100 protein-coding genes and 3 pseudogenes (2 of these 103 running past the window's edge) are annotated in these 114724 nt (G+C 70.9%); 51 read left to right on the top strand and 52 right to left on the bottom strand.

What is annotated here, in order from left to right; all coding sequences use genetic code 11:
• Together ABB07_RS07350 and ABB07_RS40635 are read left to right on the top strand one after the other, a co-directional pair.
• Positions 1-727, top strand: partial view of a DEAD/DEAH box helicase gene (locus ABB07_RS07350; protein ID WP_208897951.1) — the final stretch only. Its footprint begins 2114 nt before the window's first position; 727 of the gene's 2841 nt are visible here — the last part of the coding sequence; its start codon lies off the left edge, out of view; its stop codon occupies positions 725-727.
• A gap of 653 nt (positions 728-1380) precedes the next feature.
• Entirely contained in the window at positions 1381-3522 is a 2142-nt protein-coding gene (locus ABB07_RS40635; protein WP_244189255.1) for an SWIM zinc finger family protein, read from the top strand.
• A 127-nt stretch (positions 3523-3649) separates the two neighbouring features.
• Here ABB07_RS40635 and ABB07_RS07340 read toward each other — a convergent pair whose 3' ends face one another.
• On the bottom strand, positions 3650-4165 hold the full coding sequence (locus tag ABB07_RS07340; RefSeq protein ID WP_208897950.1) for a transglycosylase SLT domain-containing protein: 516 nt from the start codon (positions 4163-4165) through the stop codon (positions 3650-3652).
• Between the two features lie 476 nt (positions 4166-4641).
• On the opposite strand from ABB07_RS07340, the gene ABB07_RS07335 reads away from it, so the two are divergent.
• Both ABB07_RS07335 and ABB07_RS07330 read left to right on the top strand, forming a co-directional pair.
• Positions 4642-5295 (top strand): hypothetical protein, encoded by a 654-nt coding sequence (locus ABB07_RS07335; RefSeq protein WP_208897949.1) that lies wholly within the window; start codon positions 4642-4644, stop codon positions 5293-5295.
• 210 nt (positions 5296-5505) lie between these two features.
• Positions 5506-8175, top strand: a complete 2670-nt coding sequence (locus tag ABB07_RS07330) for an MFS transporter (RefSeq protein ID WP_208897948.1) — start codon at positions 5506-5508, stop codon at positions 8173-8175.
• A gap of 263 nt (positions 8176-8438) precedes the next feature.
• Here the strand turns inward: ABB07_RS07330 and ABB07_RS07325 are convergent, their stop codons facing one another.
• The 7 genes and pseudogenes from ABB07_RS07325 to ABB07_RS07295 form a co-directional block, all read right to left on the bottom strand.
• A complete protein-coding gene (locus ABB07_RS07325; protein ID WP_208897947.1) occupies positions 8439-10610 on the bottom strand; it encodes a SpoIIE family protein phosphatase in 2172 nt (723 codons plus the stop codon).
• A gap of 379 nt (positions 10611-10989) precedes the next feature.
• Positions 10990-11475: a hypothetical protein gene (locus ABB07_RS07320; RefSeq protein WP_208903323.1), complete on the bottom strand. Its 486-nt coding sequence runs from the start codon at positions 11473-11475 to the stop codon at positions 10990-10992.
• A 130-nt stretch (positions 11476-11605) separates the two neighbouring features.
• On the bottom strand, positions 11606-12115 hold the full coding sequence (locus tag ABB07_RS07315) for a GNAT family N-acetyltransferase (RefSeq protein WP_208897946.1): 510 nt from the start codon (positions 12113-12115) through the stop codon (positions 11606-11608).
• 275 nt (positions 12116-12390) lie between these two features.
• A complete protein-coding gene (locus ABB07_RS07310; protein WP_208897945.1) occupies positions 12391-13836 on the bottom strand; it encodes a hypothetical protein in 1446 nt (481 codons plus the stop codon).
• Between the two features lie 150 nt (positions 13837-13986).
• On the bottom strand, positions 13987-14163 hold the full coding sequence (locus ABB07_RS07305) for a hypothetical protein (protein WP_208897944.1): 177 nt from the start codon (positions 14161-14163) through the stop codon (positions 13987-13989).
• A gap of 570 nt (positions 14164-14733) precedes the next feature.
• A pseudogene (locus ABB07_RS07300) lies at positions 14734-16161 on the bottom strand (ATP-binding SpoIIE family protein phosphatase); the annotation flags it as partial.
• Positions 16162-16319: 158 nt separating this feature from the next.
• On the bottom strand, positions 16320-16745 hold the full coding sequence (locus ABB07_RS07295) for a hypothetical protein (protein ID WP_208897942.1): 426 nt from the start codon (positions 16743-16745) through the stop codon (positions 16320-16322).
• A 65-nt stretch (positions 16746-16810) separates the two neighbouring features.
• Here ABB07_RS07295 and ABB07_RS07290 point away from each other — a divergent pair, with 65 nt between their 5' ends.
• Positions 16811-17251 (top strand): TetR family transcriptional regulator C-terminal domain-containing protein, encoded by a 441-nt coding sequence (locus ABB07_RS07290; RefSeq protein WP_208897941.1) that lies wholly within the window; start codon positions 16811-16813, stop codon positions 17249-17251.
• A gap of 7 nt (positions 17252-17258) precedes the next feature.
• Here ABB07_RS07290 and ABB07_RS07285 read toward each other — a convergent pair whose 3' ends face one another.
• From ABB07_RS07285 to ABB07_RS07275, 3 genes are all read right to left on the bottom strand, one after another.
• Entirely contained in the window at positions 17259-18014 is a 756-nt protein-coding gene (locus ABB07_RS07285; RefSeq protein ID WP_208897940.1) for a hypothetical protein, read from the bottom strand.
• A complete protein-coding gene (locus ABB07_RS07280) occupies positions 18004-18144 on the bottom strand; it encodes a hypothetical protein (RefSeq protein WP_208897939.1) in 141 nt (46 codons plus the stop codon). The genes ABB07_RS07285 and ABB07_RS07280 overlap by 11 nt, the downstream gene beginning before the upstream one ends.
• Before the next feature lie 243 nt (positions 18145-18387).
• Positions 18388-19953 (bottom strand): YibE/F family protein, encoded by a 1566-nt coding sequence (locus tag ABB07_RS07275; protein WP_244189254.1) that lies wholly within the window; start codon positions 19951-19953, stop codon positions 18388-18390.
• A gap of 660 nt (positions 19954-20613) precedes the next feature.
• Between ABB07_RS07275 and ABB07_RS07270 the strand changes: the two genes are divergently transcribed.
• Positions 20614-22683 carry a putative Ig domain-containing protein gene (locus ABB07_RS07270; protein WP_208897938.1) on the top strand — a complete coding sequence of 690 codons (2070 nt, stop codon included), beginning with the start codon at positions 20614-20616 and terminating at the stop codon, positions 22681-22683.
• Positions 22684-22885: 202 nt separating this feature from the next.
• On the opposite strand, the gene rpsN is transcribed toward ABB07_RS07270, so the two are convergent.
• Both rpsN and rpmB read right to left on the bottom strand, forming a co-directional pair.
• Positions 22886-23191 (bottom strand): 30S ribosomal protein S14, encoded by a 306-nt coding sequence (gene rpsN, locus ABB07_RS07265; RefSeq protein WP_208897937.1) that lies wholly within the window; start codon positions 23189-23191, stop codon positions 22886-22888.
• The gene (gene rpmB, locus ABB07_RS07260) at positions 23191-23427 is read right to left on the bottom strand and encodes a 50S ribosomal protein L28 (protein WP_208897936.1); all 237 of its coding nucleotides are present in this window, start codon (positions 23425-23427) and stop codon (positions 23191-23193) included. The genes rpsN and rpmB overlap by 1 nt, the downstream gene beginning before the upstream one ends.
• Before the next feature lie 80 nt (positions 23428-23507).
• Between rpmB and rpmG the strand changes: the two genes are divergently transcribed.
• Genes rpmG through rpsR form a run of 4 tightly spaced genes read left to right on the top strand, consistent with a single transcriptional unit; the run spans position 23508 to position 25364 of the window.
• Positions 23508-23672 carry a 50S ribosomal protein L33 gene (gene rpmG / locus ABB07_RS07255; protein WP_014150502.1) on the top strand — a complete coding sequence of 55 codons (165 nt, stop codon included), beginning with the start codon at positions 23508-23510 and terminating at the stop codon, positions 23670-23672.
• A gap of 5 nt (positions 23673-23677) precedes the next feature.
• Positions 23678-23935, top strand: coding sequence for a type B 50S ribosomal protein L31 (locus tag ABB07_RS07250; protein WP_208897935.1), 258 nt, complete (start codon positions 23678-23680; stop codon positions 23933-23935).
• Complete coding sequence (locus ABB07_RS07245) at positions 23932-25101, top strand: CobW family GTP-binding protein (protein WP_208897934.1); 1170 nt, start codon at positions 23932-23934, stop codon at positions 25099-25101. The genes ABB07_RS07250 and ABB07_RS07245 overlap by 4 nt, the downstream gene beginning before the upstream one ends.
• A gap of 20 nt (positions 25102-25121) precedes the next feature.
• On the top strand, positions 25122-25364 hold the full coding sequence (gene rpsR / locus ABB07_RS07240) for a 30S ribosomal protein S18 (protein ID WP_208897933.1): 243 nt from the start codon (positions 25122-25124) through the stop codon (positions 25362-25364).
• 22 nt (positions 25365-25386) lie between these two features.
• Here rpsR and infA read toward each other — a convergent pair whose 3' ends face one another.
• From infA to rpmF, 4 genes are all read right to left on the bottom strand, one after another.
• The gene (gene infA, locus ABB07_RS07235) at positions 25387-25611 is read right to left on the bottom strand and encodes a translation initiation factor IF-1 (RefSeq protein ID WP_208897932.1); all 225 of its coding nucleotides are present in this window, start codon (positions 25609-25611) and stop codon (positions 25387-25389) included.
• Positions 25612-25685: 74 nt separating this feature from the next.
• Positions 25686-26483: a GNAT family N-acetyltransferase gene (locus ABB07_RS07230; protein WP_208897931.1), complete on the bottom strand. Its 798-nt coding sequence runs from the start codon at positions 26481-26483 to the stop codon at positions 25686-25688.
• Between the two features lie 251 nt (positions 26484-26734).
• The gene (locus tag ABB07_RS07225; protein ID WP_208903321.1) at positions 26735-27916 is read right to left on the bottom strand and encodes a GTP-binding protein; all 1182 of its coding nucleotides are present in this window, start codon (positions 27914-27916) and stop codon (positions 26735-26737) included.
• 6 nt (positions 27917-27922) lie between these two features.
• Positions 27923-28093: a 50S ribosomal protein L32 gene (rpmF, locus tag ABB07_RS07220; RefSeq protein WP_055709034.1), complete on the bottom strand. Its 171-nt coding sequence runs from the start codon at positions 28091-28093 to the stop codon at positions 27923-27925.
• A 157-nt stretch (positions 28094-28250) separates the two neighbouring features.
• On the opposite strand from rpmF, the pseudogene ABB07_RS40625 reads away from it, so the two are divergent.
• Positions 28251-28665, top strand: a pseudogene (locus ABB07_RS40625) (hypothetical protein).
• A gap of 35 nt (positions 28666-28700) precedes the next feature.
• Here the strand turns inward: ABB07_RS40625 and ABB07_RS07215 are convergent.
• The 9 genes from ABB07_RS07215 to ABB07_RS07175 form a co-directional block, all read right to left on the bottom strand.
• Positions 28701-29159: a Fur family transcriptional regulator gene (locus tag ABB07_RS07215; RefSeq protein WP_208897930.1), complete on the bottom strand. Its 459-nt coding sequence runs from the start codon at positions 29157-29159 to the stop codon at positions 28701-28703.
• 13 nt (positions 29160-29172) lie between these two features.
• Positions 29173-30042 (bottom strand): metal ABC transporter permease, encoded by an 870-nt coding sequence (locus ABB07_RS07210; protein WP_208897929.1) that lies wholly within the window; start codon positions 30040-30042, stop codon positions 29173-29175.
• Positions 30039-30950 carry a metal ABC transporter permease gene (locus ABB07_RS07205; protein WP_208897928.1) on the bottom strand — a complete coding sequence of 304 codons (912 nt, stop codon included), beginning with the start codon at positions 30948-30950 and terminating at the stop codon, positions 30039-30041. Before ABB07_RS07205 ends, ABB07_RS07210 begins: the two co-directional genes overlap by 4 nt.
• Positions 30937-31878, bottom strand: coding sequence for a metal ABC transporter ATP-binding protein (locus ABB07_RS07200; protein WP_208897927.1), 942 nt, complete (start codon positions 31876-31878; stop codon positions 30937-30939). The genes ABB07_RS07205 and ABB07_RS07200 overlap by 14 nt, the downstream gene beginning before the upstream one ends.
• Positions 31879-31887: 9 nt before the next feature.
• Complete coding sequence (locus ABB07_RS07195) at positions 31888-32865, bottom strand: metal ABC transporter solute-binding protein, Zn/Mn family (RefSeq protein ID WP_208897926.1); 978 nt, start codon at positions 32863-32865, stop codon at positions 31888-31890.
• 313 nt (positions 32866-33178) lie between these two features.
• Positions 33179-33571, bottom strand: coding sequence for an SCO5389 family protein (locus tag ABB07_RS07190; protein ID WP_208897925.1), 393 nt, complete (start codon positions 33569-33571; stop codon positions 33179-33181).
• Positions 33572-33612: 41 nt separating this feature from the next.
• Entirely contained in the window at positions 33613-34572 is a 960-nt protein-coding gene (locus ABB07_RS07185) for an ATP-binding protein (RefSeq protein WP_208897924.1), read from the bottom strand.
• Positions 34573-34795: 223 nt separating this feature from the next.
• Positions 34796-35203, bottom strand: a complete 408-nt coding sequence (locus ABB07_RS07180) for a hypothetical protein (RefSeq protein ID WP_208903837.1) — start codon at positions 35201-35203, stop codon at positions 34796-34798.
• Between the two features lie 608 nt (positions 35204-35811).
• Complete coding sequence (locus ABB07_RS07175) at positions 35812-37137, bottom strand: sensor histidine kinase (RefSeq protein WP_208897923.1); 1326 nt, start codon at positions 37135-37137, stop codon at positions 35812-35814.
• 153 nt (positions 37138-37290) lie between these two features.
• Between ABB07_RS07175 and ABB07_RS07170 the strand changes: the two genes are divergently transcribed.
• Genes ABB07_RS07170 through ABB07_RS07150 form a run of 5 tightly spaced genes read left to right on the top strand, consistent with a single transcriptional unit; the run spans position 37291 to position 42782 of the window.
• Positions 37291-37947: a hypothetical protein gene (locus tag ABB07_RS07170; RefSeq protein WP_208897922.1), complete on the top strand. Its 657-nt coding sequence runs from the start codon at positions 37291-37293 to the stop codon at positions 37945-37947.
• A gap of 5 nt (positions 37948-37952) precedes the next feature.
• On the top strand, positions 37953-38675 hold the full coding sequence (locus ABB07_RS07165; RefSeq protein ID WP_208897921.1) for an ABC transporter ATP-binding protein: 723 nt from the start codon (positions 37953-37955) through the stop codon (positions 38673-38675).
• Positions 38662-39324, top strand: coding sequence for an ABC transporter ATP-binding protein (locus ABB07_RS07160; RefSeq protein WP_208897920.1), 663 nt, complete (start codon positions 38662-38664; stop codon positions 39322-39324). The genes ABB07_RS07165 and ABB07_RS07160 overlap by 14 nt, the downstream gene beginning before the upstream one ends.
• Positions 39321-41972: an ABC transporter permease gene (locus ABB07_RS07155; RefSeq protein ID WP_208897919.1), complete on the top strand. Its 2652-nt coding sequence runs from the start codon at positions 39321-39323 to the stop codon at positions 41970-41972. The genes ABB07_RS07160 and ABB07_RS07155 overlap by 4 nt, the downstream gene beginning before the upstream one ends.
• Before the next feature lie 48 nt (positions 41973-42020).
• Positions 42021-42782: a response regulator transcription factor gene (locus ABB07_RS07150; RefSeq protein WP_208897918.1), complete on the top strand. Its 762-nt coding sequence runs from the start codon at positions 42021-42023 to the stop codon at positions 42780-42782.
• Positions 42783-43011: 229 nt separating this feature from the next.
• Here ABB07_RS07150 and ABB07_RS40615 read toward each other — a convergent pair whose 3' ends face one another.
• The 4 genes from ABB07_RS40615 to ABB07_RS07135 all read right to left on the bottom strand — a co-directional run bounded on the left by ABB07_RS40615 (position 43012) and on the right by ABB07_RS07135 (position 44537).
• Complete coding sequence (locus tag ABB07_RS40615) at positions 43012-43305, bottom strand: hypothetical protein (RefSeq protein ID WP_244189253.1); 294 nt, start codon at positions 43303-43305, stop codon at positions 43012-43014.
• Positions 43302-43703: a hypothetical protein gene (locus tag ABB07_RS40610; RefSeq protein WP_244189740.1), complete on the bottom strand. Its 402-nt coding sequence runs from the start codon at positions 43701-43703 to the stop codon at positions 43302-43304. The genes ABB07_RS40615 and ABB07_RS40610 overlap by 4 nt, the downstream gene beginning before the upstream one ends.
• A gap of 211 nt (positions 43704-43914) precedes the next feature.
• Complete coding sequence (locus tag ABB07_RS07140) at positions 43915-44349, bottom strand: DUF998 domain-containing protein (protein WP_208897917.1); 435 nt, start codon at positions 44347-44349, stop codon at positions 43915-43917.
• On the bottom strand, positions 44331-44537 hold the full coding sequence (locus ABB07_RS07135) for a hypothetical protein (protein ID WP_208897916.1): 207 nt from the start codon (positions 44535-44537) through the stop codon (positions 44331-44333). Before ABB07_RS07135 ends, ABB07_RS07140 begins: the two co-directional genes overlap by 19 nt.
• 439 nt (positions 44538-44976) lie before the next feature.
• Here ABB07_RS07135 and ABB07_RS07130 point away from each other — a divergent pair, with 439 nt between their 5' ends.
• On the top strand, positions 44977-47409 hold the full coding sequence (locus ABB07_RS07130; protein ID WP_208897915.1) for a SpoIIE family protein phosphatase: 2433 nt from the start codon (positions 44977-44979) through the stop codon (positions 47407-47409).
• A gap of 658 nt (positions 47410-48067) precedes the next feature.
• Here the strand turns inward: ABB07_RS07130 and ABB07_RS07125 are convergent.
• A complete protein-coding gene (locus ABB07_RS07125) occupies positions 48068-49588 on the bottom strand; it encodes a long-chain-fatty-acid--CoA ligase (RefSeq protein WP_208897914.1) in 1521 nt (506 codons plus the stop codon).
• Between the two features lie 23 nt (positions 49589-49611).
• Positions 49612-50709, bottom strand: a complete 1098-nt coding sequence (locus ABB07_RS07120; RefSeq protein WP_208897913.1) for a TauD/TfdA family dioxygenase — start codon at positions 50707-50709, stop codon at positions 49612-49614.
• Between the two features lie 185 nt (positions 50710-50894).
• On the opposite strand from ABB07_RS07120, the gene ABB07_RS07115 reads away from it, so the two are divergent.
• The 8 genes and pseudogenes from ABB07_RS07115 to ABB07_RS07080 all read left to right on the top strand — a co-directional run.
• On the top strand, positions 50895-51917 hold the full coding sequence (locus tag ABB07_RS07115) for an AraC family transcriptional regulator (RefSeq protein ID WP_208897912.1): 1023 nt from the start codon (positions 50895-50897) through the stop codon (positions 51915-51917).
• A gap of 304 nt (positions 51918-52221) precedes the next feature.
• Positions 52222-53280 (top strand): beta-keto acid cleavage family enzyme, encoded by a 1059-nt coding sequence (locus ABB07_RS07110; protein ID WP_208897911.1) that lies wholly within the window; start codon positions 52222-52224, stop codon positions 53278-53280.
• A gap of 54 nt (positions 53281-53334) precedes the next feature.
• The gene (locus ABB07_RS07105) at positions 53335-54309 is read left to right on the top strand and encodes a quinone oxidoreductase family protein (RefSeq protein ID WP_208897910.1); all 975 of its coding nucleotides are present in this window, start codon (positions 53335-53337) and stop codon (positions 54307-54309) included.
• A gap of 38 nt (positions 54310-54347) precedes the next feature.
• Positions 54348-55268: a TauD/TfdA dioxygenase family protein gene (locus tag ABB07_RS07100; RefSeq protein WP_208897909.1), complete on the top strand. Its 921-nt coding sequence runs from the start codon at positions 54348-54350 to the stop codon at positions 55266-55268.
• A gap of 93 nt (positions 55269-55361) precedes the next feature.
• Complete coding sequence (locus tag ABB07_RS07095) at positions 55362-56648, top strand: MFS transporter (RefSeq protein WP_244189252.1); 1287 nt, start codon at positions 55362-55364, stop codon at positions 56646-56648.
• Positions 56645-57268 carry an RBBP9/YdeN family alpha/beta hydrolase gene (locus tag ABB07_RS07090; protein WP_208897907.1) on the top strand — a complete coding sequence of 208 codons (624 nt, stop codon included), beginning with the start codon at positions 56645-56647 and terminating at the stop codon, positions 57266-57268. Before ABB07_RS07095 ends, ABB07_RS07090 begins: the two co-directional genes overlap by 4 nt.
• Entirely contained in the window at positions 57265-59283 is a 2019-nt protein-coding gene (locus tag ABB07_RS07085) for an acetoacetate--CoA ligase (protein ID WP_208897906.1), read from the top strand. The genes ABB07_RS07090 and ABB07_RS07085 overlap by 4 nt, the downstream gene beginning before the upstream one ends.
• A gap of 863 nt (positions 59284-60146) precedes the next feature.
• Positions 60147-60605, top strand: a pseudogene (locus ABB07_RS07080) (MMPL family transporter); the annotation flags it as partial.
• A gap of 353 nt (positions 60606-60958) precedes the next feature.
• Here the strand turns inward: ABB07_RS07080 and ABB07_RS07075 are convergent.
• From ABB07_RS07075 to ABB07_RS07060, 4 genes are all read right to left on the bottom strand, one after another.
• On the bottom strand, positions 60959-61540 hold the full coding sequence (locus tag ABB07_RS07075) for a TetR/AcrR family transcriptional regulator (protein WP_208897904.1): 582 nt from the start codon (positions 61538-61540) through the stop codon (positions 60959-60961).
• Positions 61541-61568: 28 nt separating this feature from the next.
• Positions 61569-62657 carry a tetratricopeptide repeat protein gene (locus ABB07_RS07070; protein WP_208897903.1) on the bottom strand — a complete coding sequence of 363 codons (1089 nt, stop codon included), beginning with the start codon at positions 62655-62657 and terminating at the stop codon, positions 61569-61571.
• Positions 62654-62845 (bottom strand): hypothetical protein, encoded by a 192-nt coding sequence (locus ABB07_RS07065; protein WP_208897902.1) that lies wholly within the window; start codon positions 62843-62845, stop codon positions 62654-62656. Before ABB07_RS07065 ends, ABB07_RS07070 begins: the two co-directional genes overlap by 4 nt.
• 140 nt (positions 62846-62985) lie before the next feature.
• On the bottom strand, positions 62986-63828 hold the full coding sequence (locus ABB07_RS07060) for a DUF4331 family protein (RefSeq protein WP_208897901.1): 843 nt from the start codon (positions 63826-63828) through the stop codon (positions 62986-62988).
• 231 nt (positions 63829-64059) lie between these two features.
• Between ABB07_RS07060 and ABB07_RS07055 the strand changes: the two genes are divergently transcribed.
• The 4 genes from ABB07_RS07055 to ABB07_RS07040 all read left to right on the top strand — a co-directional run bounded on the left by ABB07_RS07055 (position 64060) and on the right by ABB07_RS07040 (position 67881).
• Positions 64060-64668, top strand: a complete 609-nt coding sequence (locus tag ABB07_RS07055; protein ID WP_208897900.1) for a hypothetical protein — start codon at positions 64060-64062, stop codon at positions 64666-64668.
• 13 nt (positions 64669-64681) lie between these two features.
• A complete protein-coding gene (locus tag ABB07_RS07050) occupies positions 64682-66016 on the top strand; it encodes a Dyp-type peroxidase (RefSeq protein ID WP_208897899.1) in 1335 nt (444 codons plus the stop codon).
• A gap of 26 nt (positions 66017-66042) precedes the next feature.
• A complete protein-coding gene (locus tag ABB07_RS07045) occupies positions 66043-67131 on the top strand; it encodes a catalase family protein (RefSeq protein ID WP_208897898.1) in 1089 nt (362 codons plus the stop codon).
• Between the two features lie 102 nt (positions 67132-67233).
• The gene (locus ABB07_RS07040; RefSeq protein ID WP_208897897.1) at positions 67234-67881 is read left to right on the top strand and encodes a TetR family transcriptional regulator; all 648 of its coding nucleotides are present in this window, start codon (positions 67234-67236) and stop codon (positions 67879-67881) included.
• 560 nt (positions 67882-68441) lie between these two features.
• Here ABB07_RS07040 and ABB07_RS07035 read toward each other — a convergent pair.
• Positions 68442-70055: an MFS transporter gene (locus ABB07_RS07035; protein ID WP_208897896.1), complete on the bottom strand. Its 1614-nt coding sequence runs from the start codon at positions 70053-70055 to the stop codon at positions 68442-68444.
• A 189-nt stretch (positions 70056-70244) separates the two neighbouring features.
• Between ABB07_RS07035 and ABB07_RS07030 the strand changes: the two genes are divergently transcribed.
• Both ABB07_RS07030 and ABB07_RS07025 read left to right on the top strand, forming a co-directional pair.
• The gene (locus tag ABB07_RS07030) at positions 70245-70883 is read left to right on the top strand and encodes a TetR/AcrR family transcriptional regulator (protein WP_244189251.1); all 639 of its coding nucleotides are present in this window, start codon (positions 70245-70247) and stop codon (positions 70881-70883) included.
• Between the two features lie 70 nt (positions 70884-70953).
• Complete coding sequence (locus ABB07_RS07025) at positions 70954-71754, top strand: LmeA family phospholipid-binding protein (protein WP_208897894.1); 801 nt, start codon at positions 70954-70956, stop codon at positions 71752-71754.
• A 12-nt stretch (positions 71755-71766) separates the two neighbouring features.
• Here the strand turns inward: ABB07_RS07025 and ABB07_RS07020 are convergent, their stop codons facing one another.
• Complete coding sequence (locus tag ABB07_RS07020; RefSeq protein ID WP_208897893.1) at positions 71767-72402, bottom strand: TetR/AcrR family transcriptional regulator; 636 nt, start codon at positions 72400-72402, stop codon at positions 71767-71769.
• A gap of 134 nt (positions 72403-72536) precedes the next feature.
• Here ABB07_RS07020 and ABB07_RS07015 point away from each other — a divergent pair, with 134 nt between their 5' ends.
• The 6 genes from ABB07_RS07015 to ABB07_RS06990 all read left to right on the top strand — a co-directional run bounded on the left by ABB07_RS07015 (position 72537) and on the right by ABB07_RS06990 (position 80892).
• Positions 72537-73682: a VOC family protein gene (locus ABB07_RS07015; RefSeq protein WP_208897892.1), complete on the top strand. Its 1146-nt coding sequence runs from the start codon at positions 72537-72539 to the stop codon at positions 73680-73682.
• Between the two features lie 23 nt (positions 73683-73705).
• Complete coding sequence (locus tag ABB07_RS07010) at positions 73706-74644, top strand: fumarylacetoacetate hydrolase family protein (RefSeq protein WP_208897891.1); 939 nt, start codon at positions 73706-73708, stop codon at positions 74642-74644.
• Positions 74645-74664: 20 nt separating this feature from the next.
• Complete coding sequence (gene mhpA / locus ABB07_RS07005) at positions 74665-76254, top strand: bifunctional 3-(3-hydroxy-phenyl)propionate/3-hydroxycinnamic acid hydroxylase MhpA (protein WP_208897890.1); 1590 nt, start codon at positions 74665-74667, stop codon at positions 76252-76254.
• Positions 76251-78224: an acetoacetate--CoA ligase gene (locus ABB07_RS07000; protein WP_208897889.1), complete on the top strand. Its 1974-nt coding sequence runs from the start codon at positions 76251-76253 to the stop codon at positions 78222-78224. The genes mhpA and ABB07_RS07000 overlap by 4 nt, the downstream gene beginning before the upstream one ends.
• A 145-nt stretch (positions 78225-78369) precedes the next feature.
• Entirely contained in the window at positions 78370-79467 is a 1098-nt protein-coding gene (locus tag ABB07_RS06995) for an IS110 family RNA-guided transposase (RefSeq protein WP_244189250.1), read from the top strand.
• Positions 79468-79872: 405 nt separating this feature from the next.
• The gene (locus tag ABB07_RS06990; protein ID WP_208897888.1) at positions 79873-80892 is read left to right on the top strand and encodes a hypothetical protein; all 1020 of its coding nucleotides are present in this window, start codon (positions 79873-79875) and stop codon (positions 80890-80892) included.
• Between the two features lie 870 nt (positions 80893-81762).
• On the opposite strand, the gene ABB07_RS06985 is transcribed toward ABB07_RS06990, so the two are convergent.
• The 8 genes from ABB07_RS06985 to ABB07_RS06950 form a co-directional block, all read right to left on the bottom strand.
• Positions 81763-82551, bottom strand: a complete 789-nt coding sequence (locus ABB07_RS06985) for an ABC transporter substrate-binding protein (RefSeq protein ID WP_208897887.1) — start codon at positions 82549-82551, stop codon at positions 81763-81765.
• A gap of 155 nt (positions 82552-82706) precedes the next feature.
• Complete coding sequence (locus ABB07_RS06980) at positions 82707-83543, bottom strand: ABC transporter permease (RefSeq protein ID WP_208897886.1); 837 nt, start codon at positions 83541-83543, stop codon at positions 82707-82709.
• A complete protein-coding gene (locus ABB07_RS06975) occupies positions 83540-84190 on the bottom strand; it encodes an ABC transporter permease (RefSeq protein ID WP_208897885.1) in 651 nt (216 codons plus the stop codon). Before ABB07_RS06975 ends, ABB07_RS06980 begins: the two co-directional genes overlap by 4 nt.
• Positions 84187-85353: an ATP-binding cassette domain-containing protein gene (locus ABB07_RS06970; RefSeq protein WP_208897884.1), complete on the bottom strand. Its 1167-nt coding sequence runs from the start codon at positions 85351-85353 to the stop codon at positions 84187-84189. The genes ABB07_RS06975 and ABB07_RS06970 overlap by 4 nt, the downstream gene beginning before the upstream one ends.
• A 439-nt stretch (positions 85354-85792) precedes the next feature.
• Positions 85793-86659 carry a DUF427 domain-containing protein gene (locus ABB07_RS06965; RefSeq protein WP_208897883.1) on the bottom strand — a complete coding sequence of 289 codons (867 nt, stop codon included), beginning with the start codon at positions 86657-86659 and terminating at the stop codon, positions 85793-85795.
• A 123-nt stretch (positions 86660-86782) separates the two neighbouring features.
• Positions 86783-87205 carry an ATP-binding protein gene (locus tag ABB07_RS06960; protein ID WP_208897882.1) on the bottom strand — a complete coding sequence of 141 codons (423 nt, stop codon included), beginning with the start codon at positions 87203-87205 and terminating at the stop codon, positions 86783-86785.
• A gap of 65 nt (positions 87206-87270) precedes the next feature.
• The gene (locus ABB07_RS06955; RefSeq protein WP_208897881.1) at positions 87271-88140 is read right to left on the bottom strand and encodes an alpha/beta fold hydrolase; all 870 of its coding nucleotides are present in this window, start codon (positions 88138-88140) and stop codon (positions 87271-87273) included.
• 261 nt (positions 88141-88401) lie between these two features.
• The gene (locus ABB07_RS06950) at positions 88402-90522 is read right to left on the bottom strand and encodes a Na+/H+ antiporter NhaA (RefSeq protein ID WP_208897880.1); all 2121 of its coding nucleotides are present in this window, start codon (positions 90520-90522) and stop codon (positions 88402-88404) included.
• Between the two features lie 147 nt (positions 90523-90669).
• Here ABB07_RS06950 and ABB07_RS06945 point away from each other — a divergent pair, with 147 nt between their 5' ends.
• Positions 90670-91185 carry a CGNR zinc finger domain-containing protein gene (locus ABB07_RS06945; RefSeq protein ID WP_208897879.1) on the top strand — a complete coding sequence of 172 codons (516 nt, stop codon included), beginning with the start codon at positions 90670-90672 and terminating at the stop codon, positions 91183-91185.
• 82 nt (positions 91186-91267) lie between these two features.
• On the opposite strand, the gene ABB07_RS40605 is transcribed toward ABB07_RS06945, so the two are convergent.
• Both ABB07_RS40605 and ABB07_RS06930 read right to left on the bottom strand, forming a co-directional pair.
• Positions 91268-91879 (bottom strand): TMEM175 family protein, encoded by a 612-nt coding sequence (locus ABB07_RS40605; protein ID WP_244189249.1) that lies wholly within the window; start codon positions 91877-91879, stop codon positions 91268-91270.
• A gap of 226 nt (positions 91880-92105) precedes the next feature.
• On the bottom strand, positions 92106-92537 hold the full coding sequence (locus ABB07_RS06930) for a VOC family protein (protein WP_208897877.1): 432 nt from the start codon (positions 92535-92537) through the stop codon (positions 92106-92108).
• A 251-nt stretch (positions 92538-92788) separates the two neighbouring features.
• Between ABB07_RS06930 and ABB07_RS06925 the strand changes: the two genes are divergently transcribed.
• The 6 genes from ABB07_RS06925 to ABB07_RS06900 all read left to right on the top strand — a co-directional run bounded on the left by ABB07_RS06925 (position 92789) and on the right by ABB07_RS06900 (position 99740).
• A complete protein-coding gene (locus ABB07_RS06925; protein WP_208897876.1) occupies positions 92789-94552 on the top strand; it encodes an MOSC and FAD-binding oxidoreductase domain-containing protein in 1764 nt (587 codons plus the stop codon).
• Positions 94553-95191: 639 nt separating this feature from the next.
• Positions 95192-96289 (top strand): IS110 family RNA-guided transposase, encoded by a 1098-nt coding sequence (locus tag ABB07_RS06920; protein ID WP_425264688.1) that lies wholly within the window; start codon positions 95192-95194, stop codon positions 96287-96289.
• A gap of 32 nt (positions 96290-96321) precedes the next feature.
• Complete coding sequence (gene pcaDC, locus ABB07_RS06915) at positions 96322-97611, top strand: bifunctional 3-oxoadipate enol-lactonase/4-carboxymuconolactone decarboxylase PcaDC (RefSeq protein ID WP_208897874.1); 1290 nt, start codon at positions 96322-96324, stop codon at positions 97609-97611.
• A 243-nt stretch (positions 97612-97854) separates the two neighbouring features.
• On the top strand, positions 97855-98490 hold the full coding sequence (locus tag ABB07_RS06910) for an MBL fold metallo-hydrolase (RefSeq protein ID WP_208897873.1): 636 nt from the start codon (positions 97855-97857) through the stop codon (positions 98488-98490).
• Positions 98491-98525: 35 nt separating this feature from the next.
• Positions 98526-99305: an exodeoxyribonuclease III gene (locus ABB07_RS06905; RefSeq protein ID WP_208897872.1), complete on the top strand. Its 780-nt coding sequence runs from the start codon at positions 98526-98528 to the stop codon at positions 99303-99305.
• Between the two features lie 15 nt (positions 99306-99320).
• Positions 99321-99740 (top strand): DUF6278 family protein, encoded by a 420-nt coding sequence (locus ABB07_RS06900; RefSeq protein WP_208897871.1) that lies wholly within the window; start codon positions 99321-99323, stop codon positions 99738-99740.
• A 214-nt stretch (positions 99741-99954) separates the two neighbouring features.
• Here ABB07_RS06900 and ABB07_RS06895 read toward each other — a convergent pair whose 3' ends face one another.
• A complete protein-coding gene (locus ABB07_RS06895) occupies positions 99955-101523 on the bottom strand; it encodes an alpha/beta fold hydrolase (RefSeq protein ID WP_208897870.1) in 1569 nt (522 codons plus the stop codon).
• A gap of 108 nt (positions 101524-101631) precedes the next feature.
• Complete coding sequence (locus tag ABB07_RS06890; RefSeq protein ID WP_208897869.1) at positions 101632-102375, bottom strand: hypothetical protein; 744 nt, start codon at positions 102373-102375, stop codon at positions 101632-101634.
• Positions 102376-102517: 142 nt separating this feature from the next.
• On the opposite strand from ABB07_RS06890, the gene ggt reads away from it, so the two are divergent.
• Positions 102518-104320, top strand: coding sequence for a gamma-glutamyltransferase (ggt, locus tag ABB07_RS06885; RefSeq protein ID WP_208897868.1), 1803 nt, complete (start codon positions 102518-102520; stop codon positions 104318-104320).
• 67 nt (positions 104321-104387) lie between these two features.
• Here the strand turns inward: ggt and ABB07_RS06880 are convergent, their stop codons facing one another.
• Positions 104388-106928 carry an ATP-dependent Clp protease ATP-binding subunit gene (locus ABB07_RS06880; RefSeq protein ID WP_208897867.1) on the bottom strand — a complete coding sequence of 847 codons (2541 nt, stop codon included), beginning with the start codon at positions 106926-106928 and terminating at the stop codon, positions 104388-104390.
• 176 nt (positions 106929-107104) lie between these two features.
• A complete protein-coding gene (map, locus tag ABB07_RS06875) occupies positions 107105-107881 on the bottom strand; it encodes a type I methionyl aminopeptidase (RefSeq protein WP_208897866.1) in 777 nt (258 codons plus the stop codon).
• Positions 107882-107943: 62 nt separating this feature from the next.
• Here map and ABB07_RS06870 point away from each other — a divergent pair, with 62 nt between their 5' ends.
• The 6 genes from ABB07_RS06870 to ABB07_RS06845 form a co-directional block, all read left to right on the top strand.
• Positions 107944-108195 (top strand): helix-turn-helix domain-containing protein, encoded by a 252-nt coding sequence (locus ABB07_RS06870; RefSeq protein ID WP_208897865.1) that lies wholly within the window; start codon positions 107944-107946, stop codon positions 108193-108195.
• Between the two features lie 137 nt (positions 108196-108332).
• Complete coding sequence (locus ABB07_RS06865; RefSeq protein ID WP_208897864.1) at positions 108333-110459, top strand: hypothetical protein; 2127 nt, start codon at positions 108333-108335, stop codon at positions 110457-110459.
• 206 nt (positions 110460-110665) lie between these two features.
• Entirely contained in the window at positions 110666-111508 is an 843-nt protein-coding gene (locus ABB07_RS06860) for a nitrilase-related carbon-nitrogen hydrolase (RefSeq protein ID WP_208897863.1), read from the top strand.
• On the top strand, positions 111505-112788 hold the full coding sequence (locus tag ABB07_RS06855) for an aspartate aminotransferase family protein (RefSeq protein WP_208897862.1): 1284 nt from the start codon (positions 111505-111507) through the stop codon (positions 112786-112788). The genes ABB07_RS06860 and ABB07_RS06855 overlap by 4 nt, the downstream gene beginning before the upstream one ends.
• A 17-nt stretch (positions 112789-112805) precedes the next feature.
• Positions 112806-114371 (top strand): PucR family transcriptional regulator, encoded by a 1566-nt coding sequence (locus ABB07_RS06850; protein WP_208897861.1) that lies wholly within the window; start codon positions 112806-112808, stop codon positions 114369-114371.
• Positions 114372-114526: 155 nt separating this feature from the next.
• On the top strand, positions 114527-114724 hold the 5' end (the start) of the coding sequence (locus ABB07_RS06845; protein ID WP_208897860.1) for a nitrilase-related carbon-nitrogen hydrolase. The gene runs 645 nt beyond the window's last position; 198 of the gene's 843 nt are visible here — the first part of the coding sequence; it begins with the start codon at positions 114527-114529; its stop codon lies off the right edge, out of view.

Here is a 114724-nt window from a genome sequence, read left to right as displayed (position 1 = left end):
GGACCACCCGGTGCCGCTCACCCGCGAGCAGGCCGCGCTGTACGAGGCGGTGGTGCGCGAGTCGATGCTGGCCATCGAGACCGCCGAGGGCATCGCCCGCCGGGGTCTGGTGCTGAAGCTCCTGGGCGCCCTGAAACAGATCTGCGACCACCCCGCGCTCTACCTGAAGGAGGAGGCGCACGCCGACCGGCTCGCGGCCCGTTCCGGCAAACTCGCCCTGCTGGACGAGCTGTTGGACACCGTCCTCGCCGAGGACGGCTCGGCGCTCGTCTTCACCCAGTACGTCGGCATGGCCCGCCTGATCACCGCGCACCTGTCCGCCCGCGCGATCCCCGTGGACCTGCTGCACGGCGGCACCCCGGTCCCGGAGCGCGAGCGCATGGTGGACCGCTTCCAGAACGGCGAGACCCCGGTCCTGGTCCTCTCCCTGAAGGCGGCGGGCACCGGCCTGAACCTCACCCGCGCGGGCCATGTCGTCCACTTCGACCGCTGGTGGAACCCGGCGGTCGAGGAGCAGGCCACCGACCGTGCCTACCGCATCGGCCAGACCCAGCCGGTGCAGGTCCACCGCCTGGTCACCGAGGGCACGGTCGAGGACCGCATCGCCGAGATGCTCACCGCCAAGCGGGCCCTGGCCGACGCCATCCTGGGCTCCGGCGAGGCGGCCCTCACCGAACTGACCGACCGCGAGCTGTCCGACCTCGTCTCGCTGCGGAGGCCGGCGTGACGGGCGGCGAACAGCGTCCCGGCGACGCCGCCCGCCGGGCCCTGCGCGAGGCACGACGGCGCGCGGAGACCGAACGGGCCGGCTCCGGGCCCGCGGACGCAGGGCGGACCGGGCCCGAGCGGGCGGAGACCGGCCGAGCGGAAGCAGGGCGGGCGGACACCGCGGACGACCAGCCGGCGTCCGACCACGCCGGCACCGAGCAGCCGAGGCCCGCGGACGTGGCGCGGGCCGCCCTCCGGTCGGCCCTGTCCGCCATGTCCTCGCGGCCGGACGCGACCGGCACACCGGACGAGCCCGGCGGCTTCCGCGCAGGCGACAGCCGCGCAACAGGCGCTCCGGACCGGCCCACCGCAGGAGGAGCGCCCGCCGAGAGGGCGCGGTCCGCCGGTGCGGGGGACCGTGGGGGGCCTGGGTCCGCCGGTACGGGTGACGGTGGCGTGGCCGAGGGAAGCGGTCCGGCTGGCCGTGATGTGCGGGGGTCCGTAGGCGCGGCCGAGGCGAGCGGTGCGGGTGAGTGCGGGGTGCCAGGGTCCGGTGGTGCGGCTGGCGGTGATGCGGCGGGGGCTGTTGGTGCCGGTGACCGTGGCGTGCCTGAGGGGAGCGGTGTGGGTGACCGTGGGGTGCCGGGGGCCGTGGGGGCGGGTGACCGTGGCGTGGCCGGGTCCGTTGGTGCGGGCGCGCGAGACCTCCCAGGGTCTGCCGTTGCGGCTGACCGTGATCTGCCCGGGCCCGCCCGTGCGGAACGTCCTGCCGGGCGCCCCGCCGACCTGGCCAGGGAAGCGCTGCGGTCCGCCCGCCGGGAGGCGCTGCGCGCCGAGGCCGAGGCGGCCGAGGCCGCCGCGCGCGGCGAGTGGTCGAAGGCGCCCCGTGCCCGGCGCGGGCCGCGCCCGACCGGTGGCCCCGCCGAGACGGCGCCGCGCCCCGCGACCGTCGCCGGACCGGAATCCCGGGCCGCTCGTATCAAGGCCGCCCAGGACATGCGGCACTACCTGGCCAACGCTTTCCGGATGCCGGCCTGGTCCGACACCCCGGAGGAGGAGACACCGGCCCCGGACACCATCGGCACCGACGACGGCGCCGACACCACCGGGACGAGCCCCGTCACCACTCCGGCACCCCCTTCCCCGCGCACACCACAGCCGGCCACCCCCACCGAGCCGGGCCAGGCCTCTGCCAGTTCGGACCGCTGTTCCGCCGAGCCGGGCCAGGCCCCTGCCGGTTCCGACCACATTCCCGTCGAGCCGGACCACACTCCCGCCCAGCCGCACCACAATGCCGTCGGTCCCGTGAACCCTCCCGCCGGTTCCGACCACCCTCCCGTTGGTCCCGCAAACCCTCCCGCCGGTCCCGACCAAACGCCCGCCGAGCCGGGCTCCACGTGGGGCGAGTCGGCGACCGCGCACACGCCCCACGCCACATCCACCCCCGCCGTCCCCACGACCCCGGCATCCACCCCCACCACCTCCCAGGACGCCACCCCGCACCGATCCGCCCCCGTGGCCGCGGCCGCCCGCGTGCCCGCCACCATGGGCACCCCCCACCGCGACACCGAACTCCGCCGCACGTTCCCGCCGTTCCCGCCCCGCGAGGCCGGTGCCGAGGATGTGCCGTTCGCGGCGACCTGGTGGGGCAACGCATGGGTGGCCGCGCTGGAGCGGGGCGCGCTGGACCCCAAGAGGCTGGCGCGGGGCCGTGGTTACGCCGACCAGGGGCACGTGGACGCGATCACCGTGACCCCGGGACTCGTGCTGGCGTACGTCCGCGGAAGCCGGCCCCGCCCGTACCGGGTGCAGGTGCGGGTCCGCACGCTGGAGGACGCGGACTGGGCGCGCTTCCTGGATGCGTCCGCCGACCGGCCGGGGCACATCGCGGCACTGCTCGACAAGGAGCTGCCCCAGTCCCTCGCCGACTGCGGGGTACCGCTCCTGCCCGGTCCCGGCGACCTCGTGCCGCGCTGCAGCTGCCCCGACTCCGGGCACCCCTGCAAGCACGCGGCCGCGCTCTGCTACCAGACGGCACGGCTGCTCGACGCCGACCCGTTCGTGCTGCTCCTGCTGCGCGGGCGGGGCGAGCGCAGCCTGCTCGACGCGCTGTCCCGGCGCAGCGCCGCCCGCGCGGCCCGCGCCGCCCAGGAGCGGCAGCCCGAGTCCCTGCCGGGCGTCCGCGCCGCCGACGCCCTCGCCCCGCGGGAACTCCCGCCGCTGCCCCCGCCGTTGCCGGTGCCCCCGCACCCCGAGCAGCCTCCGGTCTACCCGGCGGCGCCCGGCGGCCCGGACCCCTTCGCGCTGGACCAGCTCGCGACCGACGCCGCCGCCCGCGCCCACGCGCTGCTCGGCACCGGACGCGACCCGGTGGGCGAGCTGACGCTGTGGCAGGACGCGGTGCGCCTGGCCGCCGCCCGCCCGGGCTCCGGTCTCACGGCCACCACCCGCACCCTGTACGCCACGCTCGCCACGGCCGCCGGCCGCACCCCGGCCGACCTCGCGCGGGCCGTCGCGGCCTGGCGCCAGGGCGGCGCCGCCGGGCTGGCCGTCCTGGAGGAGCCGTGGGACCCGCCGGCCGGCCGCTTCGACCGGGCCCGTCCGCTGCTGCTCGCCGCCGACCTGCCGGCGTTCCGCCCGTGGCGCAACCGCCTCACCCATCCGCGCGGCCACGTCCAACTCCGCCTCGGCCGCGACGGCCTGTGGTACGCCTACGAGTCGGAACCGGGCCAGGACGACTGGTGGCCCCGCGGCACACCCGACCTGGACCCGGTGGGCGCCCTGACCGGTCTCGGTGCCCCGGAAGACGCCTGACGAGACGGCACCTGACGATCCGACGGCCTGACGACCTGACGTCCTGACCGCCCGCGGCGCGCGAAAGCCGGTGCCGGCAGCGGTCGTCGCTGCCGGCACCGGCTTTGCGGTGCTGCGATGCGCCTGATCAGTAGGCGGAGTTGACGTTGTCGATGGAGCCGTAGCGGTGCGCGGCGTAGTTGGCGGCCGCGGTGATGTTGGCCACCGGGTCGGTCACACTCTTGGCGGTACCGGAGACGTGGTACGCGTTGAAGGTGGGGTCGATGACCTGGAGCAGGCCCTTGGAGGGGGTGCCCTGCTTGGCGTTGACGTCCCAGTTGTTCTGGGCGTTGGGGTTGCCGCCGGACTCGCGCAGGATGTTGCGCTTGAGGCCCTCGTAGCTGCCGGGGATGCCCTTGGCCTTCATGATGGCCAGGGACTGCTTGATCCAGCCGTCGAGGCTGCCCGCCGTGCCGGCCTTGCCCTTGGCGGCGGAGCTGTCGTGCGAGGAGGCCGTGACCACCGAGGAGGTGTGAACCTGCGTCGCTTCGGCGGCCTGTGCGTTCGCGGGCATCAGAGTGAGGGCGACGGCCGCCGCGCCGGTGGTGGTGATGCCGGTGAGGGCGAGGGTGCGCAGACGGGCGATGCGGGTGCGAGTGGTCATGGTCATACGGAAGGAACTCTCCAAGGTTGGACGTCGTCGGTGCCGGCCGCTGTCGGTCGCGGTGGCGTGGGGCGGTGCCCCGTGCTGCATCGGGAGCGGGCAGATCCGGCGGTGTCCCGCTCGGTCGGCCTGTGGCTCTCGGCGACGACAGCAATAGTTAGCGGCGGGGTGGGCGCCGCGCAATGATGTGACGTACTACCCGACTACGGAGGAATGTCCGAAATGAGCTGCTATGAAGATATCTGTGCAGGTCAGGGCGGTGAAGTCGCTACGGCCCACTTTAGGATGTGATCCGCACCCTATGGGTGGCATCACACGAGCGACCCCCCTGGCAGGGCTTTTGTGGGCCTCCTGAGGGGGAATCCGGGTCTCTCGCGCCCGGCGCCGAGGGCAGGTGTGCGGGCCTCCGTATGAACTGTGTGGGTCCGGTGTGACGGGTCGGGGTGGCGCGTCGGCGCCCGGTGGCCGATGGCATCATGACCGGCCGGACCGGCATCCGGCGGGCGGGGGGACGTGAGACGGTGAGGGCGGCACGGGGGTATCGGGCGAGGGCCGACAGCGCGCCGAAGACGGTGCCGGGCCGTATCGCGATGGCGCTGTTCATGGTCTTCATCGGAGTGCTGTTCAGCGGCCTCGGGACCGGCGGAGCCGTGGATCTCGCCGACGGTCTGAAGTACTCCACGCGCATGTCCGGCACCCCGGGGCTGCTCACGACGGAGACCTGCGAGACCACCGGCACCGGCAAACAGCGGCACACCGACTGCTACGGCGTCTTCCGTGCCGACGATCACCGTCTGGTGGACCGGTTCGCCTCCATCGGCGGCTCCTACAGGGCCGGGACCGTGCTGCCGGTCCAGCGGGATGCGGGCGGCCACTGTCATCTGGTCGGGGTGGCCCCGACGGCCGGGCGGCTGGCCGGGATCTGCGCCTGTGTGGTGGCACTCGTCGCCGGCCTGACCGCCCTGTGCGGCGCGTTCTCCACCGTGATGCCGCGGCTGGGCGGCCGGATCGGCGCGGCGCTGTGGTCGCCAGGGGCCGCCCGGATGCTCGGCGGGCTGCTCAAGGCGTGCGGCATCGCCTTCGCCCTCTTCGGTGTGACGGGCGTGATCGGGTGGCTGGCCATGCCCTGACGACGCGGACCCGTGGCCGTGGACCCGCGTGACACGGCCTGTCCTCGCCGGGATCTACACTCAGTTGGTAGCCGCAAGCAACGGAACGTGAGTGACGGCCGTCACCTCGTCCGCTGCAGCACTCGACGGCGACCTGGTCGACCGCACGCACACAGGCCTCGGAGCCGGGCTGGACCCGGCCGGCGGGGCGAGGCAAGGAGATCCGCACGCATGACCACGTCCGCATCCCCGGCCCGTGGGGAAACCGCAGCGATACCGGAGCCGGCGCCGGCCGGGAGGCTGACGCACCGGCAGATCATGACGATCCTCAGCGGCCTGATGCTGGGGATGTTCCTCGCCGCGCTCGACCAGACCATCGTCAGCACCTCGATCCGTACGATCGCGGACGACCTGCACGGACTCAGTGCGCAGGCGTGGGTCACCACCGCCTACCTGATCACCTCCACCATCAGCACGCCGCTGTACGGCAAGCTGTCCGACCTGTACGGCCGCAAACCCTTCTTCCTGGCGGCCATCACGATCTTCATCGCGGGCTCGGCGGCCTGCTCGTTCGCCACCTCGATGACGGAGCTGTCCGCCTTCCGGGCCTTCCAGGGCATCGGCGCCGGCGGTCTGATGTCCCTGGCGCTGGCGATCATCGGTGACATCGTGCCGCCCCGCGAGCGAGCCCGGTACCAGGGCTACATGCTCGCCATGTTCGGCTCCTCCAGCGTGCTCGGCCCGCTGATCGGCGGTTTCCTCGCCGGTCGCGGCAGCATCCTGGCCATCGCCGGCTGGCGCTGGGTGTTCCTGGTCAACGTGCCGGTCGGCATCATCGCGCTGTTCGTCGTCGCCAAGGTGCTGAACCTCCCGCACACCCGGCGTGAGCACCGCATCGACTGGTGGGGCGCGCTCACCATCGCGATCGGCGTGGTGCCGTTGCTGCTCGTGGCCGAGCAGGGCCAGAGCTGGGGCTGGACCTCCACGAAGGCCTGCGTCTGCTACGGGGTCGGCGCGGTCGGCCTGGTGGTGTGGGTCCTGGTCGAGCGGGCCATGGGCGAGGAGGCCCTGATCCCGATGCGGCTGTTCCGCAGCGCGGTGGTCAGCAAGATGAGCCTGCTCTCCGTGCTCATCGGCATGGGCATGTTCGGCGGCATGATGATGGTTCCGCTGTACCTGCAGATCGTGAAGGGGGTCAGCCCCACCAGGTCGGGCCTGATGATGCTGCCGCTGATGGTCGGCATGATCGCCGGCACCATCGTGGTCGGACGCATCATCCAGAAGACCGGCAGGTACAAGGTCTTCCCCGTCATCGGCACCCTGCTGCTGATCGCCGCCACGCTGCTGTTCCACTACCGGGTGCAGTGGGACAGCCCGCTGCCGGAGACCATGGCCTACATGGCGCTGTTCGGCATCGGCCTCAGCGGATGCATGCAGATCCTGACCCTGGCCGTGCAGAACGCCGTGGAGCCCAAGGACATGGGCGTGGCGACCGCGTCGGCCACCTTCTTCCGGCAGATGGGCGGCACCGCCGGCACCGCGGTCTTCCTGTCCGTGCTGTTCAGCACCGTCGGCGACAAGATCAGCTCGGCCTTCCGGGCCGCGTACGGGACGCCCGCGTTCCAGGCGGCGCTGCATGACCCCTCCGTACGCCACAACCCCGCGAACGCGCCGGTGCTCGAGATGTTCAAGCACCCGGCGGCGGGCGGCGGAAGCGGCTCGGGCGTGCTCGACGACTCCTCCTTCATCCAGCACCTCGACCCGCGCCTGGCCCAGCCGTTCAAGGTCGGCTTCACCGACTCGATGCAGCTCGTGTTCCTCATCGCGGCGGCCGTGATGGCCCTGGGCTTCCTGGTCGCGGTGTGGACCAAGGAGGTGCCGCTGCGCAAGGTCTCCGGCCTGGAGGCACGGGCCGCCGAGGAGAACGCCGGCACCGCCCCCGAGCCGGCCGCGCCCACGGGCGCGGAGCCCGCCGCGACCACAGCCACCGAGCCCGCCGCCACGAAGCCCACCGCCACCGACCCCGCCACGACGAAGCTCACCGCCGACGCGCCCACCGCCGACGCGCCCGCCTCCGGGCCGCAGCCCGCCGCCGCGCCGGCCGACCGATTCGCACCCGAGACCGGCAACCCGTCGTACGGCGTCCACGGCCGGGTCCTGGACGGCGCGGGCACGCCGGTGCCGCAGGCCGTGATCACCCTGATCGACATGAACGGACGGCAGCTCGGCCGGGCCGTGAGCGGCGCGGACGGGGCCTACGCGGTGTCCGTCACCGGCCCCGGCACCTATGTGCTGATCGGCGCCGCCGGTGCCCGGCAGCCCCAGGCCGTCACGGTGCTCGTCGGTGACGAGCCGGTCGACTGCGATCTCGCGCTCAGCGGCACCGTCGCCCTCACCGGGACGGTCCGGGACGCCGCCCAGGGACATCCACTGCCGGAAGCCCTGCTGGTCGCCACCGACGTACGCGGTGAGGTCGTGTCCTCCGCGACCTCGGCCGCCGACGGCGCCTTCGAGCTCGCCGATCTGGTCCCGGGCAGCTACACGCTGGTGGTGAACGCGCCCGGACACCGCCCGGCCGCCCTCCCCGTCGAGGTCACCGCGTCGACCGCCGAGCCGTACGAGATCCGCCTCGAACCCGGCGCCCGTCTGGGCGGCGTCGTCAGCTCCGCCAACGGCCGCCCGCTCGACGACGCCAAGGTCACCCTGCTGGACTCGGCCGGGAACGTGGTCGGCACCACGATCACCGGCTCCGACGGCGCCTACGGGTTCACCGACCTCGACGGCGGCGAGTACACCGTCATCGCCAGTGGCTACGCCCCGGTCGCCGCGTCGGTGCGCCTGGACGGCAGCGGCGTCACCGGCCTCGACCTCGAGCTGTCGCACGAGGAGGGCTCCCGGTAGCGGTCCTCCGCGCCGAAAGGGGGGCGCCGAAACGGGCGTAAAGGATCTTCGCGGACCCTGGACCGGACTGCACCTCGACAACGGCTGGGAGAGCAGCGGCCTGCACGCGAGCACAGGCGATCCCACCGCGCCCCCCTGCGCTCCGGTGCCGGCGCGTGCCACCGCCGTCGCCCCGGACGGCAGCGCCGGCCACCCCGACCTGACGTGGCAGGCGCCGGGGCGACACCGGTTCCGAGCTGCCCTCGTTCGGACGACTCGGGAAGCTAGTCGGTGACCTCCGGCCGCCTTGCGGAACCTGAGGGAGCGGACGCGGATGTTCCACCAGCTGCGCCCGTGGTGCGGAGCAGGAGCACGGCGATGTCGTCGGTGTGCCGGCCCTGGGGCCAGCTGTGGTGCACCAACTCGTTGATCAGCTGGTCGAGTTCGGTGACGTCGGTGTGGGCGAGGTGGTCGGCGAGGCCGGCCGTGGTGTCGTCGGATTCCTGCCCGGGGACTTCCACCAGCCCGTCGGTGTAGAGGGCGAGGAGGCTGTTCGCGGGCAGCGGCAGGGTGATGGGGGGATACAGGGCCTCGGGGTGGATGCCGAGCAGGGGGCCGGGTTCGAGGGTGAGTGGGGCGGTGCGGCCGTCGGGAAGGCGCAGGAGTGGTGGGGCGTGGCCGGCGCTGGTGAGAGTGAGCCGGTGGGCGCTGAGGTCGAGGTGGGCGTAGAGGCAGGAGACGAGGAGGTCGGGTTCCACGTCGGTCAGGACCCGGTTGGTGCGGGCCAGGACCTGGTCGGGGGTGGCACCGGCGGTGGCATGGGCGTGCACGGCGGTGCGGACCTGGCCCATCAGGGCCGCCGCGGCGGGGCTGTGGCCCTGCACATCCCCGATGACCGCCGCGGCGGTGTGCTGGTCCAGCCGGATGACGTCGTAGAAGTCGCCGCCGATGTCCATGCCGTGGCTGGCGGGAAGGTAGCGGGCGGCCACGTCCAGGCCGTCGATGCGGGGCAGGGTCCGGGGCAGGAGCGCCTGCTGCAGGTCGTGGGCGAGCTGGTGTTTGGTGTCGTAGAGGTAGGCGCGGGCCATGGCCTGGGCGATCAGTCCGGCCAGGGAGGTCAGGACGGCGCGTTCGTCGGCGGTGAAGGTGTGGGGCCGCTCGTAGGAGAGGACGCAGCAGCCGACGGGCCGACCCGAGACGATCAGGGGCAGGAACGCCCACGCCTGCTTGTCGCTGATCTTCGGTGTCTGCGGGTAGCTGCGGGCCATCTCGGCCCGGTCGGTGAAGAAGGAGGGCACGCCGCTGGCGAGGACCTGCCCGGCGGGCGTGAGGGTGGTGTCCAGCGGCAGGCCGTCGAGGCGTTCGACGACCTCGGGCCGGTAGCCCCGGTGCCCGGTGATCCTCAGGCGTCCGGCGTCGGCGACGGACAGCACCAGGCCCTGGGCGTCGAAGACGGGCAGGACCTCGGCGGCGACCAGGTCGACGACATCGCGTACGCCCACGGCCTCCGTGAGGGCCGCGGACAGGTGCATCAGCTGGTACAGGCGGCTCACGCCGACCGGCCCGCCGGCGGTGGGTGGCCTGATCGGCACCGGGACGGTGGGCGGCTGGTCGGCGAGCGCGGTCTCGACGATGCGGACGCTGATGCCGTCGGGGCCGGGGAAGAGGTAGAAGTCCAGCCAGGTGGCGGGCGGGCGCAGGGCGTGGAAGAACGTGGGCTCACGGCTGAGCAGTGCGGTGCGGTACTTGTCGGCGTAGGCCGGGTCGTCGAGCCAGGGCAGGGCCTGCCAGGGCAGCCGGCCCAGCAGCTGAGGGGCATCGCGGCCCAGCAGCCGGGCGGCACCGGAGGTCACGAGGGTGATCCGGCCCTCGGTGTCGAGGGCGAGACTGCCGCCGGGCAGGCGTTCGGCGAAGCCGTCCGCGACCTGCGGGCCATGGGCGCCGACGGCGTGAACGTGGACGAGCCGTGGCTGCTCCGGGATGACCATCTGCCCTGTGCCGGCCCGGAGCAGGCCGCCCACGCGGTGGGCGGCATGCGTCATGCGGGCGCGCTCGCGGTTGCTGAAGTGCGGCGGGTGGTCTGCGGGCCACAGCAGCAGCAACGCGCCCCGGCGGCCGGGGACGGGCGCGGCGGCAATGCAGAAGCGGTACGGCAGTGCGGCGGCGGCGCGCGGGTAGCACCTCGCCAGATCCTCCAGGCCACCGAGCCAGACCAGGCGGTCCTCGCGTACGGCGTCGGCCACCGGATCCGGGGCGGCCAGCGCGATACGGGCCCAGGGCTCGGCGTACTCGGCGGGCAGGCCACCGGTCACCACCAGGCACAGCACCCGCCTCCGCTCATCCAGCACATAGATGCCGCCGCCCGACGCCCCGGTGCGGCGTACTGCCGTGGCCAGCAGCTCGTCCAGGGCCTGATCGAGCGGCCTTGCGGCGGGACGCTCACCGTGGCGGGGCATCGCCGGATCCCGATCGTCCGCCGGCCGTGTCCCGGCGGGTGAAGCGGGCACGGGCGGCATCGCCGCTGATGCCCAGCACCCTCCGGATCAGCGGTCGGCCCACCAGGACCCGCCGGTCCGCCGGCACTGCCGGACGCACCCGATGGCCGGTGGGGCGGGGAATCCGGGTGACGGCCGTGCGACGGGCGGCCAGGGCCGGGCTCCCGCGCCGGGCCTGCCGGGCCGCCTGCCGGTGCCCGGCCCGATGGCACTGGCCGACGGCGGCGGAATCCTGTGCCGCCGCGCACCAGGCACAGCGTGCGTCCCTCATACCAGGACACTACGCCCGCACTCGCCGTGTCACTTTCCGCGCGAAGACCGATCACGAGGTCACGCAGCATCAGCCGGCGCGGCACTGATCATCGAGGGATGCCTGCCGGGCGAGGAACTCCTCGAACGCCGCCTTCTGCTTCGGATCCATGAACCCTTGGCGGACACTACGGGCCTTCTCCCGCAGCCAGTGCGCCTCGTCCGGGTCCAGCAGCTCGGCGACCACCACGCCCTTGCGAGCAACCGCCGTACGCCGTCCCGCGCGACGTCGAAAGAGCGTGAACGGGCCGAACTCCGCCGGGTGGGCCAGTTCCGGCTCCTCCGCCACGGCCCGGTCCTCTTCCCCGGCGTCACTCGTCGGGCAGGCGGCGGGGGCCCAGTGCTCCCAGAGCGCCAGGGTGGCCGCGGGCACCAGCACCGCCCGTTCCGCCTCGTCACGCCCTTCCCACAGGAACGTGACAGTGACGGGCTCGCCGACCGCCTCGGCCAACCCGAGCACCCGCTCCATCTCATCGTTGGTCGGGTGACTCACCACTACATCGATCTGGAGGCCCATGACCCCGAGGCTACTGGCCGCTTCCGACAAGGCAGTTGGAAGCTCCTGCGCCTCGTCGGCCATGACGCGTCAGGTGCACCGTCCGGCACCGGGCCGCGCACGCTTCGGGCCGGGGACGTGCGCGGGTGGGTCAGACGCCGAAAGCAGCGGGATAGGCGATGGTGCCCCGCGGCACCTGCCGCCCGGTATCCAGCGGCAGAGCCATCATGGCCTCGTCCGGAACCTCGAAGGGGGCCCGGATGCCGTAGCGGGAGGCCGGGACGAACCCGAAACGCGGATAGTAGTCGGCGTGGCCCAGCACCACGACCAGCCTCTCGCCCCGGGCGCGTGCCGCGTCCAGCACGGCGTTGATCGCGGCGGCACCGGCACCCTGGCGCTGCCGGTCGGGCAGGACCGCGCACGGGGCGAGCGCCAGCGCTTCCTGCCCGCCTACCCGGCAGCGGGTCAGCAGCGCATGACCGACCACCGTGCCTGCACCGTCCACGGCGAGCATCGACAGCCCCTCGATCCACGCCGCCGGGTCACGGCGCAGCGCGTCCACCAGGTCGGCCTCGGCCGCAGTGGAGAAGGCGGCGAGATTGACGGCGCGCACCGCCGGCGCGTCGCCCTCGCGTTCCGGGCGGGTGGTCCAGGTCGGCATGAAAGAACGTGTCCGTTCGGTTGGGTGAGACGGGCAGCTGGCCCGCTGGAGCGGCGCCTTCCCCACCCCGGCATCCTTCCACAGAGGCGCAGGTCAGCCCAGTTCGACGGACATCAAGACCGCCATCCTGAAGGAGAACCTGGCCGCACATCACTTGGCCCTGCGCGTCACGCTGCCCACAGGAGACGGAGACACCGTGCTGGCCCCCGGCTCGCTTGGCCCCGGCGGAGACGGTGGAGAGGGCACAGGACTCGGGCTGCGGCTGCTCCTGCGCGCTACATGGGGATGTGTCGCAGCGCGGCTGCCATGATCCGCCGCCGCTGCTGGTGTGTCAGTTCGTACTCCATCACTTGCCGGGCGACGCCGGCGGGAGCCCCTCCCAAACGGTCGATGATCTCGTCGGGGTCCATGGCGTCGTATCCGGCCCAGGGCTCAGCGCCGCGCAGTCGGTCGATGGCGTCGAGGACGGCCCGCCGATTCTGATGCACGCGCTCGTAGCCCTGTACCACCGTGAGATCCGTACGGGACAGGCCGCTCAGCCGCTGCTGGATCTCGGTGATGCCGAGTCGGCCGTAACCGGCGATGGGCAGGTCCTCCTCGCGGCCGGCCTCGCCGCGGATCTCGTCCGGTGCCTTGTGGGTGGCTTCGGCCGTGACGCGCAGCCTGGCCTCCGCCGCGTCGATCACCGCATCGCGGTGTCGATGGCGCCGTTCGTACGCGAGCTCCTGCTGGACCACGCTGTCGTCGACGTCGTGCAGATGGGTCTTGATCTCTTCCGGGCTCATCGCGTCATAGCCGTTCCATGGCTCGGCTTCGCGGAGATCCTCGACGGCCTTCAGTACGTCGGGCCGACCCGCGTGTGCGCGTTCGTAGCCCTCGATCCTCGTCAGCTCTGTCTGGGACAGGCCCCGCAGCCTGTGCCGGATCTCCGTGATGCCGAGCCGGCTGAACCCCGGGACGGGCAGCTCCTGCGCGCGGGTGAGCGCGCCGCGGGCCTCCTGGGCCATGCGGGCGGCGTCGGGCAGCTCCCGCCAGACACCCTCAGCGGTGTCTCTCACGCGCCTGGCGGTCCTCCGGGTGGCCGCTCCCAGCAGGAACACGGCCGCGCGGACCGGGCGGACGACCTCAGCGAGGGGAGTTCGCTCTTCGGCGGTCCCGGCCCGGCGCGGGTGGTGGCCGTTGGTGGCTGCCGCCACGGCCCTGGCATGCCGGATGAGCTCACCCTCGAGGGTCTCCAGCAGCTGCTCGTCCTCGCGGCGCAACGCGGCCAGGAGGTCGGCGGTCTCCTGATCGTTGACCTGTTCGGCGATGTCCTTGGCCACCCGGCAGGTCGCCAGAGCCCGGGCGGCGGCCCCGTACTCGGCCTCGGTGATCTCCAGCAGCCGACGGTCATCGGGGGCCCCTTGACCACGCATCATCTCTGCCACGGCCGACATCCCCGTCTCCAGGGGCAGGAGCGTCACCCGCACGAGGCCGCGCGCGCCGAATCTCGTCACCTGCGCGGCAGCGGACAGCAGCCCACGGGAAGGGCGCACCTCGCGGACACGGTCCTCGATGCGTTCGAGGTGACTCTGCGCCTCGGTCACCCGGCGCTCGAGCTCTTGCCGGTGGGCACCTGGAGGAGTGTGGTTCGCATCCGTGCGGAATCGGTCGGCGACCGCGGCGTGAGCCTCGAGGGCATCCTCCAGCGCCGGCGTCAGCACCTCGGCCATCGCTGCCATCAGCTGCTCCTGGGGATCGGTGCGACATCGCCGCCGCGCACGGGCAAGGCCGCCCACACGTCCTCACCGCGGCAAGGCCAACCGGTACTCATCTTGCGGAAGCTTGCCGAAGATCGCCCGCCGAGCGGTTCGGCCCTTGGGCCAGGACGGTCACTCCGGGCGGAGGGGTGGCTGCTCGGGGATCACCGGCGTCGCGTCCTCGGCGGTCTCAGGGTCCGGCGAGGGACTGGGAGGCGAGGGCCTCGCACCGAAGAGTCGCTCCTCGAACACGTCCAACCCCATCAAGAGCGCGAACATCAGTACCGGAACGAACAGCGCCAGGACCATGGTCGCCTCCCCGTACGGCTTGCCGTGTGCCGCGGTGAGCAGCTGGTGCCGACGCGGACGCGCGGAGTGCTCGGCACCGCCGTGCCGTCATCGTCACCCGGGTGGCCGCCGTCCGAAAGCGTGGAGGTGCCCGCGGGAGCCCCCCCGGGAGACCTCCGACGTGGCCGATGGGCTCGTCGGGGGCGTCCTGCCAGGCATGGCGTCCTGCCCGGTGACCCCACCGAGCGGTTGGGCCGTTCGGGTGGCATGACGCTTGTTTGCCGACCGTCTGTTGACGGTGATGTTCGGCTGACCCGATTGCTGTGCCGGTGGAGGCGGTTCGTTCGAGCCGATCCCGCATCTCCGCTCTTTCGGGGTGCCCGGCCATTGCACCGGCTGCTGGAATCCCGTGAGAGCTTGGACCGGCCCATGCACAGGGCTGTCATGCGTTCATGCCGGGACCTCGCGCTTGGGGCGCTTGGCGGTTGGCGGGCTGCGGTCCGCGCGACGGTTGTCGGGCACCGCAGACGTGCGGTTGCCCGCACGGAGAGACCTTGGGGCGCGAGGGGGCCGTGGCGGGGGCCCGCGTCGCGGAGGCGGCGGCTGCTCGGCCCAGATGGTCTTGCCGGTGGGAGTGTGCCGAGTACCCCAGCGTTCGGCGAGCTGACCGACCAGGAAGAGGCCGCGGCCGCCCTCGTCCAGCTCGCGGGCCCGGCGCAGGTGCGGGGTCGTGCTGCTGGCGTCGGAGACCTCGCAGATCAAGGCGGCGTCGTGGATGAGTCGCAGCTGGATCGGGGGCTGGGCGTGACGGATGGCGTTGGTGACCAGCTCGCTGACGATCAGCTCGGTGGTGAACGCGGCGTCCTGGAGTCCCCAGGCGGACAGCTGGCCCGCCGCCTGCCGGCGTACGTCGGCGACGACGGCCGGATCCGAGGGCAGGTCCCAGGAGGCTACGTGCGAGGCGCCCATGATGTGGGTGCGTGCCACGAGCAGCGCGGCGTCGTCGTCCGGTCGGCCCGGCAGGAGCCCCTCCACGATGCGGTCGCAGGTCGCCTCGAGCGAGGGAGCGGCCGGGAGGGTCAGGGTGTCCAGAAGCGTGCGCTGTCCGGAGTCGATGTCGCGGCGGGTCCCGATCAGGCCGTCGGTGTACAGGACGAGGAGACTGCCTTCGGGCACTCGGGTGTCGGTGGCTTCGAACGGCAGGCCGCCCACGCCCAGGGGCGGTCCCGGCGGGACGGCGAGGAAGCGCACGGTGCCGTCCGGGGTGACGAGGGCGGGGGCGAGATGGCCGGCGCTGGCCATGGTGCAGTGGGCGGATATGGGGTCGTACACCGCGTACAGGCAGGTCGCGCCGACCTCGCCCGCCGATTCGACGCCTTCCTCGATCTCTTCGAGGATGAGGTCGTCGAGCTGGGTCAGCAGCTCGTCGGGCGGGAGGTCGACATCGGCGAGGGTGCGTACCGCGGTGCGCAGTCGGCCCATGGTGGCGGAGGCCTGGATGCCGTGGCCCACGACGTCGCCGACGACCAGGGCGACGCGGGCTCCCGACAGGGGGATGACGTCGAACCAGTCACCGCCGACGCCGGCCCGGGGATCGGCGGGCAGATAGCGTGTCCCCGTCTCCACGGCCATCTGGGCCAGCTGATGGTGTCGGAGCAGACTGCGCTGGAGCATCAGGTCGGCCCCGTCGCCCTCCTGGGGCAGATCGGCCTGGAGGAACCATGCCACGTGCTGCTCGGCGTCCATCAGAGGCCAGGCCCGCAGTTCGGCCTCCTTCGGGAGACCCGCACGGTCGCGCAGCGCGACCCGGCCCATCCACGCCTGGCGCCGCGAGATGCTCTGCCTGGCCGCTTCGGGAAGGTCGGCAGCCAGGAGCCGCGAGGCCCTGCTGCCCACGACCTCGCCCGGCGTGTATCCGAGGAACAGCCGGGCACCGCGGCTCCACGCAGTGACAACACCCTGCGCGTCCACGGACGCGACAGCTGCTTCGGCAACTTGCGGAATACCGTACGTACGCATCGTTCTCTGTCCCGCATGTGCTCTGCTCCGGCGGTCGACGACGCGTCCCGCGGCACCCCCACGTCCGCTCGGCGACATTAACGCCCGCCATAACGCAGACAACGTTGATCGCCGGCCGAGCATTCCGCGATCATGGGCACCCCGGCACCCGGCCACCGTCACGAAGGATCCGGCGCGCGGCCTTCATCCACTGTGCGGGCGCCGCGACCGGACAGCCGGCCGGCAGCGGCGAGGGCAGCTCGGCAGGGGAGGAAATCGCCACGGTCGGCGCGTACGGAGCGTTCCCACGCCGCCCGTCCCGCGGTCCTGTGCAGGATCGCGGATCTGCCCGGGCCCGAGCCCCGGCCCGGCTGCGACGGCATGAACGGCTCGGTCTCCAGCAGCGCGTAGCCGAGGGGCATGATCCCCAGCCGCAGCAGCAGCCGTACCGGGGGATTGATCAGGTACCGGTGCAGGGGTCCGACCAGAGTGCGCTTGAGCCGAGGGCCGGCGAGGGTCAGCGGCACGTTGGCCGCAAGCACGGCACTCAGGGCGAGGGGGAAGGTCAGGCCCTGCGGCGCGGTGGGATCGACGAGCCAGTCCACCCAGACGAGCGCGAGCAGGGCCAGGGTGGCCGTGATCAGACCTACGGTGCTTCGCGTTCCGGCAGGTGGTGGAGCGGACAAGGGCCCGGGTCGCGGGCCTCGCCGCGCGCGCCGGCCCGCGCGCGGCACTGGGGGCGGCCCTGCGGGAACTGCTGCCGCTCGACGAGGCGCGGCTCGCTGAGTGCCGCGTGTACGTCGCCTTCGCCGCTCGCGCCGCCACCTCACCCCACCTCGCGGCCGTGCAGCGGGAGACGCTGGCAGCGGTCCACGCCGAACTGCGACAGGCGCTCAGCAGCGCGCCCGCCCCCCGCTCCGGGCCCCCGCTCGATCCGGAGGTCGAGGCCCGGCTGCTGCTGGCCGTCGTCGACGGCCTCATGCTGGACGCGGTCAGCGCCCCAGGGGTCCTCACCCGGGCCGAACTGGAGAGCGCACTGGACACGTACCTGGACCGCCTCACGCCCGGCGACCACGCGGGCGAGCGGTCCCGTCGGCAGAGGGACGTGTGAACCTTGGTCAAGCGCCGTGCCGGAGGGGGAGCACGGCGAGATCCATGTCCACGCGAAAACCGATGTCCTTCAGCGGACGGTCGTCGTCGGAATGCCCGAAGTGGTGTTGCGCCCATGTGCTTCCGATGTCGCGGAAGATGTGGTTGCTTTTCCGGTCTATGAGAACCCAGTGCGTGCCGTACGTGTACGGTCGTACGTGGTCGCGCATGACGGCCCACAGCCGGTCAAGGAAGTCGGAGACCGTCGCCCCCTCGGCCAGCGGGAATTGGGTTGTGAAATCCCGGAAGTCCGGGTGGACGGCGCTCAGGTCCACGGAGAGCATGCGATTGGCGATACCTTCGTGCGCACTGGCGACTGCCTGGTCCACCAGCTGTGCGACCTGCTGCGGGGTGACGGTCCGGGACAACGTGGTGGGAATGACGTCTTCCAGGGTGTCCCGTACAACTGCCTTCAGCAGCTCGGCGTTTGCCACCGAGCCATGGCGCATGCCGTCCACGTAGGCGCTGACCGAGACATGTTCGGGGAAGTCGCCCGGTGCGTACAGTACTTCTGGCTTCTTCCACAGAATCGAGAAGAAGGCTCCGGATACCAGCAGGGGAAAGGTGACGGCAAATACTGCAAGAGCCCCCTGGACCCAGCCGTTCGACAGCGCTGCCGCGATTCCCACCGTGGTCTCGGACAGCCCGAGAAAGAGCGAGATGATCCACAGGGGGTTGAGCACTCTGGGCGGCGTGCGCATCGGTGCGTCCTGCTCATTCGGCATCCCGCCAGCATGCCAGGCCGTCGCCGCCGCCGAGCCCTGAACGGCGGGGTCCCGGCCGGGACTTGATGCCGTGATGCGCGGCCAGCCGCCACTGGGGAACGTACGGGGCGGTCCCCTCGACGTTCTGCAAGAACGCCTCCTTGTTCCACCTCTTCGAGCCGTCCTTGCGACAGGTGTCCGCCAGGTTGTTGATTCGAAGGTGGAGAGCCGGGGGAGCGCGGGCGTGGCGACGGCCGGTGGTGCGCTGTGGTTGTCGATGACGAAGGCCACGCGGCCGGCTCAACCCCTCCGGATTTCTCCCGCAGACCGCGAGGTTGTACTGCTGACCGGGTGAGGGCCTGCGCGGTCCGCCCTCACTTCGAAGAGATCGATCTCAACGCTTCCGCCGTCGCCCGCCCCGGCCCGCTGCCGCTCCCGCGGTTGTCGTTTCCCTCTCCGGGCCGGGGCGATCGGTTGCGACCACCAGGGCCGCCAATAGCGTCGTGACCGGTACCGAGGCGACCAGGCCGATCGAGCCCACCAGCGTGCGCACGATCTCTTCGGCGACCAGCTCGCTGTTGGCGACCGTGACTACGCCGCTCTGGGCGATGGAGAAGAGGAGCAGGAGGGGGAGTGCGGCGCCGGCGTAGGCGAGGACGAGGGTGTTGACGACGGAGGCGATGTGGTCGCGGCCGATGCGGATGCCCGCCCGGTACAGGCCGCGCCAGCCCATGGTCGGGTTGGCTTCGTGCAGTTCCCAGACGGCCGATGTCTGCGTCACGGTGACGTCGTCGAGGACGCCGAGGGAGCCGATGATGACGCCGGCGAGGAGCAGGCCGCTCATGTCGAGCTTGGGGTAGAGGCCGTGGATCAGGCCGGTCTGGTCGTCGGTGTTGCCGGTGAGGGCGGCCCAGCCGATGAATGCCGAGCCGAGGATGCCGATGAGCGCCAGTGAGGCCAGGGTGCCCAGGACGGCGACGGAGGTGCGGGCGGACAGGCCGTGGCACATGTACAGGGCGATCAGCATGATGGCGCTGGAGCCGACCACCGCCACGAGCAGCGGGTTCGCGCCCTGCAGGACGGCCGGCAGGATGAAGAAGTTCAGCACCAGGAAGCTGATGGCCAGGGCGACCAGGGCCATCACGCCGCGCAGCCGGCCCACGACCACGACGGCGAGGGCGAAGATGCCGGCGAGCAGGCCCAGGGGGAGGTGGCGGTTGACGTCGGTGACCGAGTACTGCAGGTCCCTGGGCGCGGAGGGTTCGTAGGCGGTGACGACCTGCTCGCCCTGGTGCAGCTGTCGTGCCTGGTCGGGCTGGACGATCTCGGTGAAGGTGCGTCCCTTGTCCTTGCCGGTGTCGACCCGGATGGTGGCCTGGTGGCAGGTGCCGTTCGCCTCCTGCTGTGCCGAGTTGCCCTCGGCGGTGGAGGTGTCGCCGGTCGGGGTCTCGCCGGAGGCGTTCACCGCCTTGCAGCTGACCTCGACGACCCTGGTGACGGTCGCCTGCTGGGTCTGCTGGTCGAAGCCGACCCCGGTGTGCTTGTGCGGCGGGGCTCCGCCCGGCCACAGCACGACGAGCCCCACCACGACCGCGGCGGTGAAGGGGATCAGGATCGCCGCGATGACCTTGCGCAGGTGCCGGGAGACCGGCGCCGCGGGCCCGTGGCTGTGACTGTGACCGTGCGAGTGGCCGTGTCCGTGACCGCCGGCTCCCGCTTCGGGGCGGTGACCCGAGCGATGTTCGGCGGCGGTCGCTGGTGCGTGCCCGTGGCCTGTCGCCTCAGAGAGGGGGAGGTGGCCCGCGCCGGCATCGGGTCCGTAGCCGGGGTGAGGTATCGACCCAGGGACATCTCCGTACCCGTAGTCGTGGCCGGACTCGCTCGCACGACCGCCCCTGGGTCGGGGCGGGTCACCGACCCGGTTCCAGTCCCCGGCGCTCTGCCCGTCAGCGGTTCCCATGCCGTCTCCCTCGCGGTTGTCCGTGCCCCCTCCGGAGCCGGTCCTGCGCGGCGGCTCTGAGGCAGAGTACGGGAACGGCTGTGGCGTGGACTCAGCCCGAGCATCACCAGAAGATCGAGCGTTCTGCTCACCATGCGTGGATCATGAACCTCTTCACCGACCGCATTTCCGCGCCGCCCCCGAGGTACGTGACGCGAAACTCCCGTCGCCATAGAAGGAGCAGGGCTCCTCTGCGGGTGTGCGGCAGGGCGCGCAGGGGCGTGGTCGGGCCGTAGATCCGTTCAGTCTCGGGGCCGGAGCGCCCTTGCGGAGCGTTCCCCACGCAGGTGGCCGGAGGTGGCGCGGCGGTGCGGCCGGCACGGAAGATGCCATCGACAACCCATCAGGGCCGGGTCTGGGCCCAACGCCTGGCCAGCACGCGCCGGCCCCCATGCGGGAGCCAACCGCATTCTATGGAGAAGCAAAGAATTCGCCCCGGTACTGCCCGGTAGGACCTGTTCCGGTCTACGTTCCCCCCGCACCCTGTCATGTCACGCTCACCCGGCGTGGCAGGGCGCTGTGAGTGTCATGCTCCTGACTGCGCGGTTCCACCGCCGCTACGCGCAATCACGGGCCTGCCCATCCAGTGCGATACCCCACGTTAACCGGAGGCAGCACCCCATGCGTGAGTCACACCCGAGCGGGCGGAGACGGAGTCTGCGAAGACTCGTCGCCGTCACCTTCCCCGCCCTCGCCCTCACCGTCGCCGGATTCACCGCCGCACCGACGGCCGGCGCCCAGCCTGCCGCGACCCACCCCCAGACCTCCAAGGTCACGCAGAACAACAGGGCACTGACCGCCCCCGAGCGGCAGACCTACCACTCGACCGGCAAGGCCGGCCAGAAGGTGCCGACCCAGCACCTGTGCGCCACCGCCGAGCCGGGTCATGCGTCCTGTTTCGCCCAGCGCCGTACCGACATCAAGCAGCGGCTCGCCTCGGCGGTGGCCGCGGCCGCGCCTTCCGGCCTCTCCCCGGCCAACCTGCACAGCGCCTACAACCTGCCCACGGCGGCCGGTTCGGGCATGACGGTCGGCATCGTGGACGCCTACAACGACCCCAACGCCGAGTCGGACCTGGCCACCTACCGCTCCACCTACGGCCTGTCGTCCTGCACCAAGGCCAACGGCTGCTTCAAGCAGGTCAGCCAGACCGGCTCCACCACCTCGCTGCCGACCAACGACAGCGGCTGGGCCGGCGAAGAGATGCTCGACATCGACATGGTCAGCGCGGTCTGCCCGAACTGCAGCATCATCCTGGTCGAGGCCAACTCCGCGAGCATGGCCGACCTCGGCGCCGCCGAGAACGAGGCCGTGGCACTGGGCGCCAAGTTCATCTCCAACAGCTGGGGCGGCTCCGAGTCCTCCTCCCAGACCAGCGACGACACGTCGTACTTCAAGCACCCGGGTGTCGCGATCACCGTGTCCTCGGGTGACTCCGCCTACGGCGCCGAGTACCCGGCGACCTCCCAGTACGTGACGGCCGTCGGCGGCACCGCGCTCACCACCGCCTCCAACTCCCGCGGCTGGAGCGAGTCGGTGTGGCACACCAACTCCACCGAGGGCACCGGCTCCGGTTGTTCGGCGTACGACCCGAAGCCGAGCTGGCAGACCGACTCCGGCTGCGCCAAGCGCATGGAGGCCGACGTCTCCGCGGTCGCCGACCCGGCCACCGGCGTGGCGGTCTACGACACCTACGGCGGCACCGGCTGGGCGGTCTACGGCGGCACCAGCGCCAGCTCGCCGATCATCGCGAGCGTCTACGCCCTCGCGGGCACCCCGGGCGCGAGCGACTACCCGGCGAAGTACCCCTACAGCCACACCGGCAACCTGTACGACGTGACCAGCGGCAACAACGGCAGCTGCTCCCCGTCGTACTTCTGCACCGCGGGCACCGGCTACGACGGCCCGACCGGCTGGGGCACCCCGAACGGCACCGCCGCCTTCACCTCCGGCTCCACCGGTGGCAACACGGTGACCGTCACCAACCCCGGCAGCCAGTCCACCACCACCGGAAGCTCGGTCAGCCTGCAGATCAAGGCCACCGACAGCGGCGGCGCGTCCCTCACCTACAGCGCGAGCGGCCTGCCGACCGGGCTGTCCATCAACAGCTCCACCGGCCTGATCTCCGGTACGGCGTCCACCGCGGGCACCTACCAGGTCACGGTCACCGCGAAGGACTCCACCGGCGCCTCCGGCTCGACCTCCTTCACCTGGACCGTCGGTTCCGGTGGCGGCGGCTGCACGTCCTCGCAACTGCTGGCCAACCCGGGCTTCGAGTCGGGCAGCACCGGCTGGAGCGCGACGAGCGGTGTCATCACCAACGACTCCGGTGAGGCGGCGCACGGCGGCTCGTACTACGCCTGGCTCGACGGCTACGGCTCCTCGCACACCGACACCCTGTCCCAGTCGGTGACGATCCCGGCCGGCTGCAAGGCCACGCTCACCTTCTACCTGCACATCGACACCTCGGAGACCACCACCAGCACCCAGTACGACAAGCTGACGGTGACCGCCGGTTCGACCACCCTGGCGACGTACTCGAACCTCAACCACAACTCCGGGTACGCGCAGAAGACCTTCGACCTGTCCTCGCTGGCGGGCCAGACGGTCACCCTGAAGTTCAACGGCGTGGAGGACTCCTCGCTGCAGACCAGCTTCGTCGTGGACGACACCGCCCTGACGACCAGCTGATCTTCGGGCACGGCCCCGGCCCCGCACGCGGAAGCCGTCCGCGTGCGGGGTAGGCCGTACCCACCAACTTGTTGCAGTTCGCCGCGAGCCGGTGCCGCCGCCCCGCCCGCCCCCGTTCAGAGTGGCGGAGGCGCGTTCGCAGCCGGGTACAGATCCGGGCTGCGTCGCCGGCGCGCCCGTTGTGAGCCCCTGGTGTGCCGGGTCACCAACTGCTTTTGGTCACGCCAGGGAGCTCGCCCGCGTGGGCCATCTCGCGAACCCGGATGCGGGACAGGCCGAAGGCGCGCAGGTAGCCGCGGGGGCGGCCGTCCACGCAGTCGCGATTGCGCAGGCGGGTGGCGCTGGCGTCGCGGGGCTGGCGGCGCAGTTCCCGCTGGGCGGCGGCGCGTTCCTCGTCGGAGCTTCCGGGGAACGCGATGATCGCCTTCAACGCGGCGCGGCGCGCGGCGTAGCGGGCCACGACGAGGCGCCGCTGTTCATTCTTCGCGATCTTGCTCTTCTTCGCCATCAGACCTTCCCTCCCCGGGCACGGATGCGCGCCACCGCGGCCTCGATGCCGATCGTGTCGACCGTCTTGATGCCCTTGGCCGAGAGCGTGAGCCGGACGTGGCGGCCTTCGCTCGGCAGCCAGAAGCGCTTGCTCTGGACGTTGGGATCGAAGCGGCGCTTGCTCCGCCGGTGCGAGCGGGAGATGCGGTGCCCGAAGCCGGGCTGCCGGCCGGTGAGTTGGCAGTGGGCGGACATGGCTGTTCCTCCTTTGAGTGGATGCAGCAGCACACTAGCCCCTGATGAAAATGAAAACCAATCCTATGTATGGTTCGTTCATGGCCCGTAACGAACTGCGCCCGATCATCAAGCTGAGGTCCACCGCCGGTACCGGCTACACCTACGTGACCCGCAAGAACCGCCGTAACAACCCCGACCGGCTCACCCTGCGCAAGTACGACCCCGTCGCCGGCCGCCACGTCGACTTCCGTGAGGAGCGCTGAGCACCGTGAAGCCCGGAATCCACCCCGAGTACCGCCCGGTCGTCTTCCGTGACCGGGCCGCCGACTACGCCTTCCTCACCCGGTCCACGGCCACGAGCGACAGGACCATCGAATGGGAGGACGGCAACACCTACCCGGTCATCGACGTCGAGATCTCCTCGGCGAGCCACCCCTTCTACACCGGCACCCAGCGGGTCCTGGACACCGCGGGGCGGGTCGAGCGCTTCGAGCGGCGCTACGGACGCGGACGGAGCAAGCCGTGAACCGGGACCAGGTACGGCTGCCGGTCGCGATCGTCGCCGGGTTGCACGCCGACGCCCGCCGGGCCGCCGTAGAGCAGGTCCTGCGCACGGTCCCCGGCTCGGTCGCGCTGCACCACGACCTGACGTCCGCCGTGGACAGCGCGGTGCACCGGACGGTGCGCGACGCCGACGGCCTGCTGGGCAGCGGCGACGCACCCCTGGTGAACGACTGCGCGTGCTGCGCACTTCGCGAGGATCTCGTCCCCGCACTGCTGCGGCTCGCAGCGGAGGGAACGTACCGGCTGGCCGTCGTGGAACTGTGGGACTCCGTCGAGCCCCAGGCCATGGCCGCAGTCATCGCCGCCGCGGGTGCACCGCTGGCCCTGACCGGGGTCGCCACCGCGGTCGATCCGGCGCTCGTGCTGCCGTACCTGTCCAACGGCGACGACCTGGCCGACGTCGGCCTCGCCGCCGCTCCGACCGACCAGCGCACCGTCGCGGACACCTTCGCCCGGCAGCTGGAGTACCCCACGGTGATCGCCCTCGGTAACGACGATTCGTGCGACGAGGTCGCCGACGACACCGACCACGCGCTGCTCGCCCAGCTCACACCAGGCGCACGAAGCGTACGGGTGGAGGGCGACGGTGCCCTGGGGGCAGCGCTGTTGGCGGGCTTCGACGTGGCGGCGGCCGCCGCCCGTGTGCATCCTGCGTGCGCGCTGCTCCCGCAGTCGTGTGACGAGCACGGCGTGAGCACCTTCGTCTGGCGGCGCGAACGGCCCTTCCATCCGCAGCGCCTGTACGCGGCGCTTGAGGACGTCACCTGCGCCGCCGCGCGCAGCCGGGGGCGGTTCTGGCTGGCGGACCGCCCCGACACACTGCTGTCCTGGGACGCCGCCGGCGGCGCGCTGTGCGTGGAGTCGACCGGGCCCTGGCTGGCAGCTCTGCCCGACGCCGCCTGGGAGATGGTGCCCGCCGAGCGCCGCCTCGCCGCCTCCGTGGACTGGCACCCGGAACACGGCGACCGCTGCCAGTACCTCACCTTCACCTCGCCCGGCCTGGACCGCGACGGCCTGCAGGCCCTGCTCGACTCCTGCCTGCTCACCGACGCCGAGTACGCGGCCGGCAGGGACCGCTGGAAGCAACTCCCGCACGCCTTCGACGACTTGCTCGACCCCGTGACCTGAAAGAGAGGACCGACCTCCCCATGACCCGACGCACAAGCATCCGGCGTCAGACTGCCAAGCGTCAGCGCACCAACCCGCTGGACGCCGCCGGAATCACCTACATCGACTACAAGGACACCGACTTGCTGCGGAAGTTCATCTCCGACCGCGGAAAGATCCGCAGCCGTCGGGTGACCCACGTGACGCGTCAGCAGCAGCGGCAGATGGCACAGGCCATCAAGAACGCACGCGAGATGGCGCTCCTGCCGTACGGCTCCCGATAGGGCGATGGCGCCGCACCTTCCGTTACGCCCGGTACCGGTAGCGGATCCGGCCGCGAGTGAGGTCGTAGGGGCTGAGTTCCACCAGCACCCGGTCGTACGGGAGGATCCTGATGCGGTTCTTCCGGATCTTCCCGCTGATGTGGGCGAGCACCGTGTGCCCGTTCTGGAGTTCCACCTTGAAGGTGGCGTTCCGCAGGCACTCGATGACGGTGCCTTCGGCTTCTACGCCCCCTGTTGCCTTTGTCATGGTCTCTCACTTCTCCCGTTCTGTGACGGCGAATTCAGTAGGAAAACGGTCGCTCGGTGCGATGTGGTGGCGCGTCAGCGGCGGACGAGTTCCAGGGTGCCGGCCGCGCGGAGGGCACCGATGCTCTCGAACAGGGCGGTGGCCGCCGCGTTGGACTCGTCCACCTCGGCCCATGCCGAAGCGGTTCCGGAGTGGTGCAGCGAACCCAGCGCGTGGGCCAGCAGCGCCCGGGCGATGCCGCGGCGGTGCCGATCGGCCCGGACGGCGATCAGCCCGATCCGAGGCTGCCGGGTCAGCGGCCCCATCCGGACCAGTCCCACGTACTCGTCCACGTGCCTGGCCACGGCGTACTTCGACGGGTCGAGCACAGTGACCCCAGCCGGGCGGGGCAGCACCTCGGCCGGCATCGTCTGCCAACCGACGGTGGCCTCGATCTCGTCGCGGATGAGGCGGTCCAGGGCGCACAGCGGGTCCTCTTCCGCCTCACCGGCGGGCACGATCGTCACGCCCGACGGGGGCCGTACCGAGCCGAGCCCGGTGATCTGCGGGTCGGTGGGCACGAGATAGCCCCACTCGCGGCGTCTGGTGGTGAAGCCGGCCCGCTCCCAGGCGGACCTCGAGTCGTGGTCGGTCTCGTCGACGACGGTGTACAGCGGTATGGGCAGGTCCGCGAGCATCGCGTCGGCGATGCGGTCGAAGACCGCGCCGTGCCAGGCGTCGATGCTGATGAAGAGCCGTCCGTCGGGCCGACGCGAAGCGACGCCGCGGCCGACCGTCAGGTCGTCCTCCACGGCGTGCCACTGCGTGTCCGAGACCCGCGTGACCACAACCGGATGGTTGTCCGTGCCCGGAGTGGAATGCACAGAGTTCATAGGTGTTGCCTCTCAGGAGTGCCTTGTCCGAGGCGCTCCCGGCGACACCTACGTCAATCGCCCACCGTGACGACATGGGGGAGCACCCACATGGATACAGCCTTCATGGGTCTCACCTCCTCGCGTTCTCTCACGGCCGCCCCGACGCTATCAGCGGGGGCCGGTCAGCCCAACGCATTTATCCGGAGCTCTCGGTGTCCATACCGGGCCGGGCGGCGCCGTGGCCGTGTTCGCCGCCCGGCCCGGGGTCCTCAGGGGCCCGCCACGAGTTCGGGATGCTCGTGCTCGCAGGTGTCGTCGATGCCGTAGGTGTCCCAGGCGGGAAACGGGTCCGTGGGCGGCAGGCTCTCGCCGTCGGACATGAGGCAGTCGGTCAGCGCCGCGTGCAGTGCGTCCGCGTGCAGGTGCGTGCCGATGAAGACCAGTTCCTGGCACTCGGGGCTCTCGGTGTCGCGTGCGGCGGACGGCTCGAAGCGTGCGACGGAGCCGGCCTGTGACCACAGGCCCGTCACGTGCGGGCGGCTGGCGAGGGTGAAGAAGCCCTTGGAGCGCAGGATCTGTCCGTACGCGCCGCTGTCGAGTTCCTCGGTCACGAAGGTCCACAACCTGCCCGGATGGAAGGGCAGTTCGGAGCGGAAGACGGTCGAGGAGATGCCGTACTCCTCCGTCTCGGGTACGTGATCGCCGTTGAGTTCCCTCACCCAGCCGGGGGCCTGTTGGGCGCGTTCCAGGTCGAACAGGCTGGTGCCCAGTACGTCGCCGATCTTCACGCGACCGTGGACCGCCGGGACAAGGCGTGCGGCGGGGTTGAGGCGGGTGAGTGTCGCCCGCAGCCGGTCGGCCGACTCATCGCCGACGAGGTCGAGCTTGTTGAGCACGATGACGTCGGCGAACTCGATCTGGTCCATCAGCAGGTCGCTGACGGTGCGTTCGTCGTCCTCGTACTGGTCCAGGCCGCGCTCCACCAACTCGTCGCCACTTGCCAGTTCGGGCAGGAAGTTGGCGGCGTCCACGACCGTGACCATGGTGTCCAGGCGGGCGAGGTCGCCGAGGGTGGCCCCGTCGTCGCGGGCGAAGGCGAAGGTCGCGGCGACCGGCATGGGTTCGGAGATGCCGGACGACTCGATGAGCAGGTAGTCGAAGCGGTCCTCGCGGGCCAGCCGGTCGACCTCCTGAAGCAGGTCGTCGCGCAGGGTGCAGCAGATACAGCCGTTGGTCATCTCGACCAGGCGTTCCTCGGTGCGCGACAGGGCCGCCTCGCCGCCCCGCACCAGGGCGGCGTCGACGTTGACCTCGCTCATGTCGTTGACGATGACCGCGACGCGCAGTCCCTCGCGGTTGCCGAGGACGTGGTTGAGGAGGGTGGTCTTGCCCGCGCCGAGGAATCCCGACAGGACGGTGACGGGCAGTCGGCCGGAGGGGCCGGACGGCATCATCGTTCAGCCTTCGGGTCGCAGCAGACCGCGCTCGTACGCCTTCACCAGCCGCTGTGGTACCAGGTATGACACCCCGTCGACGATGACCGGCACGAGCGCCGGCGTGGTCGCCTTCCACTGGGCGCGGCGGTGGCGGGTGTTGCTGCGGGACATCTTCCGCTTGGGAACGGCCATGGGAATCCTCCTGGTTGGGATGGCAGGGTACAGGCTACATGAAAATGAACACCATTACTAAGTAGCCCTAGTTCATGTTTCTCTGGATCCGACGCGCTGGGCGTCTCGCGCATGCGCACCGCCGTGGTCGCCGTTGAGGTTGACCGGAGGTGCGCCGATGCCGACGACAAGGGGTGCTGCTGACCGTGAGCGCAGAGACACCCATCTCCTCGGCCCCGACCCGGCCTGGCGCGGCGCGCTTGCCCGGCGGATACGGCTGCTGGTCGCCGCGACCATCACCTACAAAGCCGTCGAGGCGGCCGTCGCCCTCACGGCCGGGACCCTGGCTTCGTCCGCCGTGCTGATCGGCTTCGGCCGCGGCTCCGAGGCCTGGGAGAAGACCGCGTTGCGGATCATCGCGCTGGCGGATCCGCTCGCGGCTCTCGTCATCGCCGCGGTCGCGGCGAAGGAGGGGGCGCGACGCGTGGCGTGGGGAGGGGTGTTGTGCGGTGCCGGCGGCCGTTGCACCGGGCGGGTCCGGGCGGGAGGCGGATGCCGGCGGCTGTGCTCCGGGGTGCGACTGCTGCCCTTGACGGTGACCACTCCGGAAAGGGAGTGGCGTCGGAGTTCACCGGCGCTCGTCCGCCGCCGGCCGTCGGCCGCAGTCCGGGCACACCCCGGACAACTCCACCGTGTGCCGGACGTTCGCGAACCCGGAGGTCTGCGCGATGGTGTCGGCCCATTCCTCCACCGGGCCGGAGTCGACGGGTCGGCTCAGGCCGCATTCGGTGCAGATGAGGTAGTGGCGGTGTTCGGGGCCGGGGCGGTAGCGGAAGAGGCGTTCACCGCTGGTGTCGCGCACCATGTCGGCCCGGCCGACGCCGGCCAGGCCGGCCAGCGTGCGGTAGACCGTGGAGAGGCCGACCGGTGAGCCGGCGGCAGCGAGCTGCTTGTGGAGGGCTTGGGCGCCGACGAAGCCGTCGGCCCGGATGAGCGCCTCGACCACGATGGTGCGTTGCTGGGTGAGGCGGCCGATCAGCGTGACGTCGTGCGAGGGGGTGCGGGTGCGCCGGCGGTCGGGTGCCATCGGGTGCCTTCGCTCATGTGCCGGTGGGGACGGCGGTTCGCGTACGAGGACCGGGGACCGGGCGTCGTATCAGGAAGGTGGCGGTGTACACGGCCGTGGCGGCGGCCAGGATGGCGAAGCTCGGCGGCATCTTCGGCACCGCGTACGAGGCGAACAGCCCCGCCCACATCTCCAGGACCGCCAGCCCTGCGGAGAGGGCGAGCGCACGGTAGGGCCGATCGGTGAGGCGGATCGCGGCGCCCGCCGGGGCGGCGAGCAGGCCGAGCAGGAGCAGGGAACCGACCGCCTGGGTGGCCTCGGCGGCGCTGATCCCGGCCAGGGCGAGGAAGCCGTAGCCGAGCAGCCGGACCGGTACACCACGGGCTGCGGCCACGGCCTCGTCGAGCGTGGCGAACAGCAGCGGTCGGGCGATGACGATTACCAGCAGGCCGGCCCCGGCTGCCACCAGGGCGGCGACGGCCGCGCTGCTGGAGGAGATGCCGAAGACGGAGCCGAACAGCACACTCACCCCGGCGGTGCCGTTCGTGGTGCTGCGCGAGGTCGTGTAGAGCGTGATGAAGAACGCGCCCAGGCCCAGGATCCAGGAGAAGACGCTCCCGATGACCACGTCGTCGGGCCGCGCCTTGCGGCCGAGGGTGCCGAAGAGCAGCGCCATGGCGATGGTGGCGGCGAACAGCCCGAGGCGAAGGTCGGCGCCGAAGGCGAGGGCGGCCATCGCGCCGGTGAAGGCGACGTGGCTGAGCGCGTCGCCGGTGAAGACCTGGGCCCGCAGCACCAGGAAGTAGCCGACCAGCCCGCAGGCCGCGGCGATGGCGGTACCGGCGAGAAAGGCGTGCAGGAAGAACGGGTGGGACAGCGGGGACGCGGCGAGCAGGACGGTCATGCGACCACCTCCTTGGCAGCGGGCGTGGCCCCGGCCCGGATGCGAGCCAGTACCTCGCGCAGCGAGCGCCGGCCCAGCGCGAGCAGGTATCCGGCGAAGGCGATGGTCGTCACGAAGAAGCCCAGAGGGTAGGGCCAGTAGTAGGCGGCGGTCAGCCCCAGCCAGGTCGCGGCGAAGGCCAGCAGGACGGCCAGGGCCAGGCTCAACGCCGGGCGGGCGGTGAGGACTTGCGCGGTGGCGGCCGGAATCACCATGAGGGCGAAGACCAGGAGGGTCCCGGTGATCTGGCTCGCCTCGGCGGTGGCCGCACCGAGCAGGACGAGGAAGACCACCGACAGGGCGCGGACCGGCACTCCGCGCCCGCCGGCCACCTGCGGGTCGACGGACGCGAACAGCAGCGGCCGTCCGATCAGCGCCAGCACCGCGAGCACCACCGCACCGACCACCGTCAGCACGGTCACCTGGGAGGAGGTGATTCCCAGGAAGGTGCCGAAGAGGATGGTCTGCGGCCCCTCCAGCAGTCCTCTGTACAGGGCGGTGAACAGGAACCCGGACGCGAGCAGGAACGCCTGCACGGTCCCGGTCAGCGCCGACTCCTCGTGCTCACCGCCGCCCCGCAGGGCCGCGATGACCAGCGCGGCGGCCACACACAGCGTGAAGTAGCCGTAGACCGCGCTGAACCCGAGCAGGAGCGCCCCGGCGGCGCCGGGGAACGCGACGGCGGAGACGGTGTGCGCGGCGAACGTCTGCCGCCGCAGCACCACGAACCACCCCACGACCGCCGAGACCACGGCCACGACCGCGCCGGCGCGGAACGCGTTGACCATGAAGGGGTAGGACCACATGTCCTGGAAGTCGGTCAGGAGGTTCCACGACCAGGTTGGTACCCCTGTCTCAGCCAGCGGCATGACCGCTCCCCGGGGTGTCGTGCCGGTCGCTGTGCACGGCCGGTGCCTCCGGCTGGCCCACGACGACCAGCCGCCCGTCCGAGGTCTGCAGCACCTCGACCGGTGTGCCGTACAGCCGGGTCAGCGTCCCGGAGGTGATGACCTCGGTCGGTGTGCCGGCGGCGGCGCCGCCCTCGGCCAGGTACACCACCCGGTCCAGGTGGTGGAGTATCGGGTTCACGTCATGGGCGACCATGACCACCGAGACACCCTCGTGATGGCAGATGCGCCCGATCAGCGCCGCGACGGCACTCTGGTTCGACAGGTCGAGGCTGTCCAACGGCTCGTCGAGCAGGAGCAGTTCGGGCCTGCGGACCAGTGCCTGGGCGATCAGCAGCCGCTGCTGCTCGCCGCCGGAACACTGCCCGATGGGCCGGTGCGCGTACGCCGACGCCCCGACCAGCTCGATCACCTCGTCCACCCGCGCACGGGCGGCCCGCCGACGCGCGCTCGGGAACGGCAGCGGCACCCCCCACCGGTCACCGTCCAGGCCCATGCGCACCACATCGACACCGCGAATGCGCAGATCGGCGTCGAAGCTGCGCCGCTGCGGCAGGTAGCCGATGCGGTAGTTGGCCTGCCCGGGCCGGGCGCCGAGCACCCGGACCTCGCCGGCCGCCGCGGGCAGGGCACCCAGCAGGGCCTTGATCATGGTGGACTTGCCGACTCCGTTGGGGCCGAGCACGGCGGTGAACTCGCCGGCCCCGATGCGAAGGTCCACTCCCGACCACAGCGTCCGGCCGCCGACCCGCACGGCGGCCCCGCGCAGGGCGACCACCGGGTCGCTTCCCGCTCCTGTGGCCGTGTCGTGACCCCCGCTTCGGCGGCCGGGGACGGCGTGGCCGCTGGTGTGTATGACGGCTTCGCGGGCCTTCGCTATCGGGTTCATGGCTTCAACTCACTTCCCGGTGGCCTTGGCCAGGGCCTGCTCGAGGCCCCGCAGCTGGGTGGTCTGCCACTGCTGGAAGGTGGCCCCGGCGGGGGTGAGGGTCTCGGTGACGGTGGCGACCGGGATGCCCTGCGCCTTGGCCTCCTTGACCTGCGCCTGCACGTCCGGTGTGGAGTTCTGGGAGTTGTAGACGTATATCTTGATCTTCTTGTTCTTGATCTGCTGGTCGATGGTGGCCTTGTCCTTGGCCGTGGGGTCGGAGCCCTCGCTCATGGCGTCCAGGAACGTCTCCGGGGTGAGCATCTTCAGCCCCAGGCCCTCGGCGAGCGGCGTGACGATGGACTCGGAAGCACCGATCGGCGTGCCCGCGTACTTCGCCTTGATGCCGGCGACGAGCTTGTTGTAATCGCCGAGCGTCTTGGTCTCGAAGGCCGTCTTCTGCTGGTCGAAGTAGGCCGCGTCGGCCGGGTCGATCTTCTTGTAGTCCGCGGTGATCTTCTCGATGACCTGGTGGACGTTGTCCGGGGAGTACCAGCGGTGCGGGTTGCCGCCCGGCTTGATGCCGACCAAGTCGCCGATCTTGAGCTGGGTGCGCCCGCTGCCCGGGTTGGCGGCCAGCAGCTTGTCCGTCCAGGCGTCGTAGCCGATGCCGTTGACGATCGTGTACTGGGCGCCGGCCACGGTACGGGCGTCGGCGGCGGTCGGCTCGTAGTCGTGCGGGTCGGCGTCAGGGTTGTTGATGATGCTGGTCACCTTCACGTGGCTGCCGCCGAGCTGGGAGGCGATGCTGCCCCAGAAGTTCTCGGCCGCCACCACCTGGATCGTCCTGCCCGACCCGCTGCCGCTTCCGGTCGCGGCGGTGTCGGTGGTGTGCGAGGAGGAGGTCGAGCAGGCGGTCGCCGTCACGGCCGTCAGGGCGGCCGTCGCGGTGACCAGTGCGGTCCTCGCGCTCGGCCGGGCGGAACGGGAGGCGGGGGCGGTGGACATGCGGGGGCTCCTTCGGACGATGCCGGGCGCGCGGCGGACACGCGCCGACCGTGTGGCGACACCTTCGACGCTAGATGGAAATGATTTTCAGATCAATGATAGATGAAAACCGTTGCCATCTTTTGACCGTGGGTACGACTGCTCGGCAGCTGCGCAGGTAGGGGGTGTGGCGGATGCCGCCGGGACGAGCGTGGGCGGCCGTCGCTCACGAGGACCGGGTGTCCTGGTGGGCGACGGCCGCCGAGGGGGCGAAGTGGCCTGCCTTGCTGCCGAACGCCGCCTTCGGCAGTCGGCGGTCGCGACCGGCGGTGGTTCAGCAGTCGCGGAACTCCGGTGACTGGTTGAGGATCTGTGCCCGCAGGGAGGTGAAGCGGGTGTAGGTCTCGCCGCCGCGTGCCTCGGGGTGGAAGGCGGCGACGCGGTGGCAGTTCTGGAAGGCCAGGGCGATCCCGAAATGGCGTTCCAGGCTGCCCCGGATCGCGTCACTGGACAGGGCGCGCAGGAGCTGCCCGCGCTCCTTCTTGGAGGGCGGCGGGGTCTGGTTGTCGGCGAACTCCGCCGTGCCGGACCGCAGTTCCTCGGCGAGGCGGGCGATGAGGTCGTAGGCGTACGGCAGGGAGGTGCGGACGGTTTCCATGAAGTCCTGCTCCCGCACCTCGCCGTTCTCGGCTTCGGCGAGCAGCTGCGGGGAGACGTCGAGTGACATGAAGGGCTGTCCTGTTCTGTGGTTCTGTTCTTGAGGGAGTGTCAGACGGCGGCGGTCAGTGCCGTGGGGCCGTGCCGGAAGTCCGGGTCCACCTGGGTGGCGAGGTCCTGGCCGGTGGCTTCGTTGGCCCAGGCGGCGGCGTTGCGCAGGTGGAAATCCACGGCGTGCTTCTGGAAGGCCGCCCAGTCCTTGGGGCGGGCGTCCACCGCCGCGCGCAGCAGGTCCAGGGTCCGGGTGTTGTGCGGCTCCAACTCGCCGCGGCCGCAGCCCTGTTCCTGGGCGCGTACATAGGAGGACTGTGCGCAGTGCGCGAGCAGATCGTCGCCGACGTGCTCCTTGAGGAAGAGCAGGTCGTCCTCGCCGGTGACCTTGTTGCCGACGACGGCGACCTGGACGCCGAACTCGGCCGCATGGCTGCGGTACTGGCGGTACACCGAGACGCTCTTGCGGGTCGGCTCGACGACCAGGAACGTCATGTCGAAGCGGGTGAACAGGCCGGAGGCGAAGGCGTCGGCCCCGGCGGTCATGTCGACGACGACGTACTCGCCGGGTCCGTCCACGAGGTGGTTGAGGTACAACTCGACCGCGCCCAGCTTGGAGTGGTAGCAGGCCACTCCCAGGTCGCTCTCCGTGAAGGCGCCGGTGACCATGAGCGGTACGCCGCCCACCTCCTGGACGTGGTGGCTGTGCACCTCGTCGTCGCCGAGCAGCCGCAGCAGCCGGGACCCGCGTCCGGGCGGGGTCGTCTTCACCATGGCTTCGATGGAGGGGATCCGCGGATTCGTGCCCCGCAGGTACTCCTTGATCTCACCGGTGCGGGCGCTGAGCGGCGGCGCGGCGAAGATCTCGTCCTCGTCGAGGCCGAGGGCGTACGCCAGGTGCTGGTTGATGTCGCCGTCGATCGCGACGACCGGCGCTCCCGAGTGCGCCAGGTGACGGGCGAAGAGGGCCGACAGGGTCGTCTTGCCGCTGCCGCCCTTGCCGACGAAGGCAACGCGCATGGCTAGCCGTCCCCTCTATTGAAAATGGATGTCATAAGCATAGGCTGGAGGTGTGGCCGAGTGCTGTCAAATCGCCAGAGCTTCAACTTGCCGATGGCCATGGCTTATTGGGGCGCGGCAGCGGCAAACGGGGGATCCCTTTCACCCACACGGAGGAGACTCAGAGATGAGCGATACCGCAGGCGGCCGTCAGAGCCGCCCTTTCACCCTCGTGGTCTGCGGCTCATGCCGTGCCGCCGCGAGGGGGCGGGTGATGGACGCCCTGCGCCGTGCGGTCCGGGAGTGCCCGCAGGGGGTGATGGTCTCCACCGGTTGCCTCGCGAGGGTGCTGCACTGCCGCAGGCGCCGCGGGCTGCACGCCGCCGTTCAGCCGTGCGGGGCCGACCGCAGGCCGAGTGGTGTCGCCGTACGCCTCGGCCCGTTGGTGACGGAAGCCGACGCCGAGGTGGTGGGGGCGTGGCTTCGGGCCGGAATGCCCGACGACGGCACGCTGCCCGACCGACCAGGTTCTGCACGACCAGGCGGCGAGCCCGGCGGGAGAGGGCCACCACGCGAGGACAGTGGCCAGTTCGTCGCGGACGATCACCGCGTCGGCGGTCTCCAGGGCCAGGCTGGAGCCTGCCCGGCCCATGGCGATGCCGGTGCGGACGGATGCGCATCAGGCCGGTCGGCCGGGCACGGCATGGAACGGGTCGATTCGATCGGCTGGGGGACTGAGACGAGACAAGGGCTGGGCGCGCGCCGCAGTAGTGCGATGCGGGCCCAGGCCCTGTCGGCCAGAGGGCGCCTCCGTCAGAAGGCGCCAGTGGCGTGGGGCCTGCCGAGGCTGGTCGGTCCGTCGTATCTGCGTAGACGCTCGCGATGATCGGCGAGGAGACGCTGGTGCCGCCGACCTCGACCCACCCGCCGTCGGCACCCTGGGTGAGGCCGAGTTGCAGCTCGGTGTCGCACAGCATTCCGCCGCCGCAGTTGTTGTACGTGTCGTAGACCGCCACCCCGGTGTCGGGGTCGGCGACCGCGGCCACGTCGGCGACGGTGCGCCTGGCGCATCGGGAGTCGTGCGCCCGTCGGGAAGGCCCCGCTCCGGCGAGGGCACGGCTGCGGGACTGTCAAGCCCGGCGGTGTCGCAGGTCCACCGTCTGTGCGGGGTGGCCGTCGTGGGTCCGGGCCCATCGGACCGGCTCGGCACAAGGCAGCGAACGAGCCACACCCCGGAGCCGAGCAGTCGGAGAGAGGCGTTCATCCGCAGGCCGGTGCGTTGCCTTCGGAGCCGGCCCCGCGGACCGGGACGAGGAGGGTGAACGTGGCCGGAGCCCTTCTGGTGAGGGAGAGCCGGCCGCCGATGGAGTGGGCCAGTTCGGAAGCGAGGGCGAGGCCGATGCCCGTCCCGTGGCCGCCGCCGGTGTGTCCGCGGTCGAACAGCTGCGCCGGCTCGCCCTCCGCGGCTCCCTCGTCGCTCACGTCGAAGGCGAGGGCGTCGTTCAGGTCCCGCACCACCAGTCGCACGGTTCCGCGTCCGTGCACCCGTGCATTGTCCAGCAGGACGCCGAGCACCTCTGAAACGGGGCCGTTGGGGACCAGGACGTCCGCGGGTGCGTCCTGTGTGCCGCACTCCAGGCGTCTGCCGTCGGCGGCGAACAGGCCGTGCCAGTGCTCCCGCGTCTCCTGAAGGAGGTGTGCCACCGCGATGTCCCTGGTGGCCGGGCGGGGCCGGTCCGGGGAGCGGGACAGGCGCAGCACTTCCTCCACGGTGTGGTGGAGGCGATGGGCGGTGGCCAGTGCCTCGGTCAGCACGGGGCGCAGACGGGCGTCGTCGTCCTGGGCGAGACCCGATTCCAGGGCGAGTTGCAGGCCGGTGAGCGGAGTGCGCAACTGGTGCGAGGCGTTGGCGGCGAAATCCCGTTCCCGGCGGAGGAGTTCGGACAGGCTGTGCAGCATGGTGTTGTGCGTGCGGGCCACCTGATCGATCTCGGCGATGTCGCTGGGGGCCGCCCGCGCATTCAGGTCCCCGTCGGCGACGGCCCGGCAGTGTCGGGAGAGGTCCTCCAACGGGGCGGCCAGCGCCCGAGCCTGCCGACGGGCGACCAGCACCGCGATGGTCAGCGCGACCACGGTCACGCTCAGTAGCACTGCCCACGCGGTCAGGACCCGATCGCGTACGGCGTCGGCGGGGGATGACGCGCGGACCACGCCGATCACCCGCTCGGCGTGGGAGACCGGTACGGCGGCGACCAGGTCGCCGCCCGACCGCCCCCGGACCACCTCTCCGTCGAAGGCTCGGTGGACCGGCGCGTCCGCCGTCCGGGGGCCGCTGCCCGCACGTCTGGCCTGCTGCGGGTCGTACAGGCCCAGATGCCCCCCTGCCGGCGCCCTGGGCAGTTCCACCGGATCACCGGTCGCATAGTCCGGGCTCACCCGTACGGCCGCGGCGAGGGCCGCGCGTTCCAGGGTGTCCCGCTGCCCGGCGTACAGGGACGACCTGATGGCCAGGGCCAGGGGGACGGCGAGCAGGACCACGGCGACCAACGCGGCGGTGAGGGCGACTCGCACCACGCGCTGTCTCATGCCCTCATCATGCGGCGGCTCGGCCGGGCGCGCGGGGCGAGGCGCACGCTTTTGCCGTCGTCTAACCCTCGGCGAGCAGGGCGTTAACCGGCCGCTTCCTAGCGTGGGTGCCATGACGGTCCGGTCCGGGGGATTCCTTGGAGGGCAGTGGTGATGGCAGCACACGCACGGACGTCCGCGGCAGTCGGGCTGGTGCTCGTCGCGGCGGTGACCGCGGGCTGTTCCGGTTCCGGCTCGCACTCCGGTTCCGGCTCGACGACGTCATCACCGCCGGCTTCCTCGGCACGCGCCGGAAACGGGCAGAACAACCCGGCACCCGCTCCCACCGAGTCCAACCCGCCCGGCGACATCCCCGACAACCAGGTGTACGTCGCCTACCGGCCGACAGGCGGGTCCTTCACCGGTTTCACGGTGAAGGTGCCCGAGGGCTGGGCCCGTACCGAGCAGGGCGGCAGCACGGTGTTCACCGACAAGTTGAACACCGTGAGGATCACGGCCGTCCCGGCGTCCGCCGCGCCCACGGTCGGCTCGGTCACCAAGACGGTTGTCCCCAAGCTGCGCTCCCAGGTGCCGAAGTTCGCCGCGCCGAAGGTGTCGGAGGTGTCCCGGCACGCCGGCCGTGTCGTCCGGCTGACCTATCAGGGCGACTCGGCGAAGGACCCGGTCACCGGCAAGGTGGTGCGCGACGGGTTCGAGCGGTACGCCTTCTACAAGTCGGGCCACGAGGTGGATCTGACCCTGTCCGGCCCCGTCAACGCCGACAACGTCGACCCGTGGCGCATCATCAGCGACTCCTTCGCCTGGCGGTGAGCACCATGGCGTCCGAGCCGGTGCTGGCTGCCCGTGAGCTGTACCGCTTCTATCGCGCCGGCGAGGAGGAGACGCTCGCGCTGCGCGGGGTGTCGCTGCAGGTCGGGCGGGGCGAGACGGTGGCGGTCGTGGGACCGTCGGGATCCGGCAAGTCGACCCTGCTGGCGTGCCTGGCCGGGCTCGACGAGCCCTCGGGCGGCGAGGTCCGCGTGGACGGCGTACGGATCAGCCACCGGCCCGAGACCGAGCGTGCCCGGCTGCGCGCCCGGCACATCGGCGTGCTGCTGCAGACCCGCAATCTCCTGTCCCACTTGAGCGTGCGGGACAACGTCCGCCTGCCGCAGCGCGCCGCGGCCCGCAAACCCGTCACCTCGGCCAGGGAGCTGCTGACCCAGGTGGGCCTCGGCGAACGGGCGCACGCGCTGCCCCGTCAGCTGTCCGGTGGCGAGCTGGCCCGGGCCGGGCTGGCCGTGGCGCTGGCCAACGCGCCCGCTGTCCTGCTCGCCGACGAGCCGACCGGCGAACTCGACGGAGAGACCGAGCGGGCGGTCCTCGCGATGCTGCGGGAGCGGGCCGCACAGGGGTGCGCGGTGCTGATCGTGACGCACAGCGCGGAAGTCGTCCGGAGCGCGGACCGGGTGATCGCACTGGAGGACGGCAGGGCCACCGACGCCTCGGCCCGGACTGCCCGTCCCGCGTCGCAGGAGGTGCCCGATGCCACCGGATGAAGTGCTCGTGACCTGCACTGACGCGGCTCTCACCTTCGGCCGGGGCACACAGGCGGTCGTGGCCGTACACGGCGCCGACCTCGAGATCGGGTCCGGCGATCGGCTCGCCGTCGTCGGTCCCTCCGGGTCGGGCAAGAGTTCGCTGCTGCACCTGCTGGCCGGGCTTGAACAGCCCACCAGCGGCACCGTGCGGCGGGCCGCCTTTCTGGGGCCGTACGACATCGGCCTGGTCTTCCAGGGCGACAGCCTGATCCCGGCCCTGAACGTGGTCGAGAACACCGCTCTCCCGCTGGTCCTCGCCGACCGCCCGGAAAGCGAGGCCCAGCAGGCCGCCCTCGCTGCGCTCACGCTGGTCGACGCGGCCGACCTGGCAGACCGGCTGCCCGAGGAGATCTCCGGTGGCCAGGCCCAGCGGGTGGCCGTCGCCCGGGTGCTGGCCCAGTCCCCGCGCCTGATCCTCGCCGACGAGCCCACCGGCCGCCTCGACCACGCCACCGGCGGCCGGGTCCTCGACGCCCTCCTCACCGCCGCCGACCACACCGGCGCGGCCCTCGTCGTCACCACCCACGATCCCGCCGTCGCCGCCCGCCTCACCACCCGGCGCGCCATGCGCGACGGCCGGCTGCTCGCACCCGAGGAGGTGCCGTGATCGGCTCGTGGACGGCCGGCCTGGCCCGCCACCGCACCGGACGTCTGCTGGCCGCCCTGGCCGGGATCGCCCTCGCGGTCGCCCTGGTCGCCGCGCTGGGCTCATTCCTCACGGCGTCGAAGGCGACCATGACCCAGCGTGCCGTGCGTTCCGTCGCCGTCGACTGGCAGGTCCAGGCACAGCCTGGTGCCGACCCCGGCGCGGTGATGTCCCTGGTCCGCGAGGCGCCGGGAACCCGCGCCGCCCTGCCCGTCGGCTTCGCCCACACCACCGGCTTCTCCGCCCGCGTCCAGGGCAGCACCCAGACCACCGGTCCCGGTATGGCCCTCGGCGTGCCCAACGGCTACCGCGCCCTCTTCCCCGACGCGATCCGCACCCTGTCGGGCTCCCCGAGCGGCGTCCTGCTGGCCCAGCAGACCGCCTCCAACCTGCACGCCGCCCCCGGCGACACCATCGGCGTCCAGTTCCCCGGCATCGGACTACGGCAGGTGAAGGTGGACGGCGTCGTCGACCTGCCCCAGGCCGACTCCCTCTTCCAGACCGTCGGCGCACCCAGCCAGTCCCAGCCGACCGCGCCTCCGGACAACGTCGTCCTGCTGCCCGCCGCCAGGTTCGCCACGCTGACCCGGGGTGCCTCTGCGGTCACGACCCAGATCCACGTGGCCCGCGACGACTCCCGCCTGCCCTCCGACCCAGCCGCCGCCTTCACCGCGGTCACCCGCGCGGCCCACAACCTGGAGGCCCGCTCCGCGGGCGCCGCACTGGTCGGCAACAACGTCGGCGCCGCCCTCGACTCCGCCCGCCAGGACGCCCTGTACGCCCAGATCCTCTTCCTCTTCCTCGGCGTGCCCGGCGCGGTCCTGGCCGCCGCCCTGACCGCCGCGGTCGCCTCCGCCGGCGGCGAGCGGCGCCGGCAGGAGCAGGGCCTGCTACGGCTGCGCGGCCTGCGCCCCCGCCAGATCACCGCCCTCGCCGGGTTGGAAGCGGCGCTGATCGGTCTCGCCGGTGGCCTGGCCGGACTGGGCGTCGCCGCACTGACCGGCCGCTTCGCCTTCGGTGCCGCCTCCTTCGGAGCGGGCGCGGGCACCTGGGCCGCCTGGTACGGCACCGCATTCGTCCTCGGCGCCGCCGTCGCCGCGGGAGCCGTCCTCGTCCCGGCCCTGCGTGACCTGCACACGGTGACCGTCGCGGAAACCCGCAAGGAGTCCGGCTCCCGCAGCACCCGGAACCCGTGGTGGATGCGGTACGGCCTGGACTTCGCCCTCCTGATCGGCTCCTGGCTGGTCTTCCGCGCTTCCTCCGGCAACCAGTACGCGTTGGTCCTCGCCCCGGAAGGCGTGCCCAGCATCTCCGTGTCGTACTGGGCCTTCCTCGGCCCTGCCCTGCTGTGGGTCGGCGCCGCGCTGCTGCTGTGGCGGCTCACCCTCCTCGCCCTCACCCACGGCCGTCCCGCTCTGGCCCGGCTGGGCCGCCCGCTGACCGCGACCCTCGCCGGCACCACTGCCGCCACTCTCTCCCGGCGCCGCCGCCCGCTGGCCCGTTCGGTCGTGCTGCTCGCCCTCGCCGTGTCCTTCGCGCTCTCCACCGCCGTCTTCAACGCCACATACCGCCAGCAGGCCGAGGTCGACGCCCGCCTGACCAACGGCGCCGACGTCACCGTCACCGAACCACCCGGTGCCCGTGTCCCACCCGGCGCCGGATCCGCCCTGAAGATCTCCGGCGTACGGCACGTCGAACCCCTCCAGCACCGCTTCGCCTATGTCGGCTCCGATCTCCAGGACCTCTATGGCGTCCGCCCGGGCACCATCGCCCGCGCCACCTCCCTCCAGGACGCCTACTTCGCCGGCGGCACGGCCCGGCAACTCATGCGGCGCCTCGCCGAACGGCCCGACAACCTGCTGGTCAGCGTCGAGACCGTCAACGACTTCCAGCTCTCCCCCGGCGACACCGTCAACCTGCGCATCCAGGACGCCCGCACCAAGACCCTGCGCACGGTCCCCTTCCACTACGCGGGCATCGCCAAGGAGTTCCCCACGGCACCGAAGGACAGCTTCTTCGTCGCCAACGCCTCCTACATCGCCAAGGCGACCGGCACCGACGCGGTCGGCGCCTTCCTCCTCGACACCGGCGGCACCCACCAGAAGCAGATCGCCACGCGCCTGCGGTCGCAGCTCGGCACCAGCGCCACCGTCAGCGACCTCACTCAGACCCGCGGCACCGTCGGCACCAGCCTGACCTCCGTCGACCTGGCCGGACTCACCCGCATCGAGCTTGCCTTCGCGGTCCTGCTGGCCGCCGGAGCCGGGGGACTGGTCCTCGCCCTCGGTCTCGCCGAACGCCGCCGGACCTTCGCCATCGCCACCGTCCTCGGCGCACGCACACGCCAGCTGCGCGGCATGGTCCTCACCGAGGCCCTCCTGCTGGCCGCAGGCGGCCTGGCCGGGGGTGCCGTCATCGGGTGGGCGCTGTCGGAGATGCTGGTCAAGGTACTCACCGGCGTGTTCGACCCGCCGCCCGCCGCCCTGGCGGTGCCCGGCGTCTACCTGACCCTGACCGGACTGGCCGCCTTGATCGCCGTACTGGCCGCGGCCCTGAACGGCATCCGCGGTGCCCGGCGCCCTGCGGTGGAGGAGCTCCGCGACCTGTGAGCCCGCCTGCAGGGGCCTGCAGGGGAGCGACCTGTCTACTCTGTTGCCATGGGCACGCCTGCCGCACCGGAACGCAGCCGCCTGCACATCCTGGTCGTCGAGGACGACGACACCATCGGACGCCACCTGGAAACCGGCCTGCGCGTCAACGGCTACGCCCCCGCCTGGAGCCGCACCGGCGCCTCGGCCCTGACGGAGACGGAACGCACCGCCTACGACGCCGTTCTCCTGGACCTCGGCCTGCCCGACCTCGACGGACTGGACCTCGCCCGCACCCTGCGCGCCCGCTTCCCCGACCTGCTGATCGTGATCCTCACCGCCCGTACCGACGACATCGACGTCATCGCCGGCCTGGACGCAGGCGCCGACGACTACCTGGTCAAGCCCTTCAGCCTCACCGTCCTGCTGGCCCGCCTCCGCGCCCACTTGCGCCGCCAGACCCTCACATCGCAGCCGCAGCCCCCACTACGGCTCGGCGACCTGGTCATCGACACCACGGCACGCCGCTGCACCCTCCACGACACGGAGATCTCCTTGCGGCCGAAGGAATTCGACCTCCTCGCCCTGCTCGCCCGGAACCGCGGCACCGCCGTCTCGCGAGAAACGCTGATGGCACAGGTGTGGGACGAGAACTGGTTCGGCCCCACCAAGACCCTGGACGTCACCATGGCCGGCCTGCGCCGACGTCTCACCCAGGCCGCCGAGGAGTCCGGCCGCCCTTGCCGGTTGCCGCACATCGCCACGCTCCGAGGACATGGCTACCGCCTCGAGCCCTGCGGCTGGGGCGATGGGGCCGGGACGAAGAGTTGACCGGCCCGCGCTCGTTCGCGCAGTAGGGTTCTGCACTCATTCGGCCGACGCCATCCGGTCAGCGACCCCCCACGCGAGTCTGCGGACATGCCCGGGCCGCCGCAGGCGGCCCCGCCGCATTGCGGTGTTCGCGGATCGCCGGCGTGTGCCGAGGAAGCGCGGTTCTCCGCGCCGCCCCGGCACACCGAGCCCGTCGGCCGGGTGGGCCGGCCAGGCGCCGTACGATCTGTCAGCCCATGTCCGTCAGGAGGGCGTTCCGTTCCTTCTCCTGCCGCGCGGGCGACATCGGCGGGTTCGAGTGATCCATGCCGAACGTCTTGAGCACCTTGTCCGGCTGGGCGTCGATGGAGGTCCAGCCGGTCTGGCCCAGCGGCTGCAGCGAGGCCTGGTCGGCGTCCCACAGGTCACGCAGCGACCGGGCGGCCGCGTGCGTGCCGGTCGCGTTCCCCGAGCGTGCGTCCCTGAGCGAGGTGGAGGCGACGGTCTTCAGCGCGGCGACCTCGGCGGGCGGGAACTTCTTCACCGCCTGGCCGGCCGGGAGCCATCTGGACGGCGGAGGTGTCGTCTTCCTCCGCCGCCGGGCCGACGTGCGGCTGGCCGTGCGCCCAGACCAGCAGGCCCGCGGTGGCGACGGCCGGCAGTCCGACGCCGGCCAGCGCGGTGCGCTCCCTGCGCGGGTTGCTGGTGGCCGGTGCGGCGTGGGTCGCCTCGTGAGTCTCGGTCACGTCCGAGCGCGTCACCGTCAGGTAGACCACCGCCGCCAGGATCAGGCCGAGGAAGACCAGGCTGGTGGTGAACGTGCCCCTGCGCGAGACCGGTCGGGTCGCCCGGGTTCTGGGAGACGTTGAGGGAGGCGAGCCAGTCGCCGATGTTCGCGCCCAGCGGGCGGGTCAGGATGTAGGCGAGCCAGAAGGACAGCACCGGGTTCGCGCCGAACTTCCACAACAGCGTGATCGCCGCGATGAGGCCGAGCGGCAGCAACACGGAGACGCCCGGGCTCCAGCCGGTCAGCTCCAGAGTCCAGCCGCCCGTCGCGGTGCCGAGCGCGAAGGTGACAAGTCTCGCTTGTCGACCAGGGACATGAGGTGCTCGTTGTAGCGGTGGCCCGCTCACCCACCCCGGCAACCTCGCGTCAGCTCGACGGGCAGCAGGGCGAACCAGGCTCGGCCGTGGCCAGGTGGATGCGCTGGGCGATCCCCTGGCCACTGGGATGGCCCAGGAACGGGCCGACGGTGGCGATCGCCGCAGCCATGGAAACAGGGAGCAGCCACGGCCCCCACCGCCGCACCAGCCCCAGCCGAGGGGCTCCGCGTCGCGAGGCGACGATGAGCAGTGCCATGGAGGTGAACAGGGCGGAGTGGACTGATCCGCTGGTGAGAGGGTGCCCGACGTTGCCCTGCGGGCAGCCCTGCTCCATCGACGGTGCACAGCGCAGCGGGAGCATGACGTCCGCCACCGAGCACACCCCCACACCGGTCACTGCCGCCCACCCCGCGCCCGCGGCACCCGAAGGGGAGGGGCGGCGCGCCAGCAGTCCGGCGGCGGCGATCAGCAGCGCACAGGCCACCTCGATCGTGGCGACCAGGTCCGGTAGGGCTGGTCGGCGGCAAGCAGCTCGCTGACGTAGGCGTCGCGCTGAGCCAGCCCGGCGGGCAGGAAAGACTGCAAGAGCCAGTCGTTGTAGGCCAGTGCGGCCACGGCCAGCAGCACCGCGGCAACCTCCCGCGAGTCGAGCCCCGCGCACTCAAGCAGCACCCCGCCCGACTCCTCCTGCCTACTCGCCGGCCAATCACCTTCGGCCGCCGGCCACCGGCCACCCGCCTATGTCGAACCCACTGAAAAACAGCTCCCAGGGAGAACAGCGCCATCCGTCCTCGCCGGCAATGACACCGCTGCACTCCCGGATGCGGCGACGCGGCGTGCCTCCGACCGCCGGGGCGCCGGGCCGGGAACGCTCTTCATCGACGTCGCGGGCCGTGCCGTCGCAGCCCCGATGCACGCGGCACGCGGCCAGTGCGATCGGGACCCGGCAACGTCAAAAGCCGATCACCGGAAGTCGCGACTGTCCCCTTCGTTGCACACGCCGAGTGTCGCCAAGCCACTCCTGCCGAAGCTCCGGGCCAAGGGGAACGGAAGAGTCGCGGATGGAAACCGCGGGGAGGAATATCGGAGTCACGGAGGCAGGGTGGTGGCTATGGGGACACCGTCGACGCATTTCAGCGAGAGTCCTGAGGATCCGTTCGCCCTGGGGCGTGGGGCCTCTGCTGTACTTGACGATCAGGGCACCGTGGTGGGCTGGAGCACACGTGCGGAGGAGTTGCTGGGTTATACGGCCAAGGAGGTGATCGGAAGGGCGTGGCGGAGCCTCCTGGTCGATGCCCGTGACCTGCCTGTCGCGCGGTCCGTTGCCGTGGAGGCCGTGAAGGCGGGGGGATGGTTCGGTGTCCTGCCCGTCCGGCACCGGGACGGGCGCCGTGTGGAGATGGGGTTCCGGGCCCGCGCGGTCACCCGGGAGGGGGGCGGTCAGGAGTGGCTTCTGGTCGGTGCCCCTGCCGCGGAGGTGATCGCCTGGCAGCGGGACCGTGCGCTGCTGGACGGCTTGTACCGCCGGTCCCCGATCGGTCTGGTCACTTACGGCCCGGACAGGAAGGTGATCCGGGTCAACCGTGCGGTCGAAAGGGCAAGCGGGGTTCCGGCCGAGGCGCCGGTGGGCCACCGGCCCCGAGAATTCCTGGTCGACGAGGACGCGGGTCCGGCAGATGAACGGGTCCGGCACGTCCTGGAGACCGGTGAGCCGTTGATCTTCACGGAGCAGTCCGCACGGGCACGCCACGATCCAGGCCGGGAGCGGATCGTGTCCGTCTCGGCGTTCCGGATGGAAGACCCGTCGGGCCGGGTTCTCGGCGTGGCCGAGACGATCGAGGACGTGACCGAGCGCTACCGGGCACAACGCAGGCTCGCCCTGCTGAACGAGGCGAGCGCCCGCATCGGAACCTCGCTGGACGTGGCACAGACCGCTCGGGAACTGGCCGAGGTCGCCGTCCACGGCCTGGCCGACTACTGCTCGGTCGACCTCCTCCAATCCGTGACCGTGGGTGACGAACCCATGCCCGGTACGGCAGGCTCGCTGCTCCGGACTGCCCTCAGGCCACCAGAACGCCGTGTCCCGTTCCAGGAGGGCGATGTGGTTCCGCTTCTTCCGGAGTCTCCCCAGGCGCGGTGTCTGACCGAGAGCCGTCCGATTCTCGAGAAGCACTTGTCCCTCCGTCCCGAGTGGTACGCAATGGACCGCCGGCGCGTCGAGATCGCCATAGGGCTCGGAGTTCATTCGTTGATCGCGGTCCCCCTCGTCGCACGCGGCCGGGTCCTGGGCGTGGTGAGCCTCTGGCGGTCGCGTGATTCGGAGCCTTTTGAAAGCGACGATGCTGCAGTGGCCGATGAGTTTTCCTCGCGTGCGGCCGTCTGCATCGACAACGCGCGCCGCTTCACCCAGCAACAGAGCGCCGCTCTCACTCTTCAGCGCAGCCTGCTGCCGAAGACAGGGTGCGACCTGCCGGCTGTGGAGGTGGCTTGCCGATACCTTCCAGCCAGCGGTGAACCGGGCATCGGCGGTGACTGGTTCGACGTGATCCCGCTGTCAGGTGCCCGGGTCGCTCTCGTCGTGGGAGACGTGGTCGGTCACGGCATTCACGCAGCGGCCTCGATGGGCCGTCTGCGCGCTGCCGTGCGCACTCTGGCGAGCCTCGACCTGGAGCCGGACGAGGTGGTCGCGCGGCTGGACGATCTGGTGAGTCTGCTGGCCACCGAGATGGAGGCGAACGCTGAAGGCAACCAGTCGATCGATCAGATGCTAGGGGCCACCTGTCTGTACGCGGTCTACGATCCGGTCTCCCAGCACTGCTTCCTGGCACGCGCCGGCCATCCGGCGCCGGCGGTCTCCACCCCGGACGGCGAGGTGACTGTGCTCGATCTGCCCGCCGGTCCGCCGCTGGGCCTGGGCGGACTGCCGTTCGAAACATGCGATGTCGACCTCCCTGAGGGCAGCCTGCTGGCGCTCTACAGCGATGGCCTGCTGGAGGCACGCAACGGCGACATCGACACCGCGCTGGAGAACTTGCGCGCATGTCTCACCCGCGCCACAGATCCTGTGGACCAGACCTGCCACGCCGTGATCGATGCGCTGCTGCCCAAGGACCACCTCCCCACTGACGACATCGCGCTGCTCATCGCACGTACCCGGGTACTGCGGCCACAGAGTGTCGCCTCGTGGCGGCTGCCCCTGGAAGCGACCGCTGCCGCCCGTGCCAGAGAGCTGACCACGGCGAAGCTGACCGAATGGGGCCTGGACGATCTGACCTTCACCACCGAGCTGGTCGCCAGCGAACTCGTCACCAACACCTACCGGTACGCAGCAGGCCCCGTCACCTTGCGTCTCATCCGCACGGACTGTCTGATCTGCGAGGTGTCCGACACCAGTCACACGTCCCCCCACCTGCGACGGGCCCTCAGCACGGACGAGGGCGGACGCGGGCTCTTCCTGGTCGCGCAGCTCACAGAACGGTGGGGCACCCGCTACAGCCATGACGGCAAGACAGTCTGGACGGAGCAGCCTCTTCCGTCTGCCTGACCTGCGGCTTCCGCAACATCAGCCGACTGGAAAGAGCGACCGGTGTCGTGCATCCGGGCGCCTGCGTCTGGTCGGGGGCGTCGGGCGTCTACTCCGGCTCACCGCGCGCGCCGAGCGATCCGGCGGGAAGAAGCTGTGTGACCTGTGTGGAGCCGTGGTGGACGCCGGTACCGAGAGGTATGCGATCGTCCCGGACTCATCGTCCATCCATGCGGTCGACCCGAGGTTCGACGGGAAGCGCATGGTAGTCGCGTGCACGAAGGAGCACCTGGCCGCGCTTGTGAAGGAGTACAGACAGAGGCCGTTCGCGGACGCTGAGCTGTGGGCAGGCGAGATCGCCCGTGCGATCGAAGCTCAGATGGAAAGATCATCGAGGACGAGCTGTCTCGGGAGGCCGGCCTCACTGCGGCTCAGATCGGGTCGGGGGTGACGTGGCAGAACCTGGAGTTTCTGCGCTGGCGACAGGAGTTCGGCGAGGACGGGTCGCAGACGGACGAATAGCCTGATCGGGGCGCCGCCCCGCGTCGGTCAGGGCGTCACGCACAAGGGGAGAGATCAGATATCCCCTGTCCACAGGCCATCACAGGTCTGCTGCTGACCAGGTGACCACCTGCTCGGACGCCGCTGCCGGAGCCCGAGGGGTTTCCCGGACCTCCACTCAGGGGTGCAGTGGATCCCGGGTCATCAGCGGCAGCGGCACGGTGAGTTCCCGCTTGAGGATCTTTCCGGTGGGACCCTTGGGAAGCTCGGTGGCCAGGGTGACGATGCGCGGGTACTTGTAGGCCGCGACGCGCTCCTCGGCGTAGTCGCGGATCTCCTCCGCGGTGGCCTCCTCGCCGGCCCGGAGGACCACGACCGCAGCCACCTCTTCACCGTGCAGGGGGTCGGGAACACCCACGACCGCGCACTCGGCGATCGCGGGGTGCCCGTACAGCACCTCCTCGATCTCTCGCGGATACACGTTGTAGCCGCCCCGGATGATCAGGTCCTTCTTGCGGTCCACGATGAAGTAGAAGCCGTCCTCGTCGACGCGTGCCAGGTCGCCGGTGTGGAACCAGCCGTGACGCAGGGCGAGAGCGTCGGCTTCCGGATTGTTGAAGTAGCCCTTCATCACGTTCTCTCCACGGACGGCGATCTCGCCCACTTCGTCGGGCTCCACCGCGCATCCGTCGTCCCCCACCAGTTTCATCTCGACTCCCCGCACCGGTGTGCCGATGGAGCCGGCCTTGCGCGGGCGGTCCGGATGGTTGAAGGCGGCCACCGGAGACGTCTCGGACAGGCCGTAGCCTTCCAGCACGGTCGCCCCGAAGGTCCGCTCGAAGCCGTGCAGTACCTCGACAGGCAGGGCGGCACCGCCCGAGACCGCGAGCCGGAGCCGCGGCATTCCGTGCCCGTCCGGGCGCTCGGCGTGCAAGAGAGCGGAGTACATCGTCGGCACGCCCAGGAAGACCGTGACCCGGTCCCGCTGCATGACCTCCAGCGCTCGCCCCGGGTCGAACCGGGGCAGCAGGGTCAGCGTCGCGCCGGAGGCTACGGCCGTGTTCATGGCGCAGGTCTGTCCGAAGGCGTGGAACAGCGGCAGGCCGCCGAACAGGACGTCCTCCGGGCCGAGCCGGAGCAGCGTCTGCGCGGTGGTGGCCGTGTTGGTCAGCAGGTTGCGGTGGGTCAGTTCGGCTCCCTTGGGGGTGCCGGTGGTGCCCGAGGTGTACAGGATCACGGCGGTGGCGTCGTCGGCCCGCTCGACGACACCCGCCATGGGCTCGGCGGCGAGCAGCAGTGCGTGGAAGGCGTCGGGGTCCGTGAGCAGGCACTCCGCTCCGGACCCGGTCGCCGCCTCGACGACCTCGTCCGCGTACATCGGGTGGACCAGCGCTGTCCGAGCCCCCGAGTCGCGGAGCACGAAGGCTGCCTCTCGGGCCTTGAGCAGCGGGTTCATCGGCACCACCACGCCGCCGGCCCGCAGGATGCCGTAGTACACGACCGGGAAGAGCGGCACGTTGGGCATGGTCATCGTGACCATGTCGCCTGGCCTGACACCCCGGTCGTGCAGAACCGTGGCGAGCCGGGCGCTCGCCTGGTCGAGCTGCTCGTACGTCAGGGTGATGTCGTCGTGGCGTACGGCGACGTGCGCTCCGTGCACGGCGGCGGAGTTCACCAGGAGCGTGGCGAGATTGGGCATGACTGGGCCGTCCTCGATTCGTGTCAGTGGGTACGCAGCGGCATGAGTCCGCAGCCCGGGCGCGCTCTGCGCAGGCTCCGGGGGCGGATGACGTCGCTCGGGGTGACGCCGGTGCGTGGCACGGGGCGGAAGTCCGGGCCGGCTGACCGGACGGTCGGGTCGGTGTCCTCGTCGCGGGCCAGCCACATGCGCAGCAGGTGGCGTCTGCGCTCCGGTGCGTCGAAGTCCTCGTACGCCGAGCGGGCGTGCAGCACCACGTGGTTGTCGACCAGCAGCAGGTCACCGGGCTGGAGATCCAGTTCGAGCCGGACGGCGGGAGAGGCGGCCGTCGTCTCGATGAGGTCGTACAGTTCCCGGTCGGCGGCCCGGGCGCCGTCCGGATCACCGTCGTGGGCAGTGTGTGCGGCGCCCGCCAAGCGGGCGCGGTCGTAGCGCATGCTGGGCCTGTCGCCGTGCCGGGTGACAAGCGGAGAGGCCAGGTACGCCTCCTCACCGGGCGCCCCTTCCTCCTGACGGCCGAAGAGGTGGCTGCGGTACAGGCGCCCGGCGAGATCCGGGCGGGCAGCGAGCACGGCGTTGTGCACGGCGGCCGCACTCGCCAGCAGCGTCCGGCCACCCGAGCGGGCCGGCCGCAGGCACAGCAGGCCGAGCAGGTCCGACTCGGCGGTGCGGAACGGCAGCGCCGCCCGGGGCAGGCCCGGCACCGGGCCGGTGTCCCGGATGTGGCAGAGGATGCGGCCGTCGGCGGTCTGCGGGACGGGCCTGCCGAGGTACTGGCCGATGCCGCGCAGCACGGTGCGCGCTTCCGCCTCGCCGAGCAGATCCGCCGGAACGCCCCGGAGGAGGACGAAGCCCGGTCCCTCGGCCAGCGCCGCCGCGGCGCGCTGGAGCTCGGCGGCCAGCATGGGCAGCGGGAAGTCGGCGACGGTCGTCCGCAGCAGGGTGGCGCCCCGCCCGCGGGCGGTGTGCACAGCCGTACGCAGTTCCCGGCGGTGCTCGGCGGACAGCCGCACCATCCAGTCGTCACGGTCCGCCACATCGGGTCCGAACCACAGGGCAGGGCCCGTGAACGGCTCGGCCGGCGCCGTCCTCGTATCCGGAGTGTCCGGGGTTTCGGCCATGGTCGCCTCCGCGAGGTCTGTGAGCCGAGCGGCTTCTTCCGGCGGTGCGGCGGTCGGACGGCACTGCTGCCGGCCGCCACACGGTCGCGTTGAACGGGGATACTACGAATCACTCGCCTCCCCTGCTTGACGCACAGGGACGGGAAACTTAACTTTTGGGGACCCTGCCGCCCTGGAGCGTGCCCATGAGGCCCCTTGTCCGCACCGCCGCGCTGAACGGCTACGTCGAGCTGAGCCGTTCCCTCGGTCTCGATCCCCGTGCACTGATGAAGAGCGTCGGCCTGGACACCGCGGACCTGGCCGTGCAGGACCGGTGGATCTCCGGCACGGCGGTGGTCAGACTGCTGGAGCTGTCGGCCGCCGCCTCCGGGCGTGAGGACTTCGGTCTGCTGCTGACGGAGCGGCGGCGCTTCTCCAACCTCGGCCCCATCAGCCTGCTCGTCCGTGAAGAGCCCGACGTGCGAAGTGCCTTGGCCCTGCTGATCCGGCACCAGCACACGTACAACGAGGTCCTGCACGCCCGGCTCTCCGAGGGCAACGGGGTGGCCACACTGAAGGTGGACCTCCGGCTCGGTCAGTCGCAGCCGGCCCGGCAGGGCACGGAGCTCGCTGTGGGCGCGTTCCACCGCGTGCTGTGCGGCTTCCTCGGCCCGCACTGGCGCCCGGCGTCGGTCTGCTTCGCCCACCGGGCGCCGCGGGACACCGCAGGCCACCGGCGCCTGTTCGGGCCCGTGGTGGAGTTCGACCGCGACTTCAACGGCATCGTCTGCTACGCCGAGGACCTGGACGCCCCCAACGCCATGGCCGACGCCCAGTTGCGCAGCTACACCCGCCAGTACTTCGAGCCCGTCGCGGCTCCCAGGGAGGCCTCCGAGGCCGACCGGGTGCGCGACCTCATCGAGGCGCTGCTGCCGACCGGGCGCTGCTCCATCGAGCAGATCGCCCGCAGCCTCGGCGTCGACCGGCGCACCGTTCACCGTCATCTGGCCCGTTCCGGCGAGACGTTCTCCTCCCTGCTCAACTCGACCCGCATGGGGCTCGCGGAGCGGTTCGTCGCCAATCCCAGCCGCTCCCTGACCGAGGTCTCCACGCTGCTGGGGTTTTCTTCGCTGAGTGCGTTCTCCCGCTGGTTCCACGAGCACTTCGGCACCGGTCCGCGGGAGTGGCGCAAGAGCCGGAGCGGCCCGGCGGGGCCCGGCGGGAGCTGAGCCCGCGGGATACGCGGGGGCGGTAGGGCCTACGGCTCCGCTGGGGTGTCCCCGATGGGCAAGTCACCTGTCACCACAGGCAAAGCAGGCGTGCGGTGGCCGCCCTACGGTTGCACCACCGCGCAGGCGGCCGGCCTCCGGAGGGGGCGCTCTGCTGCTCCCCTGAGAGCACTCCCTCCGGACCGGCCCGAGACCGCCTGGGCCCGGTGTCGCCACCGGCCCGGACGTCCGCTGCCGCACGCCCTGTCGTCGCGTCCGCCGCCTGCCCCGTGCCGCGATCACCCCTGCGACAAGGAGAAGCTCCGTGCACTTCCACGACGACTCCCTCTTCCCCGAGAACCAGGAGAAGCTGGTCATCCAGGCCGCACCGTACGGCCCCGAATGGCTTCCCGGCGACGCCGACGACCTGCCGCTGACCATGGACGAGCACGTACAGGCGGCCGTCGACTGCTACAACGCCGGCGCGACGGTGCTCCACATCCACGTGCGTGAGCTCGACGGCAAGGGCTCCAAGCGGATGTCCATGTTCAACGAACTGCTCGGGCGGCTGCGCGAGGCCGTGCCGGACATGGTGCTCCAGATCGGCGGCTCGATCTCCTTCGCCCCCGAGGGGGAGGGCGGCGACGCCAAGTGGCTCGCCTACGACACCCGCCACCTGCTGGCCGAGCTCACCCCGGCGCCGGACCAGGTGACGATCGCGATCAACACCAGCCAGATGAACATCGTCGAGATCATGAACGACGACGACCTTCAGGGCACGTCCATCGCGAAGCCGGACTACTACCGTGCCTACCGCGACATGGTCGTCGAGGCCGGTCCGGAGTTCTACCTCGAGCACCTCAAGCGGCTGCACGCGAACGGCATCCAGCCCCACTTCCAGCTCGCCCACCTGGCCCAGCTGGAGACCGTGGAGCGGCTGATCCGCGCGGGCGTCTACACCGGGCCACTGATCCTCAACTACGTGGCCATCGGCGGCGGTTTCGCCGGCCGGCACCCCGCCGACCTGGTCGAGTTCATCCGCCGCGTGCCGGACGGCGCCGTCCTGACCATCGAGAGCTCCATGCGCGCGGTGGCCCCGATGAACGCCGTCGCCATCGCCCTCGGCCAGCACGTGCGCGTCGGCAACGAGGACAACCTGTGGCGCGCCAAGGGCGAGCGGATGTCCTCCGTGGCGCAGGTCGAGCAGATGGTGAGGATCTCCGAGGCGCTCGGCCGTGAGATCGCCACCGGGGCGGACGCCAAGCGGATCTACAAGCTCGGCGAGTACTACGCGGATGCCGACGAGACCCTCGCCCGGCTCGGCATGGTGCCCAACCGCCGCCCGGGACAGCGCGGCTTCATGCTGCGCGACGCCCAGGGCTGATCTCCGGGATCCCCGCCCCTCTCTCCCACCCCTGCGACCCTCCGGGAGCTCTCCGTGGCACACGCCGTCCGCTTCTACGAAACCGGTGGCCCTGACGTCCTCACCTGGGAGGAGGTGTCCGTCGGCGATCCCGGACCGGGCCAGGTGCGCATCCGGCACGAGGCCGTCGGCCTCAACTTCGCCGACACCTACTTCCGTACCGGGCTCTACCCGGTACGGCTGCCCGACGGCATCGGCGTCGAGGCCGCCGGAGTGGTGGAAGCCGTCGGCGAGGGCGTCACCGACGTCGCCCCGGGGGACCGGGTGACGTACACCGGGAGCCCGCTGGGGGCCTACAGCACCGAACGGGTCATGGACGCCTCGCACCTGATCAGGCTGCCCGCCGGTATCAGCTGCGAGACGGCCGCCGCGATGACCATGCGCGGCCTGACGGCGGCCTATCTGCTGCGCAGGATCCACCCGCTGCGGGAGGGGGACACGATACTGCTGCACGCGGCGGCCGGCGGCGTGGGCCTGATCGTGTCCCAGTGGGCCGCACTGCTCGGCATCCGTGTCATCGGCACGGTCTCCAGCGAGGAGAAGGCGGAGATCGCCCGCGCACACGGATGCCGGCACGTCATCCGCTACCGGCAGGAGAACGTCGCCGACAGGGTGCGGGAACTGACCGGCGGCGCCGGAGTACCTCTGGTGCTCGACAGCGTCGGCAAGGACACCTTCGCCGGCTCCCTGGCCTCGCTGTCCCGCCGCGGCCTGCTCGTCTGCTTCGGCACCGCCTCCGGGCCCGTACCCCCCATCGACGCCATGCAACTCGCCGTCCAGGGCTCGCTGTTCGTCACCCGGCCCGCCCTGGCCGACTACATCGCCGACCCCGCCGAGCGCGCCGCGCTGGCCGGCGAGCTGTTCGAGCACGTCGCCACCGGGCGCATCAAGATCGAAATCAACCAGCGCTACGCCCTCGAGGACGCGGAGCAGGCCCACCGCGACCTGGAAGCCGGCCGGACCACCGGGTCCTCGGTCTTCGTCCTGTGACAGGGCGCACCCAGTTCCACCCAAGGGAGTGAGCACCCATGCCAGACACCGTTTCGCCGTCGCTGCGGCACGCCCCGGCACTGGTGCGCCCGAGCGCGCGCCGCACCTCCGTCGAAGCCGAGCCGCTGACCTGCACCATCGGAGCCGAGATCACCGGCGTGAACCTCGCCGAAGCGGCCCGTGACGACGACCTGTTCGCCGAGATCAAGAGCCTGCTGCTGCGGTACAAGGTCCTCTTCCTGCGGGACCAGGACATCTCGCGCGCCGACCATGTCGCGTTCGCCTCGCGGTTCGGCCCGCTGGAGGACCACCCCGTCGCCGGCAGCGACCCCGACCACCCCGGACTGGTCCGGATCTACAAGGACCTGGACAGCCCCCCGGAGCACTACGAGAACGCCCTGCACACCGACGGCACCTGGCGGGTGAACCCGTCCATGGGCGCCGTACTGCGCTGCGTCGAATCGCCCCCCGTCGGCGGTGACACGATCTGGGTCAACATGGCCGAGGCGTACCGCCGGCTTCCCGACCACATCAAGACCACGATCGAGGGGCTGCGCGCCCGCCACAGCATCGAGGCCACCTTCGGCGCCGTGATGCCCGAGGAACAGCGCCACGCGCTGAAGGAACGGTTCCCGGACGCCGAGCACCCGGTCGTGCGCACCCATCCCGAGACGGGCGAGAAGATCCTCTTCGTCAACGCCTTCGCGACGCACTTCGTCAACTACCACACACCCGAGAACGTGCGTTTCGGCCAGGACTACGCGCCGGGCGCGAGCCACCTGCTCACCTACCTGATCAGCCAGGCCGCGATCCCCGAGTACCAGGTGCGCTGGCGTTGGAGCCCGGGCAGCGTGGCCATCTGGGACAACCGCTCCACCCAGCACTACGCCGTCCAGGACTACTGGCCCGCCGTCCGCAAGATGGAGCGCGCCGGGATCGTCGGCGACAGACCGTTCTGACCTGCCCCTCCCCAAGCAGTCGAGGTGATGACAATGGAGTTTCACACCACTGCGCAGTCCACGGCCCCGACCGCATCAGCGTCGGAATGGCCCGTGTCCAAACGCTATGCCTGGACGGTCTTCGCACTCGGCTTCGGCCTGCTGCTGTCCGACTACATGTCCCGCCAGGTCCTCAACGCCGTCTTCCCGATGCTGAAGGCCCAATGGCTGCTGTCCGACGGCGCCCTGGGGTCGCTCAGCGGCATCGTGGCCCTGGCGGTCGGCGTGCTCACCTTCCCCATGTCCCTCATGGCCGACCGGTGGGGGAGGGTGCGCAGCCTGCTGATCGCCGCCACGATGTGGAGCCTGGCCACCCTCGGATGCGCCGTGTCGGCGGGCTACGGCGAGATGTTCGTCGGCCGGCTCTTCGTCGGCATCGGCGAGGCGGCGTACGGCAGTGTGGGAATCGCCGTGGTCCTCAGCGTCTTCCCGGTCACCCTCAGGGCCACCCTCTCCGGCGCTTTCATCGCGGGCGGCGCCTTCGGCTCGGTGCTCGGCGTCGCCGTCGGTGGCGCCGTGGCCCAGGCGGCGGGCTGGCGCTGGGCGTTCGCCGCGATGGGGATCTTCGGCCTGGTGCTCGCCGTGGTGTACGGCGTCGTGGTCAAGGAGAGCAGGCTCGCGCCGCGCGGACGGCCCACCGGGGGCGAGGACGGCGCGCCGGAGCATCGGCAGCTGCGCGCCCACCTGCCCCGCCTGTTCTCCTCCGTCTCCGTCGTCAGCGCCTATGTCGGCAGCGGACTGCAACTGTTCATCGCCGGCGCGCTGTTGTCCTGCCTGCCCAGCTTCTTCAACCGCTACTACCACATGACCACGGCCGGCGCGGGCGCGGTCGCCGGCGGCTATGCCATGGTCATCGGCTTCGGAATGATCTTCGGAGGCATCGCTTCCGACCGCATCAGCTCCACCACCCCGATCCGCAAGTGGGCCGTCGCCGTCGGTTGCAGCCTCGGCTCGCTCCTCCTGCTGACCCTCGCCTTCCAACTGCCCACAGGACCAGCACAGTTGTCGGCCCTCGCCGTCGGCGCCCTGCTGTCGGCCGGTTCCGCCGGACCCGCGGCGGCCATGGTCGCCAACCTGACCCCCGCCGCCATCGCCGCGACCGCCTTCGCCACCCTCACCCTGGCCAACAGCCTGCTCGGACTGGCCCCGGGCCCCGCGGTCACGGGCGCGCTCGCGGACCACTTCGGCCTGCTGGGCGCCCTGCGTATCGTGCCCCTCGTCGCGCTCGGGGCCACGGTGGCATTCCTGGTCGGGCGGCACTGGTACGAACGCGACCTGCTCCGCCTCGACGACCTCGCTGTGAAGGCCGAGCCCAAGCACCCGTCGGAGATCCCTTCATGAGCCCCATCGCGGAACCCACCCTGGTCTTCGTCCCCGGTCTGCGCGACCACGTCGCCGGCCACTGGCAGACCCTGCTGGCGGAACGGCTGGCCCAGGCCGGCCGCGCCGTTCGCACGGTTCCCCCGGTGGAGGGGAACCGACTGAGTCTGGACGTCCAGGTCGGCAACCTGGCCGCCACGCTGGCGCCCCTGGACGGACCGGTCCTGCTGGTAGCCCACAGCGCCGGAGCCATCACGACTGTCCACTGGGCCGGGCGCCACCGCGCCGACGTACGCGGCGCGCTGCTCGCCACGCCACCGGACTTCGAGACGCCTCTGCCGGAGGGCTACCCCACCCCCGCCGAACTCGCGGACCACGGCTGGACCCCCGTGCCCCGCCGGCCGCTGCCCTTCCCCAGCGTCGTCGCGGCCAGCGCCGACGACCCCCTCGCGGCGCCGGAGCGTGTTGCCGGGCTCGCCCGCAGCTGGGGCAGCCGTCTCGTGGAGCTGGGCGCGGTCGGCCACCTCAACCCGGCATCCGGGTACGGCCAGTGGCCCCTGGCCGAGGAACTCATCCGCACCCTGGAGGCCGACTCCGCAAACGCACCGCTCGGGTCAACCCCCACCGGAGGGCACCCGTGACGCCGGACACCGAGCTGCTGTGGACCCCGGGACGCCGCGAACTGGAGGACTCCAACGTCGCGCTGTTCATGGCATGGCTGGAAGAGACCCGCGGCCTGCGCTTCGCCGACTACGCCGAGCTCTGGCGGTGGAGCTCCACCGATCTTCCGGGCTTCTGGTCGGCGGTGTGGGAGTACTACGGACTGGACGCCGTCACCGGGTACGACGAGGTGCTGGGCGACGCCACCATGCCGGGAGCCCGCTGGTTCACCGGCGCACGCCTGAACTTCGCCGAACGGTGCCTGGCCCAGGCCACCGACGCGCGTCCGGCACTGGTGAGCGTGACCGAGGGCGGCGAACCCGTCGAGATGTCGTGGGCCGAGCTGCGGCGGCAGGTCGCCGACGTGTCGGCCGCCCTTCGGCGGATGGGCGTGCGGCCCGGCGACTGCGTCGCCGGGTATCTCACCAACCTGCCGCAGGCGGTGGTGGCACTGCTGGCCACCGCCGCGATCGGCGCCGTGTGGACGGCCTGCTCACCCGACTTCGGCACCCCCAGCGTGCTTGCCCGGCTGAGGCAGGCCCGGCCGGTGGTCCTCGTCGCCGCGGACGGCTACCGCTACGGAGGAAAGGAGCACGACAGACGCCCCACGGTCACCGAGCTCCTGGACGGCCTGCCGACCGTCCGCCACCTCCTCGCCGTCGACAACGGGTACCCGCCAGCGGCGGACGGATGGTCCGTACGATCCGGCGTCGCCGTGCACGCCTGGTCCGCACTGCCGTCCACCGGCCGGGCACCTGACTTCGCCGACGTACCCTTCGACCACCCGCTGTGGATTCTCTGGTCGTCGGGAACCACCGGTGTCCCCAAGGGAATCGTGCAGGGCCACGGCGGCATCGTTGTGGAACTGCTGAAGGCGCTGGGGCTCGGTGCCGACCTGCGCCCCGAGGACCGGTACCTGTTCGTCACCTCCACGAGCTGGATGGTGTGGAATTTCCTGGTCGGCGGCCTGCTGCACGGCACCACGATCGTCCTCTACGACGGCAGCCCCACGTTTCCCGACGCCGCCGGCGCCTTGCGGGCCGCCGAACGGACCGGGGCCACGATGGTCGGTGTGGGCGCGGCCTATCTCGCGGCCGTGGAGAAGTCGGGTCTGCACCCGGCGGCCGACCTCGACCTCGGTGCCGTGCGCTCGGTCCTGCAGACAGGGTCGGCCATGGCATCGAGCACCTGGCGGTGGGTCCACGACCGGCTCACCCCCGGCGTGTGGCTGCAGTCGATCTGCGGCGGAACCGACGTCTGCTCCGTGCTCGCGGGCGGCACCCCGCTCCTCCCGGTCCGCGCAGGCCGCATCCAGTGCCCGGCGCTCGGTGTGGTGCTGGCCGCGTGGGACGAGACGGGACGGCACCTGACCGGCGAGCAGGGGGAACTGGTGGTGACCGCCCCGCTGCCCTCCATGCCACTGCGCTTCGTCGACGACCCCGGTGACGCACGCTACCGGGCCAGTTACTTCGCCACCTACCCGGGCGTGTGGCGGCACGGTGACTGGGTGACCGTGGGAGCGGACCTGTCGGTCGTCGTCTCCGGCCGTTCCGACTCCACGCTCAATCGCATGGGGGTGCGGATGGGCTCGGCCGACATCTACGCGGTGGTGGACCAACTGCCCGGCATCTCGGACAGCCTCGTCGTCGGAGTCGAGCAGGCCGACGGCGGCTACTTCATGCCGCTGTTCGTCGTGACCGACGATGGCGAGGAAACCGACGACGACCTCCGGGATCGGATCACCGCGGCCATCAAGCGGCAGTTGTCCCCGCGCCATGTGCCCGACGCGGTCGTACGGGTGCCCGTGCTGCCCCGCACACTGACCGGAAAGAGGCTTGAGGTGCCGGTCAAACGGCTACTGCAGGGCGCGAACGTGGCCGATGTGGCCGGTCCCGGCGCCGTCACCGACGGCCAGATGCTGGACTGGTTCGCCGAATTCGGAGCGCGGGCGAATGGCAGCGGGAACGTGAAAAGGAACGCAACAGACAGGCCATAGCGGGCGTGCGCGCCCCGCACCGAAGGAGTCGAATGGTCTGGCTGCCCGGTAATTCACAAAAATCCAGAGTGGGAGCCAACGAGCAATGCTCGGAACCTGTGAATCGGTGCCGGGAGGAACGCGGAGGGCGTACCTTGCGCTCCCGAAGTCCTGACGCTATTCCCACGCTGACTGTCTTCGTCACTCGTACTCCCAGGCTCGTCCAGCCTGCCGGTAGTCCTCCACAGGGATGGGATCGACGCCCGTTCGCATGCGGGCCATGTACAGCAAGCCGTTGAGGTGATCGATCTCGTGGTGGGGGCTTGGCCCCGTGTTTCACCTGGTCAGACCTGTGCAGTAGCAACCCCCGTCATAGGGGCGGTGTGATAGGCGGGTGATACGGGAGGCCCCTTCGAGGTCCGTCCTGACGGGGTACCTGCGCGGAGGCGCGAGACGGCGAAGCCGCACTGGAGCGCTCCGGTGCGGCTTCGCCGTGAGACCACGTGCCCGGGCGCCACGATGAAGTTGGCGCCTCATACGCTCCGTGTTCCTGTCACGCTTCCCGGCGCCCTGACTTTGCGATTGCACTCGCCCGGAGGAGTCCATGTATTCCTGGAGTGCGCTGTCACTGCCTCCTCGTACCGTCCGGATGGGCCGGGCAACCAGCGCTCCTTGAGTGACCACTCCAGTCCATCGCCAGTGGCCACATCTTCCGGCGAGGTGAATGGGAACGCGGAACCGCGTTGCGGCGTCCCAGGGCGGCGCGACCAGCGCGGATTCCACAGACAGGATCGTCGTCGGCCGGGACCTCACGCGACTCCGCGTCGGCCGGCATGCCTCGTTGCGCGAGCCGCCTCCGCAGCTGCGTACGGTGGGCCCGCTTCAGCCCTGGCCCGGTCACGAGCTTCCTGCCGGTCCTGTTGATCGGTGTCCTCTTCGGCCTCGCCATGGACTACGAGGTCTTCCTCGTCAGCCGGATGCGCGAGCACTACGAGCACACAGGTGATGCCGCCGAGGCCATCACCCACGGCGTCGCCGGCAGCGGCCGGGTCGTCAGCGCCGCCGCGCTGATCATGGCAGCGGTCTTCGGCGGTTTCGTCTTCATCCACGACCCGATCATCAAGTCCATCGGCTTCGCCCTGGCCTTCGGTGTCCTGGTCGACGCCTTCGTCGTCCGCATGACCCGCGTACCGGCGGTCATGGCTCTGCTCGGCCGCCGCGCCTGGGTACTGCCCGGCTGGCTCGACCGGATCACGCCCGACGTCGACATCGAGGGGGCGAGGCTTCCCGGGCGTGGGGAGGACGAGGCAGAGCAGAAGCAGCGCGAGGTCGCCGTGCGCTGAGCCGTCGGCATCTCATCCATGGTCCCTCCGGTGGCCGAAGTGGCATGCATGAGCGGTCCTTTCCCGCATACGACTCGCCGTTTCGACCACAGTCACTGTCCGGCTGATCGCGCGCTCAAGGAGCCTCCTCCCGCAAGACACTTGACGAAGCGGGTGGCCCTTCCCGACGCACTCCGCGTCGACACCGTCGCGTCCAGCAGGGGCAGGGTCACCGGCAAGCCCATGAGGCCGTAGCTGTCGGCGGGCGACAACCGCATCGCCGCGGCCCTGCCGGAAGCGGCAGCCTCACCCTGCGCGACCTGCGCGACCTGCGCGTCTCCGGGACGGAGGGCGGGATCGAGCGGACGACGCTTCTACGGCGCCCACGCCCGAAGCGCGGCGTCCACCACCATGTCCACGGTCTCTGAGCCGAGCGTTGAGCCCACAAGGAAACGCTGGTAGACCAAGGGTCCGACGGTGGTCATCGCGAACGTCTCAGCCGTGACGTCGGCGCGGAGCCGGCCGTGCTCGACGGCCGCGGCGACGGCGGGGCGCAACGCGTCGACGATCTGGTTCAAGAGCGTCTGCCGCAGATGCTGCATACCGTCGTCGTGCTGCGCCCCGCGCAGGACGGCGGCGAGGACCGCTCCGGCCTGGGTGTCGTCGAGCCGTTCGCCGAGCCGGAGCAGGTAGTGCATCAGCTCGGCGCGCGGCTCGGCACGCATCTCCGCCGGTGCCGGCGGAATCGGCGGCATCCCGGCCTCAAGCGCGGCCAGGCGGAGTCCGAGCAGGTCGGGCCAGTGGCGGTAGACCGTTGCCCGGCCGACCCCGGCGCGGACGGCCACCGCCTGGTGTGTGACGGCCTCCAGCCCGCCCTCGGTGAGCAGTTCGGTGGCCGCGGCCACCATGGCCTCACGACTGCGCACCTGGCGCGGGTCGGCTCGCTCCTCCGGCATACGACGCCCTCCTGTGAGACGATTTGACTCACATGCTAGCTATGGGTTGTCGGGGCACGACTGTGCCGTGCGCCTCCTGACCGGCCGCACGGGCGCGCCCGACCAGCGCGTACGACCGGGTCGTCCGGCGCATCACCAAGGTCCGCAGGGCCAGCTGGAGTCCGCGGTCGACATCGCCTCCCACCGTCAGCCAGAAGTCGGCGGCGTGATCGGCGTACGCCTCCGGATGGAGCAGCACCAGATCCTCGTACCGCTCGGCTGCCAGGTCCCGCCACGGCTGTGCCTCCCGGTGCCGGCCGGCGGCCCGCAGGGCGAGCGCGAGATGGGCGGCGTACTCGGGATCGTCGCTCGTCTGCACCAGGGGGCGCAGCCGGGCGACGGCGGCCTGAGGATCTCCGAGAAGGAGCTCGACCTCCGCGAGGTGGCCGGTCGCCGGAGCGTAGCCCGGCACCCGGCGCCGGGCCGCCTCGAAGCACTGCCGGGCCCTTCCCAGGTCGCCCTGGCGCATCCACATCACCCCGCGCCGGAAGTCCAGCTGGGCGAGCGGGAACGGCGATACGCCCTGGTGGACGCGTCGCGCCTCGTCGAAGAGGTGCTCCGCCTCGGCGGTCTCGCCCCGTTCCGCCCGGAACACCGCCAGAGCCCCCAGCATCGCGACGTCGGATTGGTGCGGGGCGGCCTTCCTCAGCAGGGCATGAGCTTCGGTGCAGCAGCCGACCGCCTGAAGGATCGCCGCCCGGTCCGCGTCCAGGGTCGCCTGTGCCGCGCCGGCCCGGCCTGCCGCGTCGAGGTCGGCCATCGCTTCGGCGAAACGGTGCAGGGTCGCCCGCGCCCGGGCGCGGGCCAGTAGGGCGGTGCCGTCCCCGGGAGCGTCGCGGACCAGCCGGTCGGCGAGTTGTGTCGCGCGCTCGTAATCTGCGACGCGGGCCAGCAGGTGCCCACGCAACGTGAGCAGGTCGACCAGGACAGCCTGTTGCGCGACAGCGAACGGGTCGGCCGCACCTGCCTGTTGGGCCTGTGCCGTCAGGCCGTCGATCCGGGCCGACAGGTTCACCAGGGCGATGGTGCCGTTCGTGGTGACCGGCTCGTGGGTGTCTCGGACGGGCTGGACCGTCATGCCGCTTCCTCCTCCGGCTCCGGGGGCGCCAGCAGCGCGGTCATCACGGTCATGAGGTCCGGCGGGTTCGGGTTGGGGGCCACCAGGTAGGGGAAGCGGTGGGTGGCCGGCCGGGTCGCGTGGTCGACGCCGTCGCTGATACGGGCTCCATCGACGCCGTGCACCAGCAGCGTGTAGAGGGTGTCCACGATGTCGTCGTTGGGTGCCCGGCCGCCGCAGGTCGCGTGCTCGCGGCCGGCGAGCAGGGCGGCCTCGATCTCGAAGCAGCTGCTCTCGGAGAACGGCTTGGAGACGTCGACGACGAGGAAGTCCGCAAGGAGAAGCTCGGTCAGCGGTGGGCGTCCCGCTCGTCCAACGGCCAGACGGTCTCGCCGTCGAGACGGTCGAAGAAGGCCAGGTTGGCGTCGAACCGCGCCCGGTAGGCCCCGGCGTAGTCCGGTCGTACGGCGAAGGCGTCTTCCTCGTTGTAGAGGTCCCGGATTTCGAGGTCGCCGTTGACGGGATCGAACTTCTTGCTCGCCAGCACGACGTTCTTGATCTCCGGCCGGCCCATGCGCTCCAGTCGCACCGGACGTCCGCCGGAGACCACGGTCTCGCAGACGACGCCGAACATCGGGCCACTGTCCGGCCCGAACACCGTCTCGGTGTCGACCTCGACGACAATGCTCAGCACGTTCATGCCTTCGAGGACGTTGTCCGCGTCGGGCTGGAAGGCGAGCTTCTCCCTGGCGTCGGTGGCCAGGACACCCGCGAGGTTGATGAAGAACGGGTCGAGTCGTGGCCCGGCGAAGATCTGCAGTCCGTTCGTCTCGGTGGGGGTCTCGTCGCCGACCTGGAAGAGGATCTGTGTGCCGTTCGGCGCCGTGCAGACGCCCGTCTGCACCGGCCGGTCGCTGTCTTGGACCAGTTCGGGGGCGGCGAAGGTGAAGTCCAGGTCGTACTCGGTGTCGCCGACGGCGAACGAGGGCCGTTCGGTCGCCGGCGCTACCGGGCGGATCCGGAAGCGGTAGGTGAGCGCGTCGGAGAACAGCGCCGTGGGCGCCGCGGCCGGGAAGACATTGAGGGCGAGGACCAGCCGGCCGGGCCGGTCCGGGCTGGGGAAGGCGAAGACATCGGCGATGTCGGACGCGGGATCGAAGAGGATGCGCGGTCCGGAGAAGTGATCCGCCATCGGGGACTCCTTGGAGTGAGGGATGAGCCGGGGGATCCGTCATCTGTGAGACAGGCTGACTCATAGAGTGATTACGAGTCAACTTGTCTCATAGTGACGAGGGTCATGCGGCGATTTTCGGGTGGCGCGTTGACTGTGCCGGTGAGTGAACTGATGATGTAATCAGTTATGTGGGCTTAGTCAGCAGGCGCCGCCGACAGAGCGGGCGCCCGAGCCCCGAGGAGAGGTGCCATGAGCGAGAAGGACCTGCACGCGAAGTTCCACAAGCTGCCCGACGCCGTCTGCGAGAAGGTCGACGCGACGCTGGCGGACGCGAAGATCGCACTCAAGCTGAAGGTCGCCGAGATCCTGGCCGACAAGGAGGAGGTGGCCGAGCACGCCGTCACCACCGCCGGCCGGATCGGCGCCAAGAGTGGTGAGGTGTCCGAGCTGACGACGATCCTGCCGCTGAAGCCGCACGGTGCCGAGCGGCTGCGGAAGTTCTTCAAGCTGGTCGGCGGGAACCTGGCGGGCGCCGGTCAGGTCGGCACGCTGCACAACATGCGGTTCGTGTTCCTGGACAACGACACCAAGCTGTTGTTCGCAACCGCCTTCGACGGCGAGTGGGACCCCTACATCGACGACTTCGCCACCAAGATCCCCGAGTTCATGGACTACCTGTTCAGCAACGTCGAGGGCTGGCCCGGCATCACCTCGCCCGATGTGAAGGACTTCATCGTGAAGTACCAGATCCCGGCGGAGGCGTGGTTCGTCGCCCACCCGGGCCTCACTGTTGCGGAAGGCGCCCGCCTCATGCGGCAGGAGTCCGCCGTGCAGCGGTTCCTGTCCGACCTCAACTGAGGGCAGGCGCACCATGTCCGTCTTCCGACGCCTGCGCCGCCCGCCCACGCTGGATCTCGACGACATCCAGGCAACCCTGCTGCGTGCCCGGCCCGAACCCTACTTCGGCACCCACGCGATCCTGGAGATCACCGAACCGTCGGCGGGCAAGGAGTTGCTGCGCCGGCTGGCCCCGAGGGTGACCTCGGCGGCTCGCTGGGACGAACCGCGGCCGTCCTGGCTGGCCCTCGCCCTCAGCTACCAGGGACTGGTCGCCCTGGGCGTGCCGCAGGAGTCGCTGGCCTCCTTTCCTGCCAACTTCCGTGCCGGCATGGCTGCCCGTGCCGAACGGCTTCGTGACACCGGCGTGAACGCGCCGGCGAACTGGGAGTTTCCCTTCGGCACGCCGCGCGTGCACGTCGCCGTCACGGTCTACGCCGCGAGTGAGGACGACTGGCGTGCCGAAGTCGCCGCCTATGAGAAGGAGTTGCGGGATGTCCCCGGCGTGCGGCTGCTGTCGCACCAGGACTTCGCGGCCGACGGCTTCAATGTGTTCGGCTACCGGGACGGCTTCAGCCAGCCGGTGGTCGAGGGCAGCGGCGCCGAACCCCTGCCGGGCGACGGCCGACCGATCAAGGCGGGCGAGTTCGTGCTCGGCTACCCGAGCGAGACCGGCCACGCGCTGCCCGTACCGGCTCCGGACGTCCTCGGCCGCAACGGCACCTACGTCGTCTTCCGCAAGTACCACTCCCACGTCGCCGCCTTCAACAAGTGGCTGCACGACAACGCCCGTACCGAGGCCGAACGCGAACTGCTGGCCGCCAAACTCGTCGGCCGCTGGCGCAGCGGCGCACCGCTCGCCCTGGCCCCGGAGCGCGACAACCCCGCGATCGGTGAGGACCCGAACCGGATCAACGACTTCGACTACGCCGCCGACCCGCGTGGGCTGTGCACCCCCCTCGGCTCCCACATCCGCCGCATGAACCCGCGCGACACCAAGCTGACGGTCCTCACCGACGTCAACATCCGCCGGATCATCCGGCGCGGCACCTCCTACGGCACCCCGCTGCCTCCGGACCGCCTCAAGGACGACGGCAAGCCGCGCGGCCTGGACTTCATCGCCCTCGGCGCGCGTGCGATCGACAACGTCGAGTTCCTGCAGAGCGAGTGGGTCGGCTCCGGCAACTTCATGGGCCTCGGCAAGGAGAAGGACCCGATGATCTCCCTCCAGGACAAGGGCGCCTACTTCACCGTGCCCGGCACCCCGCCCCGCCGGGTGCAGAACATCCAGTCCTTCAACACCCTGCTCGGCGGCGAGTACTTCTTCATGCCCAGCCTGTCCGCCATCCGCTGGCTGAGCAGCATCTGACCCCCACCCCGCGCGCGGAGGCATCCATGACCTCGTACGTCCGCTACAGGCCCGACCTCGAACAGCCCTTCCCGAACGAGCAGGAACTCGTCCGCCAGGTCGTCGAGGCCATGGGCAAGGCCAACCAGCAGGTAGCCGACAAACACCGGCACGGCATGCGCGACGCCCACGCCAAGAGCCACGGCGTCCTCGCCGGCGAACTGCGCATCCAGCCAAACCTTCCCGCCCACCTCGCTCAGGGACTCTTCGCGGCACCGGCCACCTACCCGGTGATCGTCCGCTTCTCCTCCGCCCCCGGCGACCTGCGCTCCGACCAGGTAGCCGTCCAGCGCGGCATCGCGATCAAGGTGATCGGCGCGTCCGGGCCCCGGGCCCTCGACGACGGCTTCACCACCCAGGACTTCCTGCTGGTCAACCACCCCACCCTGCCCTTCGGCAATATCGCCGAGTACGCCAAACTCCAGGACCTGCTGGAAAAACAGCCGCGCCAGAGCGACCAGCAGCTTCAGCTCACCGGACTGGCCGCCCGAGCCGCCGCCAAGGCCCTCACCCGCGTCGGACGCCCCCTCCCGCCCGCCGTCGAGACTCTGGCCGCCGCCAACCACCACATCCTCGGCGAGACCTTCCACTCCATGGCCGCCCTGCGCTACGGCGACCACGTCGCCAAGGTGTCAGCCGCCCCGCGCTCGGCGAGCGTCAAGGCCCTCACGGGCCGTCCCGTCGAGAAGAAGGCAGGCGGATCGGCGCTGCGCGACCTCGTCGTCGACTTCTTCGCCCACAACAGCGCCGAGTACGACATCCGCGCCCAACTCTGCACGGACATCGAGCGCATGCCCGTGGAGGACGCCTCCGTCCTGTGGCCCGAGGATCTGTCACCGCACGAGGTCGTGGCGGTGCTGCACCTCCCCGCCCAGGACGCCTACAGCGACGCCCGCCGCCGGTACGCCGACGACGTCCTCTCGTTCAGCCCCTGGCACGCCCTGGAGGCCCACCGCCCGCTGGGTTCCATCATGCGCTCGCGCCGGGCCGCCTACCCCGCCTCCAGCGACTTCCGCCACCGCTTCAACGGGATCGAGCCGCAGGAGCCGTCCGACATCAAGGAGCTCCCCGCCTGATCAGGACCGCCCGATCCGTGGATGCGGCCACGGATCGGGCCGGGGCACGCGTGTCAGAATGAAGGCGCCTGTTCTTCCGCCCGCCTGCAACGAGGTTCTTCCGTGTCCCAGTCCGTCGGCCGCGTGCCACAGCGACGCAACGCGCGGTCCAACCGGGCGCGCATCCTGGCCACCGCACGTCAGGAACTCGGACGCAACCCCGACATCACCCTGGAGGAGCTGGCTCGCGCCTCAGGTGTCGTCCGGCGCACTCTGTTCGGGCACTTTCCCGGGCGGGCGGCGCTCCTCGAGGCGCTGGCCGAGGAGGCCGCCGAGGCTCTGCACACGGCCGTGGCGGTCGAAGCGCCGGTGGCGGAGCCGGCGGACCGGGCGCTCGCGCACTTCACCCTGTCGATGTGGCCCGTGGGTGACCGCTACCGGATGCTCCTGGCGCTGGCCCGTCGGGATCTTGGCGTGGAACGTGTCGACGAGATCCTCAAGCCCGCCCGTGTCAGGGTCACGGGCATCGTGGAGCAGGGCCAGCGCGACGGCGTCTTCCACCCTCATCTGCCGCCCGCCGTGCTCAGCGCCGGTCTGGAGGCGATGACGGTCGCCCTGCTGGAAGAGGTCAACACCGGGGCGTTCGAGGACGACGGCACCCGCGTGGCCGTCGCCACGCTCATCGCGGCCGGCGTTCCGGAGGAGCGGGCGCTCACCGTGGTCGACGACGCCGCTGCCACGGCAGCGGCGGAGCATGTCGCCGACGACTGAGCCCCGGCGCGCCCCGTTGAGACAGTGGTCAGGACAGACCCCGGCGTGAAGGCGCCGGGGTCTCCTCATGTGCACCAAGACCGCCCGGGACGCACGGGACGTCGGCATGACGCGGACGTCGGTCGTGATCGGGACGGCCCAACACCTCTCGCCGGAGCAGGCGCTGGGGCGGGAGACCGACGCCCGTGGTGTAGGCGGGCAGCACCGTGGTTCTCACTACCCACGACATGAGCGGCCAGTCGTCGGGTGGCGGGACACGGACCGCCGGTGTGGCCACCACGCCGACCTCGACGACCGGTGGTCAGTAGGACCTCACCGGCGCCGGACAATACCGAGCCCTCGACCGACGGAGTGCGGTCGAGGGCTCGGTGCTGTCCTCGGGGCTGCGGGCCGCTGCCGGCGAGGGCCTCGCTTCGGGGAGGCCCTGGGTGCAGGCAGCAAAGAGGGACGGTGCCGGGCGTCCCCTCCCGGCACCGTCCGGGGCCGTGCGCCGCTCAGGCACGGCCCGTCCTGGGGTGGTGGCGGGCCGGAACGGTGTCCGGTCCGCTACCTCGTGGGGCTCAGGCGGCGCCCACGGACTCGGTCTCCTGCGCCGGCACCGGCGTGTCCTGCTGACGGTGCTTGCCGGTGTGCTTGCGGCCGGGCAGGACCGCGATGACGATCACGGCTCCGACGGCCATGATGATGCCGCCGACGAGGCTGGTGTGGGCGATGGCGTGGGCGAAGGACTCGTGCACCGCCGCGACCAGGCTCTGGGCCTGCTGGGGTCCGCCCTGGGGGTTCTTGGCGACCTGCTCGGCGACCGCGAGTCCGCCGCCGACCGAGTCCTTGGCGGTGTCCATCGCGGCGGCCGGGAGGTGGCCGCCGACCAGGTCGGTCAGCTTGTGCTTGTAGGTCGTGGCGAGGAGGGAGCCGAGGATCGCGATGCCGAGCGAGCAACCGAGTTCCAGCGAGGTGTCGTTGGCACCGCCGCCGACGCCGAGCTCCGACTCGGGGAAGGAGCCCATGATGGTGTCGGTGGCGGGGGACAGGCTCAGGCCGATCGCGAAGCCCAGCACCAGCAGGGACGGCAGGAAGTCGGTGTACGTGGAGCCCGACGCGACCCGGGTGAGCAGGAAGACACCGGTGGTACCGAGCACCATGCCGACGCCCACGACCACCTTCACACCCAGCTTCGGCGTCAGCTTCGCGGTGACCGCGGCGCCGACGAACACGGCTCCGGCCAGCGGCAGCAGCCGTACGCCGGTCTCCAGGGCGTCGTAGCCGAGGACGAACTGCAGGAACTGGGTGGAGTAGTAGATCGACCCGAAGGTGCCGAAGAAGAAGAACAGCACCGCCATCATCGAACCGGAGAACGCACGCTCGGTGAACTTGCGCACGTTCAGCATCGGGTTGGGGTGGCGCAGCTCCCAGGCGACGAAGGCCAGCAGGCCCACCCCGGCGACCACGGCCGCGGTGATCGGGCCGGTGCCCCAGCCGAAGTGCGGGCCCTCGATGGTCGCGTAGACCAGGGAGCCGATGGAGACGATCGACAGCAGACCGCCGACGTAGTCGATGCGGCCCATGCCCTCGGCCTTGGACGGCGGCACGAGGAGCAGTGCGCCGATGACGCCGAGGACGGCGACGGGGACGTTCATCAGGAAGGTGGAGCCCCAGGCGTGGTGCTGCAGCAGCCAGCCCGCGGCGAGCGGGCCCGCGGCGATGGCGAGTCCGGAGGTGGCGGACCAGGCGGTGATGGCCTTGGCGCGCTCGGCCTTCGGGAAGATGGCGACGAGCAGGGACAGGGTGGCCGGCATGACGATGGCGGCGCCGACGCCCATGATCGCGCGGGCCGTGATGACCAGGTCGGTGTGGTGCACCTGGCTGCCCATCACCGAACCACCCGCGAAGATCAGCAGGCCCAGGACCAGGGCGCCGCGGCGGCTGTACTTGTCGCCTATCGCACCCAGCACCAGCATCAGCGCGGCGTAGGGGACGGTGTAGCCGTCGATGACCCACTGCAGGTCGCTGCTCGACAGGCCCAGGTCCTTCGTCATGTCCGGCGCCGCCACGATCAGCGAGGTGTTCGCCATGACGACGATCAGCAGGCTCAGGCAGAGCACCAGCAGGGCCCACCAGCGCCGGGGATAGGGCCGGGTCATCTTCTCGGCGGGTGTGTTGGCAAAGAGCGGCATCGAAAGCTCCTCGTCGGGAGGGGAAGCGGAGGCTTCGGGATTCGCGGATCGGGGTGAGCGGTGCGGGCGCGGCCTTGTCGCCTGCGAGGCACCGTGGCAGTTAATTGCCCATCGATGTGCAGACTAGTTTATTGCTCGTCTATGTGCAACTATCGAGCTGCCCTCCCACCGTCGACTGGAGGTCCCTGCATGACCAGCGCACCCGTGACAGACGCCCCGGGACGAAGCCGCGCCCTCCTCACCCGGGTCCGCATCCTCGAAGCGGCCAGGCAGGAGCTCGGCCGTGATCCCGACAGCAGCCTCGGTGACATCGCCGTGGCCGCGGGGGTGGTGCGTCGTACGGTCTACGGCCACTTCAACGGCAGGGCGGCGCTCGTGGAGGGGCTGGTGGAGGATGCTGCGCAGGCGCTGCGGCAGGCGCTAATGACCCGGGATGTTCGCGAGCCGGACGCCGTCACGGCGCTGGCGCGCTTCGTGCTCGCCGTATGGCCTGTCGGTGACCGGTACCGCATGCTGCTTCGCCTCGCCCCCCAGGACCTCGGGGCCGAGCGGGTCACCGAGGTCCTGGCTCCCGCGCGCGAGACGGCGGCAGCGATCATCGCCCGGGGGCAGCGGCAGGGGGTCTTCCAGACCAGCGTCCCGGCCGGCCCGCTGAGCCGGGCACTGGAGGGCCATCTGCTCGGGCTCCTGGAATGCGTGAACGCCGGCACCTGGAGCGACGACGGCACGCGCACCGCGACTGCCGCCCTGATTGCGATGGGCGTGGACGGCGACCTCGCCGTCACCCGCGTCCGAAACCTCGGCCGGCCGGACCGTGCCGGCGCCTGAGTGCACCCATAGGCCCCGAACGCATATCCCAAGAAGTTCCCCAGCACCTCACGGAGAGGGACAGGACACCATGTACCAGTCGCAGCCCGAGGGCGAGTTCGTCAACGAGTCCTACTACGGCGAGTCCCACTACGGCGACGCCGCCGTCTACGCGAGCCCGCCCCCTCCCCGGAGGCGGCGCAGGATCGTCATCGCCGCGTCCCTGGCGACGCTGCTGGTCGGAGCCGTCGTGGTCGACCGCGCCGCCGCGGCCAACGCGGAGAGCCGTACGGCCAAGGCGTTCCAGGAGGGTATGGGCACGCCCGACCGGCCTTCGGTGCACGTCAGCGGCTTTCCCGTGCTGACACAGCTGGCCCAGGGCAGCCTGCATCACGTCGACATCACCGCGAACGACATACCGGCCCGGGGAGCGACCCGGCCGCTGCCGGTGACGAAGCTGACCGTCGGCCTGGACGGCCTCAAGACCTCGGGGAGCGCCGAGGAGGCCCATGCGCGCAGCGTCGACGCAACCGCCTTCCTGTCGTACGACGACCTGTCGAGCGCCCTCGGCGTGCAGATATCGCAGGGGGACAAGCCCGGACGCGTCGACGCGACAGCCAGTCTGCCGCTCGCCGGGGACGTGACCGTGAGCGCGGCCGTCTCGACGGTCAGTGGCAACCGCATCGCCTTCTCGGATATCCGTGTCACTCAGGGCGAACTGATCCCTCCGGCCAAGGCGCTGCTCGACAAGGCCCTGTCGAAGCCCATCCCGCTCCAGAACGTCCCCGACGGATTGCGCCTGCGCTCGGTGACTCCCACGGAGAGCGGCGTCGATGCCCGCTTCACCGGCACGTCGGTCACCTTCCGCCCGAGCTCATCGTCCGCCGCGTGAAGCCCCGACCGGTCAGCCGAGCTCGGGGAGGGGCCGCCGGGAGACCTCGTGCGCGTCGTCCGCCGGGAGACCCAGCATGCGCAGGACCATTTCGGCGAGGTTCACCGCGGCTTCGTCGCCATCCAGGTCGGGGCGGGCGAACCGCAGCTCCACCAGGGACAGCAGCGTGCCGCCCAGCGCCGACAGGGCGACGGTCGGCTCGACGGCGGTGAAGCGGCCGGACGCCATGCCGACCTGGAGGTCGCGCAGCGCCCGGGAGGACAGGCCGTTGTCCGAGTGGATGTGGCCGAGGCCGCGACGGCGCAGGACCTGCATCAGCTCCGGGTGGGAGTCGGCCATCCGCGCACTGAGCCGGAAACCCGCCGCGAGCAGCTCGGCCGGGTCGTCGATCCCCGCCAGGTGCTTGTCGAAGGTCTGGCCGAACTCCTCCAGGGCGTCCACCACGGCCGCCTCGAAGAGCTCCGTCTTCGACTCGAAGTGGTTGTAGAAGGAGCCGAATCCGACGTCGGCGCGCTCGGCGATCGCCTGAATGCTGGCGCTGGTGTCCCCGGTCTCGGCGAGTATCTGCCGGGCCGCGCGGACGAGCGCCCGACGGGTCTCGGCGCGGCGCCGCTCGAACCGGTTGCTGGGCGGGGCTGACGTAGGCATACGCGGATTCTATCGGCCGGGCGATCGCGATCGCAGTCCTGATGAATCCATCATTTCCTGCCGTGAACAGCTTGACGACAGGACTGTCACAGTTGATGATTTCCTCATTACGGCAATGTTGCTCGGAGGGCACCATGTCTGAAACCCGCGTCCACGGGGCTGACGTCAAGACGGCCCACCAGGACCTCCACAGCGAGCAGGGCGCCCTGCGCGGTGAGCATCCGGGCCGGTCCCGGAATCCGGTGATCAAGGTGGCGGACCTGGCCTGGCTGGAGTTCGAGAAGCCCGACCTGGACCGGGCCGCGGTCTTCGCCCGCGACTTCGGCTTCCAGATCGCCGCGCGCACCGAGCGGGAGCTGTGGCTGCGCGGCACCTTCGCCGGCTCGCCCTGCATGGTGATCCGCCGCGGTCGTGCGTCCCGTTTCATCGGCCCGGCGTTCCGGGCCGCCGAGCGGGCCGACCTCGACCGGCTGGCCCGCGCCACCGGCACGGCCGTGCGGGACGCCGACGTGCCCGGCGGCGGCAAGGCGGTCGACCTGCTCGACCCGTCCGGCTTCCCGGTGCGCGTGGTGAGCTGCGGCGAGGAACTGCCGGCGCTGCCCGAACAGCGTCCGCTGCTGCTCAACTTCGGTACGGACCACCGCCGTACCAACGCCACGCAGCGCCCGCCGCGCGAGCCGTCCCGGATCCAGCGCCTCGGCCATGTCGTCCTGGAGACCCGCGTGTTCGCCCGGGCTCTGGACTGGTACCTGGACACCCTCGGCATGATCGTGTCCGACTTCCTGTTCCTGGACGGCCAGCGTGACCGGGGCCCGACGATGGCGTTCATCCGCTGCGATCTGGGCAGCGTGCCAGCCGACCACCACACCCTTGCCATGCACCTGGGGCCAGGCACGGGCTACGTCCACTCCGCCTACCAGGTCACCGACCTGGACTCGATCGCGGCCGGCGGTGAATACCTGGGCGAGCGCGGATACAAGCGCAGCTGGGGCATCGGCCGGCACATCCAGGGCAGCCAGCTCTTCGACTACTGGCGCGACCCCGACCACTTCATGCTGGAGCACTTCGCCGACGGCGACCTGTTCTCCTGCGACGTCGAACCCGGCTGGGCGCCCATGTCCACGAGCGGGCTGGCCCAGTGGGGCCCGCCGGCCACCCGCGACTTCCTCGGCGCCAGTCCCTCCCCGCAGCGGATCCGCGACGTGATCGAGGCCCTGCGCGGCGACAACGAGATGGACCGTGCGCGCCTGCTGGGCCTCCTGAAGGCCGCGAACTCCTGATCCTCCTCACAGAAGGCAATGCCATGAGCACCAACGTCCTGCGCACCACCGACGGCTGGTGGGTCGTCCGCGGCCACCGTGCCGTCCCGGTCGACACCAAGGCCACCACCACCGCCGAACTGATCGCCGATCGTGCCGCCGTACGTGAGGCGGCTCTCTCGGACGACACGGGCACGCCCGTCGCCGACCTGGTCGCCCTCTCGCCGGTCACGACCCCCTGCCGGGTGGTCGCCCAGATGGTCAACTACCGCAGCCATGCCCGCGATTCGGGTTTCACGGGCGACATCCCGCCCGCGTTCTTCCGCAAGGCGTCCGGCTCGGTCAGCGGACCTGCGGAGGCCGTGGTCCGGCCCTCGCACGTGAAGTTCCTCGACTACGAGATCGAACTCGGACTCGTCATGGGCGCGCCCCTGCCCGTCGGCACTGTTGTCGAGGAGCGGGACCTGCCGTCGTACGTCGCCGGGCTGGTGATCACCAACGACGTCAGCGCCCGTGACGTACAGCTGACCAAGACGCAGTTCTACGAGAGCAAGTCCTACCCGACCTTCACGCCGACCGGACCGTACCTGACCCTGCTGGAGCCGGAGGAGTTCGCCCATCTCCTCGACCTGCGACTGAGGTTGTCGGTCAACGGCGAGCTGCGTCAGGACCGCACCCTCGCCGACATGATCGTCCGCCCGGCGCAGGCGCTGACCCTGCTGGCCCGCTTCCAGGCCCTGGAATCCGGCGATCTGCTGCTGACCGGCACGCCCGGCGGCACGGCGCTCAAGGCTCCGCCCAAGGCGGTGGAGAAGATCGGTTCGCTGCTGCCGCCCGCGGCGAAGTGGAAGGCGTTCTTCAAGAGCCAGGGCCGCAACCCGCACTACCTGCACACGGGTGACGTGATCACGGCGACGATCTCGACCCCGGACGGCCTGATCGACCTCGGCGAGCAGCGTACGCCCGTCACGGACGCCAAGTAGGGACCCGAGGTGAGCCGCCCATGACCGCCGACCAGCCCCCACCCCCGCACTCCGCACAGCACGCACCCGTCGTGATCATCGGCGCCGGACCGGTGGGCGTGACCGCCGCCCTCCTCCTCGCCCGGCGCGGGGTCCGCAGCGTCGTCCTGGAACGCCACCGGGACGTCTACCCGCTCCCGCGCGCGGTCGCCACCGATGACGAGGTGTGCAGGATCCTCCAGGCCGCGGGCGTGGAAAAGGAGTTCGCCGCCATCTCCCGTCCCGCCAAGGGGCTGCGGCTGCTGGACGCCCGGCACCGGGTGATGGCCGAGTTCCGGCGCTCCCAGCACGGCCATCACGGCTACCCGCAGACCAGCATGTTCGACCAGCCCGAGCTGGAGCGCCTGCTGCGCGACGCCCTCGCGCGGCGCCCGGAGTGCGAACTGCGGGGCGGCGTGGAGGTCACCGCCGTCGGCCCGGACACCACGGGTCCCGTGCGCGTGACGTACCGGGACGACGACGGCGAGCATCACCTCTGGGCGCAAGCGGTCCTCGGCTGCGACGGCGCCAACAGCCTCACCCGCGACGCCATCGGAGCCGTCTGGGAGGACCTGCGCTTCGAGGAACACTGGACGGTCATCGACGTCCGCACCAGCCTCCCGGTCCGCTGCTGGGAGGGCGTCGACCAGGTCTGCGACCCGGACCGGCCGGCGACCTTCATGCGCGTCGGCGAGGACCGCTACCGCTGGGAGTTCCGCCTGCGGGACGCGGACGAGCCGGTCCGCGAGCTGGTCGCCCCGTGGCTGCCGCCGTCGTACGACGGGGACTTCGAGGTCGTCCGTAAGACGCAATACACCTTCCGGGCGCGCGTCGCCGACCGGTGGCACGACAGACGGATCTTCCTCCTCGGCGACGCGGCTCATCTCACCCCGCCGTTCATCGGGCAGGGGCTGTGCTCCGGTCTGCGGGACGCCTATAACCTCACGTGGAAGCTCGCCCGCGTCCTCCAACAGGGCGCAGGAGAGCGGCTGTTGGAGACCTACGAGAGCGAGCGCAAGCCGCACGCACGGCATGTGATCCGGCTGGCGGTCGCCATGGGCTGGGCCATGACCGGCGGCCAGGACGGCGCCGCCGCACTGCGCCGCAACCTCCTGGCCGCCGCGTGCCGCATACCCGGCCTGACTGAACTGGCCGGCCGCGACCTCAGCCCGTCCCTGACCGCAGGGCCTTTGGTACGGCGTCGTGCCCGCCGGGGTCTTGCGGGCACCCACTGCCCGCAGCCCTGGGTGCACGCCGACGGTCGGCGCGCCCGTCTCGACGAGGTGCTCGGCGACGACTTCACCGTCCTGACCGCAGCCGACCCGTGGCCCTCGCTGACCGCGCTCGCCCACGGGCTCGGCGTCAGAGCGGTCCCCGTGGCCGACCTGCGCGACGACGGCACGCTCGCCGCCTGGCTGCACGCCGGCCGGGCGGACGCCGTACTGCTGCGTCCGGATCGCGTCGTCATGGACGTCGTCCCGGCCGGTCGGCGGGACTTCACGGACACCGCCGCCTGGGCGTCCCTGCTGCACACCACGCGCAGCCCCCATCCTTCCCCACAGAACAGCCTGCTGAGGAGCACGACGCGATGAACACGCCGTACCCGGCCCCCTTCTTCACTCCCGACCCGGAGGACGAGGCCGCCAGCCGCATCGTGGACTTCGCCCGCCACGTAGGGCTGGACGGTTCCGACTACGCCGCCCTGCACCGCTGGTCGGTCACCGACCTGGAGGGCTTCTGGCGTGCGGTGTGGGAGTACTTCGGCATCGACGCGGACACCCCGTACGAGCAGGTCCTTGCCGAGGAGCGGATGCCGGGCGCCCGCTGGTTCCCCGGCGCCACCCTCAACTACGCCCACCACGCCCTGCGCCATGTCCAGGACGACGGGGTGGCGATCCTCGCCCTCGACGAGACCGGCTCCGGATACGAAGTGACCGGCAAGCAACTTCGCTCCCAGGTCGCCTCGGTGGCCGCGACCCTGCGCGACCTGGGGGTGGGCCAGGGCGACCGGGTGGTCGGCTACCTGCCCAACACCCCGCACGCGATTGTCGCGTTCCTGGCCACCGCGAGCCTCGGGGCTGTGTGGTCGGTGTGCGGGCAGGACTATGCGCCCAAGGCCGCCGCCGACCGGTTCGCCCAGCTCGAACCCACCGTTCTGATCACCGCCGACGGCTACCTCTTCAACGGCACCATCCACGACCGCCGCGAGGCCGCCCTCGAACTCGCCCGCGCGCTACCGACGTTGAAGGCGACGCTGCTGGTGGACCATGTGGGCCCGCCGTGGCCCGCGGAGAACCACCGTTCGCTGATCATTCCCTGGGAGGATGCCTCCACCCGGACCGAAGAACTCACCTTCGCGCCGGTGCCGTTCGATCACCCCCTGTGGGTCGTGTTCTCCTCCGGCACCACCGGCCTGCCCAAGGGCATCGTCCACGGCCACGGCGGCGTCCTGCTGGAGCACCTCAAGACCCTCGCGCTGCACTCCGACCTCGGCCCCGGCGACCGCCTCCTGTGGTACACCACCACCCACTGGATGATGTGGAACCTGGTCGCCTCCACCCTGCTGACCGGTGCCACGACCTGTACCTACGACGGCAGCCCGGCGCCCTTCGCCAAGCTCGACGTCCTGTGGGAGCTGGCCGCGCGCCACCGGGTGACCGTCTTCGGCACCAGCCCCCAGTACCTGCTGGGCATGGCCAAGTTGGGCATCGACCCCTCCGTCCACGACCTGTCGTCGATCCGCGTGGTCGGCTGCACCGGCTCCGCCCTGCCGGCCTCCGCCTACCCCTGGGTCCGCGACCACGTGGGCGACCACGCCCTGCTCGCCTCCATCAGCGGCGGCACGGACGTGGTGTCCGGCTTCGCGGGCAGTGCACCCAACACCCCTGTCTGGGCAGGGGAGTTGTCCGCGCCCCACCTGGGCGTGGCGCTGGCCGCGTACGACACCGAGGGCACCCCGGTCACCGACCAGGTCGGCGAGCTGGTGGTCACCCGGCCCATGCCGTCGATGCCGCTGTACTTCTGGGACGACCCAGACGGCACCCGCTACCGCGACGCCTACTTCTCCTCCTACCCCGGCGTCTGGCGGCACGGGGACTGGATCACGCTCACCGGTCACGGCTCGGTGATCGTCCACGGCCGCTCGGACAGCACGCTGAACCGCAACGGCGTACGTCTGGGCAGCGCCGACATCCACGACGTCGTCGAACGCCTCCCCGAGATCAACGAGGCCCTGGTCATCGGTGCCGAGGAACCTGACGGCGGCTACTGGATGCCGCTGTTCGTGGTCCCGGCCCCCGGGGTGACTCTGGACGACGCCCTCCGCGAGAAGATCAAGGACGCGATCCGCACCGGGGCCTCCCCTCGTCATGTCCCCGACGAGATCCTGGAAGTGCCGGGGATCCCGCACACCCGCACGGGCAAGAAGCTCGAAGTTCCCGTCAAGCGCCTCCTCCAAGGGGCTCCGGTCGAGCAGGTCGTCAACCCCGCCGCCGTCGACAACCCCGAGTTGATCGGCCACTACGCTCGGCTGGGAGCCGAACGCCGGGACCGGTCGGCATGATCACGGCACACATCACCCTCGCCGTCGCCCTGGCCCTGGTGTTCGTCCCGCTGGGCCTGGTGTTTCAGGCGCCATCACGGTTCAGACCGCCCATGCAGGCCGGTGCCATCCACCCAGCACGTCGCCACGCGGGAGGCGAACCACCATGACGACCAGACAGCGCGGCACCTCCTCGAACACGGACCCTCCCGGGCGGAGAGAGGTCGTGCTGGGCGTGGACACGCACGGCGAGGTGCATGTTGCCGCCGTGATCTCCCCGCTGGGGAAGGTCCTGGGTACCGAGTCGTTTCCGGCGACGGGGGCCGGCTATCGGCGGCTGCTCGTGTGGGCCCGCAAGCGGGGGACGGTGTGCCGGGCCGGTGTGGAGGGCACCGGTACCTTCGGCGCGGGCCTGGCCCGTTACCTGCTGGCGCAGCAGGTCGAGGTGTACGAGGTGAACCGGCCGGATCGCTCGGCCCGCCGGCTGCTGGGGAAGTCCGACCCGCTCGATGCGCAGGCCGCGGCGCGGGCCGTGCTCAGCGGTCGCGCCCGGGCCCGGGCCAAGTCCGGCGACGGTCCGGTGCACAGCGCCCGGATCTTGAAGCTCGCCAGGGACTCCGCGGTCAAGGCCCGTACCCAGGCGATCAACCAGCTCAAAGCCGTCCTGGTCATCGCCGACCCCGCCCTGCGGGAACGACTGTCCAGCCTCGGCAACCGCGAGCTGTTCCGCACCTGCGCACGCCTCGGGCCAGGCGACGGCGAGGACGGCGAGAACGCGGTGGCCCAGGCCACCCACATGACCCTGAGAATGCTCGCGGAGCGCATCGAACAGCTCACCGGGCAGATCAATGAGCTGAACCAACGCCTGACCCGGCTCGTCGAACACCACGCCCCACAGCTACTCGTGCCGGTGGGCATCGGCCCGGACAGCGCCGTCACTCTCCTGATCACCATGGGAGACAACCCCGAGCGGCTGAACACCGAGGCGTCCTTTGCTGCGCTTTGCGGAGTCAGCCCCATCGAGTACTCCTCCGGGCGGCGAATCACGCGACGGCTCAACTGCGGCGGCGACCGGCAGGTCAACGCCGCCCTGCACCGCATCGTCTTCACCCGGCTGCGCCACGACCCGCGCACCCAGGCGTACTACGAACGCCGCACCCAGGAGGGCAAGACCCGACGTGAGATCATCCGATGCCTCAAGCGATATGCCGCCCGAGAGGTCTTCAACCTGGTCAGAGCGGCATCCACCGTTCCCCCGTTATAGGGGCGTCTGTGACAGGCCGGTGATAGGGCAAGGCCGAGCCGGGGAGCGTGCTGGCGGGGCCTCTGCCAGAGCCACGAGACGAAGCCCCACCGGAGCACTCCGGTGGGGCTTCGTCTCGAGCTCGACTGCGCTTGCGCGCACGACGGGCTCGGCTTCTCATGCATTTCGTGTTCCTGCGCTGCGCTCGGCGACGCTGGATTTGCGATCGCAGCCAGCAAGACGGGAACCGTGAGGCCACGCGGCCCCGCGGGGAAACCGGGCGGGCGGATGTACGACGTCGTGACCATCGTTGGTGCTGCACCCCTGATGAAACCGGACTTGGTCGTACGTTCCGGGCGTTCTGCGGTGACAGGGCACAATGGTCGGCACGCGGTGGCTGGGGGGAGCGGCTCTTGGGAGGGCGTCGTGAAGTTCAGAAAGCGAACGCTGGAAATGCTTGGCGACCTCATTTGCGGGAACCTCGGTGCGGCTGATCCTCAAGCTGATGCCGAGCCTGCGTATTTCCCGTATCGCTCGAGCATGTATATCACCGAGTTCTTCGCGGAGCTCGACATGGAATGGGAGCACGACGGTTCGACGCGGCATCGCTGGGTTGCGGGGGTGCTGGAACAATTGTTGGCGGAGCCGCACGAGGGGCCTGCGCACCCGCCGGAGTCGTTCTGCAGGGTGATCGACCACCTGATGAATCCGGCGGATGCCCTCAACGAGGGTCTCGACCGGCCCAATGCCCTGCGCTTGCTGAACAATGCGCTCGCCCGCGAGGGGTTCGAAGCCTTCTACGGGGAGGACAAGCACTGCTACCTGCGGCACATCGGGACGAACACAGTCTCGGTGTTGGCCAAGAACCCGCATCGTCCCCTGAGCGCCGCCGAGATGCAGCGGCGTACAGCACTTGCCGCGTTCCTGGACACGTGCAGTGAGGATGCACTCATTGAGGAAGTGCTGCTGCCGTTATTTCGACAGCTGGGTTTTCACCGGATCACTGCAGCCGGGCACCGGGACAAGGCGCTGGAGTACGGCAAGGACATCTGGATGCGGTACACCCTGCCGACCCAGCACTTCCTGTACTTCGACATCCAGGTGAAGCGCGGCAAGCTGGACGCCACCGGAAAGTCCAGGGCGGGCAATGCCAACATCGCCGAGATCCACAATCAGGCTCTGATGATGCTGGCGCACGAGATCTTCGACCCCGAGACCAACCGGCGTGTCCTTGTCGACCATGCGTTCATCGTGGCCGGCGGGGAGATCACCAAGGCGGCCCGTAACTGGCTGGGTAACGCGTTGGACGCGGCGAAGCGGAGCCAGATCATGTTCATGGACCGCGACGACATCCTGAGCCAGTTCGTGGTGACCAACCTGCCGCTTCCCCTGGGTCTGCTGCCGGGTGCGACGCCATCCGGTGGTACCGCGGAAGCGCCCTTCTGATGCGCTGAGGCAGCTTCATCCCACCTGCCGGTCAGGCAGCGCCCTGACCCTGGCACGCGACGCACAGCGTCGCGAGGCGCTGCCGCCGGTGCCCAGTCTGTGCCACCAGGATTGTCCTAGTCCTCAGCGCCACGGTGGCGGCAGATCCTGGGCCTTGATCCAGGGCGATCGGCAGCCGCCTGCAGGCGCCAAGGGGTCAGGCCACACCGCGTCTTGGTCCACGGCAAGGTGGCACAGCTGGCAGACCCAGCCGTCTCGTTCGAAGATGTCGAGCCGGTCATGGGCAGACCGTCCGTTGCCGCGAATCCGTGCTCGACGCTTGTTCGCAGCATTCGCCCGCTCCCGGCGAGCTCGTTCGGGGTCTGCCTTTCGCTTTCGGCGCTGCTCCGACTTCCATGCTGGCAGACAAGCATCGCAGTGACGGCGAGGAGCTGTTTCGCGGTGATGTCCGCGCCACAGTCCCTGCATGTCCGCTTTCCTGTGCTCTTCGGATGCGGTCGCTGTGCCGAGCGAAGTACTCCATGACGTCGTAATCCTCCTCTGCAGCCGCGACGCTGATGCGCACACCCCCAGGAGCGTGACGGTGACAGCGCCGGCGGCGACGCGCACGAAGAGCGCCTCGTGACCCGCTCGCAGATCATGACTGGGTACGCCGTCGGCGGCCAGGCTGCTCTGCAGCCCCAGCGACGGGCACATCAGACCGACGGATGTTTTACGGCTCAGACAGCCGGCCTGTTCGAGGTCGGCGCCAATGCGCCCATCGCTGTTCCGGTACGGGCACGTGCTGGGACACGCTGCCGTGCGATCGTGCTCTGTGGTCCACGCGGTGGCAATGCCGCCTGTGATTGGCGGGGATATACGGGTCGTGAGTCATGCGAGTCCGTTGGCAGCAAGCCACTGGTGGGCAAGGCTTTCTGGATCGGCTCCCTTGGCGATCTGCGCGTCGAGTTCGCCGAGGACGGCGGTGGTGAGTTTGGCCGAGACGGCGTTGCACGCGTCGGCCATGGGCTGAGTCAGGACGTCCCGCTTGAACAGGGGTACGACGTTCTGGGCGGCGAAGAGGTGGTGCGGGTCCTTGAGGGACACGAAGCCGTAGCGGGAGATGGCCGGGTCGGTGGAGAAGATGTCGGCGGCGTCGACGGTGCCGTTACGCAGTGCCGTTTGGGTGATCGTTCCGGTCGGGGCGAGCGCGACGAACTGCTTGAAGGCGACGCCGTACACCTTCTTCAGCCCGGGCACGCCGTAGGGCACGGTCAGCAGGGGTTGGGGGGCTCCGAGATCGAGTCGGCCAGCGACGTGCCGCAGGTCACCGATGGTGCTCAAACGGTATTTGTCGGCCGTGGCCTTGGCGACGGTGATGGTGTCGGCGTCCTGTGCAGGTGCGTAGTCGGTGACTGCGAGCCCCTGTGCTTCGGCGGTGCGCCGCAGTTGGGTGTAGATGTTCTGTGGGCTGGTGGCCTTCTGCCCGGGGGCCAGGTAGTTGAGGATGGCTCCGGTGTATTCGGGGACCGCTCCGATGGAGCCTTCCTTGAGGGCACTTATGTAGGCGGCGCGCTCGCCGATGTTGGCGTGGATCTGTACGGAGACGCCGCGGGCTTTCATCGCGTCGGCGTAGAGGTGGGCCAGCAGCTCTGACTCGGGGAAGCCGGCCGATCCCATCGTCACCTGCCCGGGGGCCGCTGGGAGTGGGGCTGTTGCCCGGTAGGAGGCGGGGGCTTGCTGCTGGGTGGTGGTTCTGGAGGAGGATCCGGGGGCTCCGCATGCGCCGGCGGCGAGTGTGGTGGTCAGGATGAGTGCTACGGGCAGGATGCGCCTCATGTGAGTTCCTTGGATGTGGCGGAGGTGTGACTGGGGACGCGGTGCGGCCGGGGCTGCGGTGTCCTGAGGAGGCCGGTGGGGGCGAGTCCGGGTGAGGTGGTCTTGCGCTGGGCCAGGGCGAGGAGGGCGTCGGCGGCGATGGCGAGGACGGCGACGGTGATGCCGGCGGCGAGCATGGCGGGGTAGCCGTAGCGGGGATCGGCGAGGTCTTGCTGGCCGTCGACGATCAGTCGTCCCAGTCCGCCCACCAGTGGTGCGTAGGCGGCGACGGTGAGGGTGGCGATGACCTGGAGGGTGGCGCTGCGGATGCCGGAGATGATCAGTGGTGCGGCGGTGGGCAGTTCGACCTTGAGGATGACTTGGAGTGAGGTCATGCCGCAGCCTCGGGCTGCGTCGCGGACGGTGGGGTCGAGGGCCTGGATACCGGCGTAGGTGCTGGTGAGGATCTGCGGTACGGCGGTCAGGACGAGGACCAGGGCCGCGGGGACGAAGTAGGGGATGCTGCCGGGGGCGAGGACGCCCGGGACGCCACCTTGGACGTGAATGTGGGGGGACAGGACCACGACCAGGAGGATGAGCAGACCCAGGGCCGGGATGGCGCGAAGGCCGTTGGCGAGTCCTGCTACCAGCAGGGTGCCGCGTCCCGTGTGACCTATCACCAGGCCCGCGGGGAGGGCGATCACGGCTGCCAGCGCGACGATGACGAGGGTGTAGACGATGTGCTGGCGGGCGTCGGCGACCAGTCCGCCGGGTCCCCACCAGTTCAGGGGGTCGTTGAACCATACGAGGACGCGACCGGGTCCGGGCAACTCGTCGTGGAGAGCGAGGTTCATCGGGTCACCGCCCGCCAGGGGGTCAGCAGCCGGATGGCTGCGAGGAGGGCCAGGTCGAAGAGCAGGGCGATCGTGGCGAAGGACATCAGGCCCAGCACGATGGGCGGCAGTGAACCGGTGTTGTTTCCGGCGAGGAAGAGCTGTCCGAGCTGGGCAGTCCCGATCACCGAGGAAACCGAGACGAGGCTGACGTTGGAGACGGCCGCGACCCGCACCCCGGCGCCGATAACCGGCAACGCGAGCGGTAGCTGTATGAACAGCAGGCATTGGCGCGTGGTGTGTCCCATGGCGGTTGCTGTCGACAGGATCGACGGCGGAACGGAGTCCAAGCCGTCGAGAACACTGCGTACGACCAGGACGAAGCTGTAGAAGGTCAGCGCGGTCACGACATTGACCGGGGAGAGGATCCTGGTGCCGAGGATTTCGGGGATGACCAGAAACATGACCAAGGAGGGGATCGTATAGAGCACCCCCAGGCCCGAGGTCAGTGCAGTGCGAACGACTCGATGGCGGTGGGCGAGCCATCCGCAGGGCAAGGCCAGGGCGAGGCCGTTCACGACGGGGACTGCGGCCAGCCACATGGTGGTCCGCGCCCAGCCGAGGATCTGGTCCTGGTGCGCGGCGAAGTAGGTCCAGAGCTGATTCACGGTTGTGCCTTTGGTGCGGTGAGGCCGGCAACGGCGGGCTGGAGTTCGGCGGCACGCAGGCGGGCAGCCCGCTTCTCGACCAGGGCCAGCACGTGGGAAGCGGTGACGGTTCCTGCCAGTCGTCCGTTCTCGTTGACCACGACTCCGCGTCCGCTCGGTGAGGACAGGGCCGCGTCGAGGGCCTCGCGCAGGGTGCCGTGGGCGGTGGCGAGTGTGCCGCCCAGGTGCAGCAGATCTGCGGTGACCGTGCCAACGTCCTGACGGTCAGACAGGGTGGCTGTGGCCAGCCACCCTTGAGGGACCTCCTGGTCGTCGAGTACGAGGACCCAGCCGTCGGTCTGCCGGTCGCTTGCCAGGACGAGGGGGTCGCCGAGGCGGACGGGGGTTTCGTCGCTCAGCGGGAGGGAGCCGGCCTGGGCGAAAGTCAGTGCGCGGTAGCCGCGGTCGCGGCCGAGGAACGAGGCGACGAACGGGGTCCCGGGCCGGGACAGGAGTTCGGCCGGGCTGCCGGCCTGGACGAGGGTTCCGCCGCTGTCCAGGATGGCGACTTTGTCTCCGAGTTTGATCGCCTCGTCAATGTCGTGGGTGACGAAGACGATCGTCTTGCCGAGGTCGTGCTGAAGACGGAGGAACTCGTTCTGGAGTTGTTCGCGGACCACCGGGTCAAGGGCGCTGAAGGGTTCGTCCATGAGCATCACCGGCGGGTCGGCGGCCAAGGCCCGAGCCACGCCGACGCGCTGCTGCTGGCCGCCGGAGAGCTGATTCGGGTAGCGGCCGGCGAGGTCCGAGGAAAGGCCGACCAGGTCGAGGAGCTCGGCGGCTCGTGTGCGGGCTTGGCGCCGTGAGCAGCCGGTGAGGACGGGAACGGTGGCGATGTTGTCCAGGACGGTCCTGTGCGGGAACAGTCCGGCCTGTTGGATGACGTAGCCGATGCCGCGGCGCAGTTCATGGGGCGCGATGGTGGCGATGTCGCGGCCGTCGAGCCATACCTGCCCGGAAGTGGGTTCGACCATGCGGTTGACCATCCGCAGAGAGGTCGTCTTGCCGCAGCCGGAGGGTCCGACGAGGACGGTCGTCTCGCCCGTGGCCGCCTCCAAGGTGAGGGCGTTCACGGCGACGGTCCCGTCGGGGTAGGTCTTGGTCACTGCGTCGAACCGGATCATCGTGCGTCCTCTCGGTCCGTACCGCGTCGCGGGACGGTGGGGTGTTGTGTCGTTCGGTCTGCGGCTGTGTCAGCGAGCGGGCCGTCACAGACCGGTCAGATGAGGAACTGGCGCCGTCGACGGGCAGGCAGGCGTGGCTCAGGAAGGCGTGCGTCAGTGCGGAGAGGACCGTGTGAGCCACGCCCTTTGCAGCCCCCGATGCGCCGCGTGGGGTTGGCCCCTGATAGCCGGCCGATCTGGTGGTGCCGTTGGCCGTGCAACCTTCACAATTCGGGGGCAGGATTCGGCGCGGCCGCGATGAGCCGAACGAAGGACCCGTCTTCGTCCATGGCGGTCGCGACGTGCTCGGCGAGCCTGATCGGGCGACAGCCTCGGTGGGGCACCACCGCAGGGCGGCGGCTTCCAGCCCGGCGACGACGCCCCCCTTGGAGAAATTCCGCTATCCGTCAGTGGCATTGACCTCGTCGACGTCCAAGCCGCGGTCGATACCGTGTGAGATGACGTTCTGCCCGGGTTCGGGGTGCAGGCGCCTGCCGTCCAGGTAGACCTCGACCTTGTCCGCCTCGAACGAGACCAGGTCGTTGATCTCGTCGACTTCACGGTAGGCGTTGCGGTACGACCAGGCGGCGCGGCGCGCCTCGCCGATGTCGTAGTAGTCGCACAGGCCCTTGTAGGGGCAGAAGGTCTGGCCTTCCACCGCGCGGAGTCGGGACTCGTCGATGTCGGCGCGCGGGACGTACCAGCGCGGGGCGAATCCGGACTCGAAGAGCACGACAGGGTGCTCCGAGCGGGCGATCACAGTGTCGCCGAGTCGGACTTCCAGGGTGCGGGAGGTGTTCCGGATGTCGATGCGATGGTACGGGTCCGCGGCGTGCCCGAGGATGCGATCGTCCTCCTCATAGAAGGCGTCCATCGCCCGCCAGGCGAAGGCGATGCGGCCCTGCAGGTCGGCGGCATACCCGGGCAGCGCGGTGAATTCCCAGGCGGCGCGTTCGGTGGTGCGCTCGCCTGCGTGCACCGCGTACCAGGCGGTGTCGCCCAGGTCCTTGTGGTGGGTGACCTTGTCGCGGCTGATCAGGGCGTGCGCGTCGACGTCCTCGCGGGGGAAGTAGGCGACGGGGTAGCGGCCTGGTTCGTGGAGCAGGATCACGTTCTCGCTGTCGGCGATCCAGGTGTCGTTGAACTTCACGCGCATACGGCGGCGCAGCCGCTCGGCGAACAGGAGGCGTTCGGGCAGGGGGTCGGGGGTGAGGAAGTGTCCGATGGCGCCTGCGGAGAGGGGGCCTTGCTGCCAGGACAGTCCCATGGTGGGTCCTTCCGGGTGCGGGGTGCGGGGTGCGGGGTGCGGGGTGCGGGGTGTGGGGTGCGGGGTGCGGGGTGCGGGGTGCGCGGGCGGCCGCACCCCGGGTAGGTGGTTCGTTGTCGACGGTCAGGGCGTGCAGGAGCAGCGGGAGGTGTGAGCCTCGGGCCGGCGGAAGCAGGTCCAAACGGCCTTGCCCTCACCGGTGAGGACGCGGACTCCCCAGTCGTCGCACAGCTCTTGGACGATGCGCATGCCCCGCCCGGCTTCCGCGCTCAGCGAGGCGGACGGGATGCGCACGCGGGAGTGGCGCGCGCTGTCGTGGACTTCGACGTGAAGGCAGTCCGGGTGCCGGATGAGGCGGACCAGGTAGGCGTGGCCGTGCAGGCTTCCGTGCCGGACGGCGTTGCCGGCCAGTTCCGAGACACAGGTCCGGATGTCGTCGCTGCGTCGGCATCCGCCCCAGTTGTCTAGGGCTTCCATAGCGAAGTCGCGGGCGGCGCGCACGGTCTGCGGGGTGGTGCTAAAGGAGTGTTGGCTGAGGTGTGGCATGGCGGGTCCTTTGCCGGCTGCGGCGGGAGGGGAGTTGGTCCGCAGCCGCCTCGACGCCCTGCGCGTCAGTCGAGGACGCGGGCGAGGAAGTCGCGGATGTGCTCGGTGATGGCCTCGAGGTGGCTTTCCAGGGCGAAGTGCCCGGACTCGAGCAGGTGGATCTCGGCTTCGGGCAGGTCCTGGCGGAACGCTTCGGCGCCCGCGGGGCCGAAGATCTCGTCGTTGGCGCCCCAGACGGCCAGCAGCGGGACCTGGGAGTCGCGGAAGTACTGGTGGACCTGCGGGTAGAGCTCCACGTTGGTGGGGTAGTCGCGGAAGAGCTTGAGCTGGATCTCGTCGTTTCCGGGCCGGTCGAGCAGAGCCTGGTCGTGGACCCAGTTGTCGGGGCTGACCAGGGTGGGGTCGGCGACGCCGTTCACGTACTGCCAGCGAGTGATCTCCGGCGTCAGGGCGCCCCGCATGGGGGCTTCGGTGTCCGGTCCCGGGGCCTTGGCGTAGGCGAAGACGCCGTCCCAGAAGGGCTTGACGAAGCCCTCTTCGTAGGCGTTGCCGTTCTGGGTGATGATCGCGGTGATGCGGTCCCGGTTCTGGAGGGCGAGTCGCCAGCCGATGGGGGCGCCGTAGTCCTGCACGTACATCGCGAACCGGTCAATGCCCAGTTGCTGGAGCAGGCCGGAGGTGACGTCGGTGAGGGCGTCGAAGGTGTACGGGAAGTCCCGCAGGGCGGGCATCGCGGACTGGCCGAAGCCGATGTGGTCGGGGGCGATCACGTGGTAGCGGTCGGCGAGCGCCGGCATCAGGTGGCGGAACATGTGCGAGCTGGTCGGGAAGCCGTGGAGCAGCACGACGACGGGTGCCGTCGGGTCGCCGGCCTCGCGGTAGAAGACCTCCAGGTTGTTGACGGTTGCGGTGCGGTGGTGGACTGCGGAAGCCATGTCCCTAACCCTTCTATCGAGCTTTAGAGGTTACAGCTCTAGTCGAGCATACTTCATCTAACCCGTCAAGGACTTTTTAGGGGTTAGATTGGGGTGGGTGTGCCACTTCCTTCGGCGGCGGAGCGTCGGCCTGACTCAAGCGTCCGTCCGTGAACGGTCGTCAGCCATCGCACCGCCCACCTCGGACCCGCTCAGGCGGTCGATGCACGCCTGTCCGACTCCTTGCCTGTCGGTGGCGCTGCAGCCCGGCCCTGTGGACTGTCATGACCGACCGGCTTGAGGTGCCTGGGCCCCGGCTTGGTGGACGCGCGCTGTGGTCCGGCGGCCCGTGCGGCCCGGACCGGTGAGCCCGCGCGGCGCACGGGTCCGGTAGCGCCTGACGGCGAGGCGCAGGAAGCAGAACTGGTCCCTGGGTACCGGCCCGGAACGGGCGTGCTGGGCCCGGCCGTGTGCCGAGTCGAGGGCTCGGGTGAGTGCGGCCAAATCGAGGCCGCCGTAGTGGCGTTGTCCGTTGAAGAAGAAAGTGGGTGTCCCGGAGGCCCCGCTGCGGTCGGCCGAGGCGATGTCGCGCTCGACGCGGCCGGCGTGGACCCGGCGGCGCAGATCCTCGCGGAACGTGGGTACGTCCAGGCCGAGCTCGGCGGCGTAGCCGACCAGGTCGCTCATTTCCAGTCGGCCCTGGCGCCGGAGCAGCAGGGTGTGCATGGTCCAGAAGGCTCCCTGGGCCGCCGCGGCCTCTGCGGCTTCCGCAGCCAGGCGGGCGTGCGGGTGGATGTCGCTCAGCGGCAGGTGGCGCCAGACGTAGCGCACGTCGGACCGCGAAAGAAGCAGGTCACGGGTGACCGGGTCGGCTTCACTGCAGTACGGGCACTCGTAGTCGCCGTACTCGACGACGGTGACCGGCGCGTCCTGCGGCCCCCGGACGTGGTCGAGGACGGGGTCGACGCTGCCGGCCAGGTCGGTGAGGGGCGGCTCCGCCCCGAGCAGGGCGCGGTGACGGGCCGCACGAGGCAGCAGCGCGGTGAAGCGGTAGATCGTCCAGCCGAGCACGCTGGATGCCGCGACCGCCGCCAGGATGCCGACCTTGGCCTCCTGAAGGGGCCTGCCGGTGAAGGCGAGGTTCGCGATCAGCAGGGAGACCGTGAAGCCGATGCCGGCCAGGGCGCCGCTGCCAGCGATGGCGGCCCAGCCGACGGGAGGCCGCAGCCGGCCGCCGCTGAGATGTCCCACGGCCCAGGAGGTGGCGACGACCGAGAAGGGCTTTCCGACGACGTAGGCGAGGAAGACTCCGATGGTGACGGGGGAAGTGACCGCACTCTCCAGCAGCTCGGTGTCGACTCTGATGCCTGCGTTGGACAGGGCGAACAGTGGGACGATCACATACGTCGTCCAGGGGTGGAAGCGGTGTCGCAGCCGCGCGTTCTCCGACAGCGTGGCGGCCAGCCCAGCCGCGGCGGAGCGGGCACGACGTGGGCTGGGCTGCTCGCGGAACAGCCGCACCAGGCCGGTGGCGTGCTCCAGATCGCGGCGCAGGGGAGCGTAGGCGGAGGTGACAAGACCGATCGCCAGGCCGGCGACGACCGGGTCGACGCCGCTGCCCATCAAGCCCGCCCACATCACGGCGCCCAGCGCCGCGACCAGGCCCCCACGATGGCGTATACGCACGGTGCCGCAGGCAAGAACGGCCGCGAAGGACGCCGCGGCGATGGCCAGGGGGAGCGGCCGGACGCGGTGGCTGTAGAAGACGGCGATCACCAGGAGCGCAACCAGGTCGTCGACGACGAACAGCGTGATCAGGAAGGTGCGGATCCTGGCCGGCAGGCGCCGGGCCATGACGCCGAAGACACCGAGCGCCAGGGCGCTGTCGGTGGACATCGCCACGCCCCAGCTGTGGGCGCTGGGACCGGAATGGTTGACCGCGAGGTAGATCCCGACCGGCACGGCCATCGCCACCAAGCCGGCTCCGACGGGCAGGAGGAGACGACGGCGTTCCCGCAGCTCTCCCAGATCGAGTTCTCTACGCGCCTCCAGGCCGACCAGTAGGAAGAAGAAAGTCATCAGTCCGCTGTCGATCCAGGTGCGCAGATCCAGGCCCAGCCGGTTGCCGCCCAGCCCCAGGCTCAGCTGCACTTCCCACGCCGCCTCGTAGGTGGCAGGGAACGCATTGGACCACACCAAAGCGGCCGAGAGGGCGGCCACCAGAGCCGCCGCTCCGCCCGCCTCCCCGGTCAGCAGGGTCTTGAGGCGTCCGGCGGCACGCATCGTACGGATCGCCGAGACGCGGTCGTCAGACACGGCGGCTGCTTCGTCGTCGGCCACCACCAGACGCAGCCCTTCGTGCTGTCTCTCGGAGGCATCGGCGATGCCCTGGCACGCGATCACGGCCCTGTCCCTCCTGTCGTGGCTGCCGACCGTCCGGCTGGTGCGGCGCCCGACCGTAACGAAGCTAACCGATTAAATCCATTTATCTGGTTAGAGTGAGCGGAGCCGTGTAACCTGTCAAGTGGATCGATTCGGTTAGGAGGTGCGATGGTGACCGACCGAGAACAGCAAGACGTACTGCTGGAGCTCCTCAACAGCACGCCGGTGGTCAATGGCGTTGTCCAGGACCAGTTGGCAGATCCCCAAGCGGCCAGGTCCTGGCAGCAGATCCATGGCGGCAGCGGCACGGTGGAGGAACTCAGCAGTCTCGCGGAGGCGCGCGATGCCCTTCAGGACGTGGTGCGCGGCAAGTGGTCCGCCACGTCGCTGGCCTCACTCCTGGAAGGGGTCATCTCCCGCCCGCACGTCTCGCCTGCCGGGGTGTCGTGGGAGGTGGACGTTCCTGCGGAGCGCCGGTTGGCGGTAGAAGCGGTCATGGCATGGAGCGCGGTGCAGCAGACGATGCCCGGCCGGCTTCGGCCGTGTGCCAACCCGGAGTGCCGGCGGTTCCTCATCGACCGGAGCAAGGCCAACAGGGCCCGCTGGTGTTCCATGGCCGTCTGCGGCAACCGCATGAAGGCAAGGCGCCACCACCAGCGCACCCGCGACGCCGTGGCCGAATAAAGCCTCCGACATTCGTCTCGGTGCCGATGAATAATCGCGTCACCGGTCTCCGGGAAGCCGCGACGGGGGCGGCCATCGTCAGTTACGGCCGACGGCCACGGTGGCGTCGACGCCTGACCTCGGTGATCTCTCCCGCGATGGGGAGCCAGTAGTACAGGATGAAGGCGGCGATCACGGCTACGCCGAGTACGGGAAGCAGGGCACCGAGCAGGGTTCCGGCAGCGAGCCACACAAGGGCGAGCCGGAAGCGGCCTGTGATGGCTGCCACGCCGGCTGCACCGATGGCGGCGGTGAGCAGCCGGCGATCACGGCGCGCATAGCCCCAGATGACGTTGAACAAAATCGCCAGGAGTTCGAAGGCGGCGCCGTGGAGGACGACGGCGATGCGCTGCCCGTGTCCGTCACGGAATGACTCAGCCAGCACGGAGGCGGCGAATGGCAGGAACGCGACGTCCATCAACAGCACGGTGTTGAGGAAGAGCACCACTCGGTCAGCGGTGCGGATGTGATCGAACATGATGTGATGGTTGGCCCATACCTGCCCGATCAGCATGAACGTCAGGACGTAGGCCAGGTAGGACGGCCAGAGCGAGGCGAGGCCCTGCAGCAAATGGCGGGTATCGTGCGGCGGGCGGATCTCCAGGACGAGCAGCGTGATGGCGATGGCGATGACGCCGTCGCTGAACGCGACCACCCGGGCAGGGTCGCGCTCCACACCGAACGACGTAGCTTCTCTCCCTGGTCCATCTGGTCCATGAACAGGCTCTGTCATCGCCCCAACCTCCGGTGACCCGCGCACCCGAGGACCGTTTCCCCAGCGATGCAAGATCCACGATCCTCAGCAGCCACCGTGGGCTCGGAGCCGCAATCGCATCTGCCGATCACTCTTCCGCCATCCCGGTCGAGGTGGTGCCTTGACCTCACGAGCGACGAAAACCGCGCTCCTGCAGTGTCCACGCGTTGCCGTCGGGGTCGGAGAACTCGGCGAAGCTGGCGTAGTCGCGGCGCGCCGGGTCGACGTCGGGCTCGAAGCCGCCCTGCCACGCGTCGAGGGGTGCCTTGTGCCTGATCCGCCCGACATCTACCCCACGCTCCACCAGTTCGGCCCGCGCAGCTTCAAGATCAGGTACGACCAGGTACAGGCCCTGCACCGAGCCGGGCTCGGCGTCGGTGAGACCGACTCCGATCTGCACCGAGCATGCGGAGCCGGGAGGCGTCAGTTGTACGACGCGGAAATCGGGACTGGGCCGATAGTCCACGTCCAGGTTGAATCCCAGACGCTCGGTGTAGAAGGCCAAGGATCGGTCGACATCGCTCACAGGCAGGATGACGACCTCGAGCATGTACTCCATGTGATCAGTTTCGTGCGTACGGGGCGGCGTCACCACCTCGCAAGCATGCAGTCCACGAATGATCCGCCCAGAACGAGCAAGTGGACACGGCGGCGGTACCGCCTTCAGGAGGCGAAGAATTCCAGCGAATGCACCAAAATTCATGATCACGGAATCGCGGCGGCGCCGGCACAAGAACTAGGATCGGACCCAGCGCACAGTCAACAGCGCCATGAGGGGCTGCCCGGCCGGCCATCCGCAGGAGGTCCGCAATGGCGACGCTGCTGTCCGTCAACGTAGGAGCACCCAAGGACGTCCCATGGCAGGGAAGGACCGTCCACACCGGAGCCTGGAAATCCCCCGTCCACGGCGCCCGGATGGTGCGGCGGCTGAACGTCGATGGAGACGGCCAAGGTGACCTGGCCGGGCACGGCGGCGAAATCCGTGCCGTGCTCGTCTACCAGCTGCAGTCCTACCAGTACTGGGAAAAGCAGCTCGGCCGCGGCGACCTCACCTTCGGGATCTTCGGGGAGAACTTCACCGTCGACGGCCTGCCCGACGACGAAGTCTGCATCGGCGACCGGTACCGCATCGGCGAAGCCGAATTCGAGGTCACCCAGCCGCGCGTCACCTGTTACCGCGTCGGCATGCGCCTGGGCGAACCCGCCATGGCCTCCCTGCTGGTCGCCCACCACCGGCCAGGCTTCTACCTGCGCGTGATCACCGAGGGACATGTGCAGGCCGGCGACGAGATCGTCCTGACCCGCAAGGGCCCCGAAGAACTCAGCGTCGCCGACACCGACGCACTGCTGTATCTACCCGACCGCGACCCCGCGAAGCTGCGCAAGGCACTGAACATCCCCGCGCTCAGCCCCGGATGGCGGCAATCCTTCAACGATCTCGCCGCTGCCCAGCAGCCCACACAGGAACCGGGTTGGCCGGGGGAACGGGCCAGCTCCCAGCAACCCAGGGAGGAACCGGGATGGCCGGGCTTCAAAGCCATGCGGGTCGCCCGCATCGTCCCCGAGACCCCCACCGTGGCATCGATCTACCTCAGCACGACCGACGGCACACCGCTGCCCGAGGCTCGCCCGGGCCAGTACCTTTCCGTCCGCCTTGCTGTCGACGATGCCGCCCCCGCAGTGCGCAGCTACTCCCTGTCCTCCACGCCCGCGGCCGACACGTACCGCATCAGCGTCAAGCACGAGCCCCACGGGAAGGTCAGCAGCTACATCCATGCCACGCTCCACCCCGGAGACCTCGTGGACATCGCCGCGCCCCGCGGAGCGTTCGTGCTTGAAGCGGGCACCCGCCCGATCGTCCTCATCTCCGCAGGGATCGGTGCCACCCCCGTACTCGCCATGCTCCACCAACTCGCCGCCACACGAGACCCACGCCCCGTCTGGTGGATCCACGTCGCCCATGACCGCGCCCACCACGCCTTCGCGGACGAGGCCCACGCGCTCCTGACCCAACTCCCTCAAGCCCACGAGCACATCTACTACACCGCCGAAGCCACGCCACACCGCAACGAGCCCTACATCACCCAGGGACGCCCGACCGCCCCCTCGCTCGTGGCCATGGGCATCCCCACCGACGCCGACGCCTACCTCTGCGGACCACCCGCCTTCATGGACCACCTCGGCGGCTACCTCCGCGATCACGGCCTGAGCCCGGAACGGATCCACACGGAGCAATTCAGCGCCCTCCCAGCCATCAACCCCGGCGTCACCCCCAGAGTCGCGGTGCGGCCGCACCAACCACCCGGTCCCACGGGCACCGGACCGCTCATCACCTTCGCGCGCAGCGGCATCACCACCCCCTGGTCAGCCGCACACGCCTCACTCCTCGATCTCGCCGAAGCCTGCGACATCCCCACCCGATGGTCCTGCCGCACCGGCGTCTGCCACACCTGCATCACCCACCTCGTGGCAGGCGGCATCACCTACACCACCCCGCCTCTCGAACTCCCCGAAGAAGGCACCGTCCTCGTCTGCTGCAGCCAGCCCACTACCGAACTCGTCCTCGACCTGTAGCCGACCTACAACCGCACGGGCTGCCAGCCGCTCCGACCGGCATCGCCGAAGCCAAGCTCGCCCTGGCCACCATCACCGCCCGATGGCAACTCCGCCCCCGCCCGGCGTGGTGAGTCCTTCGTATGGCTCACCGGAGTAGAGCAGGCCGACGAGCACTTGGGAAACGTTGCCGGTACCGGTGTCCTGGACAAACAGGCCGGCGGGTCACCACAAAGAGGGTTCGAGGCCGTTCGTGCGATGGCCGATGAAGGACTGCTGGTGAAGCGGGCCACGGGGCTGTCCGTCGATGCCGGTCACGAGTGGGCGAGAAGTCAACTCAGTGGCAGTCCGTCCAGGCCAGGTTGAGCACCGGTTCGGCCGAAGCCATCCGGCTGTGGTCGGGTCGTGCCGTTGTGTCGTGATCAATGGGACGGTTGCGCAGTGCCGTCCCGGACGGGGGTCTGACTCATGAGATCTATGACCGAAGTGTCCAGTCACAGGCGTGTCGACTGCCGCTGCGGGATGGCGACTGCTGTCACCGAGCCACAGGGCGTGTCCCAATAGGGGCCTTGCCGAGTTCCAGGCGCCATCACGGTTCAGACCGCCCGAGCGGGCCGGTGCCATCCACCCAGCACGTCACCACGCGGGAGGCGAACCACCATGACGACCAGAGAGCGCAGCACCTCCTCCAGTACGGATCCTCCCGTGCGGAGAGAGGTCGTACTGGGCGTGGACACGCACGGTGAGGTGCACGTCGCCGCCGTGGTGTCCCCGCTGGGGAAGATCTTGGGCACCGAGTCCTTTCCGGCGACGGCGGCCGGCTACCGCCGGCTGCTCGTCTGGGCTCGCAAGCTGGGGACGGTGCGCCGGGCCGGTGTGGAGGGAACCGGCACCTTCGGAGCGGGCCTGTCCCGCTACCTGCTGGCTCAGCATGTCCAGGTGTACGAAGTGAACCGGCCCGACCGCACCGCTCGCCGTCTGCTCGGGAAGTCGGACCCGCTCGATGCGCAGGCTGCTGCGCGGGCCGTGCTCAGCGGTCGCGCCCGGGCCAGGGCCAAGACGGGCGACGGTCCGGTGCACAGCGCCCGGATGCTCAAGCTCGCTAAGGACTCCGCGGTCAAGGCCCGCACTCAGGCGATCAACCAGCTCAAGGCCGTCCTGGTCATAGCCGACCCCGCCCTGCGGGAGCGGTTGTCGAGCTTGGGCAATGCCGACTTGTTCCGCACCTGTGCGCGCCTCGGCCTACGTGACGGTGAGGGCGACGATGACGTGGTAGCCCAGGCCACCCACATGACGTTGCGCATGCTGGCCGAGCGCATCGAACAGCTCACCGGACAGATCGATGAGCTGAACCAACGCCTGACCCGGCTCGTCGAACATCACGCCCCACAGCTGCTCGTACCGGTGGGCATCGGCCCGGACAGCGCCGTCACGCTCCTGATCACCATGGGAGACAACCCCGAGCGACTGAACAACGATGCATCCTTTGCTGCCCTTTGCGGAGTCAGCCCCCTCGAGTATTCGTCTGGCCGGCGGAGCACGCGCCGGCTCAACTACGGCGGCGACCGGCAGGCGAACGCCGCCCTGCACCGCATCGTGTTCACCCGCCTGCGCCACGGCGCCCGCACCCAGGCGTACTACGAACGCCGCACCCAGGAGGGCAAGACCCGACGTGAGATCATCCGATGCCTCAAGCGATATGCCGCCCGGGAGGTATTCAACCTGGTCAGACCGGTCTCCCGCACCCCCGTGTTATAGGGGCGTCCGTGAGACGTGAGAAGGTCTGGGGCGTGAGTGAGACACCACCGAACACCCTGCAATACCGCTTTGACGGGCCAGAAGACGCTCCGGTCCTGATCTTGGGTCCCTCACTGGGTACCACATGGCACATGTGGGACCGCCAGGTGCCGGAGCTGACCAAGCAGTGGCGGGTCCTGCGGTTCGACCTGCCCGGTCACGGCGGGGCCCCCGCGCACCCGGCGGGGTCCGTCGCCGAGCTGGCCACCCGGCTGCTGGCGACGCTGGACTCGCTCGGCGTGCAGCGGTTCGGCTACGCGGGCTGTGCGCTCGGCGGTGCCGTCGGCATGGAGCTGGCCCTGCGCCGTCCCGAGCGGCTCGCCTCGCTGGCGCTGGTCGCGGCCTCGCCCCGGTTCGGGACCGCCGACGAGTTCCGGCAGCGCGGGGTGATCGTCCGTACCAACGGACTCGACCCGATCGCCCGTACCTCGCCCGACCGCTGGTTCACCGGCTCCTTCGCCGCGGCCCAGCCGGCGATCACCGAGTGGGCGGTGCAGATGGTCCGCACCACCGACCCGGGCTGCTACATCGCCGCCTGCGAGGCGCTCGCCTCCTTCGACGTCAGGGCCGAGCTCGGCCGGATCGGCGTGCCGACGCTCGTGCTCGTCGGCTCCGACGACCAGGTCACCGGGCCCGCCGAGGCCCGCACCCTGGTCGCCGGCATACCGGACGCCCGGCTCGCGGTCGTCCCCGGCGCCTCCCACCTGGTGCCGGTAGAGCAGCCGGCGGCCGTCACGGACCTGCTGGTGCACCACTTCTCCACCGCCTGGCAGCAGCCCTACGACACCGGCCAGACGCTGCTGCCGGCGGCCACGGCCGTCCCGCTCCCGGCCGTGCCGGCGCAGGCCGTGCCGGTCGCCGAGATAGCCCCGGCCGCCGTACCGGCACAGCGGGCCGGGCAGCCCGACCGGTACGAGGCCGGGCTGAAGATCCGCCGGGAGGTGCTCGGCGACGCGCACGTGGACCGGGCGCTGGCCGAGGCCGAAGGGTTCTCCGGGGAGTTCCAGGAGTTCGCCACCCGCTACGCCTGGGGCGAGATCTGGGACCGGCCGGGCCTGGACCGCCGTACCCGCAGCTGTATCACGCTGACCGCGCTGGTCGCGGGCGGCCATCTGGAGGAGCTGGCCGTGCACACCCGGGCCGCCCTGCGCAACGGGCTCACCCCGGACGAGATCAAGGAGGTGCTGCTGCAGGCGGCCGTGTACTGCGGGCTGCCGGCCGCGAACAGCGCGTTCCGGGTGGCGCGGCAGGTCGTCCAGGAGGAGACCACGCCCGCCGAGTGAGCGCCGGGGACGGTCGGCGCCGAACCCCGCCGAGTGAGTGCCGGGGACGGTCGGCGCCGAGCCCCGCCGGGTGAGCGCCGAGCCCCGCCGGGTGAAGCCGAGCCTCGCCGGGTGAAGCCGGGGTCCGCTGGGTGAACGCCGGGGTCCGCTGGGTGAAGCCGGGGTCCGCTGGGTGGACGCCGGGGTCCGCCGGGTGAGTGCCGGGTGAGCCCCGGGGCGCCGTGCACGGCAGGATGGTGTGACATGAAGCTCACGAAGAAGTCCCACGCCTGTGTCCGCCTCGACAAGGACGGGCGGACGCTCGTCATCGACCCCGGCGGGTTCAGCGAGGAGGACGCCGCGCTCGGGGCCGACGCCATCCTGATCACGCACGAGCACCCGGACCACTTCGACGAGTTCCGGCTCCGGGCCGCCATGGAGAACAACCCGGCGGCCCGGATCTGGACGCTGAAGTCCGTCGCCGAACGGATCACCTCGGCCTTCCCGGGCCGGGTGCACACCGTCGGCCACGGCGACACCTTCACCGCGGCCGGCTTCGACGTGCAGGTCCACGGTGAACTGCACGCGGTGATCCACCCGGACATCCCCCGGATCACCAACGTCGGCTACCTCATCGACGGCGGCAAGGTCTTCCACCCCGGCGACGCCCTCACCGTCCCCGCCCATCCGGTCCAGACGCTGATGCTTCCGGTGATGGCTCCCTGGAACAAGATCTCCGAGGTCATCGACTACGTCCGCGAGGTGCGGCCGCAGCGCGCCTACGACGTCCACGACGCCCTGCTCACCGACCTGGCCCGTCCGATCTACGACCGCCAGATCGGCGCCCTGGGCGGTACGGACCACCAGCGGCTGGCCCCGGGGGCGTCGGCGGAGGTCTGAGCCCGTTGTCAGAGGCTCCGGGTAGGTTGTGAGGCATGCGCATCGCTACCTGGAACGTGAACTCGATCACCGCCCGCCTGCCGAGGCTGCTGGCCTGGCTGGAGAGCAGCGGCACCGACGTGCTGTGCCTGCAGGAGGCCAAGGTCGCCGAGGAGCAGTTCCCGGTCGACCAGCTGCGCGAGCTGGGCTACGAGTCGGCGGTCCACGCCACCGGCCGGTGGAACGGCGTGGCGGTGCTCTCCCGGGTCGGCATCGAGGACGTCGTCAAGGGCCTGCCCGGCGACCCCGGCTTCGACGGCGTCACCGAGCCGCGCGCGATCTCGGCGACCTGCGGCCCGGTCCGCGTCTGGTCGGTGTACGTCCCCAACGGCCGCGAGGTGGAGCACCCGCACTACGCCTACAAGCTCCAGTGGTTCGAGGCCCTGAAGGCGGCCGTCGCCGGTGACGCGGGCGGCAGCCGCCCGTTCGCCGTCCTGGGCGACTACAACGTGGCGCCGACGGACGACGACGTCTACGACCCGGCCGTCTTCGAGGGCTCCACCCATGTCACCCCCGCCGAGAGAGCCGCCCTCGCCTCCCTGCGCGAGGCCGGACTGAACGATGTGGTGCCCCGCCCGCTGAAGTACGACCACCCGTTCACGTACTGGGACTACCGCCAGCTCTGCTTCCCCAAGAACCGAGGCATGCGCATCGACCTGGTGTACGGCAACGCCCCCTTCGCCAAGGCCGTCAAGGACGCGTACGTCGACCGCGAGGAGCGCAAGGGCAAGGGCGCCTCCGATCACGCGCCGGTGGTGGTCGACCTCGAGGTCTGATGCCACGCTGGTGCCATGAACCTTCCGTTCCTGGGCCACCGGCACGACAAGAGCGGTCACGCGGCGATTCCCTCCGACGCGGAGGGGATCGCCGCGCTGCTGTCCGAGTGCGAGCTGCTCCGCTCGCAGGCGGCCCGGGCGGGCATCCGTCTCGACGACACCCCGGCCTCCCTGGAGGCCCTGGACCAGCTCGTCCCGCGCTGGCGCGACGACGCCGAGACCCTGCCCCGGCTGGGCAACGACGCGGGACTGTATCTGGGCACGGTCGTGGTGCGCACCGTGCCCGGCGCCGCCTGGCTGATCCGCCCCGACGGCGAGCCGGTCGTCCGGCTGGCCTCCGGCCGTGAGGTCGAGGTCGCCGGCGCCGGGCAGGACTGGGCCGCGAGCGGCGTCCCCGAGCTGTCCCAGCTGTACGCGGAGATCGCCGAGACCTGAGCCTGAGTCCTCTTCCGTGCCTCTTCCCCATCTCTGCTGCGGCACGGGCCAGTTGGCGCACAGCACGGGGACGCCCCGTTGACCGGGGCGGAGTTCCTCCGTTCCCGGCGGCTCATCGCCGCCTGCCTCGACTAAGATGTGCCGTTCTGCATGCTGCGAGACCCCAGGGGGCGGCAGTTCACACGGGCCAGGCTCGTCCGGCGGCAGCCGGAGATCACTGCTCGCCGAGCGGGACGGACACGTACGACGGGTCGTCCGGGGGCGAGGAGAAGGTCAGCTGCGCGCCGGACGGGTTGTGCTCGATGTACAGCGGGTCGACCGTGTCGACCACCAGCGCGAGGCGGTGCCCGGCGGGAACGTCGTAGGCCGTGGAGAACAGGTCCAGGTCCACGTCGAACGGCTCGCCGGGTGTCCGCCCGTGCCAGGTGTACGGCGCGTTGGTGACCAGCTTGCCGATGCCGAGCGGCCCGACGTCGTACAGGTAGGCGACGAGGGTGCCGCTCTCCGCGGTCGGAGTGAGCGTGGTGTGCAGGGTGGCCGTGCCGCGCACCTTCTGGGTGCTGCCGTACCGCTCCGACTGCCAGACGGCCGCCCAGCGGCGCGGCAGCAGCGGGATGGCGGCCATGGGCGGCAGCTGGGCGACCTGGTCGAGGATGCTGGACAGGAAGACGACCCCGCCGTCCGCGCCGGAGTCGACGTTCGCGTGGATGGTGGTGGAGCCCGCCAGGGCGAGCTTCCTGCGCGTCGCCTCGATCGACTTCCAGTCCGGGTAGCCCTCGTATCCCCCCGCGCTACGGGACTTCAGCTGGACCGGCTGCTCATGGTCGATGCCGTTGTCGGCGCCCTTCAGATAGCGGTCGAGCCAGCGCACGGTGTCCGTCCAGACGTCGTTGGGCAGCCCGAACAGGCCCGTCAGCTCGGCGGTCGCGTGGTCGCCGGGGCGCAGCTCCAGGCGCTTGGGGACCGTCAGCTTCCGGTAGAAGTCGGCCTCCTGGTTCGCCGGGAAGATGGTGTCGCCCCAGGCGTTGGCGAGCATGACGGCCGCGCCGTTCTTGTTCAGCTGGTCGACATAGGTGGCGGGGGAGCGTTTCCGCCCCCAGTCGATCATCTCCTGTTCCTTGGACAGGTTGGAGGCGTAGAAGTTGTCGAAGATCTCGCGCAGTTCGGGGCTCTCCCGGCCGGTGAGGGTGGCCGAGCCGTCCAGCACGGCGGCCCCCTCGACGTGCTGGGTGCGGCCCGAGTAGATCGAGTCGATCAGGTCCGCCCAGCCGCTGAGCGCGGCCACGGCCTTGATGCGCTTGTCGTGCGCGGCGGCGAGCAGGCTGATCCCGGCGCCGTACGACACCCCGGCCATGCCCACGTGCCGCGGGTCGGCCGGGGTGTTGGCGAGGGCCCAGTCGATGACCTTGGAGGCGTCCGCTACGTCCGGCGGACCGGCCACTTCTATCTGTCCGCCGGACTGCCAGAAACCGCGCACGTTGTAGGTGAGCACCACATAGCCGGCGTCGGCGAGCTTCTGCGCCTGGGCGAGGTACTCCACCTGGGGCAGGCTCCAGCTCGTGGGCAGCACGACGAGGGGGTAGCGGTGCGAGCCGTCGGCGCCCGCGGGCGTGACGACGTTCCCCTTCAGTACGGTGCCGCCGTCGCCGGTGATGTCGACGAACCGGACGCCCGGGCCGGCGGCCTGGGCGGCGGGCGCCAGGCCGACGACGCTTCCGGCGATGAGCGCCGCCGAGACGGCTCCCGTGGCGGTGGTGCGCAGAATGGTGCGACCGTGTCCCATGGGTCACTCCTTCAACTGTTCGCATGCAAAGTGACCCGACGGTAACCGGACGCCCTTACCGCAAGTAACCCGTCGGTAAGTTACGTACCAGTAAAGTTTGTTGGACGGCTAGGCGGCCGGGTCGGCCGAGGCCGTCTCGGGCAGGGGAGTGCGCGCCGCCCGCGTCACGTCCGCCACCAGCTCGACCACATCCGGGCCGTACGCCTGCGAGTTGACCACCTTCAGCAGCAGCACGAAGGACCCCGTGCCGTACTTGCGGTGCAGCCGCTCGTGGTGGCGGGCGAGATAGCGGGTGGCGGCCTGGTTGGTGATGGCCCGCTGGCCGCAGAAGAGGAAGACCGGGCGGGCGTCCCGGCCCATGGTGAGCCGGGCGAGCAGCACGTACTCGCTCCGGCCCTTCTCCAGCCGGTAGTTCTCGCCGCCGATGCGGAAGGCGCCGCGGTCCGGACCGGGCTCGCCGTCGGTGTTCACCCGCACACCCGGCACCAGCGAGGCGAGATGGGCGGCCATCCGGCGGTTGGAGGCCGGGCCGCCGAGGCAGAACTCGGTGCGCTCGCCGAAGCCCTGCTGGGCGCCGTCGTGCGCGACGACCCGGGCGTTCGCGTGGCAGTCCTTGATCAGGGCCGAGAGCTCCAGCAGCGCGAACACGTCGTTCCGCGTCACCGTCAGTTCCGGCCCGCCCGCGTCACGGTTGACCACCAGCAGCGACTCGGAGTTGTCCGGCAGCCCGAAGAACGCCTGCTTGCGGCGCAGTTTGCGGCGCCACAGATACGTACGGGCGAGCCAGCCCAGCGAGGCCGATATCCCGGTCGCCACCAGGCCCAGGACGATGTTGCGCACGTCGTCGTTCATGGCCGCGCATGGTAGCGGTCCCGGGCTACTGCTACGTACCGGTGTTCGACACGTGACGGTCGTGTGGCAGGACACCCAGGCGTACTGTCGGTACTACGGCAATCTGGTTACGCTGCGCGGACTGTCCCGACGGGAGGTACGGATGGGTCGTCCTGGCACGCGGAGAATGGCGGTTCTGGCGGTCTCGGCCGCGCTGGTGTCGGTGGGGGCGGCGGCACCGCCCGCCGCGACAACGACCGGCACGCCCACCAAGGTTCCCGTGGCGGTGGGCTACGGCGGCGCGGTGGCCAGCGTCGACCCCGACGCCTCCGCCGCCGGCATCGAGGTGCTCAGACACGGCGGCAACGCGGTCGACGCGGCCGTCGCCACCGCCGCCGCGCTCGGCGTCACCGAGCCGTACTCCGCCGGCATCGGCGGCGGTGGTTACTTCGTCTACTACGACGCCAAGTCGCGCACGGTGCACACCATCGACGGCCGCGAGACGGCGCCGCTCAGCGCCGACTCCGACCTGTTCGTGGAGCACGGCAAGCCGCTCGCCTTCGCGGACGCCGTCAGCAGCGGCCTGAGCGTCGGCACCCCCGGCACGCCCGCGACCTGGCAGACCGCACTGGAGGCGTGGGGCAGCAGGCGGCTCGGCACGGTCCTGCGGCCGGCCGAGCGGATAGCCCGTGACGGCTTCACGGTGGACGACACCTTCCGCTCGCAGACCGCGTCCAACGAGACCCGGTTCCGCTACTTCCCGGACACCGCGAAGCTGTTCCTGCCGAACGGACAGCTGCCGGTCGTCGGCTCCACGTTCAAGAACCCCGAACTCGCCCGCACCTACGAGGAACTGGGCCGCAGGGGCATCGACGCCGTCTACCGCGGGGACATCGGCGACGACATCGTCAAGACGGTCGAACACCCGCCCGTGGACCCGGCCTCCGGCTGGAACGCCCGCCCCGGCAAGCTGGAGGAGAAGGACCTCGCCGTCTACCGGGCCAAGTTCCAGGCGCCCACCAGGACGTCGTACCGCGGCCTGAACGTGTACTCCATCGCGCCCTCCTCCTCGGGCGGCACCACGGTCGGCGAAGCCCTCAACATCCTGGAGAACACCGACCTGTCGAAGGCGAGCGAGACGCAGTACCTGCACCACTTCATCGAGGCGAGCCGGATCGCCTTCGCCGACCGCGGGCGCTGGGTCGGCGACCCCGCCTTCGAGGACGTACCGACGACGGAACTGCTGTCGCAGCGGTACGCCGACTCGCGGGCCTGCCTGATCAAGGACGACGCGGTCCTCACCAGCCCGCTCGCCCCCGGCGACCCGCGCCACCCGGCGGCCTGCGGCAAGGGCGGTACGGCGGCCCCGACGACGTACGAGGGCCAGAACACCACCCACCTGACCGTGGCCGACAAGTGGGGCAACGTCGTCTCCTACACGCTCACCATCGAGCAGACCGGCGGCAGCGGCATCACCGTGCCCGGCCGGGGCTTCCTGCTCAACAACGAGCTGACCGACTTCTCCTTCGCCCCCGCCAACCCGGCCGTGCACGACCCGAACCTGCCCGGCCCGGGCAAGCGGCCGCGCTCGTCGATCTCCCCGACGATCGTGCTGGACAGGAGCAACCGGCCGGTGGTGGCGCTCGGTTCGCCCGGCGGCGCGACCATCATCACCACCGTGCTGCAGACCCTCACCGAGTTCCTCGACCGTCATCTGCCGCTGGTCGACGCCATCGCCGCACCGCGCGCCAGCCAGCGCAACGCGGCCCAGACGGAACTCGAACCGGCCCTCTACAACAGCGACCTGAGGAAACAGCTGGAGGCCATCGGCCACTCCTTCAAGCTCAACCCCGAGATCGGCGCGGCGACCGGTGTGCAACGGCTGCCGGGCGGCAAGTGGCTGGCCGCCGCCGAGAAGGTACGACGCGGCGGCGGCTCGGCGATGGTGGTGGACCCGGCGCCGTAGTCGCCGGCCGCCGCGGCCTGCAGCTCCGGTGCTCTGCGCAGGCCGGCTCTGCGCAGGCCGGCGCGGCCTACAACTCCGGTGCGGGCGGCTGGGTTTCCTCGGTACGGAAGTCCAGCCGCCCGTCCGCGACACCCACCGTCACCCGGCTGCCCTCGGTGATCGTGCCGTTCAGCAGCAGCCGGGACAGCTGGTTGTCCACCTCCCGCTGAATGGTGCGGCGCAGCGGCCGGGCGCCGTACTCCGGCTGGTAGCCGCGCTCGGCGATCCAGTCGACGGCCGCGTCCGTGAACGTGACCGCGACGCCCTGCCCGTCCAGCAGCCGCCGGGTGCCCTCCAGCAACAGGTCGGTGATCTGCCGCAGTTGCTCGCTCGTCAGCTGCCGGAAGACCACGATCTCGTCGATGCGGTTGAGGAACTCCGGCCGGAAGTGCTCGCGCAGCGGCCGCAGGATCTGCTCGCGCCGCGCCTCCTCGTCCGCCTCCGCGCCGCCCGGCCCGAACCCGATCCCGGCACCGCGCCGGATGATCGCCTCGGAGCCGAGGTTGCTGGTCATCACGATCACCGTGTTGGTGAAGTCCACCGTCCGGCCCTGCGAGTCGGTCAGCCGGCCGTCGTCCAGGACCTGCAGCAGGATGTTGAAGACGTCCGGGTGGGCCTTCTCCACCTCGTCCAGCAGTAGCAGCGAGTACGGGTGCCGGCGTACGACCTCGGTGAGCTGGCCGGCCTCCTCGTGGCCGACGTACCCGGGCGGGGCGCCGACCAGCCGGGAGACGGTGTGCCGCTCCTGGTACTCGCTCATGTCGAGCCGGACCATGCGGTCCTCGCTGCCGAACAGCGCCTCCGCCAGCGCCCGGGCCAGCTCGGTCTTGCCGACGCCGGTCGGGCCGAGGAACAGGAAGCTGCCGATCGGCCGGTTCGGGCTCGCGAGGCCCGCCCGGGAGCGCAGCACGGCCTCGGAGACGACGGCGACCGCCTCCTCCTGGCCGACGACCCGCTGGTGCAGGTGTTCCTCCAGGCCGAGCAGCCGCTCCTTCTCCTCCTGGGTGAGCCGGCTGACCGGGATGCCGGTCTGCCGGGACACCACCTCGGCGATGGCCTCCGCCGTCACCTCCAGGTCCAGCCCCTCGTCGGCCTTGTCCTCGTGGCTCGCCTCGGCGATGCGCTGCTTCAGCTCGCCGATCCGGTCGCGCAGCTCCTTGGCCTTGTCGTAGTCCTCGCCCGCGACCGCCTGGTCCTTGTCGCAGACCAGCTGCTCCACCTCGCGCTCCAGCGCGCGCACGTCCGCGCCCTTCGTCCCGGCACCGAGCCGGACCCGCGCGCCCGCCTGGTCGATCAGGTCGATCGCCTTGTCCGGCAGCCGCCGGTCGGTGAGATACCGGTCCGACAGCTCCACGGCGGCCACCAGCGCCTCGTCGGTGTAGCGGACCTGGTGGTGGGCCTCGTACCGGTCGCGCAGCCCGCGCAGGATCTCGATCGTGTCCTCGGTCGTCGGCTCGGGCACCAGGATCGGCTGGAACCGGCGGGCCAGCGCCGCGTCCTTCTCGATCCGCCGGAACTCCTCCAGCGTGGTCGCGCCCACGATGTGCAGCTCGCCGCGCGCCAGGGCGGGCTTGAGGATGTTGCCCGCGTCCATGGAGCCGCCCTCGCCGCCGGAGCCCGCGCCCACGACGGTGTGCAGCTCGTCGAGGAACACGATCAGCTTGTCCGAGTGGGAGCGGATCTCCTCCACGATGGTGTTCAGGCGCTCCTCGAAGTCGCCCCGGTAGCGGGTGCCGGCGACGACGCCGGTCAGGTCCAGCGCCACGACCCGGCGGCCGGCCAGCACGTCCGGCACGTCCGAGTCGGCGATGCGCTCGGCGAGGCCCTCGACGATGGCCGTCTTGCCCACCCCCGCGTCCCCGATCAGCACCGGGTTGTTCTTGCCGCGCCGGGACAGTACCTCGATGGTCTGCTCGATCTCGGTGTCCCGGCCGATGACCGGGTCGATCCGGCCCTGCCGGGCCAGCTCGGTCAGGTCACGGCCGTACTTGTCGAGCGTGGGCGTGCCGGTGGCGCGCGGCCGCTCCATCCGGACCGGGGCGCTCTCCGGGGCCTCCGGCGGCATGGAGCCGGCCGAGAACCGGGCCGCGTGCAGGATGTGGCCCGCCGCCGAGTCCGGGTTCGCCGCCAGCGCGCTCAGGACGTGCTCCGGGCCGATGTACCCGGCGCCGCTGGCCCGCGCCAGGTCGTGCGCGTCCAGCAGGGCGCGTTTGACCGCCGGGGTGAGCGACAGCGACGTCGGCGGCGGCGCCTCGCCCGGCGGGTGCTGCGCCGGGCCGGCCCGGTCGTCGATCTCCGACGCGAGCGAGTCCGGGTCCGCGCCCGCGCTGCTCAGCAGGCTCCGGGTGGGCTCGGCCGCGACGGCGGCGCGCAGCAGGTGCTGGGTGTCCAGGTCCCGGCTGCCGTGCTCGACGGCGTACAAGGCGGCCCCTCTGACCAGCTCGCGGGCCGGCTGGCTGAGCAGCCGGCCGATGTCGATGTGGCGGGGCGTGCCGCGGGCCCCGCCCGATCCGCCGAAGAAGCGGGCCAGGAATTCACCGAAGGGGTCAGGAGGGTAGCCGTTGGTCATGGCGATGCGCTTCCTTCGCTGACGACTGGCTCCGCCGGGTAACCGGGTGGGGGCTGTTCATGCCCACGATGACACGAACCGTGGGGGGTGGCATTTTCGCCTACTGGGGTGGGGCTCGCTGTCCGTCCCGCGGCTGCGGGATGTCTGTGGTTGCTCGCGCAGTTCCCCGCGCCCCTTCAGGGCGCCTCCCGCGCCGTGAGGATCCGGGGACCCGAGTCCGTGATGGCCACCGTGTGCTCGACGTGGGCCGCGCGGGAGCCGTCGGCGGTGCGGAGGGTCCAGCCGTCGGCCGCTGCGTAGTAGGTGTCCTTGCCGCTGCTGATGAGCATGGGCTCGATGGCGAGGACCATGCCCGGGCGCAACGGCAGTCCCCGTCCCGGGCGGCCCTCGTTGGGGACGTCGGGGTCCTCGTGCATACGGCGGCCGATGCCGTGGCCGCCGAAGCCGTCGGGGATGCCGTAGCCGGCGCTGCGGCAGATCCGGCCGACGGCGTGGGCGATGTCGCCGATGCGGTTGCCGGGGACGGCCGCCGCGATGCCGGCCGCCAGTGCGAGCTCGGCCGTCTCGATCAGGCGCAGGTCCGCCGGGCGGGGGCGGCCCACCGCGAAGCTGATCGCCGAATCGCCGGCCCAGCCGTCCAGGGTGGCGCCGCAGTCGATCGAGACCAGGTCGCCGTCGCGGAGGCGGTGGGGGGTCGGGATGCCGTGCACGATCGCGTCGTTCACGGAGGCGCAGATCACGGCGGGAAAGGGGGTCGGGGCGAAGGACGGGCGGTAGCCGAGGAACGGCGACGAAGCCCCGGCCTCGCGCAGTACCTCCCGTGCCACCTCGTCCAGCTCCAGCAGGGAGACACCGACGCCGGCGGCGCTTCGTACGGCGGTCAGGGCCCGTGCGACGACCTGGCCGGCCGCGTGCATCGCGTCGATCGAAGTGTCCGTCTTCAGTTCCACCATGCCAATTACTATACCGGTATTTTAATGGGGGGCATGGTTGGGGGCGGTATTAGAATGGGCGCATGGTGCGCACCCCCCTGACCCCCGAAGAGCGCGAACGCGGCGAGCGGCTCGGACAGTTGCTGCGCGAGGCGCGCGGCGGGCGGAGCATGCCCGAGGTCGCCGCGCAGGCGGGCATCTCCGCCGAGACGCTGCGCAAGATCGAGACCGGCCGGGCGCCGACACCGGCGTTCTTCACCGTGGCCGCACTGGCCGGGGCCCTCGGGCTGTCGATGGACGAGCTGGTGGCGCGCTGTGCCCTCGTGCCCGTGTGAGGGGCCGGTCCGCGCAGTGGGCGTGAGTCCGCGATGAGGCGCCCGCACTCTGCCGGAAAACTCTGTGTAGCAGCGCCGTAACACGACTCGTGTTGCCTACCCACCGGAAGTGCCGGCGGTCGGGCGGGAGCTGAGCGATGGTCGTGGATCGACTCCCCGGGGGAGTGCGGGAGTTCGCGAGCTATCTGGACGGCCTGCTGGCGCGCCTGGACCAGGGCGCTGGGTGGAGCGGGGTCTTCTGGCAGCGCGACCCCGACGGCATGCGGGCCTGCCTGGACGGCCGCGAGGTGCCGCCCTGGGACGTGGTGGAGGCGCTGCTGGAGGACCTCGCCGCGGCGTACGGCTCCGCCGCCGCGGCCGCCGAGCGGGAACGGGCCCGCGCCCTGTACCGGGCCGCGCTCACGGCGTACGACGCCCGCCCCGGCGCGCGGGACGCTCTGCTCGACCGCCTCGACGTGATGCTCCGCGAACAGCGCTACGCCGCCGAACGGCATGCGGAACTGGCCCGCCTGCTGTCCGCCGGGCCCGTCCCCGAAGACGCCGACTCCCTCCGCCTCGACCTCGCCTGGGCCCAGGACGACCACGACCGCGCCACCGCGCGGTGCGCCGAACTCCGCTCCCGCTTGACGGAGCTGGACCGGCGGGCGGCGGTGCGGGCGCGCGGGGTGCGGCATCGGGGGGAGACCGGGCCGTCGTGGGCCGCGGGCGGCGGGGGCGCGGAGGGGGTTCCCGCGGAGGTGCCGCCCCGTTTCCGGCAGGCCGAGCGCGATGGCCGCGCGGGGGAGGGGGAGCGGCAGTGGCGGGTCAGGCGTTCGGGCGGGACGCGGCTCGGGGAGGAGTCCGGGCCGCCGTGGGACGAAGGCGAGGACCTGGAGGTACGGGGGCGCGGCGCGCCGGCGAAGGCCTCACCGCCCCTGCGGGACACCGGCCGCGATCACGCCCGGCGCCCGGCCGGGCCGGCGTACCGCTCGCTGGCCGAACCGGAGCCCTGGGCCGCCGGCTCCGTCCCCGGCGATGCGCGTATCGACCGCCCCTTCAGCCCGACCGACCACACCACGAGCCCCCTCGCACCAGGCCGAGACGCCCTGCCCGACGACAGCTCCGCTCCCGCCGAGACCACGAACCTGGCCGCACTGACGGACGACCCCACTCGCGCCCCGCACGCCGCGGTGCCCGGTCGGATCCCGGGTATGCCCGCGTCGCCCCAGACTCCGGACACCGAGGCATCCGTGTGGACTCCGCACCCCGCCGCCTCCGCCTCGGCCCCGCACGCCGACTCGTTCCCTCCTCAAGCCGCCGCGCCCTCTCCCGATGCCGGTCAGGCCGCGCAAACCTCGCTCCCCGCCCAGGCCGCCGCGCCCTCTCCCGGCGCGCGTCAGGACGGGCAACAGGCCCCGGCGTCCTCCCGCACCGTCCGCGCCCCGGAGTCCCCCCTCCCCACCCACGCCCCAGCGGCCCCCACCCTCGCTCCTCGCACCATCCCGGGCGAACCCCAAGCCGCCGCCCCGCTCCCCTCCTCCTCGGCCCCCGGTAAGCCGCGTAAGCGCCGGCGGGGCAGTGCGCGGTTCGCCGGGATGGTGGAGGAGGGGGCGGCGGCCGCTGTCGTGGTGCCGCCGGCGGCCCCCGCGGAGGTGCCCGAGGCGCCCGCGCGCCGTACGCCGCGTGGGGCGCGGTTCGCCGGGGCCGGGCAGGCGGCCGAGCCCGCGGCGGCGGCGCCCGTAGAGGTGGTGGACGCCGAGGCGGAGGTGGCCGTGGCCGGGGTCGTGGAGCGGCTCGGGCGGCTCCGGGCCGAGGGGCGCAGCGGGGAGGCGCATGTGCTGCTCGTCGAGGTCGTGCAGTGGCCTCCCGGGCGGTTCCCGGCGCTGGCCGACGCCTTGCACCGCGCCGGACTCGGCGCCGACTGGGCGACCCTGCTGTGGGAGACCGCCTCGCTGCCCGCGGAGCGGCTGGTCGCCGCCGCCGATGCGCTCACCGCCGCCGGACGGGAGGCCGACGGGCTCCAGTTGCTGCGCCAGGGCGTGGCCCGCCCGGCGGAGCAGATCGGCGCGGCCGTGCTGCGGCTGGAGGAGGAGGGGCGCCGGCGGGAGGCGGCGGCGCTGCTGGACGCCTGGGTGCGGGGGCGCACCGCGGAGGAGGCCGCCCGGAGCGTCGTACCGGATCCGCGCCGGCTCGTGCCCCTGCTGCTGCACGCCGCGCGGGCCGTGTCCGAGGAGCGCCACTGGGACCTCGTGCACGCGCTGCGGGTGGCCGGGCACACGACGTGACCGGCGGGCCGTCACCTCGTCCGGGTATGCTCCGTTTCACCCCTTCGAGCGTTCCCCTGGCTCACCCACAGGAGTAAGAAACGTGATCGACTCCGCGGGTTGACGACGATGGTCTTGGCAAGGGCCTCCCGGAGGCTTACTTTCGTCCCTCTACGGCCTGCTCTACGGGCGTAGAGGCTCTGACGGTCCCGTCGAAGGAGCAGCTCATGGCCAACGTCGTACGAGCCGCCCTGGTCCAGGCCACCTGGACCGGCGACACCGAGTCCATGGTGGCGAAACACGAGGAGCACGCCCGTGAGGCGGCCCGGCGGGGCGCCAGGGTCATCGGGTTCCAGGAGGTCTTCAACTCGCCCTACTTCTGCCAGGTCCAGGAACAGGAGCACTACCGCTGGGCCGAGCCGGTGCCCGACGGGCCGACCGTGCGGCGGATGCAGGACCTCGCGCGCGAGACCGGGATGGTCGTCGTGGTCCCCGTCTTCGAGGTCGAGCAGTCGGGGTTCTACTACAACACCGCCGCCGTGATCGACGCCGACGGGACCTACCTCGGCAAGTACCGCAAGCACCACATCCCGCAGGTCAAGGGCTTCTGGGAGAAGTACTACTTCAAGCCCGGAAATCTGGGCTGGCCCGTCTTCGACACCGCCGTGGGCAGGGTCGGCGTCTACATCTGCTACGACCGGCACTTCCCGGAGGGCTGGCGTCAACTCGGCCTCAACGGCGCCCAGTTGGTCTACAACCCGTCGGCCACGCACCGCGGGCTGTCCGCCTACCTGTGGCAGCTGGAGCAGCCGGCGGCGGCCGTCGCCAACGAGTACTTCGTCGCCGCCATCAACCGCGTCGGCCAGGAGGAGTACGGCGACAACGACTTCTACGGGACCAGTTACTTCGTCGACCCTCGCGGGCAGTTCGTCGGCGAGGTCGCGAGCGACAAGTCCGAGGAACTCCTCGTCCGTGACCTCGATTTCGACCTGATCGAGGAAGTGCGGCAGCAGTGGGCCTTCTACCGCGACCGCCGCCCCGACGCCTACGAAGGGCTGGTGCAGCCGTGAACGACCTCTACTCCCGCCACCGCCAGGTCATGCCCGACTGGCTCGCGCTCTACTACGACGAGCCGCTCGAGATCACCCACGGCGAGGGACGGCACGTCTGGGACTCCGCCGGCAACAAGTACCTGGACTTCTTCGGCGGCATCCTGACCACGATGACCGCGCACGCGCTGCCCGAGGTGACCAAGGCGGTCAGTGAGCAGGCCGGGCGGATCATCCACTCCTCGACCCTGTACCTGAACCGGCCGATGGTCGAACTCGCCGAGCGCATCGCCCAGATGAGCGGCATCCCGGACGCCCGGGTGTTCTTCACCACCTCCGGCACCGAGGCCAACGACACCGCCCTGCTGCTCGCGACCGCGTACCGGCGCAGCAACACGATCCTGGCGATGCGCAACAGCTACCACGGCCGCTCCTTCAGCACGGTCGGCATCACCGGCAACCGCGGCTGGTCGCCGACCTCGCTGTCCCCGCTGCAGACCCTGTACGTGCACGGCGGGGTGCGCACCCGGGGCCCGTTCGCCGAGCTGGACGACCGCGCGTTCATCGACGCGTGCGTCGCGGATCTCAAGGACATCCTCGGCCACACCCGCCCGCCCGCCGCGCTGATCGCCGAGCCCATCCAGGGCGTCGGCGGCTTCACCTCCCCGCCCGACGGGCTCTACGCCGCCTTCCGCGAGGTCCTGAAGGAGCACGGCATCCTGTGGATCGCCGACGAGGTGCAGACCGGCTGGGGCCGCACCGGCGACCACTTCTGGGGCTGGCAGGCGCACGCGCGGAGCGGCCCGCCGGACCTCGTCACCTTCGCCAAGGGCATCGGCAACGGCACCTCGATCGGCGGGGTGATCGCCCGCGCCGAGATCATGAACTGCCTGGACGCCAACAGCATCTCGACCTTCGGCGGCACCCAGCTCACCATGGCCGCCGGTCTCGCCAACCTCACCTACCTCCTCGAACACGACCTCCAGGGCAACGCCCGCCGGGTCGGCGGCCTGCTCATCGAGCGGCTGCGGGCCGTCGCCGCCCAGCTGCCGGGAGTCCGGGAGGTGCGCGGCCGCGGGCTGATGATCGGCGTCGAGCTGGTCAGGCCGGGCACCGACGAGGCCGACCCGCAGGCGGCCGCGGCCGTGCTGGAGGCGGCCCGCGAGGGCGGGCTGCTCATCGGCAAGGGCGGCGGCCACAACACCAGCGCCCTGCGCATCGCCCCGCCGCTGTCCCTCACGGTCGCCGAGGCCGAGGAGGGCGCGGCGATTCTGGACCGGGCGCTCAGGAGTACGTACTAGAGAACGGCGGTACGGCCATGACCACCACCTCGCAGACCCGGTACGCATGGGAACCCGCCCTCTCCGTGCGCCAGGTGCTCACCCTGGAGCGGGTGCTCGCCGGGGAACCCGAGGTGGTCGCCGGTGCCGCGCAGCTCGACCGGCCGGTGCGCTGGGTGCATGTCGCCGAGGCCGCCGACGTCGGCGTGATGCTCAGCGGCGGCGAGATGGTCCTCACCACCGGCGTCCTCCTGGCCGGCGACGAGGCCAAGCAGGCCGAGTACGTCCAGTCGCTGCACCGGGCGGAGGCCGCCGCCGTCGTCCTCGGCCTCGGGCGGGCCTTCCCGACGCCGCCCGAGGTGATGCGCCGGGCCGCCGAGCGGTGCGGGCTGCCGATGGTCGTCCTGCACCGGCCCTTCCCGTTCGCCGAGCTGACCGAGGAGGTCCAGTCCCGGCTGGTGCGGCGGAAGTTCGCCGCCGTCAGCCTCTCGGAGACCGTACGGACCGACCTCACCGCCCTGATCACCGCCGGTGCCCCGCTGCAGCGGCTGCTCGACGAGGTCGCCCGGCACAGCGGCTGCCCGGTCGTGGTCACCAACCTCGCCCACCGCGTCCTCGCCACGGCGGGGGAGCGGTCCGCGGTGGACGACGTGCTGCGCGACTGGGAGCGGATCGCCCGGCAGGCCTCGGCCCGCCCGGACGGCGGCTGGATCAGCGCCGAACTCGGCGGCCGCGGGGAGCGCTGGGGCCGGCTGCTGCTGTGCGGCTACCGGGGCGATGCGGCCACCGGGCGGCTGCTCGCCGACCGGGCCGCCGAGGCGCTGGTCCTGCACCGCATGCTCGGCGGCGGCTCCGCCCACTCCTGGGAGGAGGAGTCCGCGCAGAGCCTGCTCACCGACCTGGTCTCCGGAGTCGTACCGGCCGGCCGGCTGCTGCCCCGGGCGCGGGCGGCCGGGCTGCCGGTCAACCGGCGCACCTTCGTCCCGCTCGTCGTCCTCGGTCGCGCTCCGGACGAACTCGACCGCGTGCTGCGCCTGTTGGGGCTGTCCGGGCTGGTCGCCGAGCTCGCCGACGGCCGGGCCGCCGTGCTGCTCAGCCTCGCCCGCGACCAGGACGCCGAGGCCCTCACCGCCCACTTCGCGGCCCGGCTGCGCGCCGGATCACCGGCCGTGGTCGCGGCCAGCGAGCCCCGTACCGGCTGGGACGACGTCCCCGCCGGGCTGCGCGAGGCGAGGCACGTCGCCGACGCCGTCGCCGACTCCTCGGCCGCCCTCGACCTGCCGGCCGTGGTCCGCCTGAAGGACGTCCACCTGCGCGGGCTGATCCGGCTGCTGCGCGACGACCCGCAGGTGCAGTCCTTCGCCGAGCGGGAACTGGACGGGCTGCTGTGTGCGTCCGAACCAGAGCTGCTGAACGTCCTGCGGACCTATCTCGCGACCGGCCGCAACAAGTCCCGCACCGCCCAGCTCCACCATGTCTCCCGGCCCGCCCTCTACCGCCGCCTGGAGGCCATACAGACCCGCCTCGGCGTCGACCTGGACGACTTCGAACAGGCGGCCTCCGTGCACATCGCGCTCCTCGCGCACGACGCGCAACAGGGGTGAAACATGCGACGACCTGGGAAAACGGCGGTGAAACATGGGACTTGGCAGACGTGACACGGTGGCACGCCGGGCGCCCGCAGACGTGACACGCTGCCCGTCGAACGCCACTCGCGGGCTCTCTACGCTCACGGCACACCGAGCTACCGGAGGTCCCGATGAGCCGAGTGATCCGTGCCGCCCTGTTCCAGACCGCGTGGACCGGCGACAAGGAATCCATGATCCAGGTCCACGAGCAGGCGGCCCGCGACGCGGCCGCGCAGGGCGCCCAAGTCCTCTGCTTCCAGGAGCTGTTCTACGGCCCCTACTTCTGCCAGGTCCAGGACAAGGCCTTCTACGAGTACGCCGAACGGATC

Source organism: Streptomyces incarnatus, from assembly GCF_001027185.1.
Lineage (GTDB): Bacteria > Actinomycetota > Actinomycetes > Streptomycetales > Streptomycetaceae > Streptomyces > Streptomyces puniciscabiei.
The sequence above is the reverse complement of the archived record's forward strand: the minus strand, read 5'-3'. Positions and strand labels throughout refer to the sequence as shown.

Bases quoted from the DNA above. Each gene is read 5' to 3' on its own strand.
- ABB07_RS07340 (WP_208897950.1), bottom strand. From the start codon at position 4,165: ATGACCACTCGCACCCGCATCGCCCGTCTGCGCACCCTCGCCCTCACC.
- ABB07_RS07335 (WP_208897949.1), top strand. From the start codon at position 4,642: ATGACCGGCCGGACCGGCATCCGGCGGGCGGGGGGACGTGAGACGGTG.
- ABB07_RS07330 (WP_208897948.1), top strand. From the start codon at position 5,506: ATGACCACGTCCGCATCCCCGGCCCGTGGGGAAACCGCAGCGATACCG.
- ABB07_RS07325 (WP_208897947.1), bottom strand. From the start codon at position 10,610: ATGCCCCGCCACGGTGAGCGTCCCGCCGCAAGGCCGCTCGATCAGGCC.
- ABB07_RS07320 (WP_208903323.1), bottom strand. From the start codon at position 11,475: ATGGGCCTCCAGATCGATGTAGTGGTGAGTCACCCGACCAACGATGAG.
- ABB07_RS07315 (WP_208897946.1), bottom strand. From the start codon at position 12,115: ATGCCGACCTGGACCACCCGCCCGGAACGCGAGGGCGACGCGCCGGCG.
- ABB07_RS07310 (WP_208897945.1), bottom strand. From the start codon at position 13,836: ATGGCAGCGATGGCCGAGGTGCTGACGCCGGCGCTGGAGGATGCCCTC.
- ABB07_RS07305 (WP_208897944.1), bottom strand. From the start codon at position 14,163: ATGGTCCTGGCGCTGTTCGTTCCGGTACTGATGTTCGCGCTCTTGATG.
- ABB07_RS07285 (WP_208897940.1), bottom strand. From the start codon at position 18,014: ATGCCGAATGAGCAGGACGCACCGATGCGCACGCCGCCCAGAGTGCTC.
- ABB07_RS07275 (WP_244189254.1), bottom strand. From the start codon at position 19,953: ATGGGAACCGCTGACGGGCAGAGCGCCGGGGACTGGAACCGGGTCGGT.
- ABB07_RS07270 (WP_208897938.1), top strand. From the start codon at position 20,614: ATGCGTGAGTCACACCCGAGCGGGCGGAGACGGAGTCTGCGAAGACTC.
- rpsN (WP_208897937.1), bottom strand. From the start codon at position 23,191: ATGGCGAAGAAGAGCAAGATCGCGAAGAATGAACAGCGGCGCCTCGTC.
- rpmB (WP_208897936.1), bottom strand. From the start codon at position 23,427: ATGTCCGCCCACTGCCAACTCACCGGCCGGCAGCCCGGCTTCGGGCAC.
- rpmG (WP_014150502.1), top strand. From the start codon at position 23,508: ATGGCCCGTAACGAACTGCGCCCGATCATCAAGCTGAGGTCCACCGCC.
- rpsR (WP_208897933.1), top strand. From the start codon at position 25,122: ATGACCCGACGCACAAGCATCCGGCGTCAGACTGCCAAGCGTCAGCGC.
- infA (WP_208897932.1), bottom strand. From the start codon at position 25,611: ATGACAAAGGCAACAGGGGGCGTAGAAGCCGAAGGCACCGTCATCGAG.
- ABB07_RS07230 (WP_208897931.1), bottom strand. From the start codon at position 26,483: ATGAACTCTGTGCATTCCACTCCGGGCACGGACAACCATCCGGTTGTG.
- ABB07_RS07225 (WP_208903321.1), bottom strand. From the start codon at position 27,916: ATGCCGTCCGGCCCCTCCGGCCGACTGCCCGTCACCGTCCTGTCGGGA.
- rpmF (WP_055709034.1), bottom strand. From the start codon at position 28,093: ATGGCCGTTCCCAAGCGGAAGATGTCCCGCAGCAACACCCGCCACCGC.
- ABB07_RS07215 (WP_208897930.1), bottom strand. From the start codon at position 29,159: ATGGCACCCGACCGCCGGCGCACCCGCACCCCCTCGCACGACGTCACG.
- ABB07_RS07210 (WP_208897929.1), bottom strand. From the start codon at position 30,042: ATGACCGTCCTGCTCGCCGCGTCCCCGCTGTCCCACCCGTTCTTCCTG.
- ABB07_RS07205 (WP_208897928.1), bottom strand. From the start codon at position 30,950: ATGCCGCTGGCTGAGACAGGGGTACCAACCTGGTCGTGGAACCTCCTG.
- ABB07_RS07200 (WP_208897927.1), bottom strand. From the start codon at position 31,878: ATGAACCCGATAGCGAAGGCCCGCGAAGCCGTCATACACACCAGCGGC.
- ABB07_RS07195 (WP_208897926.1), bottom strand. From the start codon at position 32,865: ATGTCCACCGCCCCCGCCTCCCGTTCCGCCCGGCCGAGCGCGAGGACC.
- ABB07_RS07190 (WP_208897925.1), bottom strand. From the start codon at position 33,571: ATGTCACTCGACGTCTCCCCGCAGCTGCTCGCCGAAGCCGAGAACGGC.
- ABB07_RS07185 (WP_208897924.1), bottom strand. From the start codon at position 34,572: ATGCGCGTTGCCTTCGTCGGCAAGGGCGGCAGCGGCAAGACGACCCTG.
- ABB07_RS07180 (WP_208903837.1), bottom strand. From the start codon at position 35,203: ATGGGCCGGGCAGGCTCCAGCCTGGCCCTGGAGACCGCCGACGCGGTG.
- ABB07_RS07175 (WP_208897923.1), bottom strand. From the start codon at position 37,137: ATGAGACAGCGCGTGGTGCGAGTCGCCCTCACCGCCGCGTTGGTCGCC.
- ABB07_RS07170 (WP_208897922.1), top strand. From the start codon at position 37,291: ATGGCAGCACACGCACGGACGTCCGCGGCAGTCGGGCTGGTGCTCGTC.
- ABB07_RS07165 (WP_208897921.1), top strand. From the start codon at position 37,953: ATGGCGTCCGAGCCGGTGCTGGCTGCCCGTGAGCTGTACCGCTTCTAT.
- ABB07_RS07160 (WP_208897920.1), top strand. From the start codon at position 38,662: ATGCCACCGGATGAAGTGCTCGTGACCTGCACTGACGCGGCTCTCACC.
- ABB07_RS07150 (WP_208897918.1), top strand. From the start codon at position 42,021: ATGGGCACGCCTGCCGCACCGGAACGCAGCCGCCTGCACATCCTGGTC.
- ABB07_RS07130 (WP_208897915.1), top strand. From the start codon at position 44,977: ATGGGGACACCGTCGACGCATTTCAGCGAGAGTCCTGAGGATCCGTTC.
- ABB07_RS07125 (WP_208897914.1), bottom strand. From the start codon at position 49,588: ATGCCCAATCTCGCCACGCTCCTGGTGAACTCCGCCGCCGTGCACGGA.
- ABB07_RS07120 (WP_208897913.1), bottom strand. From the start codon at position 50,709: ATGGCCGAAACCCCGGACACTCCGGATACGAGGACGGCGCCGGCCGAG.
- ABB07_RS07115 (WP_208897912.1), top strand. From the start codon at position 50,895: ATGAGGCCCCTTGTCCGCACCGCCGCGCTGAACGGCTACGTCGAGCTG.
- ABB07_RS07100 (WP_208897909.1), top strand. From the start codon at position 54,348: ATGCCAGACACCGTTTCGCCGTCGCTGCGGCACGCCCCGGCACTGGTG.
- ABB07_RS07090 (WP_208897907.1), top strand. From the start codon at position 56,645: ATGAGCCCCATCGCGGAACCCACCCTGGTCTTCGTCCCCGGTCTGCGC.
- ABB07_RS07075 (WP_208897904.1), bottom strand. From the start codon at position 61,540: ATGCCGGAGGAGCGAGCCGACCCGCGCCAGGTGCGCAGTCGTGAGGCC.
- ABB07_RS07070 (WP_208897903.1), bottom strand. From the start codon at position 62,657: ATGACGGTCCAGCCCGTCCGAGACACCCACGAGCCGGTCACCACGAAC.
- ABB07_RS07060 (WP_208897901.1), bottom strand. From the start codon at position 63,828: ATGGCGGATCACTTCTCCGGACCGCGCATCCTCTTCGATCCCGCGTCC.
- ABB07_RS07055 (WP_208897900.1), top strand. From the start codon at position 64,060: ATGAGCGAGAAGGACCTGCACGCGAAGTTCCACAAGCTGCCCGACGCC.
- ABB07_RS07050 (WP_208897899.1), top strand. From the start codon at position 64,682: ATGTCCGTCTTCCGACGCCTGCGCCGCCCGCCCACGCTGGATCTCGAC.
- ABB07_RS07045 (WP_208897898.1), top strand. From the start codon at position 66,043: ATGACCTCGTACGTCCGCTACAGGCCCGACCTCGAACAGCCCTTCCCG.
- ABB07_RS07035 (WP_208897896.1), bottom strand. From the start codon at position 70,055: ATGCCGCTCTTTGCCAACACACCCGCCGAGAAGATGACCCGGCCCTAT.
- ABB07_RS07030 (WP_244189251.1), top strand. From the start codon at position 70,245: ATGACCAGCGCACCCGTGACAGACGCCCCGGGACGAAGCCGCGCCCTC.
- ABB07_RS07025 (WP_208897894.1), top strand. From the start codon at position 70,954: ATGTACCAGTCGCAGCCCGAGGGCGAGTTCGTCAACGAGTCCTACTAC.
- ABB07_RS07020 (WP_208897893.1), bottom strand. From the start codon at position 72,402: ATGCCTACGTCAGCCCCGCCCAGCAACCGGTTCGAGCGGCGCCGCGCC.
- ABB07_RS07015 (WP_208897892.1), top strand. From the start codon at position 72,537: ATGTCTGAAACCCGCGTCCACGGGGCTGACGTCAAGACGGCCCACCAG.
- ABB07_RS07010 (WP_208897891.1), top strand. From the start codon at position 73,706: ATGAGCACCAACGTCCTGCGCACCACCGACGGCTGGTGGGTCGTCCGC.
- mhpA (WP_208897890.1), top strand. From the start codon at position 74,665: ATGACCGCCGACCAGCCCCCACCCCCGCACTCCGCACAGCACGCACCC.
- ABB07_RS07000 (WP_208897889.1), top strand. From the start codon at position 76,251: ATGAACACGCCGTACCCGGCCCCCTTCTTCACTCCCGACCCGGAGGAC.
- ABB07_RS06995 (WP_244189250.1), top strand. From the start codon at position 78,370: ATGACGACCAGACAGCGCGGCACCTCCTCGAACACGGACCCTCCCGGG.
- ABB07_RS06985 (WP_208897887.1), bottom strand. From the start codon at position 82,551: ATGGGATCGGCCGGCTTCCCCGAGTCAGAGCTGCTGGCCCACCTCTAC.
- ABB07_RS06980 (WP_208897886.1), bottom strand. From the start codon at position 83,543: ATGAACCTCGCTCTCCACGACGAGTTGCCCGGACCCGGTCGCGTCCTC.
- ABB07_RS06970 (WP_208897884.1), bottom strand. From the start codon at position 85,353: ATGATCCGGTTCGACGCAGTGACCAAGACCTACCCCGACGGGACCGTC.
- ABB07_RS06965 (WP_208897883.1), bottom strand. From the start codon at position 86,659: ATGGGACTGTCCTGGCAGCAAGGCCCCCTCTCCGCAGGCGCCATCGGA.
- ABB07_RS06960 (WP_208897882.1), bottom strand. From the start codon at position 87,205: ATGCCACACCTCAGCCAACACTCCTTTAGCACCACCCCGCAGACCGTG.
- ABB07_RS06955 (WP_208897881.1), bottom strand. From the start codon at position 88,140: ATGGCTTCCGCAGTCCACCACCGCACCGCAACCGTCAACAACCTGGAG.
- ABB07_RS06945 (WP_208897879.1), top strand. From the start codon at position 90,670: ATGGTGACCGACCGAGAACAGCAAGACGTACTGCTGGAGCTCCTCAAC.
- ABB07_RS06930 (WP_208897877.1), bottom strand. From the start codon at position 92,537: ATGGAGTACATGCTCGAGGTCGTCATCCTGCCTGTGAGCGATGTCGAC.
- ABB07_RS06925 (WP_208897876.1), top strand. From the start codon at position 92,789: ATGGCGACGCTGCTGTCCGTCAACGTAGGAGCACCCAAGGACGTCCCA.
- ABB07_RS06920 (WP_425264688.1), top strand. From the start codon at position 95,192: ATGACGACCAGAGAGCGCAGCACCTCCTCCAGTACGGATCCTCCCGTG.
- ABB07_RS06910 (WP_208897873.1), top strand. From the start codon at position 97,855: ATGAAGCTCACGAAGAAGTCCCACGCCTGTGTCCGCCTCGACAAGGAC.
- ABB07_RS06905 (WP_208897872.1), top strand. From the start codon at position 98,526: ATGCGCATCGCTACCTGGAACGTGAACTCGATCACCGCCCGCCTGCCG.
- ABB07_RS06900 (WP_208897871.1), top strand. From the start codon at position 99,321: ATGAACCTTCCGTTCCTGGGCCACCGGCACGACAAGAGCGGTCACGCG.
- ABB07_RS06895 (WP_208897870.1), bottom strand. From the start codon at position 101,523: ATGGGACACGGTCGCACCATTCTGCGCACCACCGCCACGGGAGCCGTC.
- ABB07_RS06890 (WP_208897869.1), bottom strand. From the start codon at position 102,375: ATGAACGACGACGTGCGCAACATCGTCCTGGGCCTGGTGGCGACCGGG.
- ggt (WP_208897868.1), top strand. From the start codon at position 102,518: ATGGGTCGTCCTGGCACGCGGAGAATGGCGGTTCTGGCGGTCTCGGCC.
- ABB07_RS06880 (WP_208897867.1), bottom strand. From the start codon at position 106,928: ATGACCAACGGCTACCCTCCTGACCCCTTCGGTGAATTCCTGGCCCGC.
- map (WP_208897866.1), bottom strand. From the start codon at position 107,881: ATGGTGGAACTGAAGACGGACACTTCGATCGACGCGATGCACGCGGCC.
- ABB07_RS06870 (WP_208897865.1), top strand. From the start codon at position 107,944: ATGGTGCGCACCCCCCTGACCCCCGAAGAGCGCGAACGCGGCGAGCGG.
- ABB07_RS06865 (WP_208897864.1), top strand. From the start codon at position 108,333: ATGGTCGTGGATCGACTCCCCGGGGGAGTGCGGGAGTTCGCGAGCTAT.
- ABB07_RS06860 (WP_208897863.1), top strand. From the start codon at position 110,666: ATGGCCAACGTCGTACGAGCCGCCCTGGTCCAGGCCACCTGGACCGGC.
- ABB07_RS06850 (WP_208897861.1), top strand. From the start codon at position 112,806: ATGACCACCACCTCGCAGACCCGGTACGCATGGGAACCCGCCCTCTCC.